This is a genomic window from uncultured Limimaricola sp. (assembly GCF_964022235.1).
Classification (GTDB): Bacteria; Pseudomonadota; Alphaproteobacteria; order Rhodobacterales; family Rhodobacteraceae; genus Limimaricola.
The window spans coordinates 164030-274152 of record NZ_CAXHZL010000001.1; the positions used below are offsets into that span (position 1 = coordinate 164030).

General features: G+C 66.3%; 110 protein-coding genes, 1 tRNA gene and 1 pseudogene (2 of these 112 running past the window's edge). 63 read left to right on the forward strand and 49 right to left on the reverse strand.

The window, feature by feature from the left end; all coding sequences use genetic code 11:
• The 7 genes from AADJ02_RS00880 to rpoC all read left to right on the forward strand — a co-directional run.
• On the forward strand, positions 1-647 hold the 3' portion of the coding sequence (locus AADJ02_RS00880; RefSeq protein ID WP_341211112.1) for a glycosyltransferase family 4 protein. Its footprint begins 619 nt before the window's first position; only the last 647 of its 1266 coding nucleotides appear in the window; its start codon lies off the left edge, out of view; it ends in the stop codon at positions 645-647.
• A 223-nt stretch (positions 648-870) separates the two neighbouring features.
• The gene (gene rplK, locus AADJ02_RS00885; protein WP_341211113.1) at positions 871-1323 is read left to right on the forward strand and encodes a 50S ribosomal protein L11; all 453 of its coding nucleotides are present in this window, start codon (positions 871-873) and stop codon (positions 1321-1323) included.
• A gap of 3 nt (positions 1324-1326) precedes the next feature.
• Positions 1327-2028: a 50S ribosomal protein L1 gene (rplA, locus tag AADJ02_RS00890; protein WP_341211114.1), complete on the forward strand. Its 702-nt coding sequence runs from the start codon at positions 1327-1329 to the stop codon at positions 2026-2028.
• Positions 2029-2284: 256 nt separating this feature from the next.
• Positions 2285-2797 carry a 50S ribosomal protein L10 gene (gene rplJ, locus AADJ02_RS00895; RefSeq protein WP_341211115.1) on the forward strand — a complete coding sequence of 171 codons (513 nt, stop codon included), beginning with the start codon at positions 2285-2287 and terminating at the stop codon, positions 2795-2797.
• Between the two features lie 69 nt (positions 2798-2866).
• Positions 2867-3241 carry a 50S ribosomal protein L7/L12 gene (rplL, locus tag AADJ02_RS00900; protein WP_017930000.1) on the forward strand — a complete coding sequence of 125 codons (375 nt, stop codon included), beginning with the start codon at positions 2867-2869 and terminating at the stop codon, positions 3239-3241.
• Positions 3242-3488: 247 nt separating this feature from the next.
• A complete protein-coding gene (rpoB, locus tag AADJ02_RS00905; protein ID WP_341211116.1) occupies positions 3489-7628 on the forward strand; it encodes a DNA-directed RNA polymerase subunit beta in 4140 nt (1379 codons plus the stop codon).
• A gap of 71 nt (positions 7629-7699) precedes the next feature.
• Positions 7700-11941 carry a DNA-directed RNA polymerase subunit beta' gene (rpoC, locus tag AADJ02_RS00910; RefSeq protein WP_341211117.1) on the forward strand — a complete coding sequence of 1414 codons (4242 nt, stop codon included), beginning with the start codon at positions 7700-7702 and terminating at the stop codon, positions 11939-11941.
• A gap of 115 nt (positions 11942-12056) precedes the next feature.
• Here the strand turns inward: rpoC and AADJ02_RS00915 are convergent, their stop codons facing one another.
• Complete coding sequence (locus AADJ02_RS00915) at positions 12057-13055, reverse strand: glycosyltransferase family 2 protein (protein ID WP_341211118.1); 999 nt, start codon at positions 13053-13055, stop codon at positions 12057-12059.
• A gap of 63 nt (positions 13056-13118) precedes the next feature.
• On the opposite strand from AADJ02_RS00915, the gene AADJ02_RS00920 reads away from it, so the two are divergent.
• From AADJ02_RS00920 to rplP, 14 genes are all read left to right on the forward strand, one after another.
• Positions 13119-14024 (forward strand): DMT family transporter, encoded by a 906-nt coding sequence (locus tag AADJ02_RS00920; protein ID WP_341211119.1) that lies wholly within the window; start codon positions 13119-13121, stop codon positions 14022-14024.
• Between the two features lie 290 nt (positions 14025-14314).
• Positions 14315-14686 carry a 30S ribosomal protein S12 gene (rpsL, locus tag AADJ02_RS00925; RefSeq protein WP_017930005.1) on the forward strand — a complete coding sequence of 124 codons (372 nt, stop codon included), beginning with the start codon at positions 14315-14317 and terminating at the stop codon, positions 14684-14686.
• 14 nt (positions 14687-14700) lie between these two features.
• Entirely contained in the window at positions 14701-15171 is a 471-nt protein-coding gene (gene rpsG / locus AADJ02_RS00930) for a 30S ribosomal protein S7 (protein WP_021695124.1), read from the forward strand.
• An 18-nt stretch (positions 15172-15189) separates the two neighbouring features.
• Positions 15190-17313, forward strand: coding sequence for an elongation factor G (gene fusA / locus AADJ02_RS00935; RefSeq protein ID WP_341211120.1), 2124 nt, complete (start codon positions 15190-15192; stop codon positions 17311-17313).
• 61 nt (positions 17314-17374) lie between these two features.
• Positions 17375-18550 (forward strand): elongation factor Tu, encoded by a 1176-nt coding sequence (gene tuf / locus AADJ02_RS00940; RefSeq protein WP_341211109.1) that lies wholly within the window; start codon positions 17375-17377, stop codon positions 18548-18550.
• A gap of 131 nt (positions 18551-18681) precedes the next feature.
• Entirely contained in the window at positions 18682-18996 is a 315-nt protein-coding gene (gene rpsJ / locus AADJ02_RS00945; RefSeq protein WP_021693211.1) for a 30S ribosomal protein S10, read from the forward strand.
• An 11-nt stretch (positions 18997-19007) separates the two neighbouring features.
• Positions 19008-19823 (forward strand): 50S ribosomal protein L3, encoded by an 816-nt coding sequence (gene rplC / locus AADJ02_RS00950; protein WP_341211121.1) that lies wholly within the window; start codon positions 19008-19010, stop codon positions 19821-19823.
• Complete coding sequence (gene rplD, locus AADJ02_RS00955; RefSeq protein ID WP_341211122.1) at positions 19813-20430, forward strand: 50S ribosomal protein L4; 618 nt, start codon at positions 19813-19815, stop codon at positions 20428-20430. Before rplC ends, rplD begins: the two co-directional genes overlap by 11 nt.
• Positions 20427-20723: a 50S ribosomal protein L23 gene (locus AADJ02_RS00960; RefSeq protein ID WP_341211123.1), complete on the forward strand. Its 297-nt coding sequence runs from the start codon at positions 20427-20429 to the stop codon at positions 20721-20723. The genes rplD and AADJ02_RS00960 overlap by 4 nt, the downstream gene beginning before the upstream one ends.
• 136 nt (positions 20724-20859) lie before the next feature.
• On the forward strand, positions 20860-21702 hold the full coding sequence (gene rplB / locus AADJ02_RS00965) for a 50S ribosomal protein L2 (protein WP_341211124.1): 843 nt from the start codon (positions 20860-20862) through the stop codon (positions 21700-21702).
• A 3-nt stretch (positions 21703-21705) separates the two neighbouring features.
• The gene (gene rpsS / locus AADJ02_RS00970) at positions 21706-21984 is read left to right on the forward strand and encodes a 30S ribosomal protein S19 (protein WP_021693206.1); all 279 of its coding nucleotides are present in this window, start codon (positions 21706-21708) and stop codon (positions 21982-21984) included.
• 3 nt (positions 21985-21987) lie between these two features.
• The gene (rplV, locus tag AADJ02_RS00975) at positions 21988-22368 is read left to right on the forward strand and encodes a 50S ribosomal protein L22 (RefSeq protein ID WP_021693205.1); all 381 of its coding nucleotides are present in this window, start codon (positions 21988-21990) and stop codon (positions 22366-22368) included.
• On the forward strand, positions 22368-23075 hold the full coding sequence (gene rpsC, locus AADJ02_RS00980; RefSeq protein WP_341211125.1) for a 30S ribosomal protein S3: 708 nt from the start codon (positions 22368-22370) through the stop codon (positions 23073-23075). The genes rplV and rpsC overlap by 1 nt, the downstream gene beginning before the upstream one ends.
• Positions 23076-23089: 14 nt before the next feature.
• On the forward strand, positions 23090-23503 hold the full coding sequence (rplP, locus tag AADJ02_RS00985) for a 50S ribosomal protein L16 (protein ID WP_021693203.1): 414 nt from the start codon (positions 23090-23092) through the stop codon (positions 23501-23503).
• Between the two features lie 132 nt (positions 23504-23635).
• On the opposite strand, the gene AADJ02_RS00990 is transcribed toward rplP, so the two are convergent.
• Positions 23636-24508: a MurR/RpiR family transcriptional regulator gene (locus AADJ02_RS00990; protein ID WP_341211126.1), complete on the reverse strand. Its 873-nt coding sequence runs from the start codon at positions 24506-24508 to the stop codon at positions 23636-23638.
• A gap of 122 nt (positions 24509-24630) precedes the next feature.
• Between AADJ02_RS00990 and AADJ02_RS00995 the strand changes: the two genes are divergently transcribed.
• From AADJ02_RS00995 to AADJ02_RS01025, 7 genes are read left to right on the forward strand one after another with little or no spacing between them, the layout of a single operon-like run.
• The gene (locus tag AADJ02_RS00995) at positions 24631-25389 is read left to right on the forward strand and encodes an N-formylglutamate amidohydrolase (RefSeq protein ID WP_341211127.1); all 759 of its coding nucleotides are present in this window, start codon (positions 24631-24633) and stop codon (positions 25387-25389) included.
• Complete coding sequence (locus tag AADJ02_RS01000; RefSeq protein ID WP_341211128.1) at positions 25386-25955, forward strand: TRAP transporter small permease subunit; 570 nt, start codon at positions 25386-25388, stop codon at positions 25953-25955. The genes AADJ02_RS00995 and AADJ02_RS01000 overlap by 4 nt, the downstream gene beginning before the upstream one ends.
• On the forward strand, positions 25955-27280 hold the full coding sequence (locus AADJ02_RS01005) for a TRAP transporter large permease subunit (RefSeq protein WP_341211129.1): 1326 nt from the start codon (positions 25955-25957) through the stop codon (positions 27278-27280). Before AADJ02_RS01000 ends, AADJ02_RS01005 begins: the two co-directional genes overlap by 1 nt.
• Before the next feature lie 50 nt (positions 27281-27330).
• Positions 27331-28368, forward strand: a complete 1038-nt coding sequence (locus AADJ02_RS01010; protein WP_341211130.1) for a TRAP transporter substrate-binding protein — start codon at positions 27331-27333, stop codon at positions 28366-28368.
• A 56-nt stretch (positions 28369-28424) separates the two neighbouring features.
• Positions 28425-29789 (forward strand): glutamine synthetase family protein, encoded by a 1365-nt coding sequence (locus tag AADJ02_RS01015; protein WP_341211131.1) that lies wholly within the window; start codon positions 28425-28427, stop codon positions 29787-29789.
• A gap of 3 nt (positions 29790-29792) precedes the next feature.
• On the forward strand, positions 29793-31166 hold the full coding sequence (locus AADJ02_RS01020) for an aldehyde dehydrogenase family protein (RefSeq protein WP_341211132.1): 1374 nt from the start codon (positions 29793-29795) through the stop codon (positions 31164-31166).
• Between the two features lie 3 nt (positions 31167-31169).
• Positions 31170-32315 (forward strand): iron-containing alcohol dehydrogenase, encoded by a 1146-nt coding sequence (locus AADJ02_RS01025; RefSeq protein ID WP_341211133.1) that lies wholly within the window; start codon positions 31170-31172, stop codon positions 32313-32315.
• Positions 32316-32395: 80 nt separating this feature from the next.
• Here AADJ02_RS01025 and AADJ02_RS01030 read toward each other — a convergent pair whose 3' ends face one another.
• A complete protein-coding gene (locus tag AADJ02_RS01030; protein ID WP_341211134.1) occupies positions 32396-33535 on the reverse strand; it encodes a class I SAM-dependent RNA methyltransferase in 1140 nt (379 codons plus the stop codon).
• Between the two features lie 245 nt (positions 33536-33780).
• Between AADJ02_RS01030 and AADJ02_RS01035 the strand changes: the two genes are divergently transcribed.
• Both AADJ02_RS01035 and AADJ02_RS01040 read left to right on the forward strand, forming a co-directional pair.
• Positions 33781-34962: an ammonium transporter gene (locus AADJ02_RS01035; protein ID WP_341211135.1), complete on the forward strand. Its 1182-nt coding sequence runs from the start codon at positions 33781-33783 to the stop codon at positions 34960-34962.
• Between the two features lie 78 nt (positions 34963-35040).
• Complete coding sequence (locus AADJ02_RS01040) at positions 35041-35412, forward strand: rhodanese-like domain-containing protein (RefSeq protein WP_341211136.1); 372 nt, start codon at positions 35041-35043, stop codon at positions 35410-35412.
• Between the two features lie 83 nt (positions 35413-35495).
• Here AADJ02_RS01040 and AADJ02_RS01045 read toward each other — a convergent pair whose 3' ends face one another.
• A complete protein-coding gene (locus tag AADJ02_RS01045) occupies positions 35496-36290 on the reverse strand; it encodes an SDR family oxidoreductase (protein ID WP_341211137.1) in 795 nt (264 codons plus the stop codon).
• 153 nt (positions 36291-36443) lie between these two features.
• Here AADJ02_RS01045 and treZ point away from each other — a divergent pair, with 153 nt between their 5' ends.
• The 3 genes from treZ to glgX all read left to right on the forward strand — a co-directional run bounded on the left by treZ (position 36444) and on the right by glgX (position 42943).
• The gene (gene treZ / locus AADJ02_RS01050) at positions 36444-38204 is read left to right on the forward strand and encodes a malto-oligosyltrehalose trehalohydrolase (RefSeq protein WP_341211138.1); all 1761 of its coding nucleotides are present in this window, start codon (positions 36444-36446) and stop codon (positions 38202-38204) included.
• On the forward strand, positions 38204-40609 hold the full coding sequence (gene treY / locus AADJ02_RS01055) for a malto-oligosyltrehalose synthase (protein WP_341211139.1): 2406 nt from the start codon (positions 38204-38206) through the stop codon (positions 40607-40609). Before treZ ends, treY begins: the two co-directional genes overlap by 1 nt.
• A 177-nt stretch (positions 40610-40786) precedes the next feature.
• Positions 40787-42943 (forward strand): glycogen debranching protein GlgX, encoded by a 2157-nt coding sequence (gene glgX, locus AADJ02_RS01060; RefSeq protein WP_341211140.1) that lies wholly within the window; start codon positions 40787-40789, stop codon positions 42941-42943.
• A gap of 97 nt (positions 42944-43040) precedes the next feature.
• Here glgX and AADJ02_RS01065 read toward each other — a convergent pair whose 3' ends face one another.
• Entirely contained in the window at positions 43041-44345 is a 1305-nt protein-coding gene (locus tag AADJ02_RS01065) for an FAD-dependent oxidoreductase (protein WP_341211141.1), read from the reverse strand.
• Positions 44346-44508: 163 nt separating this feature from the next.
• On the opposite strand from AADJ02_RS01065, the gene AADJ02_RS01070 reads away from it, so the two are divergent.
• A complete protein-coding gene (locus AADJ02_RS01070) occupies positions 44509-45363 on the forward strand; it encodes an SDR family oxidoreductase (RefSeq protein WP_341211142.1) in 855 nt (284 codons plus the stop codon).
• A gap of 86 nt (positions 45364-45449) precedes the next feature.
• Positions 45450-45944: a DNA starvation/stationary phase protection protein gene (locus AADJ02_RS01075; RefSeq protein WP_341211143.1), complete on the forward strand. Its 495-nt coding sequence runs from the start codon at positions 45450-45452 to the stop codon at positions 45942-45944.
• Between the two features lie 45 nt (positions 45945-45989).
• Here AADJ02_RS01075 and AADJ02_RS01080 read toward each other — a convergent pair whose 3' ends face one another.
• Entirely contained in the window at positions 45990-46445 is a 456-nt protein-coding gene (locus AADJ02_RS01080) for a GNAT family N-acetyltransferase (protein ID WP_341211144.1), read from the reverse strand.
• Positions 46446-46495: 50 nt separating this feature from the next.
• Entirely contained in the window at positions 46496-47305 is an 810-nt protein-coding gene (locus AADJ02_RS01085) for a division plane positioning ATPase MipZ (protein ID WP_341211145.1), read from the reverse strand.
• Between the two features lie 372 nt (positions 47306-47677).
• On the opposite strand from AADJ02_RS01085, the gene AADJ02_RS01090 reads away from it, so the two are divergent.
• Complete coding sequence (locus AADJ02_RS01090; RefSeq protein ID WP_341211146.1) at positions 47678-48967, forward strand: DEAD/DEAH box helicase; 1290 nt, start codon at positions 47678-47680, stop codon at positions 48965-48967.
• Between the two features lie 60 nt (positions 48968-49027).
• Here AADJ02_RS01090 and AADJ02_RS01095 read toward each other — a convergent pair whose 3' ends face one another.
• The 11 genes from AADJ02_RS01095 to ffh all read right to left on the reverse strand — a co-directional run bounded on the left by AADJ02_RS01095 (position 49028) and on the right by ffh (position 55557).
• A complete protein-coding gene (locus tag AADJ02_RS01095; RefSeq protein ID WP_341211147.1) occupies positions 49028-49453 on the reverse strand; it encodes a hypothetical protein in 426 nt (141 codons plus the stop codon).
• 339 nt (positions 49454-49792) lie between these two features.
• Positions 49793-50014 carry a 50S ribosomal protein L31 gene (gene rpmE / locus AADJ02_RS01100; protein WP_021693188.1) on the reverse strand — a complete coding sequence of 74 codons (222 nt, stop codon included), beginning with the start codon at positions 50012-50014 and terminating at the stop codon, positions 49793-49795.
• 11 nt (positions 50015-50025) lie between these two features.
• On the reverse strand, positions 50026-50418 hold the full coding sequence (rplS, locus tag AADJ02_RS01105; RefSeq protein WP_341211148.1) for a 50S ribosomal protein L19: 393 nt from the start codon (positions 50416-50418) through the stop codon (positions 50026-50028).
• A gap of 52 nt (positions 50419-50470) precedes the next feature.
• The gene (gene trmD, locus AADJ02_RS01110; protein WP_341211149.1) at positions 50471-51310 is read right to left on the reverse strand and encodes a tRNA (guanosine(37)-N1)-methyltransferase TrmD; all 840 of its coding nucleotides are present in this window, start codon (positions 51308-51310) and stop codon (positions 50471-50473) included.
• Between the two features lie 61 nt (positions 51311-51371).
• Positions 51372-51536: a DUF1328 family protein gene (locus tag AADJ02_RS01115; protein WP_341211150.1), complete on the reverse strand. Its 165-nt coding sequence runs from the start codon at positions 51534-51536 to the stop codon at positions 51372-51374.
• 85 nt (positions 51537-51621) lie between these two features.
• Entirely contained in the window at positions 51622-52131 is a 510-nt protein-coding gene (rimM, locus tag AADJ02_RS01120) for a ribosome maturation factor RimM (RefSeq protein WP_341211151.1), read from the reverse strand.
• 59 nt (positions 52132-52190) lie between these two features.
• Positions 52191-52841: a 5,6-dimethylbenzimidazole synthase gene (bluB, locus tag AADJ02_RS01125; protein WP_341211152.1), complete on the reverse strand. Its 651-nt coding sequence runs from the start codon at positions 52839-52841 to the stop codon at positions 52191-52193.
• Complete coding sequence (gene rpsP, locus AADJ02_RS01130; protein WP_341211153.1) at positions 52841-53206, reverse strand: 30S ribosomal protein S16; 366 nt, start codon at positions 53204-53206, stop codon at positions 52841-52843. The genes bluB and rpsP overlap by 1 nt, the downstream gene beginning before the upstream one ends.
• Before the next feature lie 43 nt (positions 53207-53249).
• Positions 53250-53546, reverse strand: coding sequence for a chorismate mutase (locus tag AADJ02_RS01135; protein WP_341211154.1), 297 nt, complete (start codon positions 53544-53546; stop codon positions 53250-53252).
• Entirely contained in the window at positions 53543-54064 is a 522-nt protein-coding gene (locus AADJ02_RS01140) for a GNAT family N-acetyltransferase (RefSeq protein WP_341211155.1), read from the reverse strand. The genes AADJ02_RS01135 and AADJ02_RS01140 overlap by 4 nt, the downstream gene beginning before the upstream one ends.
• Positions 54061-55557, reverse strand: a complete 1497-nt coding sequence (gene ffh, locus AADJ02_RS01145; RefSeq protein ID WP_341211156.1) for a signal recognition particle protein — start codon at positions 55555-55557, stop codon at positions 54061-54063. The genes AADJ02_RS01140 and ffh overlap by 4 nt, the downstream gene beginning before the upstream one ends.
• Before the next feature lie 234 nt (positions 55558-55791).
• Here ffh and AADJ02_RS01150 point away from each other — a divergent pair, with 234 nt between their 5' ends.
• Complete coding sequence (locus AADJ02_RS01150) at positions 55792-56667, forward strand: LysR family transcriptional regulator (RefSeq protein ID WP_341211157.1); 876 nt, start codon at positions 55792-55794, stop codon at positions 56665-56667.
• 16 nt (positions 56668-56683) lie between these two features.
• Positions 56684-56812, forward strand: a complete 129-nt coding sequence (locus AADJ02_RS01155; RefSeq protein WP_341211158.1) for a hypothetical protein — start codon at positions 56684-56686, stop codon at positions 56810-56812.
• A 13-nt stretch (positions 56813-56825) separates the two neighbouring features.
• Here AADJ02_RS01155 and AADJ02_RS01160 read toward each other — a convergent pair whose 3' ends face one another.
• A complete protein-coding gene (locus AADJ02_RS01160; RefSeq protein WP_341211159.1) occupies positions 56826-57191 on the reverse strand; it encodes a metalloregulator ArsR/SmtB family transcription factor in 366 nt (121 codons plus the stop codon).
• A 219-nt stretch (positions 57192-57410) separates the two neighbouring features.
• Here AADJ02_RS01160 and AADJ02_RS01165 point away from each other — a divergent pair, with 219 nt between their 5' ends.
• From AADJ02_RS01165 to AADJ02_RS01185, 5 genes are all read left to right on the forward strand, one after another.
• A complete protein-coding gene (locus AADJ02_RS01165) occupies positions 57411-57749 on the forward strand; it encodes an AtpZ/AtpI family protein (RefSeq protein ID WP_341211160.1) in 339 nt (112 codons plus the stop codon).
• A gap of 4 nt (positions 57750-57753) precedes the next feature.
• Complete coding sequence (locus AADJ02_RS01170; protein ID WP_341211161.1) at positions 57754-58536, forward strand: F0F1 ATP synthase subunit A; 783 nt, start codon at positions 57754-57756, stop codon at positions 58534-58536.
• A 71-nt stretch (positions 58537-58607) separates the two neighbouring features.
• Positions 58608-58844: a F0F1 ATP synthase subunit C gene (locus tag AADJ02_RS01175; protein WP_017929184.1), complete on the forward strand. Its 237-nt coding sequence runs from the start codon at positions 58608-58610 to the stop codon at positions 58842-58844.
• An 80-nt stretch (positions 58845-58924) separates the two neighbouring features.
• Positions 58925-59479, forward strand: a complete 555-nt coding sequence (locus AADJ02_RS01180; RefSeq protein ID WP_341211162.1) for a F0F1 ATP synthase subunit B' — start codon at positions 58925-58927, stop codon at positions 59477-59479.
• Positions 59476-60036, forward strand: coding sequence for a F0F1 ATP synthase subunit B (locus AADJ02_RS01185; RefSeq protein WP_341211163.1), 561 nt, complete (start codon positions 59476-59478; stop codon positions 60034-60036). The genes AADJ02_RS01180 and AADJ02_RS01185 overlap by 4 nt, the downstream gene beginning before the upstream one ends.
• Before the next feature lie 95 nt (positions 60037-60131).
• On the opposite strand, the gene AADJ02_RS01190 is transcribed toward AADJ02_RS01185, so the two are convergent.
• The 4 genes from AADJ02_RS01190 to AADJ02_RS01205 all read right to left on the reverse strand — a co-directional run bounded on the left by AADJ02_RS01190 (position 60132) and on the right by AADJ02_RS01205 (position 62969).
• A complete protein-coding gene (locus tag AADJ02_RS01190) occupies positions 60132-60389 on the reverse strand; it encodes a hypothetical protein (RefSeq protein WP_341211164.1) in 258 nt (85 codons plus the stop codon).
• A gap of 54 nt (positions 60390-60443) precedes the next feature.
• Complete coding sequence (locus AADJ02_RS01195) at positions 60444-61217, reverse strand: FCD domain-containing protein (protein WP_341211165.1); 774 nt, start codon at positions 61215-61217, stop codon at positions 60444-60446.
• Between the two features lie 110 nt (positions 61218-61327).
• Positions 61328-61987, reverse strand: a complete 660-nt coding sequence (locus AADJ02_RS01200; protein WP_341211166.1) for an OmpA family protein — start codon at positions 61985-61987, stop codon at positions 61328-61330.
• Between the two features lie 151 nt (positions 61988-62138).
• Complete coding sequence (locus tag AADJ02_RS01205; protein ID WP_341211167.1) at positions 62139-62969, reverse strand: bifunctional helix-turn-helix domain-containing protein/methylated-DNA--[protein]-cysteine S-methyltransferase; 831 nt, start codon at positions 62967-62969, stop codon at positions 62139-62141.
• 223 nt (positions 62970-63192) lie between these two features.
• Here AADJ02_RS01205 and nth point away from each other — a divergent pair, with 223 nt between their 5' ends.
• Together nth and AADJ02_RS01215 are read left to right on the forward strand one after the other, a co-directional pair.
• Positions 63193-63837 carry an endonuclease III gene (gene nth / locus AADJ02_RS01210; protein WP_341211168.1) on the forward strand — a complete coding sequence of 215 codons (645 nt, stop codon included), beginning with the start codon at positions 63193-63195 and terminating at the stop codon, positions 63835-63837.
• Positions 63834-64817 carry an adenosine kinase gene (locus tag AADJ02_RS01215; protein WP_341211169.1) on the forward strand — a complete coding sequence of 328 codons (984 nt, stop codon included), beginning with the start codon at positions 63834-63836 and terminating at the stop codon, positions 64815-64817. The genes nth and AADJ02_RS01215 overlap by 4 nt, the downstream gene beginning before the upstream one ends.
• On the opposite strand, the gene AADJ02_RS01220 is transcribed toward AADJ02_RS01215, so the two are convergent.
• Positions 64814-65539, reverse strand: a complete 726-nt coding sequence (locus AADJ02_RS01220; RefSeq protein ID WP_341211170.1) for a phosphatase PAP2 family protein — start codon at positions 65537-65539, stop codon at positions 64814-64816. The two genes, AADJ02_RS01215 and AADJ02_RS01220, sit on opposite strands and share 4 nt — an antisense overlap.
• Positions 65540-65581: 42 nt before the next feature.
• A complete protein-coding gene (locus AADJ02_RS01225) occupies positions 65582-66400 on the reverse strand; it encodes a sulfotransferase family protein (protein WP_341211171.1) in 819 nt (272 codons plus the stop codon).
• A 137-nt stretch (positions 66401-66537) separates the two neighbouring features.
• Between AADJ02_RS01225 and AADJ02_RS01230 the strand changes: the two genes are divergently transcribed.
• Positions 66538-68109 carry a DUF5928 domain-containing protein gene (locus tag AADJ02_RS01230; RefSeq protein ID WP_341211172.1) on the forward strand — a complete coding sequence of 524 codons (1572 nt, stop codon included), beginning with the start codon at positions 66538-66540 and terminating at the stop codon, positions 68107-68109.
• A gap of 10 nt (positions 68110-68119) precedes the next feature.
• A complete protein-coding gene (locus tag AADJ02_RS01235) occupies positions 68120-68485 on the forward strand; it encodes an HIT domain-containing protein (RefSeq protein ID WP_341211173.1) in 366 nt (121 codons plus the stop codon).
• A gap of 52 nt (positions 68486-68537) precedes the next feature.
• Here the strand turns inward: AADJ02_RS01235 and AADJ02_RS01240 are convergent, their stop codons facing one another.
• Both AADJ02_RS01240 and AADJ02_RS01245 read right to left on the reverse strand, forming a co-directional pair.
• Positions 68538-69548, reverse strand: a complete 1011-nt coding sequence (locus tag AADJ02_RS01240) for a mechanosensitive ion channel family protein (RefSeq protein ID WP_341211174.1) — start codon at positions 69546-69548, stop codon at positions 68538-68540.
• A gap of 30 nt (positions 69549-69578) precedes the next feature.
• Entirely contained in the window at positions 69579-70532 is a 954-nt protein-coding gene (locus AADJ02_RS01245) for an ABC transporter ATP-binding protein (protein ID WP_341211175.1), read from the reverse strand.
• Between the two features lie 107 nt (positions 70533-70639).
• Here AADJ02_RS01245 and AADJ02_RS01250 point away from each other — a divergent pair.
• The 4 genes and pseudogenes from AADJ02_RS01250 to AADJ02_RS01265 form a co-directional block, all read left to right on the forward strand.
• Positions 70640-70804: pseudogene (locus AADJ02_RS01250) on the forward strand (zinc-finger domain-containing protein); the annotation flags it as partial.
• A 173-nt stretch (positions 70805-70977) separates the two neighbouring features.
• Complete coding sequence (polA, locus tag AADJ02_RS01255; RefSeq protein WP_341211176.1) at positions 70978-73779, forward strand: DNA polymerase I; 2802 nt, start codon at positions 70978-70980, stop codon at positions 73777-73779.
• Between the two features lie 83 nt (positions 73780-73862).
• Positions 73863-74357, forward strand: coding sequence for a pyridoxamine 5'-phosphate oxidase family protein (locus tag AADJ02_RS01260; protein WP_341211177.1), 495 nt, complete (start codon positions 73863-73865; stop codon positions 74355-74357).
• A gap of 102 nt (positions 74358-74459) precedes the next feature.
• Positions 74460-74879 carry a RidA family protein gene (locus AADJ02_RS01265; protein ID WP_341211178.1) on the forward strand — a complete coding sequence of 140 codons (420 nt, stop codon included), beginning with the start codon at positions 74460-74462 and terminating at the stop codon, positions 74877-74879.
• A 108-nt stretch (positions 74880-74987) separates the two neighbouring features.
• Here the strand turns inward: AADJ02_RS01265 and AADJ02_RS01270 are convergent, their stop codons facing one another.
• The 5 genes from AADJ02_RS01270 to AADJ02_RS01290 form a co-directional block, all read right to left on the reverse strand.
• On the reverse strand, positions 74988-75458 hold the full coding sequence (locus AADJ02_RS01270) for an Hsp20 family protein (RefSeq protein WP_341211179.1): 471 nt from the start codon (positions 75456-75458) through the stop codon (positions 74988-74990).
• Positions 75459-75603: 145 nt separating this feature from the next.
• A complete protein-coding gene (locus AADJ02_RS01275; RefSeq protein WP_341211180.1) occupies positions 75604-76422 on the reverse strand; it encodes a trypsin-like peptidase domain-containing protein in 819 nt (272 codons plus the stop codon).
• An 82-nt stretch (positions 76423-76504) separates the two neighbouring features.
• Positions 76505-77794 carry a glycolate oxidase subunit GlcF gene (glcF, locus tag AADJ02_RS01280; protein WP_341211181.1) on the reverse strand — a complete coding sequence of 430 codons (1290 nt, stop codon included), beginning with the start codon at positions 77792-77794 and terminating at the stop codon, positions 76505-76507.
• Positions 77795-77841: 47 nt separating this feature from the next.
• On the reverse strand, positions 77842-78948 hold the full coding sequence (locus tag AADJ02_RS01285) for an FAD-binding protein (protein WP_341211400.1): 1107 nt from the start codon (positions 78946-78948) through the stop codon (positions 77842-77844).
• Positions 78948-80378 carry an FAD-linked oxidase C-terminal domain-containing protein gene (locus AADJ02_RS01290; protein WP_341211182.1) on the reverse strand — a complete coding sequence of 477 codons (1431 nt, stop codon included), beginning with the start codon at positions 80376-80378 and terminating at the stop codon, positions 78948-78950. The genes AADJ02_RS01285 and AADJ02_RS01290 overlap by 1 nt, the downstream gene beginning before the upstream one ends.
• Before the next feature lie 104 nt (positions 80379-80482).
• Here AADJ02_RS01290 and AADJ02_RS01295 point away from each other — a divergent pair, with 104 nt between their 5' ends.
• Positions 80483-81175 (forward strand): DUF599 domain-containing protein, encoded by a 693-nt coding sequence (locus AADJ02_RS01295; RefSeq protein ID WP_341211183.1) that lies wholly within the window; start codon positions 80483-80485, stop codon positions 81173-81175.
• 75 nt (positions 81176-81250) lie between these two features.
• Here AADJ02_RS01295 and AADJ02_RS01300 read toward each other — a convergent pair whose 3' ends face one another.
• From AADJ02_RS01300 to AADJ02_RS01315, 4 genes are read right to left on the reverse strand one after another with little or no spacing between them, the layout of a single operon-like run.
• Entirely contained in the window at positions 81251-83326 is a 2076-nt protein-coding gene (locus AADJ02_RS01300; RefSeq protein WP_341211184.1) for a hypothetical protein, read from the reverse strand.
• Complete coding sequence (locus AADJ02_RS01305; protein WP_341211185.1) at positions 83323-86091, reverse strand: DUF4159 domain-containing protein; 2769 nt, start codon at positions 86089-86091, stop codon at positions 83323-83325. Before AADJ02_RS01305 ends, AADJ02_RS01300 begins: the two co-directional genes overlap by 4 nt.
• The gene (locus AADJ02_RS01310) at positions 86091-86981 is read right to left on the reverse strand and encodes a DUF58 domain-containing protein (RefSeq protein ID WP_341211186.1); all 891 of its coding nucleotides are present in this window, start codon (positions 86979-86981) and stop codon (positions 86091-86093) included. Before AADJ02_RS01310 ends, AADJ02_RS01305 begins: the two co-directional genes overlap by 1 nt.
• Positions 86978-87982: a MoxR family ATPase gene (locus AADJ02_RS01315; protein ID WP_341211187.1), complete on the reverse strand. Its 1005-nt coding sequence runs from the start codon at positions 87980-87982 to the stop codon at positions 86978-86980. The genes AADJ02_RS01310 and AADJ02_RS01315 overlap by 4 nt, the downstream gene beginning before the upstream one ends.
• Positions 87983-88052: 70 nt before the next feature.
• Between AADJ02_RS01315 and AADJ02_RS01320 the strand changes: the two genes are divergently transcribed.
• The gene (locus AADJ02_RS01320; protein ID WP_341211188.1) at positions 88053-88640 is read left to right on the forward strand and encodes a DUF1285 domain-containing protein; all 588 of its coding nucleotides are present in this window, start codon (positions 88053-88055) and stop codon (positions 88638-88640) included.
• A gap of 244 nt (positions 88641-88884) precedes the next feature.
• Here AADJ02_RS01320 and AADJ02_RS01325 read toward each other — a convergent pair whose 3' ends face one another.
• The gene (locus AADJ02_RS01325) at positions 88885-90363 is read right to left on the reverse strand and encodes an NAD-dependent succinate-semialdehyde dehydrogenase (protein WP_341211189.1); all 1479 of its coding nucleotides are present in this window, start codon (positions 90361-90363) and stop codon (positions 88885-88887) included.
• 81 nt (positions 90364-90444) lie between these two features.
• On the opposite strand from AADJ02_RS01325, the gene AADJ02_RS01330 reads away from it, so the two are divergent.
• Positions 90445-91227: an alpha/beta hydrolase gene (locus AADJ02_RS01330; protein WP_341211190.1), complete on the forward strand. Its 783-nt coding sequence runs from the start codon at positions 90445-90447 to the stop codon at positions 91225-91227.
• Between the two features lie 85 nt (positions 91228-91312).
• On the opposite strand, the gene AADJ02_RS01335 is transcribed toward AADJ02_RS01330, so the two are convergent.
• The gene (locus tag AADJ02_RS01335; protein WP_341211191.1) at positions 91313-92296 is read right to left on the reverse strand and encodes a P1 family peptidase; all 984 of its coding nucleotides are present in this window, start codon (positions 92294-92296) and stop codon (positions 91313-91315) included.
• Positions 92297-92515: 219 nt separating this feature from the next.
• On the opposite strand from AADJ02_RS01335, the gene AADJ02_RS01340 reads away from it, so the two are divergent.
• The 3 genes from AADJ02_RS01340 to AADJ02_RS01350 are packed head-to-tail and all read left to right on the forward strand — an operon-like array spanning position 92516 to position 94390.
• Positions 92516-93358, forward strand: coding sequence for a L,D-transpeptidase (locus AADJ02_RS01340; protein ID WP_341211192.1), 843 nt, complete (start codon positions 92516-92518; stop codon positions 93356-93358).
• A gap of 2 nt (positions 93359-93360) precedes the next feature.
• Positions 93361-93693, forward strand: coding sequence for a hypothetical protein (locus AADJ02_RS01345; protein ID WP_341211193.1), 333 nt, complete (start codon positions 93361-93363; stop codon positions 93691-93693).
• Between the two features lie 58 nt (positions 93694-93751).
• A complete protein-coding gene (locus AADJ02_RS01350) occupies positions 93752-94390 on the forward strand; it encodes a DUF1523 family protein (protein WP_341211194.1) in 639 nt (212 codons plus the stop codon).
• Here AADJ02_RS01350 and AADJ02_RS01355 read toward each other — a convergent pair.
• A complete protein-coding gene (locus AADJ02_RS01355) occupies positions 94387-95235 on the reverse strand; it encodes a helix-turn-helix transcriptional regulator (RefSeq protein WP_341211195.1) in 849 nt (282 codons plus the stop codon). The genes AADJ02_RS01350 and AADJ02_RS01355 overlap by 4 nt on opposite strands.
• A gap of 113 nt (positions 95236-95348) precedes the next feature.
• On the opposite strand from AADJ02_RS01355, the gene rpe reads away from it, so the two are divergent.
• Positions 95349-96035, forward strand: a complete 687-nt coding sequence (gene rpe / locus AADJ02_RS01360) for a ribulose-phosphate 3-epimerase (protein ID WP_341211196.1) — start codon at positions 95349-95351, stop codon at positions 96033-96035.
• Positions 96036-96148: 113 nt separating this feature from the next.
• Here rpe and AADJ02_RS01365 read toward each other — a convergent pair whose 3' ends face one another.
• The 6 genes from AADJ02_RS01365 to malE form a co-directional block, all read right to left on the reverse strand.
• Positions 96149-96982 (reverse strand): NAD(P)-dependent oxidoreductase, encoded by an 834-nt coding sequence (locus AADJ02_RS01365; protein ID WP_341211197.1) that lies wholly within the window; start codon positions 96980-96982, stop codon positions 96149-96151.
• A 10-nt stretch (positions 96983-96992) separates the two neighbouring features.
• A complete protein-coding gene (locus tag AADJ02_RS01370) occupies positions 96993-98180 on the reverse strand; it encodes an FAD-binding oxidoreductase (protein WP_341211198.1) in 1188 nt (395 codons plus the stop codon).
• A 119-nt stretch (positions 98181-98299) separates the two neighbouring features.
• Positions 98300-98617 carry a hypothetical protein gene (locus AADJ02_RS01375; RefSeq protein ID WP_341211199.1) on the reverse strand — a complete coding sequence of 106 codons (318 nt, stop codon included), beginning with the start codon at positions 98615-98617 and terminating at the stop codon, positions 98300-98302.
• Between the two features lie 258 nt (positions 98618-98875).
• Complete coding sequence (gene malG, locus AADJ02_RS01380; protein ID WP_341211200.1) at positions 98876-99766, reverse strand: maltose ABC transporter permease MalG; 891 nt, start codon at positions 99764-99766, stop codon at positions 98876-98878.
• The gene (malF, locus tag AADJ02_RS01385; RefSeq protein ID WP_341211201.1) at positions 99763-101307 is read right to left on the reverse strand and encodes a maltose ABC transporter permease MalF; all 1545 of its coding nucleotides are present in this window, start codon (positions 101305-101307) and stop codon (positions 99763-99765) included. The genes malG and malF overlap by 4 nt, the downstream gene beginning before the upstream one ends.
• A 135-nt stretch (positions 101308-101442) precedes the next feature.
• The gene (malE, locus tag AADJ02_RS01390; RefSeq protein ID WP_341211202.1) at positions 101443-102609 is read right to left on the reverse strand and encodes a maltose/maltodextrin ABC transporter substrate-binding protein MalE; all 1167 of its coding nucleotides are present in this window, start codon (positions 102607-102609) and stop codon (positions 101443-101445) included.
• Between the two features lie 194 nt (positions 102610-102803).
• On the opposite strand from malE, the gene AADJ02_RS01395 reads away from it, so the two are divergent.
• Together AADJ02_RS01395 and ugpC are read left to right on the forward strand one after the other, a co-directional pair.
• Complete coding sequence (locus tag AADJ02_RS01395; RefSeq protein ID WP_341211203.1) at positions 102804-103859, forward strand: substrate-binding domain-containing protein; 1056 nt, start codon at positions 102804-102806, stop codon at positions 103857-103859.
• On the forward strand, positions 103844-104953 hold the full coding sequence (gene ugpC, locus AADJ02_RS01400; RefSeq protein WP_341211204.1) for a sn-glycerol-3-phosphate ABC transporter ATP-binding protein UgpC: 1110 nt from the start codon (positions 103844-103846) through the stop codon (positions 104951-104953). The genes AADJ02_RS01395 and ugpC overlap by 16 nt, the downstream gene beginning before the upstream one ends.
• On the opposite strand, the gene AADJ02_RS01405 is transcribed toward ugpC, so the two are convergent.
• From AADJ02_RS01405 to AADJ02_RS01415, 3 genes are all read right to left on the reverse strand, one after another.
• On the reverse strand, positions 104931-105407 hold the full coding sequence (locus AADJ02_RS01405) for a hypothetical protein (protein ID WP_341211205.1): 477 nt from the start codon (positions 105405-105407) through the stop codon (positions 104931-104933). The genes ugpC and AADJ02_RS01405 overlap by 23 nt on opposite strands.
• Before the next feature lie 94 nt (positions 105408-105501).
• On the reverse strand, positions 105502-106161 hold the full coding sequence (locus AADJ02_RS01410; protein WP_341211206.1) for a GntR family transcriptional regulator: 660 nt from the start codon (positions 106159-106161) through the stop codon (positions 105502-105504).
• Positions 106158-106868 (reverse strand): SprT family zinc-dependent metalloprotease, encoded by a 711-nt coding sequence (locus AADJ02_RS01415; protein ID WP_341211207.1) that lies wholly within the window; start codon positions 106866-106868, stop codon positions 106158-106160. Before AADJ02_RS01415 ends, AADJ02_RS01410 begins: the two co-directional genes overlap by 4 nt.
• Positions 106869-107015: 147 nt before the next feature.
• Between AADJ02_RS01415 and AADJ02_RS01420 the strand changes: the two genes are divergently transcribed.
• The 3 genes from AADJ02_RS01420 to AADJ02_RS01430 all read left to right on the forward strand — a co-directional run bounded on the left by AADJ02_RS01420 (position 107016) and on the right by AADJ02_RS01430 (position 108751).
• Complete coding sequence (locus tag AADJ02_RS01420; protein ID WP_021693126.1) at positions 107016-107354, forward strand: TIGR02300 family protein; 339 nt, start codon at positions 107016-107018, stop codon at positions 107352-107354.
• Positions 107355-107464: 110 nt separating this feature from the next.
• Positions 107465-107540 (forward strand) — tRNA-Ala (locus tag AADJ02_RS01425).
• A 329-nt stretch (positions 107541-107869) separates the two neighbouring features.
• Positions 107870-108751, forward strand: coding sequence for a CAP domain-containing protein (locus tag AADJ02_RS01430; RefSeq protein ID WP_341211208.1), 882 nt, complete (start codon positions 107870-107872; stop codon positions 108749-108751).
• A 74-nt stretch (positions 108752-108825) separates the two neighbouring features.
• Here the strand turns inward: AADJ02_RS01430 and lpdA are convergent, their stop codons facing one another.
• Positions 108826-110123, reverse strand: the 3' portion of a protein-coding gene (gene lpdA, locus AADJ02_RS01435) for a dihydrolipoyl dehydrogenase (protein WP_341211209.1). The gene runs 91 nt beyond the window's last position; only the last 1298 of its 1389 coding nucleotides appear in the window; the start codon falls outside the window, past its right edge; it ends in the stop codon at positions 108826-108828.

Here is a 110123-nt window from a genome sequence, read left to right on the forward strand (position 1 = left end):
CGCGGCCCCGCGCGACGCATCAGGGTCGGAACGAGATGTTCGCCTGCTCGGGGCGGCAGGTCGATCACAAGGGCACGGATCTGGCGATCCGCGCGGTGGCGGCGAGCCATGAGGGCGCGCGGCTCACCGTCTACGGCGACGGCGCGGCGCGGCCGGGCCTCGAAGCCTTGGCGCGGGATCTCGGGGTCGCGGACCGCGTCCGCTTTGCCGGGTGGCTGCCGCATGGCGAGGTGCTCACCGGACTCGCCGCGGCGCGGGGCTATGTGTTTCCCTCGCTCGCCGAAGCCAACGGCATCGTGATGCAGGAGGCGATGATGCTGGGCGTGCCGGTGCTGGCGCTGCGCTGGGGCGGCCCGGCGATGCTCGCCGACGACGGATCGGCGATCTATGTCGAACCTGCGGGCGAGGCGGCGGTGGTCGAGGGCCTCGCGGCGGGCATGGATCGGCTGATCAGCGAGCCGCATATGGCCGAAACCCTGTCGCGCCGCGCCCGCACCATCGCCGAGGCGCGATTCGGCTGGGACGCGGTGGCGGCGTCATGGGCTGCGCATTATCCCCCCGGCGCGCATTCCGCGCAGGCAGGCTCGGTCACGGACAAGAGCACGGGCGAGGACTTGGGCGAGAAGGCGGGGCAGGGCGCGGCCTAGCCTCGGCCAAACACCGCGCGGCGGGCTTGACGGCACCCCCCGAGGGGGCTATGCGACGACCTTCAATTGCGCCGGCCTGCGGGCCGGACCCTTGGTGGCGACCGGATCGGAGACGATTCGCGCCGCATGCGGGAGGCAAGGGGGGCGCGCCCTCCAAGCCGCACCGCACCAACCGATGGCCACCCGGACGCGTCCGCGTGGTGTTGCGATAAGGAGAGGCCCGATGGCCAAGAAAGTAATGGGGCAGCTGAAGCTCCAGGTGAAGGCAGGCGAAGCCAACCCGTCTCCGCCGGTGGGTCCGGCGCTGGGTCAGCGCGGCATCAACATCATGGAGTTCTGCAAGGCCTTCAACGCGAAGACCGCAGATCTGGAAAAGGGCGCGCCTTGCCCGACCGTGATCACCTACTACCAGGACAAGTCCTTCACGATGGAGATCAAGTCGCCGCCGGCGTCGTTCTTCCTCAAGAAGGCCGCTGGCCTGAAGCCCGTCGGCAAGCGCAACCGGCCCAAGGGCTCGGCGACCCCCGGCAAGGAAACCGCCGGCACCGTGTCGCTCGCCCAGGTGCGCGAAATCGCCGAAGCGAAGATGAAAGACCTCAACGCGACCAGCGTTGAAGGTGCGATGCAGACCGTCCTTGGCTCCGCCAAGTCGATGGGTATCGAGGTGAAAGGCTGAATCATGGCAAAACTCGGTAAACGCACCCGCGCCGCTCGCGAGGCCTTCTCGGGCAAGGACAACGTCCAGCTCTCCGAAGCCGTCTCGCTGATCAAGTCCAACGCCAACGCCAAGTTCGACGAGACCATCGAGATCGCGATGAACCTCGGCGTCGATCCGCGTCACGCCGACCAGATGGTCCGCGGTTCGGTCACGCTGCCCAACGGCACCGGCAAGACCGTGCGCGTCGCCGTCTTCGCCCGTGGCGACAAGGCGGAAGAGGCCAAGAAGGCCGGCGCCGACATCGTTGGTGCCGAAGACCTGATGGAGACCGTGCAGTCCGGCAAGATCGAGTTCGACCGTTGCATCGCAACGCCGGACATGATGCCGATCGTCGGCCGTCTCGGCAAGATCCTCGGCCCGCGCAACCTGATGCCGAACCCGAAGATCGGGACCGTCACCATGGACGTGACCGACGCGATCAACGCCGCCAAGGGTGGTCAGGTCCAGTTCCGCGTCGAAAAGGCCGGCGTGATCCATGCCGGCATCGGCAAGGCGTCGTTCGACGAAGCCAAGCTCGAAGAGAACATCCGCGCCTTCGTGGATGCCGTCTCCAAGGCGAAGCCCGCCGGCGCCAAGGGCACCTACCTCAAGAAGGTGGCGCTGTCCTCGACCATGGGCCCGGGCGTAACCGTCGATCTGGCCTCGGCCACCGGCACGGCCTAAGAGATTTCCTCCCGGCCTCGGTCGGGAGCGAATGGCGGGGCGTTCGCGCCCCGTCCTGTCCGAGACGGAGGGCAGGGAGGGAACTCCCGCTAAGGCCTTCCCGAGATGGGAAACGAGACTTTGGATTTCCGTTCGAAAGCGCGAGCTTTCTTTCGGGCGATCATGGCCTCGGGACCCTGAAGCGGACCCGAACGGCCCCCGGACCATCAGGGGGTCAGACAGAGCCGGGGGGAAACCCCCAAACTTGGAGTAAACCGTGGATAGAGCCCAGAAAGAGAAAGTGGTCGAGGAACTCGGCCAGATCTTTGAAAGCTCTGGCGTCGTAGTGGTTGCCCACTACGAAGGCATGACGGTTGCCCAGATGCAGGACCTGCGCGCGAAAATGCGTGAAGCGGGTGGGTCCGTGCGTGTTGCCAAGAACAAGCTCGCCAAGATCGCCCTTGAGGGAAAGCCCTGCGCAAGCATCGCCAACCACCTCACGGGCATGACCGTTCTCTCCTATTCCGAAGACCCCGTGGCAGCTGCCAAGGTGGTCGACGCCTATGCGAAGACCAACGACAAGCTGGTCATCCTCGGCGGCGCGATGGGAGAGTCGGCTCTGGACGTCGCCGGTGTGAAAGCCGTGGCCCAGATGCCGTCGCGTGAAGAGCTCATTGCTTCGATCGTCGGCTGCATCGGTGCCCCGGCCAGCAACATCGCCGGTGCCATTGGCGCGCCCGCAAGCAACATCGCAAGCATTCTCTCGACCATCGAAGAGAAGGCTGCCTAAGGCATCCCGTACCCCTCGGGGGCTTGAAAGCCCTCGCGTTGGAACACAATTGAACGAACGGAAGATAAAATGGCTGATCTGAAGAAACTCGCCGAAGAGATCGTTGGTCTGACCCTCCTCGAGGCGCAGGAACTGAAAACCATCCTCAAGGACGAGTATGGCATCGAGCCCGCCGCCGGCGGCGCCGTGATGATGGCTGGCCCGGCAGGCGATGCCGGCGCGGCCGAAGAAGAGAAGACCGAGTTCGACGTCGTCCTGAAGGACGCCGGCGCTCAGAAGATCAACGTGATCAAAGAAGTCCGCGGCATCACCGGCCTCGGCCTGAAAGAAGCCAAGGACCTCGTTGAGGCCGGCGGCAAGGTCAAGGAAGGCGCTCCGAAGGCGGAAGCCGAAGAGATCAAGGCGAAGCTGGAAGCAGCTGGCGCCAAGGTCGAGCTGGCCTGATAACGGTCGGGCGCGCGCGCTGCGCGTCACGCCTTGTGAATTGGCTGGATCCGCGGTTTCGCGGGTCCAGCCGAACCCGTCTTGGAAGGGGGCTGCGTGCGGCTCCCGTCTCGGGCAGGTTCCCATGGTCGGGAGGTCTTCGGTGGGACGAAGGCCGTGAATTGACCGGAACTCCCCTCTCGCATGGACCCCGTGGCCTTCCCCGCCGGCCCGGTGATCCGCAGAGACCTGAAAGGTGACGACACCCATGGCTCAGTCCTTCCTCGGCCAGAAGCGTTTGCGCAAATATTACGGCAAGATCCGTGAAGTTCTGGAGATGCCGAACCTCATCGAGGTGCAGAAATCCTCCTACGACCTGTTCCTGAAATCGGGCGACCAGCCCGTGCCGACCGACGGCGAAGGCATCAAGGGCGTGTTCCAGTCGGTGTTCCCGATCAAGGACTTCAACGAGACGGCGACTCTGGAGTTCGTGAAATACGAGCTTGAGAAGCCGAAATACGACGTCGAGGAATGTCAGGCCCGCGACATGACCTACAGCGCACCGCTGAAGGTCACGCTGCGCCTGATCGTGTTCGATATCGACGAGGACACCGGTGCGAAGTCCGTCAAGGACATCAAGGAGCAGGACGTCTTCATGGGCGACATGCCCCTGATGACCCAGAACGGCACGTTCATCGTCAACGGGACCGAGCGGGTGATCGTGTCCCAGATGCACCGCTCCCCGGGCGTGTTCTTCGACCACGACAAGGGCAAGACCCACTCCTCGGGCAAGCTGCTGTTCGCCTGCCGGATCATCCCCTACCGCGGCTCCTGGCTCGACTTCGAATTCGACGCCAAGGATCTCGTCTTCGCGCGGATCGACCGTCGCCGGAAGCTGCCCGTCACCACGCTCCTCTATGCCCTTGGTCTCGACCAGGAGCGGATCATGGACGCGTATTACAACACGGTCGATTACAGCTTCGACAAGAAGGCACAGGCCTGGGTCACGAAGTTCTTCCCCGAACGGATGCGCGGCACCCGCCCGACCTATGACCTCGTGGATGCCGCCACCGGCGAAGTGATCGCCAAGGCTGGCGAGAAGGTGACCCCGCGCGCCGTCAAGCAGCTGATCGACGAAGGCAAGGTCACCGACCTGCTCGTGCCGTTCAACAACATCCTCGGCAAGTTCGTCGCGCGCGACATCGTCGACGAGGACACCGGCGCGATCTACGTCGAGGCCGGCGATGAGCTGACCATCGAGACCGACAAGAACGGCGAAGTGACCGGCGGCTCCCTCAAGGAGCTGATGGACGCGGGCTTCACCGAGATCCCGGTGCTCGACATCGACAACGTCAACGTCGGTCCCTACATCCGCAACACGGTCGCCGCCGACAACAAGGCGTGGAACCGTGAGACGGCGCTCATGGAAATCTACAAGGTCATGCGCCCCGGCGAGCCGCCGACCGTCGACGCCGCCTCGGCGCTGTTCGACACGCTGTTCTTCGACAGCGAGCGCTACGACCTCTCGGCCGTGGGCCGCGTGAAGATGAACATGCGCCTCAACCTCGACGCCGAGGACACGCAGCGCACGCTGCGCCGCGAGGACATCATTGCCTGCATCAAGGCACTGGTGGAACTGCGCGACGGCAAGGGCGAAATCGACGACATCGACCACCTGGGCAATCGCCGGGTACGTTCGGTCGGCGAGCTGATGGAAAACCAGTACCGCGTCGGCCTGCTGCGCATGGAGCGCGCGATCAAGGAGCGGATGTCTTCGGTCGAGATCGACACGGTGATGCCGCAGGACCTGATCAACGCCAAGCCGGCGGCTGCTGCCGTGCGCGAATTCTTCGGCTCGTCGCAGCTGTCGCAGTTCATGGACCAGACCAACCCGCTGTCGGAAGTGACGCACAAGCGTCGCCTCTCGGCGCTCGGGCCGGGCGGTCTGACGCGTGAGCGCGCGGGCTTCGAGGTGCGCGACGTGCACCCGACCCACTATGGCCGGATGTGCCCGATCGAAACGCCGGAAGGCCCGAACATCGGCCTCATCAACTCGCTGGCCACCTTTGCCCGCGTGAACAAGTACGGCTTCATCGAGACCCCCTACCGCAAGGTGGTGGACGGCCAGGTGACCGACGAGGTGAACTACCTCTCGGCCACCGAGGAAATGCGCCATACCGTGGCACAGGCCAACGCCTCGCTCGACGAGAACGGCAAGTTCACCAACGATCTGGTCAACACCCGCCAGTCGGGCGACTACATGCTGGCCCCGTCGGAAAGCGTCGACCTGATCGACGTGAGCCCCAAGCAGCTCGTCTCGGTCGCGGCCTCGCTGATCCCGTTCCTCGAGAACGACGACGCCAACCGCGCCCTGATGGGGTCGAACATGCAGCGTCAGGCGGTTCCGCTCCTGCAGGCCGAGGCGCCGCTCGTCGGCACCGGCATCGAGGAAGTCGTGGCCCGCGATTCCGGCGCCGCCATCATGGCGCGCCGCGGTGGCATCATCGACCAGGTGGACGCCACCCGGATCGTGATCCGTGCCACCGAGGATCTCGAGCTCGGCGATGCCGGGGTCGACATCTACCGGATGCGCAAGTTCCAGCGGTCGAACCAGAACACCTGCATCAACCAGCGTCCGCTGGTGAAGGTGGGTGACCGGGTCCAGAAGGGCGAGGTCGTCGCCGACGGTCCCTCGACCGACATGGGCGAGCTGGCGCTCGGCAAGAACGTGGTCGTCGCGTTCATGCCGTGGAACGGCTACAACTACGAGGACTCGATCCTGATCTCCGAGCGCATCGTGCGCGACGACGTCTTCACCTCGATCCACATCGAGGAATTCGAGGTCGCGGCCCGCGACACCAAGCTTGGGCCGGAAGAGATCACGCGCGACATCCCCAACGTCGGCGAGGAAGCCCTGCGCAACCTCGATGAGGCGGGCATCGTCTACATCGGTGCCGAAGTGGGGCCGGGTGACATTCTCGTGGGCAAGATCACTCCGAAGGGCGAGTCTCCGATGACCCCCGAGGAGAAGCTGCTTCGCGCCATCTTCGGCGAGAAGGCCTCGGACGTGCGCGACACCTCGCTGCGGCTGCCCCCGGGCGACTACGGCACCATCGTCGAGGTCCGGGTGTTCAACCGCCACGGCGTCGAGAAAGACGAGCGCGCGCTGCAGATCGAGCGCGAGGAAGTCGATCGTCTCGCACGTGACCGCGATGACGAGTTGGCGATCCTCGATCGTAACATCTACGCGCGTCTCAAGGACCTGATCACCGGCAAGACCGCCGTGAAGGGCCCGCGCGGCGTCAAGGCCGGCGCGATCATCGACGACGAACTGCTGGGCACGCTGTCGCGCGGCCAGTGGTGGCAGCTCGCCCTCGAAGACGAGGACGACGCCACGATCGTCGAGGCGCTCAACGAGCAGTACGAGATCCAGAAGCGCACGCTCGATGCGCGCTTCGAGGACAAGGTCGAGAAGGTGCGTCGTGGCGACGACCTGCCGCCGGGCGTGATGAAGATGGTCAAGGTCTTCGTCGCGGTGAAGCGCAAGCTTCAGCCGGGTGACAAGATGGCCGGTCGTCACGGCAACAAGGGCGTCATCTCGCGCGTGGTGCCGATGGAGGACATGCCGTTCCTCGCCGACGGCACGCCGGTCGACTTCTGCCTCAACCCGCTGGGCGTGCCGTCGCGCATGAACGTCGGTCAGATCCTCGAGACCCACATGGGCTGGGCCGCGCGCGGCCTCGGCATCCAGGTCGACGAGGCGCTGCAGGAGTATCGTCGCTCGGGCGATCTCACCCCCGTCCGCGAGGCGCTGCGCATCGCTTATGGCGACGATGTCTACGAAGAGGGCATCGAAGGCATGGAAGAGGACCGGGTCACCGAGATCGCTTCCAACGTCCAGCGCGGTGTTCCGATCGCCACCCCGGTGTTCGACGGTGCCAAGGAGAACGACGTCAACGACTCGCTCCGCCGCGCCGGCTTCGACACCTCCGGTCAGTCGGACCTGTTCGACGGCCGCACCGGCGAGAAGTTCTCGCGCAGGGTGACGGTGGGCGTGAAGTACCTGCTCAAGCTGCACCACCTCGTGGACGACAAGATCCACGCGCGTTCCACGGGGCCGTACAGCCTCGTCACCCAGCAGCCGCTGGGCGGTAAGGCGCAGTTCGGTGGCCAGCGCTTCGGTGAGATGGAGGTCTGGGCACTGGAAGCCTATGGCGCCGCCTACACGCTGCAGGAAATGCTGACCGTGAAGTCGGACGACGTGGCAGGCCGGACCAAGGTCTACGAGAGCATCGTCAAGGGCGAGGACAACTTCGAGGCCGGCGTGCCGGAATCGTTCAACGTCCTCGTGAAGGAAGTCCGGGGCCTCGGCCTCAACATGGAACTCCTGGACGCGGAGGACGAGTAACGGCGTCCCGCCGCGCGCCCCACGGGGTGCGCGGCACGCCGTCGCCCTCTGCCTAGATTCAAGGATTTGAAATGAACCAGGAACTCACCAACAACCCGTTCAACCCGCTGACCCCGGCCAAGACCTTTGACGAGATCAAGGTCAGTCTGGCGTCGCCGGAACGGATTCTCAGCTGGTCCTTCGGCGAGATCAAGAAGCCCGAGACGATCAACTACCGGACCTTCAAGCCCGAGCGCGACGGCCTGTTCTGTGCCCGCATCTTCGGGCCGATCAAGGACTACGAGTGCCTTTGCGGCAAGTACAAGCGGATGAAGTATCGCGGCGTTGTCTGCGAGAAATGCGGCGTGGAAGTCACGCTGCAGAAGGTCCGTCGCGAGCGCATGGGCCACATCGAGCTGGCCGCCCCCGTCGCGCACATCTGGTTCCTGAAGTCGCTTCCGAGCCGGATCGGCCTCATGCTGGACATGACGCTGCGTGATCTCGAGCGGATTCTCTACTTCGAGAACTATGTCGTCATCGAGCCGGGTCTCACCGACCTGACTTACGGCCAGCTGATGAGCGAGGAGCAGTTCCTCGACGCTCAGGACCAGTACGGCGCCGACGCCTTCTCCGCCAACATCGGCGCCGAGGCGATCCGCGAAATGCTGGCCCAGATCGACCTCGAGGGCGAGGCCGAGCAGCTGCGCGCCGACCTCAAGGAGGCCACCGGCGAGCTGAAGCCCAAGAAGATCATCAAGCGCCTGAAGATCGTCGAAAGCTTCATCGAGAGCGGCAACCGTCCCGAGTGGATGGTTCTCACCGTGATCCCGGTGATCCCGCCCGAGCTGCGCCCGCTGGTGCCGCTGGACGGCGGCCGCTTCGCGACCTCCGACCTCAACGACCTGTATCGCCGGGTGATCAACCGCAACAACCGCCTCAAGCGGCTCATCGAGCTGCGTGCGCCCGACATCATCGTGCGCAACGAAAAGCGGATGCTGCAGGAATCCGTCGACGCGCTGTTCGACAACGGCCGTCGCGGCCGCGTCATCACGGGTGCCAACAAGCGCCCGCTGAAGTCGCTGTCGGACATGCTCAAGGGCAAGCAGGGCCGCTTCCGCCAGAACCTTCTGGGCAAGCGGGTCGACTTCTCGGGCCGTTCGGTCATCGTGACCGGACCGGAACTCAAGCTGCACCAGTGCGGCTTGCCCAAGAAGATGGCACTCGAGCTGTTCAAGCCGTTCATCTACTCGCGGCTCGAGGCCAAAGGTCTGTCCTCGACCGTCAAGCAGGCCAAGAAGCTGGTTGAAAAGGAGCGTCCCGAGGTCTGGGACATCCTCGACGAGGTGATCCGCGAGCATCCGGTGATGCTCAACCGGGCGCCGACGTTGCACCGTCTGGGCATCCAGGCCTTCGAGCCGATCCTGATCGAAGGCAAGGCGATCCAGCTGCACCCGCTGGTCTGTTCGGCCTTCAACGCCGACTTCGACGGTGACCAGATGGCCGTCCACGTGCCGCTTTCGCTGGAAGCCCAGCTCGAAGCGCGCGTGCTGATGATGTCGACCAACAACGTGCTGTCGCCCGCCAACGGCGCGCCGATCATCGTGCCGTCGCAGGACATGGTTCTGGGTCTCTACTATACGACCATCATGCGTGAAGGCATGAAGGGCGAGGGCATGGCCTTCAACTCGATCGACGAGGTCGAGCACGCGCTCAACGCCGGTGAAGTGCACATGCACGCCAAGATCATCGCGCGGATCAAGCAGATCGACGAAGAGGGCAACGAGGTCATCAAGCGGTTCGAGACCACCCCGGGCCGTCTGCGGCTTGGCGGTCTGCTGCCGCTCAACGCCAAGGCGCCGTTCGAGCTTCTGAACCGTCTGCTGCGCAAGAAAGAGGTCCAGCAGGTCATCGACACCGTCTACCGCTACTGCGGCCAGAAAGAGTCGGTCATCTTCTGCGACCAGATCATGTCCGTAGGCTTCAAGGAGGCCTTCAAGGCCGGCATCTCCTTCGGCAAGGACGACATGGTCATCCCCGAGACCAAGTGGACGCTGGTCGACGAGACCCGCGATCAGGTCAAGGATTTCGAGCAGCAGTACATGGACGGCCTGATCACTCAGGGCGAGAAGTACAACAAGGTCGTGGACGCCTGGTCGAAGTGTAACGACAAGGTCACCGACGCGATGATGACCACGATCTCGGCCAACAAGCGCGACGAGAACGGTGCCGAAGCCGAGCCCAACTCGGTCTACATGATGGCCCACTCCGGTGCCCGTGGCTCGGTCACCCAGATGAAGCAGCTGGGTGGCATGCGCGGCCTGATGGCCAAGCCCTCGGGCGAGATCATCGAGACGCCGATCATCTCGAACTTCAAAGAAGGCCTGACCGTGCTCGAGTACTTCAACTCGACCCACGGTGCGCGGAAAGGTCTGTCGGACACCGCTCTGAAGACCGCGAACTCGGGCTACCTGACGCGCCGTCTCGTCGACGTGGCGCAGGACTGCATCGTGCGCGAGCACGACTGTGGCACCGAGCGGGCGATCACCGCGGAAGCGGCGGTCAACGACGGCGAGGTGGTCTCGCCGCTGTCCGAGCGCGTTCTGGGCCGGGTTTCGGCCGACGACGTGCTGCGTCCGGGCACCGACGAGGTGCTGGTGGCGGCGGGCGAGCTCATCGACGAGCGTCGTGCCGACATCATCGAGCAGGCGGCGGTGCAGAAGATGCGCATCCGCAGCCCGCTCACCTGCGAGGCCGAAGACGGCGTCTGTGCGGCGTGCTACGGGCGTGACCTCGCGCGCGGCACCATGGTGAACCAGGGCGAAGCCGTGGGCATCATCGCGGCGCAGTCGATCGGTGAGCCGGGCACCCAGCTGACGATGCGGACCTTCCACATCGGCGGCGTGGCCCAAGGTGGCCAGCAGTCGTTCCTCGAAGCCAGCCAGTCGGGCAAGGTGGAGTTCCGCAACGCCACGCTCCTCGAGAACGCGGCGGGCGACCAGATCGTCATGGGCCGGAACATGGTCATCGCGATCATGGGCGAGGACGGCGAGGAGCGCGCGAGCCACAAGATCGGCTACGGCACCAAGGTCTTCCTCAAGGAAGGCGCAGATGTCGCGCGCGGCGAGAAGATGTTCGAGTGGGATCCCTACACCCTGCCGATCATCGCCGAGAAGGCCGGTATGGTCCGCTTCGTCGACCTGGTGAACGGCATCGCCGTGCGCGAGGACACCGACGACGCGACCGGCATGACCCAGCGGATCGTCACGGACTGGCGTTCGGTGCCCAAGGGCAACGAGCTCAAGCCCGAGATCATCGTGGTGGGCGAAGACGGCGAACCGGTCCGCACCGACAGCGGCAACCCGGTGACCTATCCGATGTCGGTGGATGCGATCCTGTCGGTCGAAGACGGCCAGCAGATCCAGGCCGGCGACGTGGTGGCACGGATCCCGCGCGAAGGCGCCAAGACCAAGGACATCACCGGGGGTCTTCCCCGCGTGGCGGAACTGTTCGAGGCCCGTCGTCCCAAGGACCACGCCATCATCGCGGAAATCGACGGCTACGTGCGCTTCGGCAAGGACTACAAGAACAAGCGCCGCATCGCGATCGAGCCTTCGGAAGAGGGCCGCGAGAAGGTCGAGTACATGGTGCCCAAGGGCAAGCACATCCCGGTGCAGGAAGGCGACTTCGTGCAGAAGGGTGACTACATCATGGACGGCAACCCCGCGCCGCATGACATCCTTGCCATCATGGGCGTCGAAGCCCTTGCCGATTACATGATCGACGAGGTTCAGGACGTCTATCGACTGCAGGGCGTGAAGATCAACGACAAGCACATCGAGGTGATCGTTCGCCAGATGCTGCAGAAGATCGAGATCTCGGACTCGGGCGAGAGCACGCTGCTCAAGGGCGAGCATGTCGACAAGGCGGAGTTCGACGAGGCCAACGAGAAGGCGATCTCCAAGGGCGGGCGTCCCGCGCAGGGCAGCCCCGTGCTGCTCGGCATCACCAAGGCGTCGCTGCAGACCCGCAGCTTCATCTCGGCGGCGTCGTTCCAGGAGACCACCCGCGTGCTCACCGAAGCTTCGGTCCAGGGCAAGCGCGACAAGCTGGTCGGTCTCAAGGAGAACGTCATCGTCGGCCGCCTGATCCCGGCGGGCACCGGCGGTGCCACCACCCGCGTGCGCAAGGTCGCGCATGATCGCGATCATTCAGTGATCGAGCAAAAGCGCGAAGCAGCCGAAGCCGCCGCAGCGCTGGCCGCTCCGGCCGAAGCACCGATGTCGGACGACCAGTTCGACACGATCTCGGCGCGCACCGAGGACAGCCGCGACTGATCTCCCTCGGAGAGCCGACCGCAAAATTGAGAAAGGCCCCCGGGACACCGGGGGCCTTTTTCGTGGTCGACGCTGCCGCCAGAAGTTCGGCCACCGGACGGACGGGGCAGGGGTTTCAGCGCGCGGCGTCGGCCGCCTCGATCGCCGTGCACCAGCGGGGGTCGTCGCAGGAGGCGGACCCCTGATGCGCACACAGCTGCGCCACCAGATCGGCACAGCACAGATGGTGCAGCCGTGCTACGCCGGGCAGAGCCATCGCCTCGGCATGCACCCGGTCGAAGGCTTCGGCATGGGCCAGCGCTGCGAGATCGCGCTGCCCGTTGCGGTCGCGCGTCTCGAAGAACTTTTGCGTATAACGGTCCTTGGCGGCGGTGGCCGACAGGGTGCCGCGCTTGGCGTCGAACTGCTCGACCGAGCGCAGCACGTAGTGATTCATCTGCGCGTAGCGATGGGTGATCTGCGCGACATCGGTAAAGCGGACAGGGTGCGGCTCGGTCAGGAGCGCCTCGATGGTCCGGCCTTCGCTGTCGACGATGCGGTTGTGGTCGCGATCCCATGTGCCGTCGAACTCCCATGGCATATGGTCGCTCCAGCGTCCGAAGCGATGCGGCGTGCGGAACATCGTCTTGACCATCACGTTCGCCGGACGCGCGGAAGGACCGCGCCTGCGGAACTGCCGGTGCACGAGGCCCGGCTGATAGCGCTTCCAACCGCCAGTGCCAAAGCACTGCCAATGGAAGGCGACGCCAAGGTGAACGCGACCCAGATCATCGAGATAGGACGCGATGGTGCCGTCGCCGCGATGCAGGACGAGGAACTCGTCCACGTCGCAGATCAGCAGCCAGTCTGCCTCTGCCGTTGCGGGGTGCCGCTGCGCGTGGCGATGCGCGGATTGTTTGGGCGGCGTGCCCTCCGGCGGGCGGTGTTCGAACCAGCGAAGCCAGCCTGCATCGGCAAAGGCGTCGAGCAGGGCAGCGGAGCGGTCGGTGCAGTCATTGATCCCGACGAGGATCTCGAACCCCATCATCCGGTACCACGAGACCCATTCGACGAGGAATGCGCCCTCGTTGCGCATGCCGGCGAAGACGAGGAAGCGGTCCGAGCGATCAGTCATGGGGCCGGATGATGCACGGATCCCTGCTGGCGTCCAGCGGGGACCGCTGCTACCGCTGATCGCATGGCACCTCTGACCGACAACCTGCGCGGCGCGCTTCTGATGATGGGCGGCATGGTCGCCTTCACCTGCAACGACGCGCTGGTCAAGTCGCTGGGCGACGAGATGCCGATGCTGCAGGTGCTGAGCCTGCGCGGGCTGATCACGACGTTTGTGCTGGGTCTGCTGGCGGCGAGGCTCGGCCAGATCCGCTACCGGCCCGCGCGGTCCGACCGGCGGTTGATCGCACTGCGCGCGGTGGCCGAGGTCGCGAGCGCGTGGATGTTCATGACGGCGCTGTTCAACATGCCGCTCGCCAACGCCTCGGCGATCATGCAGTCGCTGCCTCTCGCCGTGACGCTGATGGGTGCGCTGGTGTTGGGCGAGGCGGTGGGCTGGAAGCGCGTGGGCGCGATCCTCGTGGGGTTTGTCGGTGTGCTGCTGATCGTGCAGCCGGGGGGCGAGGGGTTCAATCTCTACTCGGTGATGGTGCTCGGCGCGGTGGGCTGGGTGACGGTCCGCGACCTCGCGGCGCGCCGCATGACGCAGGCGGTGCCATCGGTCTTCGTGGCCTTTGTGACTTCGTCTGGCGTCACGCTCATGTCGCTCATGGCCTCGGTTCTCGTCGATTGGCAACCGGTGACGGGCAGCAGTGCGCTGCGGCTCGGAGCGGCGGCGCTGTTCCTGGTCGTGGGGTACGTCTGCCTCGTGTCTGCGATGCGGGTGGGCGAGATCGGAATCGTGGCTCCATTCCGTTACGCCAGCCTGATTGCGGCGCTGATCCTGGGCCTTGTCGTGTTCGGCACCTTTCCGGGGCCGTTGGCCCTCGCGGGGGCGGCGCTGGTGGTGGGCAGCGGGCTCTTTACACTCTATAGAGAGCGGGTGACGAGACGTGGCCATGCCGCGCAGGCGTTGGCGGCGCCGCGCTAGGACAGGGCGGGTCGAGCGTCGCCCCCCGCTACAGTTGACACCCCCTGCGACTCCCCCTATACGGCCACCACTTGGGCAGGGGGCAGTCCGCTTTCCGCCCTGATATCAGAGCTGAAGTGGTCACGATCCGGGCCTAGTGCCCCGATCCTCTGGAGACCCACCGCATCGTGTCCGGAAGAGGGGCGCGTTCGCGGGTTTTTGTGCTTTACGGACGCGTGAAGTGCGAGGAATCGAAATCGGCGGGCCGTCCGGTCCGTGACACAAGTGCAGGAAACGGGGAAAGACGCCCAATGCCAACGATCCAGCAGCTGATCCGCAAACCGCGGCAGCCGAAAGTCACCAAGTCCAAGTCGCAGCACCTCGAGTCCTGCCCGCAAAAGCGTGGCGTGTGTACCCGGGTGTATACCACGACCCCGAAGAAGCCGAACTCGGCCATGCGGAAAGTCGCCAAGGTGCGTCTGACCAATGGCTTCGAAGTCATCAGCTACATTCCGGGCGAGAGCCACAACCTTCAGGAGCACTCCGTGGTCCTGATCCGTGGCGGCCGGGTAAAAGACCTTCCGGGCGTCCGCTACCACATCCTCCGCGGCGTGCTTGACACCCAAGGGGTCAAGAACCGCAAGCAGCGCCGCTCGAAGTACGGCGCGAAGCGTCCGAAGTAAGGAGAGAGAGCGCCATGTCGCGTCGTCACGCCGCCGAGAAACGTGAAATTCTGCCCGATGCCAAGTTCGGCGACCGGGTCGTCACGAAGTTCATGAACAATCTGATGATCGACGGCAAAAAAGCCGTTGCCGAACGGATCGTCTACAACGCCTTCGAGCGGGTCGAGACCCGCCTGAAGAAAGAGCCGGTGGAAGTCTTCCACGAGGCCCTCGACAACATCAAGCCGTCGGTCGAGGTGCGTTCGCGCCGCGTCGGTGGTGCGACCTACCAGGTCCCCGTCGAGGTCCGCCCCGAGCGCCGCGAAGCGCTGGCGATCCGTTGGCTCATCGATGCCAGCGCCAAGCGCAACGAGAACACCATGGAAGAGCGCCTGGCCGGCGAGCTGCTCGACGCAGTGAACGGCCGCGGCACCGCGGTGAAGAAGCGCGAAGACACCCACAAGATGGCCGACGCCAACAAGGCGTTCAGCCACTACCGCTGGTAAGCGGGAAGGAGTCCAGACATGGCACGCGACTATCAGCTGCAGCGCTACCGTAACTTCGGCATCATGGCCCACATCGATGCCGGCAAGACCACCACGACCGAGCGGATCCTCTTCTACACCGGCAAGTCCCACAAGATCGGCGAAGTCCATGACGGCGCCGCGACCATGGACTGGATGGAGCAGGAGCAGGAGCGCGGGATCACGATCACGTCCGCCGCTACCACCACCTTCTGGCAGCGTCAGGAAGATCCGACTCTCGAGGGCACTTCGGACACGAAGTACCGCTTCAACATCATCGACACCCCCGGCCACGTCGACTTCACCATCGAAGTCGAGCGTTCGCTGGCGGTGCTCGACGGTGCAATCTGTCTTCTCGACGCCAACGCTGGTGTCGAGCCGCAGACCGAGACCGTCTGGCGTCAGGCCGACCGCTACAAGGTTCCGCGGATCGTGTTCGTCAACAAGATGGACAAGATCGGCGCCGACTTCTTCAACTGCGTGAAGATGATCAAGGACCGCACCGGCGCGACTCCGGTTCCGATCGCTCTGCCGATCGGCGCCGAGGACAAGCTCGAGGGCATCGTCGACCTGATCAAGATGGAAGAGTGGGTTTGGGAAGGTGAAGACCTCGGCGCAAGCTGGGTTCGTCGTCCGATCCGTGCCGAGCTTCAGGATGTCGCTGACGAATGGCGCGCCACGCTGATCGAGAACGCCGTCGAGCAGGACGATGCTGCGATGGAAGACTATCTCGAAGGCAAAGAGCCCGACGAGCCGACCCTGCGCAGCCTGATCCGCAAGGGCACGCTGTCGCTGTCCTTCGTGCCGGTGGCCGCTGGCTCCGCGTTCAAGAACAAGGGCGTCCAGCCCCTCCTGAACGCCGTCATCGACTTCCTGCCCTCGCCGCTCGACGTGCCCGCCTACATGGGCTTCTCGCCGGACGACGAGACCGAAGAGCGTAACATCGCGCGTCATGCCGACGACTCCGAGCCCTTCTCGGGCCTGGCGTTCAAGATCATGAACGACCCCTTCGTCGGTTCGCTGACCTTCACCCGCGTCTATTCGGGCGTGGTGAAGAAGGGCGACACCATGATGAACTCGACCAAGGGTAAGCGCGAGCGTGTCGGTCGGATGATGATGATGCACGCCATCAACCGCGAAGAGATCGAAGAAGCGTTTGCGGGCGACATCATCGCGCTCGCCGGCCTCAAGGAAACCACGACTGGCGACACGCTGTGTGATCCCCAGAACCAGGTCGTCCTCGAGACCATGACCTTCCCCGATCCGGTCATCGAGATCGCCGTCGAGCCCAAGACCAAGGCCGACCAGGAGAAGATGTCCGCCGGTCTGCAGCGGCTTGCCGCCGAAGACCCGTCCTTCCGCGTCGAAACCGACATCGAGTCGGGCCAGACGATCATGAAGGGCATGGGCGAACTTCACCTCGACATTCTGGTCGACCGCCTCAAGCGGGAGTTCAAGGTCGAAGCGAACATCGGCGCGCCACAGGTGGCCTACCGCGAGACCATCGGTCACGCCGTGGAGCACACCTACACCCACAAGAAACAGTCGGGTGGTTCGGGCCAGTTCGCCGAGGTGAAGCTCAACATCCTGCCGACCGAGCCGGGCGAGGGCTACTCCTTCGACAGCAAGATCGTCGGTGGTGCGGTGCCCAAGGAATACGTCCCGGGCGTCGAAAAGGGCATCAAGTCGGTGATGGACTCCGGTCCGCTCGCAGGCTTCCCCGTGATCGACTTCAAGGTCGAGCTGCTGGACGGCAAGTTCCACGACGTGGACTCCTCGGTCCTCGCCTTCGAGATCGCCTCGCGCATGTGCATGCGTGAAGGTCTCCGCAAGGCCGGCGCCAAGCTGCTCGAGCCGATGATGAAGGTCGAGGTGCTGACGCCCGAAGAGTACACCGGTGGTGTCATCGGTGACCTGACCTCGCGTCGGGGTCAGGTGCAGGGGCAGGACACGCGCGGCAACGCCAACGTGATCACCGCCTTCGTGCCGCTGGCCAACATGTTCGGCTACATCAACACGCTGCGGTCCATGACCTCCGGTCGCGCCCAGTTCTCGATGCAGTTCGATCACTACGAGCCGGTGCCGCAGAACATCTCGGACGAGATTCAGAAGAAATACGCGTGACGGTCGGCGGGGCCCCCGGGCCCCGCCATCACGACGCCAGACAAATTTGAAGGAGCCTATCATGGCGAAGGCAAAGTTCGAACGTAACAAGCCGCACGTGAACATCGGGACCATCGGTCACGTGGACCACGGCAAGACCACCCTGACCGCCGCGATCACCAAGTACTTCGGTGACTTCCGCGCCTACGACCAGATCGACGGCGCGCCCGAAGAGAAGGCCCGCGGCATCACCATCTCGACCGCGCACGTCGAGTACGAGACCGAGAGCCGTCACTACGCCCACGTCGACTGCCCCGGCCACGCCGACTACGTCAAGAACATGATCACCGGTGCCGCCCAGATGGACGGCGCGATCCTCGTGGTGAACGCCGCCGACGGCCCGATGCCTCAGACGCGCGAGCATATCCTGCTCGGCCGCCAGGTGGGCATCCCCTACATGGTCGTCTACATGAACAAGGTCGACCAGGTGGATGACGAGGAGCTGCTCGAGCTCGTCGAGATGGAAATCCGCGAGCTGCTGTCGTCCTACGACTACCCGGGCGACGACATCCCGATCGTCAAGGGCTCGGCCCTGCACGCGATGAACGGCACCCAGCCGGAAATCGGCGAAGAGTCGATCAAGGCGCTGATGGCGGCCGTGGACGAGTACATCCCGACCCCGGCCCGCGCCGTGGACCTGCCGTTCCTGATGCCGATCGAGGACGTGTTCTCGATCTCCGGCCGTGGCACGGTGGTGACCGGTCGCGTCGAGCGCGGCGTGATCAACGTCGGCGACGAGATCGAGATCGTCGGCATCCGCGACACCAAGAAGTCGACCTGCACCGGCGTCGAGATGTTCCGCAAGCTGCTCGACCGCGGTGAAGCCGGCGACAACGTCGGCGTGCTGCTGCGCGGCATCGACCGCGAAGGCGTCGAGCGCGGCCAGGTGCTGTGCAAGCCCAAGTCGGTTCTGCCGCACACCAAGTTCGAGGCCGAGGCCTACATCCTCACCAAGGAAGAAGGCGGTCGTCACACCCCGTTCTTCGCGAACTACCGTCCGCAGTTCTACTTCCGCACCACCGACGTCACCGGCACCGTTGTCCTCCCCGAGGGCACCGAGATGGTGATGCCCGGCGACAACCTGAAGTTCAACGTCGAGCTGATCGCCCCCATCGCCATGGAAGACGGCCTGCGCTTCGCCATCCGTGAAGGCGGCCGCACCGTCGGCGCCGGCGTGGTGTCGAAAATCGTCGAGTAACGACGCCCCCAGTGGACGTCGCCGCGGGGCGGGTGTAATGCCCGCCCCGTACCACTTTTCCGACGGGTTCGACGTGGACCGGCAATACCGCCCGGCCGACCTCTCAACCCGAACCCTTGAAGGGGACTAACATGGCCGCCCAAAGCCAGAATATCCGCATCCGGCTCAAGGCTTTCGATTATCGCGTGCTGGATGCCAGCACCGCCGAGATCGTCAGCACCGCCAAGCGCACCGGCGCCTCGGTCCGCGGGCCGATCCCGCTGCCGAACAAGATCGAGAAGTTCACGGTTCTCCGTGGACCGCACATCGACAAGAAATCCCGTGACCAGTTCGAGATCCGCACGCACAAGCGGCTGCTCGACATCGTCGATCCGACCCCGCAGACCGTGGACGCGCTGATGAAGCTCGACCTGGCCGCCGGCGTCGACGTCGAAATCAAGGTCTGAGGGGGGTGACGATGTTGCGTTCCGGAATCATCGCCAAGAAGGTGGGCATGACCCGTCTTTTCCTCGAGGACGGCAAGCAGGTCCCCGTGACCGTGCTCCAGCTCGACAACCTGCAGGTCGTAGCACAGCGCACGATCGAGCGTGACGGCTACACCGCCGTTCAGCTCGGCGCCGGCACTGCCAAGGCCAAGCGCACTAGCGCACCGATGCGCGGTCACTTCGCCGCCGCCAAGGTCGAGCCCAAGCGCAAGGTCGCGGAGTTCCGCGTGGCCCCTGAGAACCTGATCGAAGTGGGCGAGGAAATCATCGCCGCGCACTACTTCGAAGGCCAGTACGTCGACGTGTCGGGCGTCTCCATCGGTAAAGGTTTTGCCGGTGCGATGAAGCGCCACAACTTCGGCGGTCTGCGCGCGTCCCACGGCGTGTCCGTGTCGCACCGTAGCCACGGTTCGACCGGCCAGTGTCAGGACCCGGGCAAGGTGTTCAAGGGCAAGAAGATGGCTGGCCACATGGGCGCCGCCCGCGTGACCACCCAGAACCTCCAGGTCATCAAGACCGACGCCGACCGTGGCCTGATCATGGTCAAGGGCGCCGTGCCGGGCGGCAAGGGCGGCTGGGTCACGGTCAAGGACGCCGTGAAGAAGCCGACCGGCGAGAACGTCGTGTTCCCCGCCGGCCTGCGTAGCCATGCCGACGAAGCCAAGCGTCTCGCCGACGAGGCCGCCGCCGAGGCCCACGCCGCCGAGGAAGCCGCCGCCAAGGCAGCCGCCGAGGCCGAGCAGGCCGCGATCGACACCGCTGAGAAGGGTGAGAACAATGAAGGCTGATGCGATCAAGCTGGACGGCGCCTCCGCGGGTTCCGTCGATCTCGACGACGCGATCTTCGGTCTCGAACCGCGCGCCGACATTCTGCACCGAGTCGTCCGCTGGCAGCGTGCGCGTACCCAGCAGGGCACGCACTCGACGCTGGGCCGCTCCGAGGTCAGCTACTCGACCAAGAAGATCTATCGCCAGAAGGGCACCGGTGGCGCACGCCACGGCTCCAAGGGCGCGCCGATCTTCCGTCACGGTGGTATCTACAAGGGCCCGACGCCCCGCAGCCACGAGCACGAGCTGACCAAGAAGTTCCGCAAGCTCGGCCTCAAGCACGCCCTCTCGGCGAAGCTGAAGGCTGGTGAGCTGGTGGTTCTCGACAGCATCGAGACCGAGGGCAAGACCTCGGTTCTCGCCAAGCAGGTCGCGAACCTCGGCTGGAAGCGGGCGCTGGTCATCGACGCCGCGGCGATCAACGAGGGCTTCGCCCAGGCCGCGCGCAACATCGCCAACCTGGACGTGCTGCCCTCGATGGGTGCCAACGTCTACGACATCCTGCGCAGTGACACGCTCGTGCTCACCAAAGCGGCTGTCGAAGCTCTGGAGGCTCGCCTGAAATGAGCGCGAAACCCGAACACTACGACGTGATCCGCAAGCCGATCATCACCGAGAAGGCAACCTTGGCGTCCGAAGCCAACGCGGTGGTCTTCGAGGTGGCGATCGACGCCAACAAGCCGCAGATCAAGGAAGCCGTCGAGGCCCTGTTCTCGGTCAAGGTGAAAGCGGTCAACACCGTCGTCACCAAGGGCAAGGTCAAGCGGTTCCGGGGCACTCTCGGCACCCGCCGCGATGTCAAGAAGGCCTATGTGACGCTCGAAGAGGGCAACAGCATTGACGTCTCGACCGGTCTCTAATAGTTGACCCCATCGGCGCGGCCCCGGATTCGTCCGGGGCCGCTCCTTATTTACGACAAGCCGGGGACCTTCGGGGCCCTAAACACAACCGGGCCATCCATTCGGGATCGCCCGCAAAGCAACGGAAGACACAAGCATGGCACTAAAGTCGTACAAGCCGACGACGCCGGGCCAGCGCGGGCTGGTGCTGATCGACCGTTCGGAGCTTTGGAAAGGACGCCCCGTCAAGGCCCTCACCGAGGGTCTGACGAAGTCGGGCGGCCGGAACAACACCGGACGGATCACGATGCGTCGTCGTGGTGGTGGTGCGAAGCGCCTCTACCGGATCGTCGATTTCAAGCGTAACAAATTCGACATGCAGGCCGTCATCGCCCGCATCGAGTACGACCCCAACCGGACCGCCTTCATCGCGCTGATCCAGTACGAAGACGGCGAGCAGGCCTACATCCTGGCGCCGCAGCGCGTCTCGATCGGCGACAAGGTCGTCGCTGGCGCCAAGGTCGACGTCAAGCCCGGCAACGCGATGCCCTTCTCGGGCATGCCGATCGGTACGATCGTCCACAACATCGAGATGAAGCCCGGCAAGGGTGGCCAGATCGCACGCTCGGCGGGCACCTATGCCCAGTTCGTCGGTCGCGATGGCGGCTACGCCCAGATCCGTCTCTCCTCGGGCGAGCTGCGTCTCGTGCGTCAGGAGTGCATGGCGACGGTCGGCGCGGTCTCGAACGCGGACCACTCGAACCAGAACCTCGGCAAGGCCGGTCGCAACCGCCACTTCGGCAAGCGTCCCGCGGTCCGCGGCGTCGCGATGAACCCGATCGATCACCCGCACGGCGGTGGTGAAGGTCGGACCTCGGGCGGCCGTCACCCGGTCACCCCCTGGGGTAAGCCGACCAAGGGTGCGCGCACCCGTGACAAGAACAAGGCGTCGTCGAAGCTCATCCTTCGTTCGCGCCACGCTCGCAAGAAAGGCCGTTAACACATGGCTCGTTCTGTTTGGAAAGGCCCTTTCGTCGATGCTTACGTGCTTAAGAAAGCCGAAGCGTCGCGCGAGTCCGGCCGCAACGAAGTGATCAAGATCTGGTCGCGCCGTTCGACGATTCTGCCCCAGTTCGTGGGTCTGACGTTCGGTGTGTACAACGGTCGCAAGCACATCCCCGTCAACGTCAGCGAAGACATGATCGGTCAGAAGTTCGGTGAGTATTCGCCGACGCGGACCTACACCGGTCACGCCGCTGATAAAAAAGCGAAGCGGAAGTAAGCCATGAGCAAGGACAAGAATCCCCGCCGCGTCGCCGACAACGAGGCGATGGCCAAGACCCGGATGCTGCGCACCAGCCCGCAGAAGCTCAACCTCGTTGCCGCGATGATCCGCGGCAAGAAGGTAGAGAAGGCCCTCACGGACCTGACCTTCTCGAAGAAGCGCATCGCCGCCGACGTCAAGAAGTGCCTGCAGTCCGCGATCGCGAACGCCGAGAACAACCACAACCTCGATGTCGACGAACTCGTCGTCGCCGAAGCTTGGGTTGGCAAGAACCTGATCATGAAGCGCGGTCGTCCGCGGGCTCGTGGCCGGTTCGGCAAGATCGTCAAGCCGTTCTCGGAACTCACCATCACGGTTCGTCAGGTCGAGGAGCAAGCCTAATGGGTAACAAGGTCAATCCCGTCGGCATGCGGCTCCAGGTCAACCGGACCTGGGACAGCCGCTGGTACGCCGACACCAAGGACTATGGCGATCTTCTTCTCGAAGACCTTAAGATCAAGGACTTCATCAAGACGGAAGCCAAGCAGGCCGGCATCAGCCGCGTGATCATCGAACGCCCGCACCGCAAGTGCCGGGTCACGATTCACGCCGCGCGCCCGGGCGTCATCATCGGCAAGAAAGGCGCGGACATCGAGACGCTGCGCAAGAAGCTGGCGAACCTGACGAAGTCCGAGCTGCACCTCAATATCGTTGAGGTCCGCAAGCCCGAGCTCGACGCCGCTCTGGTGGGCGAGTCCATCGCCCAGCAGCTCGAGCGCCGGGTGTCGTTCCGTCGCGCGATGAAGCGTGCGGTGCAGAACGCGATGCGCATGGGGGCCCTGGGCATCCGTGTGAACGTCGCCGGTCGTCTCGGCGGTGCCGAGATCGCGCGGACCGAATGGTACCGCGAGGGCCGGGTGCCGCTGCACACGCTGCGCGCCGACATCGACTATGCGCTGTCCGAAGCCGTGACCCCCTATGGCATCATCGGGATCAAGGTCTGGATCTTCAAAGGCGAGATCATGGAACATGATCCGCAGGCGCGTGACCGTAAACAGGCCGAGCTGCAAGAGGGCCCCGTGCCCCGCGGCGCCGGCGGCCGCCGGTAAGGGAGGGCTGAGACATGCTTCAACCGAAGCGCACTAAGTTCCGCAAGCAGCACAAAGGCCGCATCCATGGTGAGGCCAAGGGCGGCTTCAACCTGGACTTCGGCTCCTTCGGCCTCAAGGCCGTCCAGCCCGAGCGCATCACGGCGCGTCAGATCGAGGCGGCTCGCCGCGCTCTGACCCGTCACATGAAGCGTCAGGGCCGGGTCTGGATCCGGATCTTCCCGGACACGCCCGTGACCTCCAAGCCCACCGAAGTCCGGATGGGTAAGGGTAAGGGTTCGGTCGATTTCTGGGCCGCCAAGGTCAAGCCGGGCCGCGTGATGTTCGAGATCGACGGCGTCAGCGAAAGCGTCGCACGTGAGGCCCTGCGCCTTGCCGCGATGAAGCTGCCGATCAAGACCCGCACCGTGGTCCGCGAGGACTGGTAAGCGATCCAGGGCCCAAGGGCTCCGACAAGACAGCAAGGCCCCCGCCGAGAGATCGGCGGGGGCCTTTTCGTTGATGGAGCGCTGCTGGATCTGTGCACCGGCCTCGAGCCGGTCCGGGGGTGGGGCGGTTTCTCAGGTGAACTTGCGAAACAGCTTGGTGCTGTCGAACATCTCTTCGAGGCTCTCCATCCGGCTGCGCGTGGAGTCCCAGAGTTGCGCTTGAACCGCCGAGATCATGCTCTCGACCAGCAGCAAAGGCGTCGCAGCCGAATCCCAAGCAGATGGCACGACGATGCGGCTGCTGAAGCAGACATCCGACATCGTGTGAATGGGCGAGCGCCATTGATCGGTGAACAGAATAATCTTCGCACCGCGCTCCTTGGCGAGTTCGGCGAGCTTGAGCGTGTTGTTCTCATAGCGGCGCATGTCGAAGATCACGAAGACATCGCCGGCTTCGGCGTCCAGCAGGTAATGCGGCCAGGTATTCGAGGTCGATTGTATATGCGTCACGCCGGGGCGGATCACCTGCATGTGCAGGTAGAGGTATTCCGCCAGTGTGTGAGAGATGCGCCCGCCCACGATTTGCACCGCGCGCGACGTATCAGCGATGAGCGCGCAAGCCGCGTCAAAGGCCTCCGGGTCGATCTGGGCCAGTGAATGGCGGATGTTGTCGATCACCGCGTCGGTAAAGCGGTTTAGGATATGCGCCGACGGCGCGCCCTCGGCCCATGTGTCGTGCTTGGCGATCGGGTTCTTGGCCTTGGCGCGCAACTCCTCGCGCAGTTCGGCCTGAAACTCGGGGTAGCTGCCAAAGCCCAGTTTCTGAACCATGCGCAGCACCGTCGGTCCGGACACCTCGGCGTCCTTGGCGAGTGCCGACAGCGGCCCGAGGCCACTGGCCGGGTAGTTTTCGAGGATCGCATAGGCCAGTTGCCGTTCGGCCCGCGTCAGGGCGTCGAGCTGTTTCTGGATACGATCCGCGATCGTCAGATCCTCGATTGCCATGCCACTGCCTCGATCATTGGCTTTCATTACAGCTCTACCCTGAGTGTACCAAAAGTTACAGAAATTTGTTGACACATGCCGAGGGCAGCCCGAATGTTGGGAGGAACGGGGAGCGGACGTCCATGAGCCAGTCACCGCAACTACATGAAATCTCGCAGGTTATCCGCCCCGATGCAGGATCGGAACTGGTGCTCGTCTGTGAGCATGCCTCGCCCTATATCCCTGCATCTCTCAACGGGCTCGGCCTCGCCGAGGCGGACCTCTTGAGCCATGCGGCGTGGGATCCGGGGGCCTTCGCCGTTGCACGGCGGATGTCCCGGAGCCTCGATGCGGTGCTGGTGGCCAGCGGCGTCTCGCGGCTTGTCTATGATTGCAACCGCCCGCCCGTGGCGCCCGACGCCATGCCGACCCAGAGCGAACGCATCCGCGTGCCGGGAAACGCAGGCCTCGATGCTCAGGCCCGCGCCGATCGTGTGCGCAGCTATTACGAGCCGTTCCGGGCCGATCTGGCGCGCATGCTCACCACGCGTCGCGCGCCGGTCATCGTGACGCTGCACAGCTTTACCCCGGTTTTCGACGGGGTTCGGCGTGAAGTCGAGATCGGCGTGCTACACGACAGCGACGCGCGGCTCGCCGACGCGATGCTCGGGGTGGCGGCGGTGCAGGGCAGATGGAACGTGCAACGCAACGCGCCCTACGGGCCACAGGACGGCGTGACCCATACCCTCAAGGAGCACGCGCTCCCCGGCGGGCATTTGAACGTGATGATCGAGATCCGCAACGATCTCATCGAGAGCGATGATCAACAGGCGTCCATGGCCGAGGTGCTGTCGGACTGGTTGCGCAGGGCCCTGTCCGAAATGCGGGGCGGGACGGCATGACCGGGCTGATGCGCGGCTATATCCGGGGCATCGACGCGGTGAACCACCGGCTCGGGCGTATCGTGATGTACGGGATCTTCGTGCTGATGGCGGTGCTGCTGTGGTCGTCCATCAGCAAGACCTTCTTCCTGCCATCGCTCTGGACGCTGGAAATGGCGCAGTTCGTGATGGTCGCCTATTATATCCTCGGCGGGCCCTATTCGATCCAGCTTGGCTCGAACGTACGGATGGACCTGCTCTATGGCGAATGGTCGTTGCGCAGGAAGGCCTGGGCCGATCTGATCACCGTGCTGTTCCTGATCTTCTACCTTGGGGTTCTGCTTTACGGTGCCATCGGTTCGACCGCCTATTCGCTGGGCTACTGGGGCAGCGAGCCATTGTCGTTCTTTGCCGGGCTGGTGACCGGCAGCGAAGAGGTCGGCCGCATGGAAACCTCGCCCACGGCGTGGCGGCCGCCGCTCTGGCCGATCAAGGCGATCATGGTGATCGGCATCTTCCTGATGCTGCTGCAATGCGTATCCGAGCTGCTGAAAGACGTGCTGCGGCTCAAGGGCGAGGCGATCTGATGTCCTACGAGGTGATCGCGACGCTGATGTTCGCGACGATGATGCTGATGCTTCTCACCGGGCAGCGGGTGTTCGGCGCCATCGGCTTCGTCGCGGTGATCGCGGCGCTGTTTCTCTGGGGCGACCGGGGCGGCTACGACCTTGGCTTCTCGGCGGCGATGAAGCTGATGAAGTGGTATCCGCTTCTGACGCTGCCGATGTTCATCTTCATGGGCTACGTGCTGAGCGAAAGCCGCATCGCCGACGATCTCTACAAGATGTTCCACGTCTGGATGGGCGGGCTGCGTGGTGGTCTCGCGGTCGGCACGATCGGGCTGATGGTGCTGATCTCGGCGATGAACGGGCTGTCGGTGGCGGGGATGGCGATCGGCTCGACCATCGCGCTGCCCGAGCTTCTCAAACGCGGCTACGACAAACGCATGGTGACGGGGGTGATCCAGGCCGGATCATCCTTGGGCATCCTCGTGCCGCCATCGGTGGTGCTGGTTCTCTACGCGATGATCGCGCGCCAGCCGGTCGGGCAGCTGTGGCTCGCGGGCGTGGTGCCGGGGCTGATGATGGCAGCGATGTTCATCGCCTACATCACGATCCGCTGCTGGAAGAACCCGATCCTCGGTCCCGTACTCGACGCCGCTGAGCGCGACATTCCGCGCGCCGAGAAGCTGCGCCTGCTGCGCGCGGGCGTCCTGCCGCTGGTGATCTTCGCCGCGATGATGGTGCCCTTCGTAAACGGTTGGACCTCGCTCGTCGAAAGCTCGGCCATCGGCGCGCTGGCGGCGTTCCTCGCGGCGGTGCTTAAGGGGCGGATGACGCGCGAGGTGTTCGAGAACTCGGTGCGCAACACGCTCGGGATCACCTGCATGTTCATGTGGATCATCCTCGCGGCGCTGGCCTTCGGCGCGGTGTTCGACGGGCTGGGCGCGGTCAAGGCGATCGAAGGGCTGTTCACCGAGCGGCTGAACCTCAGCCCCTGGATGATCCTGATCCTGATGCAGCTGAGCTTCATCCTGATGGGGACGTTTCTCGACGACACGGCGATGCTGGTCATCGTGGCGCCGCTCTACGTGCCGCTGGTGGGGGCGCTGGGGTTCGACCTGATCTGGTACGGGATCCTTTACACGATCACGACGCAGATCGCCTATATGACCCCGCCTTTTGGCTACAACCTGTTCCTGATGCGGGCCATGGCCCCGCCGGAAATCGGGCTGCGCGACATCTATGCGTCGATCACGCCCTTTGTCATGGTGATGGTGTTGGCGCTGGTCCTCGTCATGCTGGTGCCCGGCATCGCGACCTGGCTGCCCGACTACGTCTACGCCGATTGAATAAAAGAGCCGCAAAGCCGGCCGTCCAATCAACAGCAAGGAGAGACGAGATGACCACGAGACGCGGATTCATCCGAGGGGCGGCCGTGCTGCCCGCCGCCGGTCTGGCCACACCCGCGCTGGCACAGTCCAAGATCACATGGCGCTTGCAGACCTATGCCGGGGCCGCGCTGGCCGAGCATGTCGTCAAGCCCGCGATCGACAGCTTCAACAAGATCGCCGGCGACGAGATGCAGATCGAGCTCTACTTCGCCGACCAGCTGGTGCCTACGGGCGAGCTGTTCCAAGCGATGCAGCGCGGCACCATCGACGCGGTGCAGTCGGACGACGATTCCATGGCCTCGCCCACCGACGTCACGGTCTTCGGCGGCTACTTTCCCTTCGCCTCGCGCTACAGCCTCGACGTGCCGGTGCTGTTCAACCAGTACGGTCTCAACGAGATCTGGGACGAGGAGTATTCCAGGCTAGGCGTAAAGCACATCAGCGCCGGGGCGTGGGATCCGTGCCACTTCGCTACCAAGGACCCGATCCGCAGTCTCAAGGACCTCGAAGGCAAGCGCGTCTTTACCTTCCCAACCGCCGGGCGGTTCCTGAGCCAGTTCGGCGTGGTGCCGGTGAACCTGCCGTGGGAGGACATCGAGGTCGCGGTGCAGACCGGCGAACTCGACGGCATCGCCTGGTCGGGCATCACCGAGGATTACACCGTCGGCTGGGCCGACGTGACCAACTACTTCCTGACCAACAACATCTCGGGCGCTTGGGCGGGATCGTTCTTTGCCAACATGGAGCGTTGGGAGGAGCTGCCGCCGCATCTGCAGGAGCTGCTGCGCGTCTGCATGGATCAGTCCCACTACTACCGGCAGTGGTGGTACTGGGGCGGCGAGGCGAGCCTGCGCGTCAACGGCGAGAAGATGGAGCTGACCACTATCCCCGACGAGGAATGGCAGACCGTCGAGGACGCGGCGCTCAAATTCTGGGACGAGATCGCGGCCGAAAGCCCGACCAAGGCCAAGGTCGTGGAGATCCTCAAGAAGTACAACGCCGACATGGTGAAGGCCGGACGGCCCTACCGCTACGGTCAGGCCTGATCCCCTTGCGGGGGCGGCCACGGCGCGCCCCCGCGGCTCATGAAATGGATACCAAGATGCCCGGCACGCTAACTTTCGAGGTTCTCAAGAGACAGGTCGCGGATGGCGCGATCGACACCGTTCTGGCCTGCCTTGTCGACATGCAGGGCCGGTTGATGGGCAAGAGGTTCCACGCGGCCAACTTCGTCGAGACCTCGTTTGAGGAAACGCATTGCTGCAACTACCTGCTGGCCACCGACCTCGAGATGTCGACCTCCGAAGGCTTTGCCGCGACCAACTGGCGCGAGGGCTATGGCGACTATGTGATGAAGCCGGACCTCTCGACGATCCGCCCGGTGCCATGGCTCGAAGGCACGGCGATGGTGCTGTGCGACGTGCTCGACCACCACACGCATCAGCCCGTGCCGCATTCGCCGCGCGCCATCCTCAAGGCGCAGATCGACCGGCTGTCGGCGCTGGGCTTCGAGGCGATGATGGCAACCGAGCTGGAGTTCTTTCTCTTCGCCAGAAGCTTTGCCGAGATCGAGAAGAGCGGGTTCCGCGATCTGGAGCCGATCGGCGGCTACAACGAGGATTACCACATCTTTCAGACCACCAAGGACGAAGGCGTGCTGCGGCCGATCCGCAACCACCTTTTTGCCGCCGGTCTGCCGATCGAGAACACCAAGGGCGAGGCCGAAGCCGGGCAGCAGGAGCTCAACATCCGCTATGCCGCGGCTCTCGACTGCGCCGATCACCACACCATCGCCAAGCACGCGATCAAGGAGATCGCTTGGCAGCAGGGGCATGCCGCGAGCTTTCTGGCCAAGTGGCACCCGGGCCGGACCGGCAGCTCGTCGCATGTGCACCAATCGCTGTGGCGGGGCGGCGAAGCGGCCTTCGTGGATGCTTCGGACGAGTTGGGCATGTCGAAGCTGATGAAGCACTACGTCGCGGGGCTGATCGCCTATGCGCCGGACTACACCTATTTCCTCGCCCCCAACGTCAACAGCTACAAACGTTTCGCCAAGGGGACCTTCGCCCCAACCAAGACGGTCTGGTCGGTCGACAACCGCACCGCCGGGTTCCGGCTCTGCGGGGCGGGGACCAAGGGCGTGCGGATCGAGTGCCGCATCGGCGGCTCGGACCTGAACCCTTATCTCGCGCAAGCGGCGATGCTGGCGGCGGGCATCCGCGGTATAGAGGACAAGCTGGAGCTGGCCCCGCCGACGCGCGGCGACGTCTATGAGGACGCGAGCGCGGGCGATATTCCGCAAAGCTTGCGACGCGCGGTCGAGAACCTGCACGGCTCGGCCTTCCTGCGCGAGGTCATGGGCGACGCGGTGGTGGACCATTACGCCCGCGCGGGCGAGTGGGAGCTGGAACAATTCGACCGGGTGGTGACCGACTGGGAAATCGCCCGCGGCTTTGAAAGGGCCTGACCGATGAGCACGACCAAATGCATCTCTCCCATCGACGGGTCGGTCTATGCCGAGCGGGAGTGCCTGAGCTTGGACGCCGCGCGCGAGGCCGTGACCCGCGCCCGCGCCGCCCAGAAGGCTTGGGCCGCTCGCCCCTTGGCCGATCGCACCCGTCTGGTGATGGGCGCAATCGACGAGATCGAACGCACGAGGGACCGCATGGTCACCGAGCTTGCGCACCAGATGGGCCGCCCGGTGCGCTATGGCGGTGAGTTCGGCGGGCTGAAGGAGCGCGCGAGCCACATGGCGAAGATCGCCGACGCGGCGCTGGCGTCCACGGTGGTCGAGGACAGCCCAAGCTTCCTGCGCCAGATCGCGCGCGAGCCGCATGGCGTGGTCTTTGTCGTGGCGCCGTGGAACTACCCCTACATGACCGCCAACAACACCATCGCGCCCGCGCTGATCGCGGGCAACGCGGTGATCCTCAAGCACGCGGCCCAGACCATCCTCGTGGGCGAGCATCTCGCCGATGCCTACAATGCCGCGGGCGTGCCCGAGGACGTGTTCCTGAACGTCGTGCTTGATCACGACACCACCGGCGCGCTGATCGCCGAGGATGCCTTCGATTTCATCAACTTCACCGGCTCCGTCGGTGGCGGTCAGGCGATGGAACGGGCCGCCGCCGGTACCTTCACCGGCGTCGCGACCGAGCTTGGCGGCAAGGATCCGGGCTACGTGCGCCATGACGCCAACCTCGACGCCGCCGTCGACACGCTGATGGATGGCGCGATGTTCAACGCCGGGCAGTGCTGCTGCGGGATCGAGCGGATCTATGTCCATGAAAGCCTCTACGATGCCTTTGTCGAGAAAGCGGTGGCTTGGGTGAACCAGCTGAAGCTCGGCAATCCGCTCGACAAGGCGACGACGCTGGGGCCGATGGCCAATGCGCGCTTTGCCAACGAGGTGCGCGCACAGATCGACGAGGCCGTGGCGCAGGGTGCCACTGCCCATATCGAGAAGATGGAGGCCGACGACGGCGGTGCCTATCTGACGCCGCAGGTGCTTACCGATGTGACCCATGACATGCGGGTGATGCGCGACGAAAGCTTCGGCCCCGTGGTCGGCATCATGTCGGTCAAGGATGACGAAGAGGCGATCGCGCTGATGAACGACTGCCAATATGGCCTCACCTCGGCGATCTTCACAGCCGATACCGAGGCCGCCATGGCCATTGGCGCGCGGCTCGAGACCGGCACCGTCTTCATGAACCGGGCCGACTATCTCGATCCGGCGCTGTGCTGGACCGGTTGCAAGCAGACCGGGCGCGGCGCTGGCCTGTCCGAGTTGGGCTACCACGCCCTGACGCGCCCCAAATCCTACCACCTCAAGAAAGCCTGAGACATGAGCCTGCGCGCCAACTGGTCCTATCCCACCGCGATCCGCTTCGGTGCGGGCCGCATCTCCGAGATCGCCGAGGCCTGCGCCGCCGCCGGGATCAAGCGCCCGCTTTTGGTCACCGACAAGGGGCTGGCCGGGCTGCCGATCACCGCCGCCACGCTCGATCTGATGGAAGCCGCGGGCTTGGGCCGTGCGATGTTCTCCGAGGTCGATCCGAACCCGACCGAGCACAATGTCGAGGCCGGGGTGACGGCCTATCGCGAGGGCGGGCACGACGGGGTCATCGCCTTCGGCGGCGGCTCGGGGCTCGATCTGGGCAAGATGGTCGCCTTCATGGCAGGACAGACCCGGCCCTTGTGGGATTTTGAGGATGTCGGCGACTGGTGGACCCGCGCCGACCCGGCGGGCATCGCGCCCATCGTCGCAGTGCCGACCACCGCCGGAACCGGCTCCGAGGTGGGCCGCGCCAGCGTCATCACCAATTCCGAGACGCATGAAAAGAAGATCATCTTCCATCCCAAGGTGCTCCCCGCCGTGGTGATCTGCGATCCCGAGCTGACCATCGGCATGCCGCCCGCGATTACCGCAGGCACCGGCATGGACGCCTTTGCTCATTGTCTCGAGGCCTACTGCTCGCCGCATTACCATCCCATGAGTCAGGGCATCGCGCTCGAAGGGATGCGGCTGGTCAAGGACTACCTGCCGCGCGCCTACTCGGATGGGAGTGACATCGAGGCGCGCGGGCAGATGATGTCGGCGGCGATGATGGGTGCGACGGCGTTCCAGAAGGGCCTCGGCGCGATCCATGCGCTGAGCCATCCGATCGGCGCGGTGCATCACACCCATCACGGCACCACCAACGCCGTGGTGATGCAGCCCGTCCTCACGTTCAATCGCGCGGCGATCGAGGACCGGTTGGAAATGGCGGCGCGCTATCTCGGGATCGAAGGCGGCTATCAGGGCTTCTTCGACTTCGTGGGAGAGTTGAACCGCAGCCTCGGCATCCCGGCCAGCCTGACCGCGCTGGGCGTCAGCGACCCGGACATCGACGCGCTCGTGGCTTCGGCCCTGCGCGACCCCAGTGTCGGCGGCAACCCGGTCGAGATGACCGCGCAGAACACCGAAGACCTGCTGCGCGCCTGTCTCTAGCCCTGCCGCGGCTGCACCACCCGAGGGGACAGCCCTGTCCCGTCGGGCGGCAGGTTATTGGAGAGGCAGGTGCCCGACCTTCAACCGATCGGCGGGGCTGTGAAAAGGGTGATCTTGAGCCCGCCATGCGGAACCGACGGACCCCAAGGCGTCACGGGGAGGCCGGTGGCGCGCGCCAGCCCCGGCTCGCTGGTCACGATGCCGACGCGCCAGCCGCGAAAGTTGCGGCGCAGTGTCTCGCCCAGCGCCCCGTGCAACCCGTAGAGCAGCTTCTTGTTGCCGATCCGCCCGCCGTAGGGCGGGTTGACGATGACGAGGCCCGGCGGCCCTTCGGGCGGCGCGGCGTCGCTCACGGCGGCATGGCGGAACGACGCGACGCTGCCCAGCCCCGCGCGTTCGGCATTGGCGTTGGCACCTGATACGGCACCCGCGTCCCGGTCCGAGCCAGTAAAGCGCAGATCAGTGGCCACAGCACTGGCGGCGCCATCCCGCATCTGCGCCCAGCGCGCGGCGTCAAAGCTCGCCAGCCGCTCGAAGGCGAAGGGGCGCGACAGGCACGGCGCGACACCGGCGGCGATCCCCGCGGCCTCCAGCACGAAGGTGCCGGATCCGCACATCGGATCATAGACCGGCTCGCGGCCGTCATAGCCGCAGGCGCGCAGGAACAGCGCCGCCAGCGTTTCGCGCATCGGGGCCTTGCCGACGAACTGCTTGGTGCCGCGCCGGTGCAGCGGCGCGCCGGAGCTGTCGAGGCTGAACAGCACCTCGTTGTCCTCGATCCGCACCTTGATCGCGATGGCCGATGCATCGGTGTCATCGGCCTCCTCGCCGCCTTGGGCGATCACCACGCCAAAGGCTTCGAGCGCCGTTTCGATGCGCTGTTTCGCGGCACCTGCATGGTAGATCTTGGAGCGGCGGCAGACCACGTCGACGCGCACGGTCTCGCCCGGTCGCAACACTTCGCCCCAAGCGAACTTGCGCGCCCGCTTGTCGAGCTGTGCGAGGTGAAAGGCCATGAAGCCGCCGATCCGCACCAGAACACGCCCCGCGCCGCGTAGCTCGAGGTTGGCGCGCCAGACCTCTTCCCAGCCGCCGCGCGTGGTGACGCCGCCCGGCACGGCGGCGGGGGCGTCAAAACCCTTTTCGCGGGCCTCGTCGGCCAGCAAGGACTCAAGCCCCGGAGGGGCCTGCAGGAAGATCTCGAATATGGTGTCGGTCATGGGCGTCCCATAGCGGCATCGGGCGGCTGCCGCGACGGATTTCTCGCACCAAGGGCGAGTTGGGGCGAAATTTCGGACAAGCCGACATTCAGGTCATTCGCACCGCAAACAGCACAAATATTGGGCGGTTCATGCATCGCCCCCAAATTGCGCAGCGTCACAAGGCTTTGCCGTTTAATTGGCCGCCCCCGTCAGCTTTCTCGCCGCAATCCCCTGCCGCATGGATTTTTGAAAGGAATCGTTGGATGAATGGAGCGGATACGGCCTGGATCATCACCGCCACGGCGCTGGTCCTGTTCATGACCCTGCCGGGTCTGGCGCTGTTCTACGGCGGGCTTGTGCGCGCCCGCAACGTACTCAGCGTGTTCATGCATTGCTACGCCATCGCCTGTCTGATGAGCGTGCTGTGGTTCATGTTCGGCTACTCCATCGCCTTTGGCCCCGACACCGGCGGGCTCTGGGGGGGGCTGGGCAAGGCGTTCCTCTCGGGCGTCGACGCGGCCAGCCTCTCGGGCACGCTGCCCGAGATCCTGTTCTTCGCTTTCCAGATGACCTTTGCCATCATCACGCCTGCGCTGATCGTCGGTGCCTATGTCGAGCGCGCGGGCTTCGGCTTTGTGCTGCTCTTCTCGGCGCTGTGGATGCTCATTGTCTATGCACCTGTGGTCCATTGGATCTGGGGCGGCGGCATGCTCGCCGATGGCGGCATCTTCGGCGAAACAGGCGTGCGCGACTTCGCGGGCGGCATCGTGGTGCACGAGACCGCGGGCCTCGCGGCGCTGCTCCTGGCGCTGTTTCTCGGCCCGCGCCGCACCACCACCACCCCGCCGCATAACCCCGGCTACGTGATGATCGGCGCGGGCATGCTCTGGGTCGGCTGGTTCGGCTTCAACGGCGGCAGCCAGCTCGCCGCCGACGGCGGCGCTGCGATGGCGATCACCGTGACCCATATCTCCGCCGCCACCGCCTCCCTCACCTGGGCGCTGTGGGAGAAGTTCAAATTCGGCAAGGCCTCGCTCGTGGGCCTCGTGACCGGCACCATCGCTGGGCTGGCCTCGATCACCCCGGCCTCGGGCTTCGTTGGCCCCGTCGAGGCGCTGATCATCGGTGCGGTTGCGGGCGTGCTGTGCCAAGAGGCGGTGCATCTGTTCCGGGTGCGGCTCAAGATCGACGATTCGCTCGATGTCTTTGCGGTGCATGGGGTGGGCGGCATCTTCGGCACTATCATGATCGCGGTGTTCGGCGCGGGTACATGGACGGCGCAGCTTGGCGGTCTCGCCGTGGTGGGGATCTGGACCGTCGTGGCGACCATCGTTCTGATCAAGCTCGTCGGGCTGGTGACGCCGATGCGGGTGAGCCGCGACATCGAGACCGAGGGGCTCGACCTCGCGGTGCATGGCGAGCGGGCCTACGACGCGGCCTCTTGAGCCGGGCAGGGCGCAGGCTACATTTCGCGGCGCGGTCCCACATCGGGGCTGCGCCGTCATCAATTTCAGGGGGCACCCATGAAGACCGCCAAGGACTATCTCGACGAGGCCAACGCTCAGGTCCCGCGCATTCCGGCCGAGGAAGCGATCAAGAAGCACGGTTCGGACGCGCTCTTCGTTGATGTGCGCGACTCGGGCGCCATCGCCAAGACCGGCAAAATCAAGGGCGCGCTGCATGCGCCGCGCGGCTTCATCGAGTTCATGGCCGACGAAAACAGCCAGTACCACGAACCGAAGTTCCGCAAGGACGCCGACATCCACCTCGTCTGCGGCGCGGGCGGGCAGGCGGCACTCGCGGGCAAGACGCTCAAGGAGATGGGCTTTGAGAAGGTCACCAACATCGGTGGCATCGGCGACTGGAAAGACGCCGGCGGCCCGATGGAGGATTGATCCTGCCGTTGATCTGAAGGGCAGGGGCCGCGTCGATGACGCGGCCCCTTTTTCTACCGAACAATCGTTTTCCGGAACGGGCGTCAGATATTCATCGTACCGACCGACCCGCCATCGACGCGGTAAGCCGAGCCGACGGTGAAGCTGGCCCGATCCGAGCATAGCAGCGCGATCACCGGGGCGACCTCTTCCACCTTGCCGCGACGGCCCAGCGTCAGGAACGGGCGCTCCTCCTTGAGGAAGCTCTCGATCGCCTCATCCATGCTGACGCCCAGCTCCTCGGCGCGCTTTTCCATCATGCCATCGGTCATCGGCGTCTCGATGAAGGCGGGCGAGACGGTGTTGAACAACACGCCCTTGGGTGCATAGGGCATCGACACGCATTTGGTGAAGTTCAAGAGCGCCGCCTTGGCAGCATTGTAGACCGCCTCGTCGGCATAGGGCTGCACCGCGTTTTCGGAGGTCACGAAGACGACCCGGCCCCAGCCCTTGTCGACCATGCCGGGCACCAGAGCGCGGCTGAGGCGCACGGCGGACATGAAGTCTATCTCCCACGCCTCCATCCAGTCCTCGTCGGCCATCTCCAGCGGATCGCCTTTGGCACCGGTGATGCCGGCGGCATGCACGAGGATGTCGCAGCCGCCCTGTTCGATGAGCCGGTCCTTGAGCTTGGCGATGTCGCCGGTGTCGGTCAGGTTGGCGACCATGGTGCCCGCCACGCCGCCGATCTCCGCCTCGGCCTTCTTCAATGCCTTTTCGTCGATGTCGGTGAGGAAGGGGTGCGCGCCCTCTTCCTTGAACAACTTGGCCACTTCGATGCCCATGCCGCCCGAGCCGCCGGTGATGAGGGCGCGCTTGCCCTTGATGCCGAGATCCATGCGATGTTCCATTCCTGATCGGGGAGGGGCCGGGTGTGGCCCGTTGGCGGCACAAGAGCCGAAAACCCGACTTGTTCCCCCACGAGTTCTCACGCCTCATGGAACTGGCAGCCCCGCCGACCTGTTCGCGTCTCAGGGGCAAAGAGGATCGACATGACGCAGGACATATCGCCAGCGGCCAACGGCGCAACCGCATCACGCAACCGTTGGGGTGCGCGGCCCGAGGGCGGAGGGCGTTGGCATTTCGGCCTCTGGGCGCCTTCGGCCAGCCAGGTCGCGCTCTGGCTCGACGGCGACGAGACGCCGATGCAAAAGGACGATGACGGCTTTTGGAGCGTCACGGCCAAGGCCGAGGCAGGTCTCGATTACGCCTATCTGATCGACGGCGAACGCCGCCCCGATCCGGCGGCCCGCAAACAGGCGGGCGATGTGCATGGCCCCTCGACGCTGGTCGACCCCGCTGCGCGCAACTGGCGCAAGGCTTGGGACGGACGGGCCTGGGACGAGGCGGTGATCTACGAGATGCACGTGGGCACATTCACGCCCGAGGGCACCTTCAAGGCTGCGGGTGCCAAGATGCAGGAGTTGGCCGATCTGGGCATCACCGCGATCGAGCTGATGCCGGTGGGCCAATGGCAGGGCGCGCGTGGCTGGGGCTATGACGGGGTGCTGCCCTATGCGCCGCACCCGGCTTACGGCACGCCAGAGGAGATGCAGGAGCTGGTCGAGACGGCGCAGGCCGCCGGGATGATGGTGATCCTCGACGTGGTCTATAACCATTTCGGCCCCGACGGCGCCTATCTGCACGCCTATGCACCCGAGTTCTTCGAAGAAGAACGCCACACCCCTTGGGGCGCCGCGATCGACTTTACCAAGCCTGCGGTGCGCGAATTCTTTATCGAGAACGCGCTCTACTGGCTGCGCGACTACCGGCTCGATGGGCTGAGGCTCGACGCGGTGCATCAGATCATCGACCCCTCGCCGCACCATGTGCTGGTCGAACTGGGCGAGAGGGTGCATGCGGCAGGGCTGGACCGGCCGATCCACCTCATCACCGAGGACGAGCGCAACGAGCCCGAACTGCGCGACACCGGCTGCTATGTGGCGAGCTGGAACGACGATTACCATCACGCGGTGCACACGGCGCTGACGGGCGAAAAGGAGGGGTATTACGCTCCCTTTGCCCACGACCCGATCGGCGATCTGGTGCTGGCCCTTACGCGTGGCCATGTCGAAGAGGGCCAGCCCCGCCACGGCAAGGAGACGCGGCGTGGGCGTCCTGCTTCGCATCTGCCGTGGACCGGCTTCGTCAATTCCAATCAGACGCATGATCAGGTCGGCAACCGCGCGCTGGGCGAGCGTCTGCTGTCGCTGGCTGATCCGCGTGCCGTCGAGGTGGCACATGCGATGCTGCTCACCGCGCCCTTCGTGCCGATGCTGTTCATGGGCGAGGAGGTGGGGGAGACCGCGCCGTTCCTGTTCTTTTGCGACCATGAGGGCGAGCTTGCGCGGCTTACCCGCGAAGGGCGGCAGCGGGAGTTCAAGGATTTCCTCAGCTTTGGCGAGAAGGTTCCGGACCCCAACGCCGAGGAGACCTTCGAGCGCTCGCGCCCCTTCCAGGGTGACCCGGAGCAGATGCAGCGCTGGCGCGAACTTACGCGGAGCTTGCTTGAACTGCGCGCCGAGCGCATCGTGCCTTTGATGGTTTCGGGCCGTGCCGGGCCCGCGCGTGTCGCCCGAACGGGGCCGCGTGCGATCTCGGCGCTGTGGCCTTTCAAGGATGGGTATGTGGTGGCACGGATCAATCTCGGCTCTCCCCCCGATACGCCGCCCACCACCGAACCGCATGATTTCGCCATCGGCGATCCCGCCGCCGATCCCTTCGCATTTGCTTTGATCGTGAGCTGCAATTGATGACCGCCAAAAGCCTTCCCCGCGCCACCTACCGACTGCAGCTGCGCGAGGGCGTTGATTTCGATCGGGCCCGACGGCTCGTGCCCTATCTGGCCGGTCTGGGGATCAGCCATCTCTACCTGTCGCCGATCTTCACCGCGGCGTCCGGCTCCACCCATGGCTATGACGTGACAAACGCCGCCGAGATCGACCCGACCTTGGGCGGTCGCGCGGGGTTCGACGCGCTGGCCGAGGCGGCTAAGGCGGCGGGGCTCGGGATCATCCTCGACATCGTGCCGAACCACACCGCGTTTCATTTGGAAAACCCGTGGCTGCGCGACGTTCTGCGCCACGGGCAGGACAGCCGTTATGCGCGGCATTTCGATATCGATTGGGCCAAGGGGCGGTTGGTGCTGCCGTTTCTGGGCGAGCCGTTCGAGGACATGCTCGAGGCGGGGGCCTTCCGGCTCGAGCAGGGCGAGGACGGGCCGCAGCTTTCCACCGAGCATTTCGCCATTCCGATGACCCAAGGCACGCTGCCTTCCGAAGAGATGCGCAGCGATCCACAGGCGATCCGCGACGCCCATGCGGCCCAGCCTTGGCGACTGACGCATTGGGAGTACGAGCGCGATGGCGTCACGCACCGGCGTTTTTTCAACGTCACCGGCCTGATCGGCATGCGGGTCGAGGACGAGGCGGTGTTCGACGACATGCACGCGTTGCTGTTCGAACTGCTTGACCGCGATCAGGTACAGGGCATCCGGCTTGACCACATCGACGGGCTCGCGGACCCCGCCGCCTATCTGCGTCGGCTGCGCGCCAAGGTGGGCGACACGCCGATCTGGATCGAAAAGATCCTGACCGGCGACGAGACCGTGCCCGCCTCATGGCCGATCGAGGGCACCACCGGCTACGAGGCGGCACGCGCCATCTCGCGCATCCTCACCGATGCCGAAGGGCTGGCCCGGCTCGACGAAAGCTGGCGCCGCGAGACGGGCCGCGAGGGCAGCTTTCACGATGCCCTTCTCAAGGCCAAGAACGAGGTGATCCGCCAGGAACTGGCCGCTGAGATGCACCAGCTCATCGACATGGCGCGCACCGCCGTCGGCCCCGAGGATGCGCTCGAGATCGGCGACGAGGCGCTGCGCGAGGCGGTGATCGCGCTGCTCGTCGCCTTCCCGCGTTACCGCACCTATTTCGCCGAAGGCGAGGCGCCTTCGGAAGATGAGCGCGCCTTGATGGAGCGGGTCGCCGCCGAGGCGGGCGAAAACCTGCGCTCGGATGCTACGGTGAGCCGCCTTACGGGTTTTCTCGTCGATCCCGAAACACCCGAGGAACGGGCGCTGCAGGTCCGGTTCCAGCAGGTCACCGGCGCGCTTCTCGCCAAGGCGCATGAGGATACGGCGGGCTTCCGCTGGAACCGATACATCGCCGCCAACGAGGTCGGTGCCGATCCCGACGAGCCGACCATCAGCGCCGAGGAATTGTCGGGCTGGCTGCAACGCCGCGCCCCTTCCGAGATGACGCTGACCTCGACGCATGACACCAAGCGGTCCGAAGATGCGCGGATGCGGCTTGTTGCCGTGAGCCATTTGCCGGAGGCGTTCCTTGCGCTGTGGGAGCACAGCGAAACCGTCGACGGGGCCAAGGAAATCGACCCGAACCTGCGCTGGTATATCCTGCAGACGCTTCTGGCGATGTGGGAAGCAGGGCGCGGCGACATCGCCGAACGTCTGGGCCAGCACGTCGACAAGGCGATGCGCGAGGCCAAGGAGGTCACCACCTGGACCCATCCCGACACCGAAGCCGAGGCCGCGGCGCAGCGGTTCGCCAAGGCACTGGCCGAAAGCTGGGGCGGTGAGCTGCCCGCAGGCGCGGGTCAGTTGATGACCCGCGGCGAGGCGCTGTCTCTGGCGCAGACGGCGCTGAAGCTGATGATGCCCGGCATTCCGGATATCTATCAGGGCACCGAGGTCGGGGCGTTTCAGCTGACCGATCCCGACAACCGCATGGCCGTGGATTTCCGGGCCATTGCCGGTCTGGCCATGCGCGGCGCACCCGACTGCTTTGCCCAAGACGTGCCGTTGGACGAGATACCCGGTCCCGTGGCGACCGACGGACCGGCGGCAGAGCCCGCGCCGGGTCTCGACAGCTTTGCAGGCCGCAAGGCGCGGCTGATCTGCGCGGGGCTGGCGCTGCGTCGCCTGCGCCCGGAGTTCTTCGCGACCGCCGAGGTCCGGCTTGATGCGCCGACGGCCGATCGGCTTGTATTGACCCGCGAGGGGCCCGAGGGGCGGCTCGAGGTGAGCATTGATCGCCAGGGCCATGCGGTTGGGACCGAGCCGGGGCCGCAGCGCATCTGGCCGCGCCACGAGGCCGATCTCGACGCCGCGGTCTGCCTCGACTGGCACCCCGCGCAGGAGTGAGCTGCGCGGCGAAGGGGGGAACCCCTTCGCCGCTGCGGCGTTGCCGCTGCAGCCTCCAATGCGTGCGGGGGCGTTCGCGTGTACCCGCATCCCCATATTTCCCTTCTCCGGCGTGCGCCCCGCGCCGGTCATCCGCGCCGCTCGTCCCGGGCGCCGCTACGGAGTTCACTGATCCCGATGGCCAAGGATATCCAACCGAACCAGCCCGCTTTCGATCTTGCCGCCTCGCGTTCCGACGCGCTGGGCGCCAATTACGACGGCTACGGCACCAATTTCGCGCTCTGGTCCGACAATGCGACCGCGGTGCAGCTTTGCCTCTTTGATGACGAGGGCCGCGAGCAGCTGGCCTGCCTCGACATGCCGCGCATGGAAGGCGGGATCTGGCACGGTTATCTGCCCGATGTCGGGCCGGGCCAAGTCTATGGCTACCGGGTGCACGGTCCTTGGGCCCCCGAGGAAGGCCACCGCTTCAATCCCAACAAGCTGCTACTCGACCCCTATGCGCGCGAACTCGTGGGCGAGATCGTCTGGGATCCGGCCGTCTTCGGTTATACCCAGCCGGGCGACGATCTGGCCGGACCCGATCCGCGCGACAGCGCGCCTTTCGTACCCAAGGGCGTAGTCGTCGACACCGAGTTCGACTGGGAAGCGGATAGCGCGCTGCGCCGCCGCTGGCAAAACGGGTTGATCTACGAAACCCACGTCAAGGGCGCCACGATGCTGCATCCCGACGTGCCCGAGGAGGATCGCGGCACCTTTGATGGACTCGCCTCCGACGCCTTCATCGATCACCTGACCCGAATTGGCGCCAGCGCGGTTGAGCTGCTGCCGATCCACGCCTTTGCCAATGACGGCCACCTCGCCGAAAAGGGCCTGTCGAATTACTGGGGCTACAACACGCTTTCATTCTTCGCGCCGCACAAGCCCTTCCTCAAGTCGGGTCACTACCGCGAAGTGAAACAGGCGGTTAAGAAGTTTCACGCCGCCGGGCTCGAGGTGATCCTCGACGTGGTCTACAACCACACCTGCGAAGGCAACGAGATGGGCCCGACGCTGTCGTTCCGCGGCATCGACAACGCCTCCTATTACCTGCTCTCGCCCGAGAACAAGCGCCACAGCTTCGACACCACCGGCACCGGCAACACCCTCAATGTGGAGCACCCGATGGTGCTGCGCATGGTGCTCGACAGCCTGCGCTACTGGGTGCAGGTGATGCATGTCGATGGCTTCCGCTTCGACCTCGCCTCGACGCTGGGCCGCGAGGCGATGGGCTTCGAGCGCGAAGGCTCTTTCTTTGCGGCCATCCGTCAGGACCCGGTGCTCTCGACCGTGAAGCTCATCGCCGAGCCGTGGGACATCGGCGACGGCGGTTATCAGGTCGGCGGATTTCCCTGGCCGTTCCGCGAATGGAACGACAAGGCGCGCGACGACACCCGCGCCTTCTGGCGACGCGACAAGGGCCTCGTGCCCGCCATGGCCGAGCGTCTGACCGGCTCGCCGGTGCAGTTCAACCACTCGCACCGCCCCGCAACCTCGTCGATCAACTTTCTCGCCGCGCATGACGGTTTCACCCTGTGGGACACGGTCTCCTACAATGAGAAGCACAACGAGGCGAACGGCGAGGACGGCAAGGACGGCCATTCCAACAACCTCTCCGACAACATGGGGATCGAAGGCCCGACCGATGACGAGAGCGTCAACGAGAGCCGCGTGCGCCGGGTCAAGGCCATGTTGGCGACTCTGCTGATGAGCCAGGGCGTGCCGATGCTTCTCGCGGGCGACGACTTTGGTCAGTCCCAGCAGGGCAACAACAACGCCTATTGTCAGGACAACGAGATCGCTTGGCTCGACTGGGCCAACGCGCGCGAGGAGATCACCCGTGCGGTGGCCGATCTCATGGCCTTCCGCAAGGCCGAGGGCGGTCTGGCGCGGCTACGGTTCGCCAAGGCCCCCGAGGACGCCCCCAACGGTGGTCCGACCGTCACTTGGCGTCACCCCGAGGGCCGCTCGATGGAGCCGGGCGACTGGGAGAACCCGGATTTGAGCTGCTTTGGCATGCGTCTCGTGCCACATAGCGACGGGCGCGAGGTGATGGTCGTGCTGAACTCCGGCGACAACTGCGAGTTCAAGCTGCCCAAGGGTGGCTGGCGGCGGGCCATCGACACCACGCTCGACCCGGTGGCTTGCGATCTTCCCGAACAGGGCATGGTCGGAGTTGGCTGGCAGTCGGTCGTGGTCTGGGTGCCGGATCACGAGGCCGAGGTCATGTCCGAGGATGCGGCCGCAGCAGCCGACGGCAAAGCGAAGCCGGCAAAGGATGCCGAGACCGCCTGATCGCGCAACGTCCCGATCAATCAAAAGGGCCGGCCCGGATTTCCGGGCCGGCCCTTCTCTTGTGTGACGTCAGGCTCTTGGAGAACGTCCGTAGCTCTCAGCCCATGAGCTCCTCGGAGGTCGAAGGGTGCACGCCGATCGCCCGGCGCATCGTCTCGCGATCGGGGCGGTGCAGCAGCAACTGCGCAGCCCAGGCGATGGCCTCATGCGCGCCCTCGGCCACCAGCGACACCGAGGTTACGGCAGCTTCGGAGCCGCCGAGGCCCCAGTAGTCCTGCGGCGCGTCCGCGCGCAACGCCGCAGAAAGCGGCGAAAGGGTCGCCTCCTCGAAGATCGCGTCGGACGAGGGTTGCCCGACTTCACCGACAGGTGGCAGCACGAAGGCCGTGGTGGCGACGTGCGAGAGATCGACCGGTGCGCGGTGCGTGCCGAAAAGCTGCATCGCCAGCGTCTCGCCATCGCTGGAGGCCACCGGCGTCAGCGGCAGCCGGTCGGCGCAATCGCCCACCGCGTGCAGCCCCGGCAGCGAGGTCTCGAAGCTATCGTCGATCTTCAACACACCCTTGTCGGTCAGCGCCACGCGGTCCTTCAGCGCGCCCAGCGCCTCGAGGTTGGGCGCCCGGCCCGTGGCGGCAACGACCCTGTCGACCCGAAGCGTTGTCTCGGAATCGAGCACCAGTTCGAGCCCGTCCTTGGATCTGCGTACGGCATCGGGTGTGCAGCCGGTGATGACTCGGATGCCCTGAGCTTCGAGATTGCGCTGGCCCACCCGCGCGGCCGCCTCGGAGAACTCGGTCAGAACCCGGTCCGTGTCTGTCACCAAGGTCACCCGCACGCCCAATGCCGCGTGAATTGCCGCCATCTCGCAGCCGATATAGCCGCCGCCGATGATCGCGATAGCGCCGGGCAGGGCGGTCCAGTTGAGCACCTCGTCGCTGTCGCAGGTCAGATCGGCCCCCTCCATCTTCGGTTTGACCGGGTGGCCGCCAGTGGCCAGCACGATGCGCGGCGCATGCAGGCGCTGCCCTGAAATCGTGACTTCGCCGGGGGCCGTCAGCTCTGCCGTATCCTCGATCAGCGCAACCCCCGCCTCGTGCAGCTTGTCGCGGTAGCTGTGGCGGATGCTTTCGATCTTCTTGCCACGCGCGGCACAGAGCCGCTCCATGTCGACCTGCGGGTTTGGACCCAAAAGGCCCGCGCGCGTCAGCCCGGAGCCACGCTGCAGCGCGTCGGCGACGGTCCAGAGCAGCTTCTTGGGCACGCAGCCGCGATTGACGCAAGTGCCACCCAACTCGGCGCGCTCGATCAGGGCCACCTTGCGGCCCAGCTGTGCCGCGTGGCGCGCGAAGGACAGGCCGGCCGACCCTCCGCCGATGACGATCGCGTCGTAGTCCGTGTCCATGTAGCTCTCCTGAGGTCGGGTTCACGACGCAACCGGGGGCGCGGCATGGGGTTCCGTCCCGGGAAGGTGGCGGATCGTCGCCGGGGCAGGCCGCCTGTGTCGGGAACCGGGAGCTGGTGCTCCGGTTGAGGGACGAATGGCCCCATCGAACAGGGAGGTCCTCATGACCGACAAAACCGAAATGCCCGCCCAGTCCCAAGACCGCATGCCGGGTCGCGAGCACGAGATGCACCCCGCCCCCGACTACCGCCCGCGTCATCCAGGCGTCGGCAAGCTCAAAGACAAGGTGGCCCTCGTTACCGGTGGCGACAGCGGCATCGGCCGCGCCGTGTCGGTGCTCTTCGCGCGCGAGGGCGCGAAGCTCGCCATCGCCTATCTGGAAGAGGACCGCGACGCCGAAGAGACGAAGCGTCTGGTAGAGGAGGAGGGATCGGAGGCGCTGCTCATCCGCGGCGATCTGGGCCAGAAGGCGCATTGCGAGGCGGCGGTGGCCAAGACCATCGAGCGCTATGGCCAACTAGATGTGCTGATCGTCAACGCGGCGCAGCAATGGCTCGACGACGGGCTCGAGGACATCTCGGAGGAGCGCCTGCGCCGCACTGTCGACAGCAACATCATGCATCCGATGTTCATCACCCAGGCCGCGCTGCCGCATCTCAAGGAGGGCGATGCGGTGGTCTATACGACCTCCGTGAACGCCTTCAAAGGCAACGCCGGTCTGGTCACCTACTCGACCACGCGCGGCGCGACGCTGGCGCTGTCGCGCTCGATGTCGGCGGCACTGGCGGACAAGGGCATCCGCGTCAACGCCGTGGCGCCCGGGCCGATCTGGACGCCGTTCATCCCCGGGTCGATGCCCCCCGAAATGGTCGAGGGCTTCGGCTCGGACACGCCTCTGGGCCGCCCCGGCCAGCCCTGGGAGGTGGCGACCGCCTATCTGTTCCTCGCCTCGTCGGACGGCAGCTACTTCACTGGCCAGACGCTGCATCCCAACGGAGGCAAGATCGTCGGAGCTTGAGCATCGATCGGCGGAACCGTCCCGCCGGATCGCCTGTTGATTGCACAAGGGCCCCGATGGGCCGTATCGTTACGACAGGAGTTTCCATGGCCGACAATCACAATGTCAAACCGAGCGCCGACAAGGTCGATACCGGGGTCGAGAAGGCCAAGCAGATCGCCGACGGTCTGAGCCAGGCCGTGGCGGACACCTATCGCATGGTGTTCAAGACTCACGCGTATCACTGGAACGTCGAAGGCCCGCTGTTCTACTCGGTGCACAAGCTGACCGAGGAGCAGTACAACGACATGTTCCAGGCCGCCGACGAAATGGCCGAGCGGATCCGGGCGCTGGGCCAGTTGACGCCCTCGACGCTCAAGCATCTCGAGGATCTGTCGATCATCAAGGACAAGGCTCAGCTGCCTTCTGCCGTCGACATGTGCGAGGATCTCGCTTCGAGCCACGAGCAGGTCGCCAAGCGGATGCACGATCTGATCGAGCTGGCCGACGAGAACGGCGATCCGGTCACCGCCGACATGATCACCGCCCGTTCGCAATTCCACGAGCAGGCGGCATGGATGCTGCGCGCCATTGCCAAGTGAGGCTGTACCAAGACCGATGAGAAGGGCGCCTTCGGGCGCTCTTTTTCATGCCAGATCGAAGCGTTTGCGGATCCGGTCCACGAGGCGGCCATCCGACAGGGGCATATCGCGCAGAACGTCCCAATCGGTGAAGCCCATCGCCGTGTAATAGGCGAGGCCCGAGGCATTGTCGGCGCGGATTGTCGCGTCGATCACACCGGCCCCTGCGCCGCGCGCGGCGATGCAGGTCGTGCCGAACAGCGCCCGTCCGATACCGCGCCCGCCCTGTCCCGGTGCCACGAAGCTCGCGATCACCGTCCAGCCCGGGGGCAGGGGATCGTCAGAGCTGTCGGCCCAGACGAGGCTCTGAAAGCCCACCACTCCGCCTGCGACCTCGGCCACCATGCAGCTGATCCCCGCGGATGGGGCGATGTAGTGATGCCGCATCCGGTCGGGATCGAAGGCGCGGCTGTGCGCGGTGCTGTCGCCTGCCGCGATCAAAGGGTTGAGGATGGCGCACATCGCCGGGGCATCCTGCGCCAGCGCCGGGCGGACAAGGGCGGCGGTCCGGTTCAGAAGTCCACCTCGACGCCCGGCAGATCGAGCGCGCGCACCAGGTCGCGCAGCTCTTGACGCGCGGCGACATTGGAGATGTTGAGCTGGCTCACCCCGACGTCGCGCAGATCCAGGAGCGTCAGCCCGCGCGGGAACAGCTCGCGAAAGATCACCCGCTCGTTGAAGCCGGGGGCCGCGCGAAAGCCGATCCGTTCGGAGAGCCGATGCAGCGCGCTCTCCATCCGCTGCTTGTTGACCATCTGTTGCGCGCCGAGCCGGTTACGCAGGACCACCCAGTCGATCGGGTCGAGCCCGGCCTGTGCGCGCAGCTGTCGCGCGCTCCAGACCATCTCGGAGTAGACCGACGGCCCAAGGATCTTTTCGCCATCGTGGTCGATCTTGGCCAGCAGATCAAAGTCGATGAAGCTGTCGTTGAGGGGCGTGACCAGCGTGTCGGCCAGCGAATGCGCCACTTGGCTAAGCCGCGTGTGGCTGCCAGGACAGTCGATGAGGATGAAATCGCTGTCATCCTCGAGTTGTGCCACGGCGGCGGAAAGACGGTGATCGGAGATGTTTTCCCCGGGCTGCAGCGCGGCCGCGTCGATCTCGGGCAGTTCCACATGGGCAGGCGAGGGCAGCGTCAGCCCCGCGCGCTCGCAATAACGTCTGCGGTTCTCGACATAGCGGCCAAGGGACTTCTGGCGCAGGTCGAGGTCGAGCGTGCCGATCTTGTGGCCCATCCGCGCGAGCGCCGTCGCGACATGCATGGCGACGGTCGATTTGCCCGCTCCGCCCTTTTCGTTGCCCACGACGATGATATGCGCCACGTGTTCCGTCCCCTCCGGCCGCAAGATGCCGTTCCCGCACCACTTTCCGGGGTAGGGGATGGCGGTTGCCCGCGCAAGTCCCGCGCACCCTATACGCGCCTGCCCATTGACTTGTGCGGCTTTCGGGTCCATCTGCCACTCCAAGACCGAAGCGCTTGGCCCGCGTGAGCAGCCGCGCCGCCCCCGCATGATGCGCTGGCGCCCGCACCGCTTCGGATCTCAGGTTCCCATTTCACGCAAGGGGCCGCGTCCTGTCGGCGCGTGGGCATTCGGCCCCGTGTGAGTGCAAGGGCGCAACCCGACCGTCGACCCGCCTCCCCGCGGGTCTGCGCCCATGCCGCGGTGCGTTTCGCGCCGCTTACAAGGATGCACATGGATTTCGACATGCTGGGGCTCGCGCCCCGTCTCGTGGCCGCCCTCGCCGAACAGGGCATCACCGACCCGACCCCGATCCAGACCCAGGCGATTCCGCACGCTATGAATGGCCGCGACGTGATGGGCCTCGCCCAGACCGGCACCGGCAAGACCGCGGCCTTCGGCCTGCCGATGATCGACCGGCTGATGAAGTCGGCTGGCAAACACGCGCCCAAATCCGCGCGCGCCCTCGTGCTTGCCCCGACGCGTGAGCTGGCCAAACAGATCGCCGACAACCTGACCGCCTACACCGCCGGCAGCCACCTCAAGACCGTGCTGGTCGTGGGCGGTGCTGGCATCAACGGCCAGATCAAGCGCATGGAAGGCGGCTGCAGCCTGCTTGTCGCCACGCCGGGCCGCCTGATCGACCTGCTCGACCGCCGCGCCGTGAACCTGAGCCAGACCGAGTTCCTCGTGCTCGACGAAGCCGATCAGATGCTCGACATGGGCTTCATCCATGCGCTGCGCCGGATCGCGCCCTTGCTGCCGAAGGAGCGTCAGACGATGCTGTTCTCGGCCACCATGCCCAAGCAGATGGAAGAGCTGGCTTCGGCCTATCTCACCGACGCGGTGCGCGTGCAGGTGAACCCCCCGGGCAAGGCCGCCGACAAGATCGACCAGTCGATCCATTTCGTCGCCAAGGCTGCCAAGACCGAGGTACTGGTCGAGCTTCTTGACCAGCATCGCGACGAGCTGGCGCTGGTCTTCGGCCGCACAAAGCACGGCATGGAAAAGCTGTCCAAGCAGTTGGCTGCCGCAGGCTTTGCAGCCTCGGCGATCCACGGCAACAAGAGCCAAGGCCAGCGCGAGCGGGCGATCAAGGATTTCCGCGAAGGCAAGATCCGGGTGCTCGTCGCCACCGACGTCGCGGCCCGCGGCATCGACATCCCGGGTGTGCGCCACGTCTACAACTACGAGCTGCCGAACGTCGCCGAGAACTATGTGCACCGGATCGGCCGGACCGCGCGTGCCGGGGCCGATGGTCGCGCCGTGGCGCTTTGCGCGCCCGACGAGATGGGCGAGCTGAAGGACATCGAAAAGGCCATGAAGTCGGTGATTCCCGTGGCTTCCGGCACCCGCTGGGATCCGGTTGCGCCCGAAAAGAAGGGCGGTCGTCGCGGTGGCGGCGGCGGTGGTGGCAACGGGGGCGGTGGCCGTCGCTTTGGCGGCGGTGCGCCCAAGCCCGAGGGCGCCTCGAAGCCGGGCGGTGCGAACCGTCGTCGCCGGCCCGCCCGCAAGGCCGCTTAAGATGCAAAAACGCCGCCCCTCGGGGCGGCGTTTTTCATTCCTACCTGACGATCGGTAGGATCAGAGGTCGAGATCGACCCGTTCTGCAGGCTTGGTTGCGCCCAGGAGCCGCCCGCGCAGGGCCACGCACTGAGCCGCCGTCACCACGTCGAAACCACCGCTGGCGGCACGTGCCCGGTGCTTTTCGGCCAGCGCGCCACTCGGACGTGCCGCCTGCGCCGCACCGAACGAGGCCGCGATGCCCGACCACGGATCGGTGCGGGTCAGCTCGTCCCACTGCGCGACCAGCGCCGGGCCGCGTCCTTCGGCCAGCGCTTTCGAGACCAGCTGTGCGTTGGGGGCGAGCGCCCAGACCTCGCGCGGGGCCTCCGTGCGACGCGGCGCGGCCTCGGCATCGCGCATCGCACGGGGCCGGGCGGCGGCCTTGTGCATGGAATAGGCGCTGCGCCCGAATGCTGCCTTTTCGTGGCGCCCGTGCGTTTCCACCGGGGGTACGCGGCCAAGAATGCGCATCATTTCATGATGATTGATGAGATGGGCTTTGTCGCCGAAGGCTTGGGCGCCGGAATGTTGCATCGAAAAAGCCTCCGAAATGACATATTTGCCATGGTGTAGCAGGGCCTAACGCACCGCGACACAATTAGATGCGTATTGTTGCCCAGAAAACGCCATATTCCTCCTCCGCTTTGCCATTGTCGTGCCACACCCCCTGTTCTCGCACCGACATCGCCCGATTGGCGGCCTCGAAGCCGCCCCATTTACGCCACAAACGCAAAACGCCGCCCCAAGGGGCGGCGTTTTTTCGAATCGCGGTGGTCGGGGCTATCAGAAGCCGAGACCGGCGTACTTGTTCTTGAACTTCGACACGCGGCCGCCGGCGTCCATGAGACGCGAGGTGCCGCCGGTCCAGGCCGGGTGCACCGAAGGGTCGATGTCGAGCGACAGCTGGTCGCCTTCCTTGCCCCAGGTCGACTTCATCTGGACGACGGTGCCGTCGGTCATCTTGACGTCGATGACGTGGTAGTCGGGATGGATATCCGCTTTCATGTCGGCGCTCCTCAGGCCTTGGCCGCGGCCGTGTCGGCCTTGGGCTTGTAGTTGCTGACTTCGGCGATACGGGCCGACTTGCCGCGACGCGCGCGCAGGTAGTACAGCTTCGCACGACGCACACGGCCACGACGCACCACCTCGATCGAGTCGATGTTGGTCGCGAAGAGCGGGAAGACGCGCTCGACGCCTTCGCCGAACGAGATCTTGCGCACGGTGAAAGAACCGGCGATGCCCTTGCCGTTCTTGCGGCTGATGCAGACGCCTTCATACATCTGCACGCGGGTACGGGTGCCTTCGGTCACCTTGTAGCCGACGCGCAGGGTGTCACCGGCCTTGAAGTCGGGGATGGTCTTCCCCAGCGAAGCGATCTGCTCCGCTTCGATCTGTGCGATCAGGTCCATGCCTGTCACTCCTTGCTTGCTCGCGGTTATATCCGCGACGTTGCTCGCAACCTCAGAGCTCTCGGTCTTCATCCGGGTCCATATCGCGATCCTCGCAATACGCCCGCCAGAGATCAGGTCGCCGTTCCTTGGTCAGCCTTTCGGCCATCGACCTGCGCCAGTCGGTAATCTTCGCATGATGGCCCGAGAGAAGAATCTCGGGGATCGCACGACCCTTCCAAAGCGCGGGCTTGGTGTATTGCGGGTGCTCTAGGAGACCGTGGGAGAAGGACTCCTCCTCCGTGGACGCCTGATTCCCCAGCACGCGCGGTATAAGTCGGACCGTGGCGTCGATCAAGGCCTGAGCCGCAATCTCGCCGCCCGTCAAGACGAAATCGCCCAAGCTGACCTCGAGGATGCCGTGTTCCTCGATCACCCGCTCGTCCACGCCTTCGAACCGACCGCACAACAAGATCACCCCGTCGGCCTGAGACAACTCGCGCGCCAGCGCCTGATCGAAGCGGCGCCCGCGCGGCGAGAGATAGATCACCGGGGTGATCCCCTTGGCACGGGACTTGGCGTGCTCGATGGCGCGCCCGACGATGTCGGGGCGCAGCACCATCCCAGCTCCGCCGCCTGCGGGTGTGTCGTCGACGTTGCGATGCTTGCCTTCACCATAAGGGCGCAGGTCAATCGGCTGAAGCTGCCACAGACCGTCCTTGAGCGCCTTGCCGGTCAGGCTTTCGCCCAGCACGCCGGGGAAGGCCTGCGGGAACAGGGTGATGACCTGTGCGGTCCAGGCCCCGGCAAGATCGGGGGTGTCGGTCATCAACTCGCGCGGCTGGGCCGACGCACGGGCGCTCAGGCGGCCTGCGGCGCGGGGGGGCGGGGTATCGCTGGGGGTGTCGCTCATGGCTGCGGCCATAGCGGATCGCGGGCCGCCGGGGAAGGTCCGGCGGCCCTGCGAAGGATCGTCAGGTGGCGAGGCCGATGATGCCGAACAACACCAGCAGGAACAGCACCAGCGCAATGATGGCGAGCCACTTGGCCCCGGTGAGCGCGGCGCCGGAGATCCGGCCCATGCCTAGAAGACCGGCGACGGCGGCGATGGCGAGGAGGATGAGAATCCATTCGATCATGGTCTGAGCCTTTCGGTCTGCGTCCGGAAAAGCTCCGGCGCTTCAAAGGCTCAACACGATTCCGAGAGACCGGGTTCCGGGCGGATCAGCCCGCGAACAACCCCTCTGGCGGATCGGCCACGATGCGCCCCGAGGCGAGATCGACCGTGGGCACGGCAGCCAGCGTGAAGGGCAAGAGCACCGTGTCGCTGCCGAGGGGCGGCAGGATCTCCAGCAGGTCACCGGCGCCGTGGTTGAGAACACTGCGCACCGTGCCCAAGAGCGCGCCGCCGGTGTCGTGTACCGCAAGGCCGATCAGGTCGGCATGGTAGTATTCGTCATCCGGAAGCGAAGGCAGCCGGTCGCGCGGCGCAAAGAGATCGACCCCCTTGAGCGCATCGGCCTCTTCCTTGGTGGTGATGCCGTCGATGCGCGCCGTGAAGGCACCCGCGCCATGACCGGTGAGCACGATCTGCCGGAATTCCCGGCCTTGGTCGGTCACCAGCGGCACGTAGTCGGCGATGGTCTCGGGATCGGCGCAAAAGCTTTTGAGCCGCACTTCGCCGCGCACGCCGAAAGCGCCCGCCAGCCGTCCCACGCAGATCATGTCGCTCATCTGAAATCCTCCAAGCCTGTCCTTGCGTTGGAACAACAGCCCGGCCCCGAAGGCAAGGCTCAGCGGGTCTCGATCGGCAGGTGACCGCGCCGCATCTCCCAGCCTTCGGCCTCAAGCTCGGGCACGCGGTCGAGCGCCTCAGCGTAGCCGACACAGAGGTAACCCACCAGCGACCACGCGGGCGGCACGCCGAGATCGCGCGAGAGCCGGGCGGGATCGAGGATCGAGACCCAGCCGGTGCCGAGACCCTCGGCGCGTGCGGTGAGCCAGAACTGGGTGATCGCGGCGACGACGGAGTAGCGGCGCATCTCGGGCATGGTTGCGGCGCCAAGGCCGTGACCCTTGTCGGTCTCATCGTCGCAAAAGACGGCCAATTGCACCGGCGCATCGCGCATGCCTGAGAGCTTGAGCCTCGCGTAGAGCGTGGCACGGCTGCGGGACTGGTCGGCGAGGGCGCGCGCGTTGGCGGCCTCGAAGTTGGCAAGCACGGCGGCACGGGCGGGGGCGCTGGCCACCCGGATCACGCGCCACGGCTCGGACAGCCCCACCGAAGGGGCGGTCAGAAACGAATCGAGGCAGCGCGTCAGCGCTGCCTCGTCCACCGGCTCGGTGCGAAAGCGGCGCACGTCGCGCCGCCTGTCCATCAGCCGAGCCAACTCGGCCCGGAACTCCGGTGCGAAGGCGCCGGGCTGTTCCGGGCCGGGTGCCATCACTCGGCGGCGGCGTCGTCGGCCGGAGCGGCTTCGCGCGCGGCCTTCTTCTCGGCGCGGTCTTTCGCGGCCTTGCCCGGCTCACCCTTCTTGGGGTTGGAGCGGTTTTTCTTCTCGGTCACGCCAGCGGCTTCGAGCATGCGCGCGACGCGGTCGGTCGGCTGGGCACCCTTCGAGAGCCAGTCCTTGATGCGCTCGACATCCATCTTCACGCGCTCTTCGCTGTCCTTGGCGAGGAGCGGGTTGTAGGTGCCGAGCTTCTCGAGGAAGCGGCCGTCGCGCGGCATGCGGCTGTCGGTGGCGACGATCGAGTAGTGGGGGCGCTTCTTGGAACCGCCGCGGGCGAGCCGGATCTTCATGGCCATGGGAGTGTCTCCTTGGGTATGGCTGATGACGGGGAAGGCCCCGTCAGGATTGATGTTTCTCGTGGTGCTTGATGACTTCCTGGATGATGAAGGCCAGGAATTTCTTGGCGAATTCGGGGTCGAGATCGGCCTCGTTCGCAAGATCGGTGAGCCGGGCAATCTGCGATTCCTCGCGGATCGGGTCGGCGGGGGGCAGGTCGTGTTCGGCTTTCAGCCGACCCACGGCCTGGGTGTGCTTGAACCGCTCGCCCAGCGTGTAGACGAGGATCGCGTCGAGCCGGTCGATGCTCTCGCGGTGCCCCTTGAGGAGCTGTGCTGCGCGACTGGAGGTGTCGGTCATGCGTAGGCTCCCTTCGTGAGATCATGGCGCCAGATCTCGACGGCGGTGCCATCGGGGTCGGCGCGGAATTCGCGTCCCGTGTTCTCGGCCCCGAGCCGGCGCGCAACGGATTGGCTCGCCGCGTTCTCGGGGTCGATCATCGAGGCCAGTTCGGTCATGCCAAGCCGGTCCCGCGCGAAATCGAGCACGGTACGCCCGGCCTCGGTAGCAAAGCCCTTGCCCTCGGCCCCCTCGTAGAGGTGGTAGGCCAGCTCGGGCATCGGCCAGGGCTCGGGGCCCCAGAGACCGACGAGACCAACAGGTGCACCGGTGTCGCGCTCGATTGCCGCCCACATGCCGTAGCCGAGGATCTGCCAATGGCCCAGATGCAGCGCGATCACCCGCCACGCCTTGTGGCGCGGCGCGGGGCCGCCGACAAAGCTCGACCGCTCCGAGGCGAAGAATTCGCGCTCGGCTGGCAGATGCGCCAATGACGGCGGCACCAGATGCAGCCGTTCGGTGGTCAGCGACGGGATCATTTCTTCTTGCCGAAGCCGGACAGGCCCGAGGGCAGGCCCATGCCGCCGCCCATGCCGGGCAGTTTGCCCATGCCGCCGGGAAGCTGCTTGCCAAGCATCTTGGCGGCCTTTTCCATCGCGGCGGGGTCATTCACGTCGGGCATTTCGCCGCCCTTGCCGAACATGCCCTTCATGGCCTGTTTCAGCATGCCGCCCTTGCCCATTTTCTTCATCATGTCGGCCATCTGTTTTTGCTGCTTGAGCAGCTTGTTCAGCTCCGACACCTCAAGGCCTGCGCCCTTGGCGATGCGTTTCTTGCGGCTGGCTTGCAGAAGGTCGGGGTTGGCCCGCTCCTTCTTGGTCATGGAGTTGATCAGCGCGATCTGGCGCTTGAGCATGGTGTCGTCGAAGCCTGCCGACTGCGCCTGCTTGGCCATCTTGCCCATGCCGGGCAGCATGCCCATCAGGCTCTCCATGCCACCCATCTTGAGCATCTGCTCGAGCTGCATCTTGAGATCGTTCATGTTGAAGCGGCCCTTCTGGAACCGCTTCATCATCCGCTCGGCCTGTTCGGCCTCGATGGTCTGCTGCGCTTTCTCCACGAGGGCGACGATGTCGCCCATCCCGAGGATCCGGCCCGCGATGCGCTCGGCCTCGAAGGTCTCGATCGCGTCCATCTTCTCGCCGAGGCCGACGAAGCGGATCGGCTTGCCGGTGACCTTGCGCATCGACAGCGCCGCACCGCCGCGCCCGTCGCCGTCCATCCGCGTCAGGACGACGCCCGTGACGCCGATCTTGTCGTCGAACTCGGTCGCGACGTTCACGGCGTCCTGGCCGGTCAGGCCGTCGACCACCAGCAGCGTCTCGCGCGGGTTGACCGCGTCGCGCACCGCCGCCGCCTGGGCGATCAACTCGGCATCGATATGCAGCCGGCCCGCCGTATCCAGCATGTAAACATCGTAGCCGCCAAGCGAAGCCTGCGTCTTGGCGCGCTTGGCGATGGCGACGGGGTCCTCGCCCTTGACGATCGGCAGCGTGTCGACGCCGATCTGGCGGCCGAGGATCTCGAGCTGCTCCATCGCGGCGGGGCGGTTGACATCGAGCGAGGCCATCAGTACCCGCTTGCCCTCGCGCTCGGTGAGGCGCTTGGCGAGCTTGGCGGTGGTGGTGGTCTTGCCCGAGCCCTGCAGGCCGACCATCAGGATCGGCGCGGGCGCGTTGTCGATCTTGAGCTTGCCCGGATCGCTGTCGCCGGTGAGCACCGAGACCAGCTCATCATGCACGATCTTCACGACCTGCTGGCCGGGGGTGATCGACTTGGTGACGGCCTGACCGGTCGCCTTGTCCTGCACCGCCGCCACGAAATCGCGGGCGACGCCGAGCGAGACGTCCGCCTCGAGCAGCGCCACGCGGACCTCGCGCAGCGCGGTCTTCACATCCTCGTCGGACAGCGCGCCCTGTTTGGTGAGCCTGTCGAAGACGCCGGAGAGGCGGTCTGAGAGCGATTCGAACATGGCGGTCCTTTCCGACCGTTACGCAGATCCCGGTTGCCCCATGCGGTTGCGCGCCCGTGGGCGCAACGCGCTGACGGACGGCGATCCCCGCTCGGGCCGGGGACCGGAAAGCCAAAGCTTCCGGGTTTGGGGATCGCAATTACGGCGGATCGCCGCTTTGGTCAAGAGCCGCGATCCGCTTGGAGCCGGCGGCGATGCGTCCTAGAAGGGAGCCCCACGCCCGAGGAGAGCCGCATGGACAACTGGGATGAAATCCGCACCGCCTTTCATGTCGCCCGCATGGGCACGGTATCTGGTGCAGCTGACGTGCTGGGGGTGCACCATGCGACGGTCATCCGCCACGTCGACGCGCTCGAGACGCGGCTCGGAGTGAAGCTGTTCCAGCGCCACCCGCGCGGCTACACCGCGACCGAGGCCGGGCGCGACCTGTTGCAGGTGGCCCAGACGACCGACGATCAGTTCTCGCAGCTGGTCAGCCGGCTCAAGGGGCAGGGCAACGGGGTCGAGGGCGAGCTGGCCGTGACCACGCTCGACACGCTGGCCGATCTGGTCATGCCGCTATTGATCGATTTTCAGGTCGAGCACCCGGCGGTCATGGTGCGGCTGCTCACCGGCACCCGGCTGTTCCGGCTCGAATATGGCGAGGCGCATGTGGCAATCCGCGCGGGCACCGTCCCCGATCAGCCCGACAACGTGGTGCAACCCCTGATGCGGCTGCAGGTCGTTCTCGTCGGGACGCGCGACTACATCGCGCGCCATGGCCGGCCCTCGGGCATCGAGGATCTGCCGAACCACCGTTTCGTGTGCTCTGACGATCTCGAAAGCCGTGCGCCGTTCTACCGATGGCTGCGCGAGACCGTGCCGTTGGACCGGATCGCCTTTCGCGCTTTTGGCGAGCGCAACCAGCGCGACGCGGTGCTGGCGGGGGCGGGTCTGGGCTTCCTGCCGCTGCACGAGGCGCAGGCGCGCGACGATCTGGAGATCTTCCACGGCCCGCTGCCGGAATGGGAGGTGCCGGTCTGGGTGGTGACGCATGTCGACCTGCACCGGACCCCCAAGGTGCAGGCGTTTCTCAAAGCTCTGAAGGACCGCGCAAAAAGCTGGGAGTAGGCTGAGGAACGATTTCGTGAGGGCCGCGTTGGCTCGTCAGATTCAACTGATACATCCTCAAGGGGCAGTCATGCGCAACATCATCTACATCATCGGTCTCGTGGTCGTCGTCATCGCGGTTCTGTCGCTGATCGGCCTCGTCTGATCGACCGCTGATCCTAACCGTCCGCCGCGGAGGGGCCTTCGGGCCCGGTCGTGGCGGACGCACCCAGTTCCCGCTCGAGGAACCGCTCGAAGGCGTCGAGATCGATGCCCTCCATCTGACCGAAGCCCTGCATCCACACCGAGGCTTCGCGCAGACCGTCCGGCTCAAGCTGGCACCACGTGACGCGCCCTCGCCGATCGCGCGAGATCAGCCCGGCCTCCGCCAATACCCCCAGATGTTTGGAGATCGCCGCGAGAGACATCTCGAACGGTTCGGCCACGTCCGTGACCGCCATGTCGTCTTCGAGCAGCAGCGCGAGAATCGCGCGCCGGGTCGGGTCGGCAAGGGCGGAGAATACCAGATCAAGGGATGCGGCCATGCGGCACCCTGACGGTGCTTGGCGAGAAACGTCAACCGCGCGGTTGAATGTCGCGCATGCTGACCAAACGCCGCCCCGAGCATGTCGACCGGTTCGGCCTCTCGAAAATATCGTTACATTACAGTTGGAAAGCCGCCGTATTCGCAGGGATTCCGGGCGCTTGACCAATCCGCCCCCACGCTATAGCACCCTCTCGACCGATGAGGGGGCCGACCCGGAGTGTCCGACAGCCACGACGATGACGATCACGACGCGCGGTTGCGCGCATTGGAAGAGCGTCTCGCCAAGCTGAAGGGCAAGCCCGAGGAAACCGCTCATCAGGAGAACCATTACAGCCAAGCGCAGGTCGCTTGGCGCATGGTGATCGAGCTTGTGGCCGGTCTCGGGATCGGCTTCGGTATTGGCTTCGGCTTGGACACCCTTTTCGGGACCATGCCGATCTTCCTGATACCGTTCATATTTCTGGGCCTCGCGGCGGGCGTGAAAACGATGCTGCGCACGGCCAAGGAGCTGCAGGTAAAACAGCAGGCCGATTCGGCCCGCGACGACGAGGGCTGAGAGAATGGCGACAGAGACGGTTGCAGTGGTCGATGGGCATGTGGAAGAGGCCGGCGGTCTGGAGTTCCACCCGTTCGACCAATTCGAGATCAAGCCGCTCTTCGGCGAGATCGGCGACCCCGTGTCCTGGTACACCATCTCCAACGCCACCTTCTGGATGGCGCTGGCGGCTCTTTCGGTCATCCTGCTCCTCGTGATCGGCACCCGTGGCCGCGCCGTGATCCCCAGCCGGGTCCAGTCGGCCGCCGAGCTGGTCTACGGCTTCGTCTACAAGATGGTCGAGGACGTCACCGGCAAGGAGGGGCTCAAGTACTTCCCCTGGATCATGACGCTGTTCCTTTTCATCCTGTTCTCGAACTATCTCGGCCTCCTGCCGATGGCCTTCACCCCGACCTCGCATATCGCCGTCACCGCCGTTCTGGCGCTCGGCGTGTTCATCTCGGTCACGGTGATCGGCTTCATGAAGAACGGCATGGCCTTCCTCGGCCTGTTCTGGATGAAGGAAGCGCCGTTGTTCCTGCGCCCCGTCATCGCGATCATCGAGGTGATCTCGTACTTCGTGCGCCCCGTCAGCCACTCCATTCGTCTCGCCGGCAACCTCGTCGCCGGTCACGCGATGATCAAGGTGTTCGCGGGCTTTGCCGCCATCGCCGCCATCTCGCCGCTCTCGGTCGTGGCGATCACCGCGATCTACGGGCTCGAAGTACTCGTGGCCGGCATCCAGGCCTACGTGTTCACCATCCTCACCTGCATCTACCTCAAGGACGCGCTGCATCCGTCGCACTAAAGACGGAGCGCGATCCTCGGGGTCGGTTCACCCTTCACCAAACACGCAATTCCAAATCAGGAGATACCCCCATGGAAGGCGATATCGCACAATTCGGTCAGTTCATCGGTGCCGGCCTCGCAGCCATCGGCTCGGGCCTCGCGGCCATCGGTGTGGGCTCGGTCGCAGCGAACTACCTGTCGGGCGCGCTGCGCAACCCGTCGGCTGCCGCTTCGCAGACCGCCACGCTGTTCATCGGCCTGGCCTTCGCCGAAGCGCTCGGGATCTTCTCGTTCCTCGTCGCTCTGCTGCTGATGTTCGCGGTCTGATCCAGATCTCGATCTCCTGACCGGCGGCGCGGGGCCAGATCCCTGCGCCGCCATTTCCTTAGGGCTCGATGGAGGACGCCGTGGCGACCGAAATTATTACCGCCGACGAAGTGGTGGTTCACGGAGCCGAAGCCGCAGGGCCGGGCATGCCCCAGCTCGACGTCTCCAGCTTCCCGAACCAGATCTTCTGGCTCCTGGTCACGCTCGGCGTGATCTATTTCGTCCTGTCCCGCTTTGCCCTGCCGCGCATCGGCGCGGTGCTGGCCGAGCGCGCAGGCACGATCACCAACGACATCGCCGCCGCGGAGGAGCTGCGGCACCGCGCTCGCGAAGCCGAGGGTGCCTATGACAAGGCGCTGGCCGACGCGCGCGCCGAGGCCAACCGGATCGTCGCCGAGACCAAGGCGCAGATTCAGGCCGACCTTGATGTCGAAATGGAAAAGGCCGACGCGCAGATCGCCGCGAAGACCGCCGAGAGCCAAGCGGCGATCGACGAGATCCGTGAAAGCTCTGCTCGCAACGTGAGCGAGGTCGCCCGCGACGTCGCGCGCGAGATCGTGGCCGCCTTTGGCGCCGATGCCGACGCTGCCAAGGTCGACGCCGCCGTCGACGCCAAGCTGGGAGAGCGCGCATGAAACTCGTTCTCGCAACGCTCGCCCTGAGCATGGCCGCCGCTCCGGCGATGGCCGCGACCGGGCCGTTCTTTTCGCTTCGCAACACCGACTTCATCGTGCTGCTGGCGTTCCTGCTCTTCGTCGGCGTGCTGCTCTACTTCCGTGTTCCGCGCGAAGTCGGCAAGTTGCTCGACAAGCGGGCCGATGGCATCCGCGCCGAGCTCGACGAGGCCCGTGGGCTCCGCGAAGAGGCGCAGTCGCTGCTGGCCTCCTTCGAGCGTAAGCAAAAGGACGTGCAGACGCAGGCCGATCGCATCGTGTCGAGCGCCCGCGACGAGGCCAACCGCTCGGCCGAGCAGGCCAAGATCGACATCGCCAAGTCGATCCAGCGTCGTCTGACCGCCGCCGAGGAGCAGATCCAGTCGGCGCAGGACAAGGCCGTCAAACAGGTCCGTGACGAGGCCGTCACCGTGGCCGTGGCGGCCGCGCGTCAGGTCATCACCGACCAGATGACCGCGCAGCGTACCGACAAGATGATTGAGGAGTCGATCCAGACGGTGGGCGCCAAGCTGCACTGACTGGGTCGGGGCTTCGGCTTTGACACGAAAAGGCCCGGACGCGATGGCGTCCGGGCCTTTTCATTTGATCGGTCATGTCGCCCGGGAGGGCGCACTCAGCGAGCCGCATCCGGGAGCATGGTGATCTCGGGCGTCGTCAATTGCGTGTTGTAGGCCAGCAGATCGATGAACGGCGGTTGGCTCTCGGGCGCTGTGGCCTCGGCTACGACAGAGCTCCGGTCCGGGGCCGCGGCCGGTTGGCTCGTGCTTGCGGTGACGTCGTGTGACTTGCCGCCACAGCCGGGTCCGGCGGTGGCCCAAGTGGCAGGGAAAAGCGCGGCACAGGCCGCGAGAGCGGGTAGCAGATGTCTCATGGCGCATCCTCCTGTGAGCGCCATCCTAGCACATCCCACCGCGTCGGTCGCGGCTCAGCGCGCGGTTTCCCGGCTCAGCCGCCGCTTGGCGATCGCCTCGTGGCGATCCGCCTGCCGCTGATCGCTCAGCGCGCTCTGCACATAGTCGAGATGCGACGCCACGGCGGCACGAGCGGCTTCTGGATCGCGGGCCTGCAGCGCCTCGTTGATGGCGCGGTGCTGCTCCAGAACCGAGGCGCGGGTGGCGCGCTGGCGGAACATGACCTGTCGGTTGTAGAACACGCCTTCGCGCAGCAGGTCGTAGATCGACCGCATCATGTGCAGCATGACGACGTTGTGGCTCGCCTCGACGATGGCGAGGTGGAACTCGGCATCGAGCCCGGCCTCGGCCTCGGCGTTGGTGGCGGGTTTGGCCTGCGCCGCCTCCATCCGCGCAAATACCGCATCGATCACCGCGAGATCGCTGTCCGAGCCGAGGCGGGCCGCGCGCTCGGCCGCCAGCCCTTCGATGTCGCGGCGAAACGCCACCATGTCCGAGACCGCCTCGTCGTGTGTGGCAAAGAGCCGTACGAGGGCCGGCGAAAAGGCCGAGCCGATCACGTCGGATATATAGACCCCCGCACCGGCCCGGCTTTCGACGAGGTTGCGGGTCTGCAGATCGGCCAGAGCTTCGCGCAGCGACGGGCGCGAGACGCCAAGACGTTCGGCCAGATCGCGCTCGGGCGGCAATCGGTCACCCGGGCGCAGGATGCCGCGCAGCACCAGCTCCTCGATTTGGCGCACGACGCCATGAGAGAGCTTCTCGGGCTGAATGGGCTTGAAAGGCATGGTGAACCTCCAGAACTGGTAAAATTGTATTACCGGGTCGAAGTTTACTCAACCGCAAAGCAAAGGGCCGCCCCGAAGGGCGGCCCGATGGATCGGTCGAAGGGAAGAGATCAGCTGTTGGGCGTGATGATGATCTCGACACGACGGTTCTGGCGACGGCCCTCGGGGCTCAGGTTCGACGCGATAGGCGCGTCTTCGCCGCGACCGATGGCGCGGATGCGCGCGGGCGACACGCCGGCCGAGGTCAGCACCGAGGCGACCGAACGGGCGCGGGCTTCGGAGAGCGACTGGTTATAGGCGGCCGCACCGGTGTTGTCGGCGTGGCCAACCACGTTGACGGTGGTGTTGGGATAGTTGTTGATCGAGCCCGCGATGGCACGCAGGTCATTGGTCATCGAGCCAGTCAGCGTGGCGCTGTCGGTGGCGAAGAGGATATCCTGCGGCAGGGTTACGACGAGCTGCTCGCCATTGTTGACGATGCCGACGTTGGAGCCGAGCTGGTTGCGCAGTTCGGCTTCCTGGCGGTCGAGCATCGCGCCCGAGGCCGCGCCGACGCCGCCTGCGACGGCCGCGCCGATAGCGGCGTTGCGCAGACGCTCGTCCTTGTCGTCACCGGTGAGCGCGCCGACGGCGGCACCGAGACCCGCACCCACCAGAGCGCCGCGACGGGCGTTGGCGTTGGGGTCGGGGTTGTTGGGGGTCACCGGCTGGCACGCGGCCACAGCGAGGGCCGACACGGTGACGAGCGCGAGGGGAAGCTTGGTGATCATGATCTGTCCATTTCTTGCGAGTCGCGCGGATTGTGATGCCCGCGCCTGTCCCGGTTTGATAGAGGCCGCGTGCGGCTGCTATGCAATAACGCGGCTTTGATAGGCAGGTTCCGGGTTTTCAGGGAACCCGATCCCCTGTGGCTCCAAAGCCTCAAGCTTCGGTGCGGGCGGCCTCCCAAGCCAGCATCGCGCGCTTGACCGGCAGGCCCCAGTGATAGCCGCCGAGTTCGCCGGACTTGCGCAGCGCCCGGTGGCAGGGGATCAGCCACGACACCGGGTTGCGGCCCACCGCCGTGGCAGCGGCGCGCACCGCGCGCGGCACGCCGATGCGGGTAGCGATGTCGGAGTATGTGGTGACGTGGCCCGTGGGCACCTCCAGAAGCGCTTGCCAGACCTTGATCGCGAAGGGCGCGCCAATGAGCGCGACCCGGGTTTCGCCGCGCCCGTCGAAGGCGGCCTTGACCCAAGGCGCAAGGGCATCGGGGTCTTCGACAAAACATGCAGCAGGCCAACGAGCGCGCAGATCCTCGAAGGTGGCCGCCACCCCGGTTTCGGCGGCAAAGCCCAGACCGCACAGCCCGCGATCCGTGCCCATCGCCACGACCGGGCCGAAGGGGCTGTCGAAGCTGCCATGCCGGATTTTCAGTCCCGCGCCGCCAGCACCGTAATCGCCGGGACTCATCGCCTCCCAGCGCAGGAACAGGTCGTGCAGCCGACCCGTGCCCGACAGCCCCACCTCCTGCGCCGTCTCGAGCGTGGTGCGCCGTTCGCGCAGCAGCGACTTGGCGTGGCCGAGAGCAAGGTACTGCTGGTAGCGCTTGGGCGAAACGCCGACCCATGCGGAGAAGACCCGCTGGAAATGCGCGGGCGACATCTCCATCCGGGCGGCGAGAGCCTCGAGAGCGAGCGGGGCGGGGGCCGTGTCGATCGCCTCGATGGCGCGACGCATGACGCCGTAGTGATATGCGTGGGTCTGGTCCATGGGATCGAGAATAGGACGCAGCGCGGGGCGGCGCGACCCGGAAGCTGCGCAACTTGATCCGTCGCACTGGTCCGCGCCTGCGGGGTTTGAGTATTTGAAGAGCAAAGTCACCCAAGAGCATGCCTCGGCTCACTTTACTCTCCGAATACTCACGGCGCGGCGCCCGGTGGCACGGCCCTCCGCCGCCCTTGTGAGGCCGGGTTGCTCCGGGCATAGAGGTGCGATGACCCGACAGCTCGACTACCACGAAATCGACGCGATCTTTGCCCGCCTGCACGAGGCCGAGCCCGAGCCGAAAGGCGAGCTCGACCACGTCAACGCCTACACGCTTCTCGTGGCCGTTGCGCTCTCGGCGCAGGCCACGGATGCGGGCGTCAACAAGGCGACGAAACGTCTGTTTGAGATTGCTGACACGCCCGAAAAGATGTTGGCCTTGGGCGAAGATGGCGTCATCGAGCACATCAAGACCATCGGCCTGTTTCGCAACAAGGCGAAGAACGTGATCCGCATGAGCGAGATCCTCGTCGAGCGGTTCGGTGGCGAGGTGCCGTCGTCGCGCGCCGCCCTCGTGTCGCTGCCCGGCGTCGGGCGAAAGACCGCGAACGTCGTGCTCAACATGTGGTGGAAGCATCCCGCGCAGGCGGTCGACACGCATATCTTCCGCGTCTGCAACCGCACCGGCATCGCGCCGGGCCGCGATGTGGATGCCGTCGAACGCGGCATCGAGGACCATATACCTGCGCGCTGGCAGGGCCATGCGCATCACTGGCTGATCCTGCACGGGCGCTACATCTGCGTGGCGCGCAAGCCCAAATGCCCGGCCTGTCCGATCCGCGACATCTGCCTCTTCGAGGAGAAAACCCTATGAACGTCCCCCGCATCCTTGGCATCGGCAATGCCATCGTCGACGTTTTCGCTCAGGCCGATGACAGCTTTCTCGACCTGATGGGCATCGAGAAGGGCATCATGCAGCTTGTCGAGCGCGAGCGTGGCGAGACGCTTTACGGGGCCATGGAGGGCCGCCGTCAGGCGCCCGGTGGCTCGGTCGCCAACACGCTGGCGGGGCTGGGCAACCTCGGACTCGACACGACCTTCATCGGCCGGGTGCGCGATGATGCGCTTGGCCGGTTCTATGCGCAGAGCATGGAGGAGGGCGGCACGCGGTTCGCCAATCCGCCGGTCACGGGCGGCGAGCTTCCGACCTCGCGCTCGATGATCTTCGTGAGCCCGGATGGCGAGCGCTCGATGAACACCTATCTCGGCATCTCTGCCGAGCTTGGCCCGGACGATGTGTCCGACGCGGTCGCGGGGCAGGCGGGGATCCTGTTTCTGGAGGGCTATCTCTACGACAAGCCCAAGGGCAAACAGGCCTTCGAGCGCGCCACCGAGCTGACCCACAAGGGCGGCGGCATGGCCGGGATCGCGCTGTCGGACCCGTTCTGTGCCGATCGGCATCGCGCCGATTTTCAGCGGCTGGTGCGCGAACTCGACTTTGTCATCGGCAACGAGCACGAATGGGAAAGCCTCTACCAGTGCCGTCTCGACGAAGCGCTGACCCGCGCCGCCGACGAGTGCCGTTTCGTGGTCTGCACCCGTTCGGGCGCCGATGTGGTGCTGATCCGGGGCGAAGAGCGGGTGGTGGTGCCAGTGCGCAAGGTCAAGCCGGTCGATGCCACCGGCGCGGGCGACCTGTTCGCCGCGGGCTTTCTCTATGGCATCGCAACGGGGCGGGGTCTCGAGACGGCGGGCCGCATGGGCTGCGTCGCCGCCGCCGAGGTGATCTCGCATTTCGGGGCGCGCCCCGAGACGGATCTCGGGACGCTTTTCAAGGATGCCGGACTGCTTTAATCCTTTGCATCCTCGGCAGGCTCGATCTGGCCCTTGCGCTGCAGCCACTGTGCCACCAGCAGGCACAGCACGGCCCATCCGGCGCCGGCGGTCCAGCCGGCGATCACGTCGGTGGGCCAGTGCACACCGAGATAGACCCTGCTCGCTCCGACCAAACCCGTGAGCAGGATCGCGCAGGTCATGATATAGACCTTGATCACGCGGCGCGGCTCGAGCCGCGACAGCATCACGGCCAATGTGAGATAGGTCACCGCCGAGAGCATCGTGTGCCCCGAGGGAAAACTCGCGGTGTAGACGTAGGAGCCATGCGGCACGAGGTCAGGACGAGCGCGCTCGAACAGCATCTTGGCGGTGCGGCTCAGTAGCGTACCGCTGCCAATCGCGAGCAGCAGGAACCACATCGTGCGCGTATGGCGCGACAGTACCAGATAGCCAGCCACCCCCGCCGTCAGCAGCGTCAGCCACGCCACGCCGCCCAGCGCCGTCATGTCGCGCGCCATCTCCTCGACCCAGTGCGAGCCGATCGGATCGCTCAGATCGCCCGGGGTCCTGAGCGCGAGCAGGATCGCTTCGTCAAAAGCCGCCGTGTCGCCCTCGACGACTTCGCCCGCAAGCAGGAAGAAGCCGAGTGCGGCGAGCGAGACGAGAAACAGCAGCACCATCCACAACTCGGGGCGGCGACGCAGATTGGCGGGGATGTCGGTCGGGCTGGGATCAGGCATATCGCTTCAACCATGCGGAGGGAGGGGAGTTCCGGCACGCACTCATGCGCCGAGCTTCGCATGCACCGCCTCGAAGTCGATCTCGCGCACGGGGCCGCGCTTGGACGGGTCGTCGATGTCATAGCCGAACAGCTCGAAATCGCGCCCGTAGACTTCGCGCACGAGGTGCATCGACAGGTCGTCGAAATAGGCCTCGACCGGATGGGCACGCTTGGGGCCGTGGCCCTCGCTTTCATTGAAGCGCGGCATCGCGCCGAGATCGACCGGGTGGCGCAGCGGCGCGCGCGCCAGCACCTCGCGCATCCCGGCGTCGAACTCCTCGGTGTGCACGATCCGGTCATAGCGCCCGCCGCCCCGGATCAGCGTCGAGACATGGCCCGACATGGCCGACCAATGGATGTCGGGGTCCATCGGCTTGCGAAAGCGGATGGTGTCGCGGGCGAACAGCAAAAAGCGCCGAAAGCTGCGTATCTGGTCGAACTCGAAGCCGGTCTCGGGGTCGCCCACCTCAATTCCGTATTTCTGAACGAGCATCGGCACGAGGTTGCCCCGGTAGCGGCGGCCGTTGCGCTGGATACCGCAGATCTTGTCGAAGAAGGACGACAGGATGCGTCCGTAGGGATTGCGCACGCAGGTGAAGACGAGGCTTTTGTGCGCGGTGACGTTGTCGGCGATCGGGCCTTGGCTGCGGTCCTGGGCCCATTTGTGCAGGCCCTCCTGCGCGTCATGGATGTCGCCGTCGAAGAACCGCCCGTGGTCCGATCGGTACATGATCTGGCCGATGGTCGAACAGGCGCATTTGGGCACCACCCGGTACACCATGCTCTCGCTCTCGGTCATCCAGGTGCCCGGAAATCCCATGCGTCGCCCCATTCGCTGCCGCGCTTGGGCCACAAGGGGCCCCGAAATGCTTGGCGACCTGTTTATGCGACGGCTTCGCGCGCTATCAAGGCGCAAACCGCCCGGGGCTCTGGCCGCGTGGTGTCTGGGGAACGCATATGACGCGCATCGCTTTCATCCTGCTGTGCCACAAGGATCCCGAAGCGGTGATCGGTCAGGCGCGTGGCCTCGCCGCCTCGGGGGATGCGGTGGTGGTGCATCTGGACGCGCGCGCCCCTCAGGCCGATTGGCTGCGGCTGCGCGATGGGCTGTCGGGGCAGGCGGGCATAGCGGTGGTGCAACACAGGATGCGATGCGGCTGGGGCGAATGGAGCCTTGTCACCGCGACGATCTCGGCGTTGCGACTGGCGCTTGAGCGGTTCGCGGATGCCACGCATTTCTACCTCGTTTCGGGCGACTGCATGGCGATCAAGTCGGCCGCCCATGCCCACGAGATGCTGGAGGCCGACCCGGCGGACTGGATCGAGAGCGTCGATTTCTTCGAAAGCGGCTGGATCAAGACCGGGATGCGCGATGAGCGGCTGACCCGCTGGCACCTGTTCAACGAGCGCGATCGCAAGGGGCTGTTCTACCTCAGCCTCGCAGTCCAGCGAAGGCTCGGGATCACGCGGGCGGTCCCTGCCGACATCCGGCCAATGATCGGCTCGCAATGGTGGTGCCTGAGGCGTGGCACGGTGGAGGCGGTCTTGGGCTTTCTCGACGCGCGCCCCGACGTGCGCCGCCTGTTCCGCTGGAGCTGGATCCCCGACGAGACCATGTTCCAGACTTTGGTGCGCCACCTCGTCGCGCGCGACGAAATCCGCTCGCGCAGCCCGACCTTCCTGACCTTCACCGACTACGGGATGCCCGCGACATTCCACAACGACCACTACGACCTGCTGTTGGGCCAGGATGCGCTCTTTGCGCGCAAGATCAGCCCCGGTGCCACGCGGCTGCGCGAACGGCTGCGGGACTTGTGGGCCTCGGGGCGGCGCGAGTTTCCGGCCGGGGGCGACGGGCGGCGGCTGCACCAGTTCCTGACCGGGCGCGGTCGGATCGGATTGCGCTTTGCACCGCGCGCTTGGGAGAGCGGCGGATCGCTCGGCGCGGGGCGGGTGCTGTTGCTCGTCATCAGCCACAAGCGGCATGTCGCGAAACGGCTGATGGGGTCGATCAAGCATCATACCGGCATGTTGGCCACCGACTACCTGTTCGACGAGGAGGACACCGATCTGCCACCGATGGGTGGCGTCGAGCGCGGGCTCGCCAAGCGGTCGCGGCACCGGCGCGCGACGCTGCGGCTGCTGTACGAGCTGCACGATACCGACAAGCTGGCGGTCTGCATCGATCCCTCGCGGATCGACCTGATCCGTGATGTGATGGACGACAAGGCGGTGGTGCGGCTGCTCGAGATCGACGCGAGGATCGACGACACCTATCTGCGCCAGCACGCGATACGCACCGATCTGGCGGGCGAAAGCGAGGCCGGGCTGGAGCTGTTGATGCCCCCATTGCGCCAGCAGATGGGGGCCGAGGTGCGCGAGCTTCGCGAGGCAGGATTTGCCGGGCATTACCGGCTTGTCGAGGGGGCCGGACCGGAGGACAACAGTCAAGCGCTGCAGGCTTTTCTCGACGTGACACCCGAGTTGGCCCGCGGCATCGCCGAGACGCCACATCTGTTCGATGACTGAGGAGGAAGCGATGCGCTTCGACTACGACGACCAGAACATATTCGCCAAGATCCTGCGCGGCGAAATCCCCAACAAGACCGTGCTCGAAACCGAGCACAGCCTCGCCTTCAACGACATCGCACCGCAGGCGCCGGTGCATGTGCTGGTGATCCCCAAGGGGGCCTATATGAGCTACGACCACTTCGCGCGGGAGGCCTCTGACGCGGAGATTCTCGACTTCAACCGCACGGTGGCGCAGGTTTGCGAGACGGCCGGGGTCGATGAGGGCTTTCGCGCCATCGCAAACGCCCGCGCGCATGGCGTCCAGGAGGTGCCGCATTTCCATATGCACATCTTGGGCGGACGCCCCTTGGGCCGGATGCTGGAGCGCGGCTGAAACCACGGAGATGTCGCCCCTCGGGAATGCTCCGGGGGGCAGTGAGCGGGCCTCAGCCCTCCTGTCGGCCCGCCCGAGCAATGGCATCGGCGATGCGGCGCGGCTCGGGGCTGTCGCCCTTTGCGGGCCAGCCCTCGCGTTGGGCGGTGCGGTCGCCGTCGGTCGCCTCGGTCTGATCGTGGAACAGCACCATGCGCGTCGGATAGGGCAGGTCGATGCCCTTGTCGTTCAGCGCATTGTAGGTATCGCGGATCACCCGGCCCCAGACATGCACGACGTCGGCGCGCGCGGGCGTGGTCCACCAGCGCAGGCGGATCGTGTTGCCATCGGCGTCCATGCCCCACGGGATCGCCTCAGGCGCGGGGTCGGAAAGCACGCCCTCGCATTTTCCCGCAGCCTCGACCATGATCGCGCAGGCCTCATCGATATCGTCCGAGCAACCGATCAGCACATCGTATTGCGAGCGCCGCTTGTCGAAGGCGGTGTTGACCACCACCGCATCGGTGTAGATGTCCGAGTTCGGGATCACCACGCGGCGGCCGTCATAGGTCTTGATGAGCGTGGCGCGGGTCTCGATCCGCTCGACCGTGCCCTCGTGCCCGCCCGAGACGATCTGATCGCCAACCTCGAAGGGCTGGCGGATCAGGATCAGGATGCCCGCCAACATGTTCTGCAGGATGTCCTTGAAGGCGAAACCGATCGCGACCGAACCGATGCCAAGGCCGGCGAAGAGATCCCCCGGCGAGATCGAGGGGGCGACGATTGTGACCGCGAGCATGACGCCCAAGATCGTCACCAGCCAGCGCAGCAGGCTGGCGCCCACGTCGCCCAGATTGTCACGGCCGCGGCTCTTGCCGGATCGGCGCACCAGAGCGGCGAGGCCGCGCGCGAGAAACCAGAAGACGACCAGAAGCACCAGCGCCACGGCGATGTTGGGCAGAAGCCGGAAGAAGCCGTCGACCCAGGCGTCGATCTTCTCGAAGATATTGCCGGTGTCGGCGTCGACCTGCGCGAGGCTGTCGACATCCTCGCGGCTCTGCGTCTGCGTCTCTTCTTCTTCCATGCCGTCCCTCTTGTGATCAGAGGGGCAACCTTACGCGGCGGAGACGGGTTCCTTGGCCTTGGAGGTGAGCTGCAGGAACACATCCTCCAAATCCGCTTCCTCGGTCTTTACGTCGATCAGCGTCATGCCGCCCGCGCGGATCGCGTCGAGCACCGTGCCCGCCCCCATCTTCGAGGCGTCGTAGCTGAAGGCCAGCGCCCCGCCCGGTCGTTCGGTGACGCTGACGCCCTCGGGCAGGGCGGGGAGCGCCGTGGGGCCGTCGGGAGTGACCACCAGCGTCTTGCCGCTGACCCGGCCCACGAGGTTCGCGGTGGTGTCACGGGTGATGACGCGGCCATTGTCGATGATCGCGATCTCGTCGCACATCTCCTGCGCCTCTTCGAGGTAATGCGTCGTCAGGATGATCGTCGTGCCCTCCTGCTCGTTGAGCTTTCGCACGTTGCGCCACAGCATGTTGCGCAGCTCGATGTCGACCCCTGCCGTCGGCTCGTCAAGCACCAGAACGCGCGGCGAATGCACCAGCGCCTTGGCCAGAAGCAGTCGCCGTCGCATGCCCCCCGAGAGCGAGCGGGCATAAGCGTCGGCCTTGTCGGCGAGGCCCACCATTTCCAGAAGCTCCATGGTCCGGCGCTGCGATTTCGGCACGCCCCAAAGCCCGGCCTGCACGTCGAGCGCGCCGCGCGGCGTGAAGAACGGATCGAGCACCAGCTCCTGCGGCATCACACCGATGGCGGCGCGCGATTGGCGCGGGTTCACGTCCTGATCAAAGCCCCAGATCTTCACGCTGCCCGCCGATTTCAGCACGAGGCCCGCCATGATGTTGATCATCGTCGACTTGCCCGCGCCGTTGGGACCCAGCAGTCCGAAGATCGACCCCGCCGGGATCGTCAGGTCGACACCGTCGAGCGCGAGTTTGGCCGGGGACTTGGCGCTCGGCGCATAGGTCTTCCTGAGGCCGGTGATCTCGATGGCGGCGTCGGTCATGGATGCGTCCTTTCGCGTCTTGTCCCTGCGGGTGGGGCGGCTAGAATGTAGTCCGATCAGGGCCGGGTCCATGCCCGGCCGCTCCCGTTAGCAAGGCAAGGCCCCTCATGACACTTCCCGCGCCCGAGACCAAGATCGTCGACACCTGGCGTATCGCCTGCGACGGCGGCAGCGCGGGGCTGGGCCATCCGCGCGTCTGGCTGATGATCCCGCACGACACCGGCTGGGTCGACTGCTCCTATTGTGACGCGCGCTATATCCACCGCGAATACGCGGAAAAGGGCACCGAGGGTCTCGAGGAGATCACTCGCGGGCAGGACCGCTCGGGGCAGGAGAACGAGACCCGCTGAGGCGGGCTCTTTCCGACATCACCGAAGAATTTTCTCCGATACCCGCCCGGGTTTCGGCTAGACAGACACGCGACATCGCAAGAGGGGACGCGGGCATGACGCAATTCGGCAAGGGGTGCCACCTGCACCTGATCGACGGCTCGGCCTTCATCTTTCGCGCCTACCACGCGCTGCCGCCGCTCACTCGCAAGTCCGACGGCCTGCCCGTCGGCGCGGTGTCGGGCTTCGTCAACATGTTGCAGCGCTATATCGAGAACAACTCGGGTTCTGACGCCGCCACCCATGTCGCGGTGATCTTCGACAAGGGCAGCCATACCTTCCGCAACGACCTCTATGACCTCTACAAGGCCAACCGCGAGGCGATGCCCGAGGACCTGCGCCCGCAGATCCCGCTCACCCGTGCGGCGACCGAGGCCTTCAACATCGCCTGCAAGGAAAAAGAGGGCTTCGAGGCAGACGACATCATCGCCGCCCTGTCGTGCCAGGCGCGCGACGCGGGCGGGCGGGTGACGATCATCTCGTCCGACAAGGATCTGATGCAGCTCGTCGGCGACGGGGTGGAGATGCTCGACCCGATGAAGAACCGACGCATCGACCGAGACGGCGTGTTCGAGAAGTTCGGCGTCTATCCCGACCGCGTCGTCGACGTGCAGGCGCTTGCGGGCGATTCGGTCGACAACGTCCCCGGCGCGCCCGGCATCGGCATCAAGACCGCCGCCCTGCTGATCAACGAGTTCGGCGATCTGGAAACGCTTCTGGAGCGCGCGGGCGAGATCAAGCAGCCCAAGCGCCGCCAGACCCTGATCGATCACGAAAAGCAGATCCGGCTGTCGAAGCAGCTCGTGGCGCTCGACTGCGACATGGTGCTCGACTTCACGCTCGACGATCTGGAGATCCGCGACCCGGACCCGGAAGTGCTTCTGGGATTTCTCGCCGAGATGGAGTTCCGCACCATCACGCGACGCGTGGCCGAGAAGCTCGGGGCTGAGGCGCCCGTGGTGCCCGAGGTGGCCAGCACCGCGCCCGATGCCGCCGAGCCCGAGCCCGAGGCACCCTTCGATCACGCCGCCTACCAGAAGGTGACGACGGCGGAGGAATTGCAGGTCTGGATCGACGCGATCCGCGAGCTGGGCCATGTCGCGGTCGACACCGAGACCACCAGCCTCGACGAGATGCGTGCCGATATGGTTGGCATCTCGCTCGCGCTGGCCCCGGGTCACGCCTGCTATATCCCGCTTACCCATCGCTCGGGCGAGGAGGGGCTGTTCGGCTCGGACGCGCTGACCGAAGGCCAGATGCCGCTCGAGCAGGCGCTCGAGATGCTGAAGCCGGTTCTGGAGAACGCCTCGATCCTCAAGATCGGCCAGAACATGAAATACGATATGAAGATCTTCGCCGGTCTGGGGATCGATGTGGCCCCCTTCGACGACACGATGCTGCTCAGTTATGCCATGCACGCAGGTCTGCACGGCCACGGCATGGACACGCTCTCCGAGCGCTACCTCGGCCACCTGCCGATCCCGATCAAGCAGGTGATCGGCACTGGAAAATCGGCCGTGACCTTCGACAAGGTCGGCATCGACGACGCCGTCAAATACGCCGCCGAGGACGCCGACATTACGCTGCGCCTGTGGAAGCGGTTCAAGCCCCAGCTCCACCAGAACCGCGTCACCACCGTCTATGAGACGCTGGAGCGTCCGCTGGTGCCGGTGCTGGCGCGGATGGAGCGCGCGGGCGTGCAGGTCGACCGCGAGGTGCTCAGCCGCATGTCCAACGCCTTCGCGCAGAAGTTGGCGGGGCTGGAGGCGGAGATCCACGCCAAGGCTGGGCGGCCCTTCAATGTTGGAAGCCCGAAGCAGCTGGGCGAAATCCTGTTCGACGACCTGTCGCTGCCCGGTGGCAAAAAGGGCAAGACCGGCGCCTATGCCACGGGTGCCGACATCCTCGAAGACCTCGCCACCGAGCACGAACTGCCGCGCCTCGTGCTCGATTGGCGCCAGATCTCCAAGCTGAAATCGACCTATACCGACAGCCTGCAGGAGCACATCCACCCCGAAACGGGTCGGGTGCACACGTCGTATTCGATCGCAGGCGCCAACACCGGCCGCCTCGCCTCGACCGACCCGAACCTGCAGAACATCCCGATCCGCACCGAAGAAGGCCGGCGCATCCGCGAGGCCTTCGTCGCCCCGAAGGGCCGCACGCTCGTTTCGCTCGACTACTCGCAGATCGAGCTACGCATCCTCGCGCATATGGCCGACATCGAGGAGCTGAAGCAGGCGTTCCGTGAAGGCCAAGACATCCACGCCGCCACCGCGTCCGAGATGTTCAACGTGCCCTTGGGCGAGATGACGCCCGAGATCCGGCGGCAGGCCAAGGCAATCAACTTCGGAGTGATCTACGGCATCTCGGGCTTCGGCCTCGCGCGCAACCTGCGGATCCCGCGCGAGCAGGCGCAGGGCTTCATCGACCGCTACTTCGAACGCTTTCCCGGCATCCGCGCCTACATGGACGAGACCACCGCCTTCGCGAAGGCCAACGGCTTTGTCGAGACGCTGTTCGGACGGCGCATCAACACGCCCGAGATCAACGCCAAGGGACCGGGTGCTGGCTTTGCCAAGCGCGCGGCGATTAACGCGCCGATCCAAGGCACGGCGGCCGACATCATCCGCCGCGCGATGATCCGCATGGACGAGGCCATCGCGGCCGTCCCCTCGGCGCGGATGCTGCTGCAGGTGCATGACGAATTGTTGTTCGAGGTGGACGAGGGCGAGGTTGACGCGCTGATCCCGATCGCGCGCGAGGTGATGGAAGGGGCTGCCGCACCGGCCGTGCATCTCGATGTGCACCTTACCGCCGAGGCGGGGCAGGGACCAAACTGGGCATTGGCGCACTGAAGGAACCGCACCCCGCGCGCATCGTTGCATCCCCGAAGCGGGCGGCGGCATTGTGGCCCCCTGTCTAGGGATTGGAACGACATATGAGCGAGCATAGCAACGAAGAGCGGGTGCGGATGTTCTGGGATCGGCTGGCCGATCTGCGCGCCGGCATGGTGGGGATCAAAGGCACCGACCGTCTGGTGCCTATGAGCCATCACGTGGATCACGAGGCGGGCTGCCTGTGGTTTATCGCAGCCCATGGCGAAGAGCTGACCAACGCCGTCGAGACGAGCCCGCGCGACGCGCTGTTCTCGGTCTCCTCGGACAAGCACGGGCTTTACGCTCATGCTCATGGCACGCTCGAGCTGAGCCACGACAAGGCCAAGCTCGACGAGGTCTGGAACGCGGTCGCGGCGAGCTGGTTCGACGACGGGCGCGACGATCCGGATGTTCGTCTCCTGTGCCTGCGCCTGCGCGAAGCCGAGGTCTGGACCACCACGACGAGCTCGGCGGCCTTCCTGTTCCAGATTGCCAAGGCCAAGGCCGTGCGCGAGGCCAAGCCCGATGTGGGCGACAATTACACGCTGCGGTTCTGAGGCCTCGCCTCGATCCGAGCATGAGGCGGCTCCTTCGGGGGCCGCCTTTTTCGATGGTGATGCAAGCTGTGGTATCCTCACCTCGGGTAGGGAGGATCGCGGATGACTACAGGACGGCAAAGACTTTATGACAGGCAACTCGTGTCCGACGGCAATCCCATGGAGGCGGTGGTCGGGTTCAGCCGTGCGGTGCGGGTGGGCCGGTCCATTGCGGTGGGCGGCACCGCCCCCGTCGATGTCGAGGGGCGCACGGTCGGCCTCGGCGATGTCGCCGCGCAGACCCGGCGCTGCTTTGAAATCGTGCGCTGGGCGCTTGCCCAGGCCGGGGCCGGGATGGACGACGTCGTCCGCACCCGGTTGCTGCTGACGGATATCGAGGATTGGCGCGCCGCGGTGAAGGTGCGGGCCGAGTTCTGCGGCGAGGCGCGTCCGGCGGACACGATCGTGCAGGTGGGGCGCTTCGTGAACCCCGAATGGCTGATCGAGGTCGAGGTCGATGCGGTCATCGCCGACAGCCGTTGAAGACACAAAAAGGCGCGGGCCCTATCCGGAACCCGCGCCTTCGCATGACGCGACCGTCGCCTCACCAGCCGACCGCGTCATGCACGACCGGCTGGAGGTCCGGTCGTATCAGTTGACCGCCTTTTCCTCGATGAGGTTGGCGTCCTGCGCCTTCTGGCTCGCGATCTCGATGCGGCGCGGTTTGAGCGCCTCGGGCACCTCGCGCACGAGGTCGATGTGCAGCATGCCGTCGAGGTGGCTGGCGCCCGTGACCTTCACGTGATCGGCAAGGTGGAAGCGCCGCTCGAAGGCCCGCGTGGCGATGCCGCGGTGCAGGAAGGTGCGGCTCTCGACATCGTCCTCGGCCTTGCGCGCGGTGACGATCAGCGTGTTCTCGCGGACCTCCACGGCGAGGTCGTCGGCCCCGAAACCGGCGACGGCGATCGAGATGCGCCAGCCGCTCTCATCGGTCTTTTCGATGTTGTAGGGGGGGTAGTTGTTCTGGGTGGGCTCCCCGGCGAGCACGCGGTCCATCAGGTCGGCGACCTGATCGAAACCCACGGTGGCGCGGTAGAGCGGGGCAAGATCGAAATTACGCATGTCAGTCATCCTTTGTCTCAAGCGATAACGTCGTGATGGCCTTCCCGAATTGGGACAGGCCGGACATTCGGAGCCCGGTGTGGCGCTCCGTGATCGAGATGTGGGGGAGGGTTTTCGGGGTTTCAAGATCCGCCGATGCCCAAAATCAGGGGCGCACGAAGCGGGCCCCGGTTTCGGTTCTCTGCCCCGCGCCGACAACCCGGACCTGTCCTGACGACAGCCCGCCAAAGGCGCCGGTCCCGCTCGCCATGCGGGCGCGCAGATCCGGCAAGGGGCGGTCGAGCGCCACACCGATGGCGACGTTCCTGCCTTCCATCTCGGCCTTGGCCGAGATCACCGAAACGATCCGCGCCTCGCCACCCTCGAAGCTGAACACCGGCGAGCCGGAAGAGCCGTAGTCCACGTCGCAGCCCATGACGAGCAGCCCATTCTCTTCGCCCAGCACGTCGCAGGTCTGTTGCAGCGACGGGGCCTCGGCCCGGTCATGCGCGTAGGAGACCACGCCCACCTGCGCGCCCGCGGCGACGCCGGTGAGGGTCTCGAAGGGGATGATGCGGGCCGAACGGATCGGTTGCGCCAGTTCGAGCAGCGCCACGTCCTCGGCGCTGGCCGCTCCCGATCCGGTGCCTACAAAAGTGTAGGCTTCGGGGGTCATGGCGCGGCGGATGCCCCGGTAGGCCAAGGCCCGGCCGCCGCGCATCCCGGCCTTGAACTCGATCTCGGTGGGGTCGATGCGATCGCCGGTGTCGCGATCGTACAGGCAATGCGCGGCGGTGAGCACGAGGTCGGGCGCGATCAGCGCGCCGGTGCAGAACCCGCGTCCCCCCAGATCGAGACGACCCACGGCCTCCCAACCGCGCGCGTCGTCGCCCGTCACCATCAGGGTAAGGTCGTGCCGATCCGCGCGCACCGGCAGCGACAGGGCCACCAACACTAGAAGGGCAACCGCGATGGCCTGCCGCATGTGCCCTCCTTCGGACGGTCGGGCGGGGATCGCGCGACTTGAGGGCGAGACTAGGGCAGCGCGGGTCGGCTTCAAAGGGCAATCAGGCGGATTGTTTCGAAATCATGGAGGGTTGAGGCCCCCCGGTCGCCCAATCGAGAAGCTGGACGGAATGCACCACCGGCACGCCGGTGCCGCGGCCGATCTGCATCATGCAGCCGATGTTGCCCGCCGCGATCACCTGCGGCTTCAGCACTTCCAGCGTCTCGACCTTGCGGGTGCGAAGCTGCGCCGAAATCTCGGGTTGCATCAGGTTGTAGGTGCCCGCCGAGCCACAGCACAGGTGGCTGTCGGCAGGCTCCAGCACCTCGAACCCGGCCTGCTTCAAGAGCTGCTTCGGCCCGACCTTGAGCTTTTGGCCATGCTGCAACGAGCAAGCGGCGTGGTAGGCCACGCGCATCGGTGCGACGCCTGCCCCCTCGGGCAGGCCGAGCTGCGTGACGATCTCGGACACATCGCGGCACAGGCCACCGATCCGCGCGGCCTCGGCCTCCATCTCGTGGCCCGCGAACATATGGCCGTAATCCTTCATCGTGGTGCCGCAGCCGGAGGTGTTGATCACCACCGCGTCGAGACCTTCGATGGACGCCATGGAGCGGATCAGCTTGGCCGCCGTGCCACGCGCCTCGTCGTGCTTGCCCATATGCTCGGTCAGCGCGCCACAGCAGCCGACACCCTCGGGGATCACCACCTCGCAGCCGAGACGGGTCAGCAGCCGGATCGTCGCGTCGTTGATTTCCGTATCCAAGGCGCGCTGGGCGCAGCCGATCGACAGGCCCACGCGCATCCGCCGCTCGCCCACCGCCGGGAAGACCTGCGGGTCGTCGTTGCGCGACACCGGCGGGATCCGGTCAGGGGCCATCTCGAGCATGGCGCGGAGCCGCTTGTCCGGCATCAGCCCCTTCAGCGGCTTGCCGATCTTGGCGGCGAGCAGCGCCAGCCGGAACCGCCCCGGATAGGGCAGGATCCGCGCCAGCGTCCAGCGCAGCAGCCGGTCCATCACAGGGCGCTCGTAGTTCTTCTCGATATAGCCGCGCGCCTGATCGATCAGATGGCCGTAATGCACGCCCGAGGGGCAGGTGGTCATGCAGGCGAGGCAGCCGAGGCAACGGTCGAGATGGGTGACGGTCTTGTCGTCGGGCACCCGTTCGTTTTCGAGCATGTCCTTGATGAGGTAAATCCGGCCGCGCGGGCTGTCCAATTCGTCGCCCAGCACCTGATAGGTCGGGCAGGTCGCGGTGCAAAAGCCGCAATGCACGCATGAGCGCAGGATCGCATTGGCTTCGGCGGTCTTGGGATCGCGCAGCTGCTCGGGCGTGAAGGTGGTCTGCATGGGGTCTCCGTCCGGGTCGGTGCCGGGTCAGGCGGTGTCTGGCGATCTCAGGCGGCGAGGATGCCGCGTGGGTCGAACTTGGCGCGCAGGCCGCGTGTCAGGCTTTGGAGCGCGGGCGGCTCGGGCTGAAGCGTCTGTCGCGCGGCATGGGTCTCGGGCGTGGCCCGCACCAGCGTGGCGTGACCGTCGTAGCGGCCAAGTTTGGCACGAAGATCGTGGCCCTCCGATGTGCGCAGCCACACGAGCCCCCCGCCCCAGTCGTAGAAGGCCTGCGTGGCATCGGCCCGTGCCACGACGGCGGCGGCTTCGCTCGGACGCACCGAGACGCGCCAGATGTCGCCCGTCTGTCCATGGAACGGCGCCACGTCGCGCAGGCCGCGCCAATGCGCTCGCACGGCGTCGCGGTCGGTTTCCGTCTCCCACGGGCCATGCGCCTTGAGCCGCTCGGCCAGCGCCCGGCAACGATACGCGACCGAAGCGCCGAAACCTTCGATGCGAAGTTCGGTGCGCGGCCCGCCTGTCGCATGCGGATCATGGGCCGCGCCCGACACCTCGAAGGGCGTGCCCAGCGCGTCGGACATCGCCCTTACCGCCGCCGCGTCATCGAGGCCGCGGATCACGAGGTTGGCGGCGGTCTCGGTGCCCGGCAGCACCTTGAGCGCCACTTCGGTGATCACGCCCAACGCACCTCGGCTCCCCGCAAGGAGGCGGGCGAGGTCGTAGCCGGTGACGTTCTTCATTACCCGCCCGCCGTTCTTGACGATCACCCCTTGGCCATCGACGAAACGCATCCCGAGCAGGTGGTCGCGCGCCGCCCCCACCTGCATCCGGCGCGGGCCGGAGACGTTGGCAGCGATGACACCGCCGATGGTCGGCGTGCCGGTGGTGCCCAAAAGCGCGCGGTGATCCATTGGCTCGAAGGCGAGGCGCTGGTTCGCCTTGGCCAAGGCCGCGTCGATCTCCTCCACCGGCGTGCCCGCCCGCGCCACCAGCGTCAGCGCCGCCGGATCATGCAGCACGATGCCGCTGAGACCGGAGGTGGTGAGCGGCGTGCCTTCGGGCAGGAGGCCCCGCGTGCCGCCGCCCCGCACGGACACCGGTCCGGTCGCATCGCGGACCGCTTCGGCCAGCTCGGCCTCGGATCCGGGCCGGATCACGCCCGGCGTCCTTCGCTGGCCGCGAGCGGAAAGACCTTGGCGGGGTTGAGAAGCCACTTGGGGTCGAACACGTCCTTCACCTTCATCTGCGCCTCGAGATCCTGCGGCTCGAACTGCACCGTCATGAGATCGCGCTTTTCCACGCCGACCCCGTGCTCGCCGGTCAGGCAGCCGCCCACCTCGACGCAAAGCCGCAGGATGTCGGCGCCCATCTCTTCGCATTTCTCTAGATCGCCTGCCTTGTTGGCGTCGAACAGGATCAGCGGGTGCATGTTGCCGTCGCCCGCGTGGAACACGTTGGCGACGCCGAGGCCGTAGCTGTCGCTCAGCTCGCCGATGCGCTTGAGCACCTCGGGCAGTGCCGAGACCGGGATCGTGCCGTCGAGGCACATGTAGTCGTTGATCTGGCCCATCGCACCGAAGGCCGATTTGCGCCCCAGCCAGATCCGCGCCGCCTCGTCGGCGTCCTGTGCGGCGCGGATTTCCACGGGGTCGTGGTCGCGCGCGATTTTCAGGATGGTTTCGAGCTGGTGATTGATCTCATCGGCCGAACCTTCGACTTCGACGATCAACAGCGCTTCGCAATCGGGGTATCCGGCGTGTGCAAAAGCCTCGCAGGCGCGGATGCAGGGGCGGTCCATGTATTCGATGGCCACCGGCAGCACGCCCGCCTCGATGATGTCGGCCACGCAGGCCCCCGCGGCTTCGGCGCTGTCATAACCCATGAGCACGGGAAGCGCGCCCTCGGGCTTGGGCAGGATGCGCAAGGTCGCCTCGGTCACGACGCCGAGCTGACCCTCGGAGCCGCAGATCACGCCGAGCAGGTCGAGCCCGCCCGCATCCATATGCGCGCCGCCGATCTCGAGCACCGTGCCGTCCATCTGCACCATGGTGACGCCGAGCAGGTTGTTGGTGGTCACGCCATACTTCAGACAATGCGCCCCACCCGAATTCATCGCGATGTTGCCGGCGATGGCGCAGGCAAGCTGCGAGGAAGGATCGGGGGCATAGAAGAAGCCAAGCTCCTCCACCGCGCCGGTGACGCTCAGGTTGGTGCGCCCGGTTTGGACCCGGATGATCCGGTCTGCCGTGTCGGTCTCCAGCACCCGGTTCATCCGCGACACGCCAAGGATCACCGAATCGGCGGTTGGCAGCGCGCCCCCCGCCAGCGACGTGCCCGAGCCGCGCGGCACCACGGGCACGTTCTCCTCGTGGCAGATCCGAAGCGCCGCCGAGACCTCCTCCGTCGTCGTCGGCAGCACCACGCAAAGCGGTGGGCAGCGATAGGCGGTGAGCGCGTCGCACTCGTAGGCGCGGGTCTCAGCGGGGTCGTGGATCACGCCACGATCGCCCAATGCCTTGCTGAGCCGTGCGACGACCTGCGCCTTCTTCGCCATGACGCGGGCATCGGGGGATGGCATCTGCATGGGTCGCTCCTCCTGCCCACAAGGGCATCACGATGGATTGGTAAGGAAATATAACCAAAGCGCCCCCATGGCAAGCGCGCCGAAGCACCGCTAGGGTGCCGGGCATGGATCCGCTTGCCAGCCTGCCACATCTTTCCCTCGTCGACGCCGCCGGGCTGCTCCTGCTGCTGCTGGGCTATTGGGCCATCGGCTGGCGCATCGAACATCCGGGACGGCGGCCTTCCGTCACCGTGCTGATGGCCGAGCATCGGCGCGAATGGATGCGCGAGTTCGTGCAGCGCTCGAACCGGATCTTCGACGCGACGATCATGGGCAGCTTGCGACAAGGCACGTCCTTCTTCGCCTCGACCTGCCTGCTCGCGGTGGGCGGCGTGCTCGCGCTCATCGGCAACACCGAACCATTGCAGGGTGTGGCCGAAGGGCTGGGGCAGGGGCGGCAACCGGCGGTGCTGTGGCAGATCAAGCTACTGCCGGTGGCTCTGCTATTGACGCATGCCTTTCTCAAGTTCGTCTGGGCGCACCGGATCTTCGGCTATTGCTCGGTGATCATGGCCTCGGTTCCCAACGCCGCCGATGACGTGCGCGCGATGCCGCGCGCCATGCAGGCGGCGGAGTTGAACATTCGCGCGGCCTGGAATTTCAACCGCGGGCTCAGGGCGATGTATTTCGCACTGGGCGCTCTGGCATGGCTCCTGGGCTCATGGGCGCTGCTCGTCGCGATGGTCGCAGTGCTGTGGCTGCTGTGGAGCCGGGAGTTCGCCTCCGTGCCGAGGGCGGTCCTGCTCAAGGACCTCTGAGGGGGCTGCCGCCCCCGCCGCTTTGCGGCCCCCCGCGAGTATTTCGGGAGTAAAGTGGCCAAGGGCACTTTGTCGCTAGCGTCGCGCCTCGCGCAGCCAGGCCCCGAGCATCAGTCCCGCGGCCAGAAGCAACAGAACCCACGCGGGCAACAGCGGTGTCACCTTGAGATCGAGCGTTCGATAGGCCCCGCGCGGGGTCAGCCCGATCCAGCCGCGACCGGCGGCAGGGCGGCCGGGCCGCACGTCGCGCAAAGCGGGCAACCCGTCTGCCATCGACACGATGCCGCCGCGCGTCGCCGCCACCGTGTCCTCCAGCGCCTCGCCGTTCGCGATGGTCTGCTCGAACTCGCGCGGTGCGGCTGGGCCAAGCGCGATCACCGCCGACTGCTCGCCCTCGACCAATCGGTAAAGCCCCATGCGCGGCGCGGCCCAGAGCGCCTCGAAACGGCCCGGCTCCACCTCCTCGAGAGGTATTTGGGCCTCGGAGCCATCCGGAGCGGTCACGGTGACCGGGCCGATCGCCTCGGACAGCGAACGGCGAATGATCCGCATGGAAAGCCCCGACGGCTCGGCCCAGAGCGCCTCTTCCTCGAGCTCCGGCTCCTTCATCATCCAATGCGCCAGACGGCGCAGCAGATCGAGCTGCGGGCCGCCGCCGTCATAGCCGCGCCCCCAGAGCCAAACCTGGTCCGAGGCCAGCAGCGCCACGCGCCCCTGTCCCACGCGGTCCAGAGCCAAGAGCGGTCGCTCTCCCGGTCCGGCAAGGGCGACCGTAGCGCTCTGGGTCGGGTCGATCTCGACCTGCCGAAACCAGCGGCCCCAGCTGGGCTTGAGCGGATCGCCCTCGGCATCGAGCCATGGATCGGCGAGGCCGGAGGTAACGGGGTGACGCGCGCCAAGCTCGGTCAATTCGGGGCGAAACGCCCGCTCGACCACCCGCGCGCTGGGCGCGCCGGGCAGCACGAAGCCCAAGGGGCTGCGGTAGATGCTGTCGGCGCCCGCGTATTCGGGACCGGCAGTGACCAGCACCGCGCCGCCCTCTTCGACATAGCGGGCGACATTGGCGAAGTACTCCGACGGCAGGATGCCGCGGCGGCGGTAGCGGTCGAACACGATCAGGTCGAACTCGTCTATCTTCTCGATGAACAGCTCGCGTGTCGGAAAGGCGATGAGCGACAGCTCCTCGACCGGCACGCCGTCCTGCTTTTCGGGCGGGCGCAGGATGGTGAAATGCACGAGGTCCACCGAAGCGTCGGATTTCAGCAGGTTGCGCCACGTCCGCTCGCCTGCATAGGGCTCGCCCGAGACCAGAAGCACCCGCAGCCGGTCGCGCACGCCGTTGATCTGCACCACGCTTTCGTTGTTGCGCGCGGTCAGCTCGCCCGGAGCCTCCGGCGTGGCGAACTGCAGCACGTTCATGCCGCCATGCGGCAAGGTGACCGGCAACGCGATGTCGCGTCCGAGCGGCACCTCGAAACGCATCGGCTCTCCGCCATCCACCGCGATGGTGAGTGGGACCGGACCCGCCTCCGGCGGGGCAGCGCCGTTGTCTTCGACCCGCAGCGTCAGCTCGACCTCCTCGCCCAGAATGGCAAAGGCGGGCGCGTTGCGTACCACGAGCCGGCGGTCCCAGTCGGCATCGCGTCCCGAAAGCAGCACATGCGCGGGCGCCGGAAGGTCCGGGGCGCGGGCGGCATCGTGCAGACGGCCATCGGTGAGCATCACCACCCCAGCGACGCGCCCCTGCGGCTCTTCCGCCAGCGCCTCCGCCAACGTTGTCATCAGCTTGGTGCCGCCATCTTCGGGCGCGTCGCCCAGCCGGACGACCCGAAGCTCGGTATTGGCCCGCGCCGCGATCTTGGCGCGCAGATCGTCAAGCGCGGCCTCGGTCTGCGCCGTGCGGTCCGACAGCGTCTGGCTCGCGCTTTCGTCCACCACCGCGACGACGATGTCCGACAAGGGCTGGCGCTCTTCCTGACGCAGCGCCGGGTTCGACAGCCCGGCCAGAAGAGCGGCACCGGCCAGCGCACGTAGCCACCATCCGGGCAACCCGCGCCACAGCGCCAGCGCCACGATCAGCACCGTCAGAGCCGCCAGAATCCAGAGCGCGGGCCATGGCAGAAGCGGGTCGAAGATCACCGTGCCGGTCATTGGCCAAGCCTTTCGAGCAGGGCAGGCACATGGACCTGATCGGATTTGTAGTTGCCGGTCAGCACATGCATCACGAGGTTCACGCCAAAGCGGGTGGCCATCTCGCGCTGCCGCTCACCCGCCATGCCGCGCCCGACCGGATAGAGCGGCATGCCCACCGGGTTCATCGCCCAGGCCGAGGCCCAGTCGTTGCCGCCGATCACCACCGGCGTCACATTGTCGTTGAGGTTGCGAAACGGCATGCCCGGCGTCGGCTCCTCCTCGGGGGCGGCCTCGACCCAGACGGCGCGGCCCTGATGGCGGCCCGGAAAATCCTGCAGCAGGTAGAAGGTGCGGGTCAGCACATGGTCCTCTGGCACGGGCGAGAGCGGCGGCACATCGAGCGGGCGGGCGATCGTCTGAAGGCGACGGCCCTCCGGCGTCGTCGTGCCAAGCCCCGCGATGCCGGCGTCGCGCGTGTCGAACACGATCATGCCGCCGCCGCGTAGATAGGCATTGAGCCGATCATAGGCGGCCCCCGACGGGATCGGCGTAGTGCCGGTGATCGGCCAATAGAGCAACGGAAAGAACGACAGCTCGTCGGTCTCGGGGTCGACCGCCATCGGGGTCGCGGGCTCGACCGAGGTGCGCTGCCACAAGGCGCGCCCCAGACCTTCGAGCCCCTGCTGCGCCACCTCGTCGACCTGCGCGTCGCCCGACAGGATATGGCCCAGCACCACCGATTCGGTCGCGGCCTGCGCGAAGGCCTCGGCCTGCGCATCCATTGGCGGCTCTTGCGCCTGTGCGGTCGGCACCGGTGGCAACATGAGCGCCAAAAGCAACAGCGCCGTCCGGGCCCGCAACCGACCACCCACGGCGAGCGAGGCCAGCGCATCCACGGCCATCAGTGCCACCGCAAGCGCCAGCAGCAGCCCGCCCAAGGGTCGCTCGGCGGCGCGTCCCAGCCCCTCGACCGCTATGCGCGCGGGCCAGCGGGCGGGGGCGAGCGTGGTGTCTGCACGCGTGACGTTGCGCGCGAAGCGCCCAGCCTCGCCCTCGTAGAGACCGGGGGGGAGGTCCGGGCCGAGATCGCCCGCCACAAGAGCTTCGCCCGCCACGGAGGCGCGGGTGTCGGTCTCGGTCAGGCGGCCTTCGGCATCCATGATTTCGACGGCCTGCCAGCTCGTCCCCGTAAGGTCCGTGGCCGTGTCGGTGTTGGTGCGTGCCGAGATGGCGAGGCGTTCGAGCATCGACACGAACAGCCCCGACAATGGCAGCGACGACCATTCGGCGTTGGCGGTGACATGAACCAGCACGACCTGCCCGTCGCCCAAGGGCTTGCGCGTCACCAGCGGTGTACCGTCCGAAAGCTGGGCGATGACGCGGGCGGCGAGGTCGGGGCCGGGCTGGGCCACGATCTGCGCGCGCACGGTGACGTCGCCCGGGATGGCGAGGCCGAAGAACGGGCTGTCGGTCTCGAAGGGCGCGATGGTCTTGGGCTCGCCCCAACTCATCGTGCCACCGACCGAGCGGCCCCCGGCGCGCAGCCGCACCGGCATCAACGGATCATCCCCCTCGCGGCCGGCATCCGAAGCAGCAAGGCGCGGTCCGGCAAAACGCAACAGCAACCCGCCGCTCTCGACCCAAGCCTGCAGTGCTTCGGCCTCGGTAGGCGGGAGCGTGCCCGCATCCGCCAGAACGATCACGTCGGGGTTGGCGGGGATCAGCACCGGCAGGTCGCCCGAGATCAGCTCGGCCTGCGGCTCCAGCGCCACGCGCAGGTAGTGCAGCGGCGACATCAACTCGGCGGCCTCGCGCGTCTCGCGGCTCTCGACGAGGCCCACCTCGCGACGGCGCAGCGCGTCGTCGGTCAGGGCCACGGCGGCAGCCGAGCGCGCGCCTTCGACCTCGAAACGGGTGACGCGGTTGCGCAGTTCGGGCGGCAGCGCCAATGCGACCTGCGCCACGGCCTCGCCGGGGGCGAAGTCGAGCGTCGCGCTGGCCAATTGGCGCTCGATCCCCGCGGGGTCGCGGCCATGGGCGGCGACGGTGGCTTGGGCCGCGCCGCCGATGGGGGTGCGAACGGCCTCGAGCGCGATGTCGGTGCCGTCAAGAACCGGGGGGCGCAGCGCGAGAATGCGGCGCGGCGTCTGGACCACCCGGACGGCGCCGTGGGATTCGAGTGCATCGAGCAGTGCCGCTCGGCTGTCGCGGGCCAGCCCATCCGAGAGCCAGACGGTCTCGAACCGGCCCTCCAGCGTGGCGGCCCAGTCGGCGAGCGCCTCCGCGTCGGGCTCCCACGGATGCGGGGTGAGGCCGGGCAGGGTGGTCAGAACCGCATCGGCGGGATCGAAGCGGGTTTCTTCGGGCGGGTCGGTCAGGGTGACGACGGCGGCGGGTCGGTTCGCGCGGTGCGCCTCGCCCAGGAGCGCCTCGATCCGGGCCACGCGCACCGGCCAGTCGCGCGCGTCGGCCCATGTGCCATCGGCGAGGATCAGCAGCGGCCCCGCACCCGGCGCGCCGCGCTCGGCGGGGTTCAGCACCGGCCCGGCAAAGCCCAAGATCGCGGCGGCGACGGCGAGGATGCGCAGCAAGAGCAGCCACCACGGCGTGCGATCCGACTGGCTCTCGCGGTCATCGAGGCCCAGAAGCAGCGCCACACCGGGAAAACGGCGGCGCAGCGGCGCAGGCGGCACCGCGCGCAGGATCAGCCACAGCACCGGCAACAGCACCAGCCCGGCCAGAAGCCAGGGCGAGAGAAAACCGACGGGGCCAAGGCTCCACATCAGCGGCGCTCCAGAGCGGCGTAGAGCCACAACAGCGCGGAGGCCGCGCTTTCGGAGGTGCGATGGGCCGAGAATTGCCAGCCGGTGGCGCGGGCCAGCATGGACAGGCGGTCGCGCCGCTCGGCGAGGCGGTCGAGATAGCGGTCGCGCAGATCGCCCGCCTTCAGCGTCTCATGGCGCAGGGCCCCCGACATGCTTTCGAAGATCGTGCGTCCGTCATAGGGAAACGCCTCTTCGGCGGGATCGAGCACCTGCAACAGCGCGCCGCGCACGCCGCGATCCGCGCTTGTCGTCAGCATCGCCTCGATGGGCTCCACCGGCCCGAGAAAATCCGACACCAGCACCGCGCGGCTGTGCGGCGCGAGGCTCTTGGGGTCCGGCGTGCCGTGGTCCCCGGTTCCGTCCTGCGACAGGATCTGCGCCAGCCGCGACAACTGCCCGCGCCCACGGCGCGGCGGCAACCGGTGGTCCGCGAGGCCGACACGTTCGCCGCCCCGCGTCAGCGCCACCGCAAGCGCCAGCGCCAGAAGCCGGGCGCGGTCGCTCTTGGGGGCGAGCTTGGGCGTCGAGGCAAAACCCATCGAGGCCCCGTCATCGACCCACAGCGCGACGCTCTGCGCGATCTGCCATTCCTTTTCCTGCACGAAGGCCTGATCGGCGCGCCCCGAGCGACGCCAGTCGATGGCGCGGGCCGTGTCGTGCGACTGTGCGGCGCGGTATTGCCAGAAGTTGCTGCCAGCACCGGCGCGCCTGCGCCCGTGCTCGCCCATCAGAACCGTCTGCGCCAACTGCTCGGCCTCGGCCAGAAGCGGCGGCAGCGGTGCTGCGAGGTCTTCGGCCCGGCCGCGCAGGCCGAGAGGGGTCGTGTCCGTGGCGGGGCTGGCGATCACGCCGCCGCCTCGGCCCGCGTCACCTGTTCGGCCACGCGCGCGATCAAGGCAGGCAAGGTCTCGCCCCGCGCCCGCGCGGCAAAGCCCAGCGCCATGCGATGCTCCAGCACCGGCACCGCGAGCCGCGCCACATCCTGCGGCCCCGGCACCAGACGCCCGTCGAGCAGCGCCTCGGCCCGCACCGCGAGCATGAGCGCCTGTGCCGCGCGCGGCCCCGGCCCCCAGCTCACCGACTGGCGCAGATCGGGAAGCGCCTCGGGCTCGTCGGGACGGCAGGCGCGCACCAGATCGAGGATCAACTCCACCACGCTCTCGCCCACCGGCATCCGGCGCAAAAGGCGCTGGGCATCGAGCAATTCCTGCGCGGTGAACACTGCCCTTGCCTCGTCCTCCTCGATGCCGGTGGTGGCCATCAGGATCGCGCGTTCGGTGTCGCGGGTGGGGTAGGGCACATCGATCTGGAACAGGAACCGGTCGAGCTGCGCCTCGGGCAGGGGATAGGTGCCCTCCTGCTCCAGCGGGTTCTGCGTGGCCAGCACGTGGAACGGGCGGCCCAGCGGGCGGTGCTGCCCCGCGATGGTCACCTCGCGCTCCTGCATCGCCTGCAAGAGCGCGGATTGGGTGCGGGGCGAGGCGCGGTTGATCTCGTCGGCCATCAGCAGCTGGCAGAAGACGGGGCCTTCGATGAAGCGAAACGCGCGGCTGCCGTCGACGGCGGTTTCCAGCACTTCGGAGCCCAGAATGTCGGCTGGCATCAGGTCAGGGGTGAACTGGATGCGGTTGCCCTGCAGCCCCATCACCGTCGACAGCGCATCGACGAGCCGCGTCTTGCCAAGGCCTGGCAGGCCGACGAGGAGCGCGTGACCGCCGCATAGGAGTGCCGAAAGCGTCAGTTCGACCACCCGCTCCTGACCGACGAAGCGCCGCGCCACGCTGTCGCGGGCCTGCACCAGCCGGTCGCCGAGGCTCTCGATCTCGGCAAGGAGATCGGCGTCGCTCATCTGCTCTGGCATGACAGCCTTCCCATTCTAGTCTAGATTGCAGTTTCAGCAGATACCGTGGCGGGTCCCGATGGCAAACACAAAGAACGGTGAGACAGCCGCTGCTCCTTCGGCGGAAAGCCTCGCATCGGCGGCAAGCCGGGCGGGCGCGCGCGGCCCGGCGCCGGTGCATCTGTGGGACCCGCCCTTTTGCGGCGATCTCGACATGCGGATTGCGCGCGACGGCACATGGTTTCACGAGGGCACGCCGATCGGGCGCGAACGGATGGTCAAGCTTTTCGCCTCGATCCTCAAGCGCGAGGGCGACAAGCATTTCCTCGTCACCCCGGTCGAAAAGGTCGGCATCACCGTCGACGACGCGCCTTTCGTCGCGGTCGACGTGGCGCGCGAGGGGGACGATCTGCGATTTGTCACCAATCTCGGCGAGACGGCGGTGGCGGGGCCGGAGCATCCGATCCGGGTGGTGCGCGATCCGGACACGGGCGAGCCCGCGCCCTATATCGAGATCCGCTCGGGGCTCGAGGCGCTGATCGACCGCAAAAGCTTCTACCGGCTGGTGGATCTGGGCGAGACCGCGCCGCATGAGGGTAAAGACTGGTTCGGGGTGCGTTCGAGCAAGGTATTCTTCCCGATCATTCCGGCAGCCGAGCTTCCGTGAAGATACGCGGAAGCCCGAGACAAGGCTTCCGCGCTACATATCACCAGGGTCACTCGCCAAACTGACGCCACGGGGCTGCATCGGGCGTCGTCCCGTATCATGCCGAAGAATTACGACATTGACGTAACGGAAGCCTAAAACAGCAAGGTGGCTTTGCCAAGGTCGGGCATCCGCACGACAAAGCTGTGCGGATGCCCGAAAAGCGGGCGGTATCTGAATGTCCCCGCGCCACGTCGCAGTCGGATCAGACCGAAGTGCAGATGTATTTCATCTCGAGGTAGTCGTCGATTCCATGGCGCGAGCCCTCGCGGCCCAGCCCCGACTGCTTGACCCCGCCAAAGGGCGCGACCTCGGTCGAGATGATGCCGGTGTTCACCCCGACGATGCCGTATTCCAGCGCCTCGGCCACCTTGGTCACGCGGCTCAGATCCTTGGCATAGAAATACGACGCGAGGCCGAAGATCGTGTCGTTGGCCATCGCGATCACGTCGTCCTCGTCCTCGAAGGCAAACAGCGGCGCGAAGGGGCCGAAGGTCTCCTCATGCGCGACCTTCATGCCTTGCTTCGCCCCGGTGACGACGGTGGGCTCGAAGAATTGCCCGCCGAGATCATGCGCTTTGCCGCCCGTAAGCAGCGTCGCCCCGTGATCGAGCGCGTCCTGCAGGTGATCGCGCACCTTCTCGATCGCCGAAGCCTCGATCAGCGGGCCAAGATCGGTGCCCTCCGACAGCCCATCGCCGACGCGCAGCTTTTCGACCGCGACCTTCAGACGCTTGGCGAATTCGTCATAGACGCCCTTTTGCACGTAGATCCGGTTGGCGCAGACGCAGGTCTGGCCATTGTTGCGGAACTTGCACTGGATCGCGCCCTCGACCGCGGCATCCAGATCGGCGTCATCAAAGACGATGAAGGGCGCGTTGCCGCCCAGCTCCATCGAGCATTTCATCACCTGATCGGCCGCCTGCCGCAGCAGGATGCGGCCCACCTCGGTCGAGCCGGTGAAGGTCAGCTTGCGCACGCGCGGGTTTTCGCAGAACTCCTTGCCGATCTCGGAAGCCGAGGAGGAGGTGACGACCGAGAACACGCCCTCGGGCACGCCCGCTTCTTCGGCCAGCACAGCCATGGCCAGCGCCGAAAGCGGCGTCTGCGAGGCGGGGCGGATCACGAAGGAACAGCCCGCTGCCAGCGCCGGGGCCACCTTGCGCGAGATCATCGCATTGGGGAAATTCCACGGCGTGATCCCGGCGGCGACGCCGATAGGCTGGCGGATCACGGTGATCCGCTTGTCGGGCATATGGCCGGGGATAGTCTCGCCATAGATGCGCTTTGCCTCCTCGCCGAACCATTCGACAAAGCTCGCACCGTAAGCGATCTCGCCCCGGCTTTCGGCCAGCGGCTTGCCCTGCTCGGCGGTCATCAGGATCGCGAGATCTTCTTGGTGCTCCATCATCAGGTCATACCAGCGGCGCAGGATCTTGGCGCGCTCCTTGCCGGTCTTGGCGGCCCACGGCTTTTGGGCGGCATAGGCGATGTCAATGGCGCGAGCGACCTCGGCGCGGCTCAGATCCGCGATCGAGGCCAGCACGTCGCCGCGCGCGGGGTTGGTGACGTCGAAGGTTGCGCCGTTTTCCGCCGCGACCCATTTTCCGCCGAGAAAGGCGCGGTCGCGCAAAAGGTCGGGGCGGCTGAGCAGTGACTTGATGTCGGTACGGTCGTCGAGCATGACTTCTCCTCCAGGGGTTCGGGCGCATCCTTCACTGCGAGGATAGGGCAGGTCCAGCCCCCGAACAGGGAGGACCACCGGATGACCGAGCGCGCCGAGATCGACGAGGCCTATGCCAATGCCAGCCATATCCCCGGCGGCATGGCGTATCCCGACCGCTGGGCCGAGGCGGCGGCGGCGTTCCGTGCGAGCCACCCGGCGCAGGAGATCGCCTATGGGGGCGGCGCGCGGCAGCGGCTCGACCTGTTTCGCCCCGAAGGGGAGGCGAAGGGCACGGTGGTCTTCGTGCACGGCGGATTCTGGAAGGCCTTTGACAAGAGCACGTGGTCGCATCTCGCGGCGGGGGCGCTGGCGCAGGGCTGGGCCGTGGCGATTCCCTCCTACACGCTGGCGCCCGAAGCGCGGATCGCCGCGATGACCCGTGAGATCGAGGCGGCCATCGGTGCGGTTGCGGGGGTGGTCCCGGGACCGCTGCGCCTTGCCGGGCATTCGGCGGGTGGGCATCTGGTGGCGCGCATGGCCTGCGCCGATCTTGCGCCCGGCTGGCGCGACCGGGTGGCACGGATCGTGCCGATCTCGCCTTTGTCGGATTTGCGACCGCTGATGGCAGCCAGCATGAACGATGATCTGCGGCTGGATGCGGCCGAGGCCGAAGCCGAAAGCCCGGTGCTGCTCGAACAGGTCGATCTTCCGATGACGGTCTGGGTCGGTGCGGCAGAACGGCCCGCCTTCCTCGATCAGGCGCGCTGGCTCGCCGAACGGCGGGGCTGCGGTCTGGTCGAAGCGCCGGGACGGCACCATTTCGATGTGATCGAGGCGTTGACCGAGGCCGATAGCCCTCTGACGAAGGCGCTCCTGACCTGAGGGTGCGAACCCGGTCGCAGAGCTTCGCAATGTCCAAGGGCGCTGGGATTTGATCGGGGGCGGCACATGCAGCGCCCGGGGGGCCTTATCCGCCGAACCTCTCGCGCCACGAGGGCTGTGATCCGCCCGGAGCGGCGTGGTACACGGCCCGTGCAATCGCACGTGACAGGCACACCGCCGCCGCGTGGCCGATCCAGAGCGCATCCCCGACCGGATCGGCAAGCGGCCGCGCGCCCGTCGCAGCACCAAAGACCAGATCGCCGTCGAGCGGCGTGTGTGCTGGCACGAGCGCGCGCGCGAGGCCGTCCTGTGCCGCCACCGCGATGCGGTAACACCCCGCCTTGTCGAGCGCGGCGTCGGTGGCGACGACGGCGATGGTGGTGCTTTCGCCGGGCCGGGCGAGCTTGGTAGGGGGCAACTCGGCGGGCGGCATCGAAGGGCCAAGCCCCCCGAACTCGGCCCCGATTTCCCACGGTGCGGCCCAGAACCGGGGCCCACCACCCACACAGGCCGAGCCGACGGCGTTCACTGCCACCAAGGCCCCTACGGTATGACCGCTTTCGAGCCGCAGCGAGGCGGTGCCCATGCCGCCTCGCAGATCCGCAGTGGTCGCCCCAAAGCCTGCGCCGAAGCTGCCCTCGTCGACCCGCGTGCCCGCGGCGTCGAGCGCGGCGCGGCCCAGCGCGGCATAGGGGTTCGTCGCCCATCCCTTGTCGCCGCCATTGCCCAAATCGAACAGGATAGCGGCAGGCACGATGGGCACGCGGTGCCCGCCCGCCTCAAACCCGCGCCCCGCCGCGCGCAGGCCATCGACCACACCCGATGCGGCGTCGAGGCCAAAGGCCGATCCGCCCGACAGCACCAGCGCGTCGACCGCCCCGACCAGCTTGTCGGGGGCCAGAAGCTCGGTCTCGCGCGTGCCCGGCGCGCCGCCACGCACGTCGACCGAGGCCGTGAATGGCACGGCAGCGGTCAGCACAGTGACGCCCGACCGCAGGCCCGCATCCTGCGCCTGACCCACCACCAGGCCATTGATATCGGTAATCGCGTCGCGCGGGCCGGGTGTCATGACATAACGCTCAAGCAGATTTGACCCTTCTTCCTCCCAGAGAACGCATCCGTGGCCACGTGGTAAGTGCCTCAGGGCTTTGATATCGTGGCCATTTCGCCCCAGCTTGCCGAAACGGCAACGTTCAAGCCTCGTGGTTGCCCCAAGGAGCCGCCATTATTGCGGTTCCGGCGCGTGATGATAGGTTGCCGCGAACCCTTGCGTCAAAGGCTGCCTTAGATGAACTCCACCTCTTTCGCGCTTTCGCGCCGTCGATTGCTGACCGGCGCGGCCGCCCTCTCCGTCCTTCCCGCCTGCGCCGCCCAAGTCCCGTCCTCCGTCGTCTCCACCACCGAACAGGAAATCGGCGGCGTGCCGCTGAGCCAGATCGTCGATGGCTACGGTCTGATCGAGGACGCGGGCTACCGTCTGCCGCCGGTGCCGCCGAAATACCTTCAGGGCCTCAACCGTCGCGCCTATGTGCCTTACCGCGGCTATGAGGCCGCAGGCACCATCGAGGCCGACCTGCATGCGAAGTTCCTGTACTTCATCCAGAACGACGGCATGGCTTGGCGCTTTCCCGTCGGCGTCGGCCGGCAGGGCCTGTCGATGAGCTATGACACGGTGATCAAGCGCAAGGAGCAGTGGCCGTCCTGGACCCCCACCGCCAACATGCTGCGCCGTGAGCCGGAGATCTACGGTGAGTACCGCAATGGTGTGCCCGGTGGCCTCGCCAACCCGCTCGGCGCACGTGCGCTCTATCTCTACCAAGGCAACCGCGACACCTATTACCGGATCCACGGCACCAACGATCTGGGGTCGATCGGCAACTCGGGCTCGGCCGGCTGCATCCGCATGTTCAACCACGACGCCATCTTCCTCTTCCCCAAGGTGCCGCTGCAGACCCGCGTGACGATTCGCGACTATGCCGATTCGGTCGCCATCGAGGGCGAGGCGGTGGCGAACCGTGGCCGCGAGCTGCCGCCCACCTACGTGCCGCCCGAGGAGCTCTACTCGGCCGCCGCCGCCAGCGGACCGCCGCAGTTCGGGGCCGCCACCGGCGTCGAAAGCCTCGGCTACTGACCTTGGGCTGGGGTCTCGTCCTGCCGGTGCTGGGCCTTGCCCTCGCCGGTTGGGCCGTGCCCCGGCTGCTGGCCGCGTGGTTCCCCGAAGGGGTGCGGCCACTGCTCTGCCTCGGGCTGACGGCGGCGATGTCGATGCTGGTGCTGTCGATGGCGCTGTTTCTCGTGCTCTACCTCGCGCAAGGCGTGCCACTCGATGAACTGGCCCGGCCCGGCTGGGGCGCTCTGGCGTGGCATTTGGCACGGCTCGGCCTAGGCGCGGCGCTGATCTGGGGGCCGATCCTCGTGCTATCGGTCGCGGGGCTGCCCCGTCATTGGCGGCATGAAACGTGGTAGCGATTGGCGCGGCCGCATTGATGGGCTAAGTCACGGGCGACCGACAGGGAGAGATGCGATGCGCTGGATTTCTTGGATCTTCTGGGGTGTCGTTCTGGCGCTTTTCGCCGCGCTTCTGCACTACAACCTGCCCAAGCGTGAAATCGTCCGTATCACGGGCGTCGAGATCAAGCTCGAGCGGATCGATCCGAATTCGGTGTTCTGGGCCGCGCCGGACACCGGCACGCCCGTCGACGGCCCGGTCGAGCGCGACGTGCGTTTCATCGACACCGTGCGCACCGATGGCAAGGTCATGGTGTTTCGCAACGAGGACACGGGCGGCGGCTGGCCGCCCTATTTCAAGTTCGACAGCGCCAATCTACAGGCCGAGGCGCGCAACCTCGTCTCCTCGTCCGCCGATCCTCAGTGGGTCGCGATGCGCTACTACGGTTGGCGGCTGCCGCTGCTCTCGGTCTATCCCAACGCGCTTTCGGCCAAGCCCGTCGCCGGGCCGGACGTCCGGCTGATCCCGTGGTTCAACATCGTGGTGCTGGTGCTGCTCGCGGCGCTGATCTGGGGGGTGGGGGTCAGGCTCAATCGCTGGACCCGGGCGCATGTCTCGCCTTGGCTCGACCGAGGCGACCGGCGGGTGGAAATCTGGAACGACGCGATCCGGCGCAAGCGCGCCGCGCGGGCCGAGCGCAAGAAGATGCTTTAGCCGGGCTGCACCACGTCGCGCTGCCGCGCCCGGCGAAACCGCTGCGGCGTCTCGCCATGGGCGGCGCGAAACAGCTTGTGGAAATGCGACAGGTTCGGGACGCCACACTCGGCGGCGATCTCGGCCAAACTGTCGGCGCTCCCGGTCAATCGGCGCGCGGCATACTCCATGCGCTGCGCGTTGATCCAATCCGACGGCGACATGTCGAGAAACCGCCGCATCGATCGGCTGACATGGGGATGCGCCTTGCCGGCGACCCGCGCAAAGCCCGAGGCTCCGTCGTGAAACACGTCCGGCATACGCGACGCGGCACAGGCGCGCGCCAACCAATCAGGTGCCTCGGCAGGGAGGGGCGCCACCTCGTCGGCCAGCCCGCAAAGCAGCGGAAGCAAGAACGCCTCCACGCCCAGCGCATCGCGTCGCCCCCGCTCGAGACGCAAGGCCGCGCGGTTCAGCTCCGCGATCTGGCGGCTGTCGCGCGCGAGGTGCTGCGGCGTGGCGGCACCGGCCCAGAACAGACGCCCCGCCAGCGCCGGGTGCCGCCGCCCGAGATCGGCGATGAGGTCGGGGTGCAGCGTCACCGACACCAAAAGCGAGTCGTCGCCGCGCCCCTGCAATCCGTGCAGATGCCCCGGTGCGGCAAAGATCACGTCGCCCTCCACCAGATCCTCGCGCCCGTCGGGCAGATGATGGCGCACCCGCCCGTTCTGCACCCATGCCATTTCAAAGAAATCATGCCCGTGCAGCGCCGGGCGCACCGAACCGAGGGCGGCGCGGGTCAGCGCGGCGCAGGCGCCGGGGGCGAGGATGTCGGCGTGAGACAGGATCACGGGGGGGCGTTGCATGGCCGAAGGGTAACAGGGTTTTCTGCAGATGCGAGAGGCGGAGCATGCGGTCCGCGTGACGCGCGCGGATTTTCGCGCTAGGGCAGGGCGCATCTGCATAGGGAGCCCTGCCGATGACCGCCTTCGACCGCAACCTCAAGATTGCCCCCTCGATCCTCTCCGCCGATTTCGCGGCCTTTGGTGCGGAAGTCCGCGCCATCGAGGCCCAAGGCGCGGACTGGGTCCATGTCGACGTGATGGACGGGCATTTCGTACCTAACATCACCTTCGGGCCGCAGCTCGTTCGTGCGATCCGCCCGCATGTGAAGACCGTCATGGACGTGCATCTGATGATCGCACCGGTCGATCCCTATATCGACGCCTTCGCCGACGCGGGCGCCGATATTCTCACCGCCCATGTCGAAGCCGGCCCGCATATCCACCGCACGCTTCAGGCAATCCGCGGCGCGGGCATGAAGGCGGGCGTGGCACTCAACCCCGGAACGCCGGCCGAAGCGGTGGCGCCGCTCTTGGACGACGTGGACCTCTTGTGCGTCATGACGGTGAATCCGGGCTTTGGCGGGCAGAAATTCCTGCACCCCATGCTCGACAAGATCGCCGCCCTGCACGCGATGATCGGCGACCGGGAGATCCACCTCGAGGTCGACGGCGGTGTCGATGTGGCGACGGCCCCCCTGGTGGCGCGGGCCGGGGCCGACGCGCTGGTGGCGGGCTCGGCAGTGTTCCGGGGCGGCTCGGTCGAGATGGCCTCGGTTTACGGCGAGAACATCGCCGCGATCCGGGCGGCGGCGCAGGGCTGAATCTGCCACGGCGCGCCGGTGGGCACCGGCGCGCCGTGAGTATTTGAAGAGTAAAGTAGTTAGGGGTGTGCTCTCCTCTGCCCTTTGTCTCGAAGCCGGGGGGCGGCGGCGCGTCAGCCGCTTTCGGTCATGCAGCGGATCGCAGCGACGCCGCTTTCGCCCAAGGGCACCACCGCGAAGGGGCCACCCAAGCAGCGCTGCGCCGGATCGGATGGGTCCGGCGTCTTCGGCGTTGGCAACAACCGGTCGGCCCAGTCCTCGGCATTGTCGCGTGGCTGGTAGCCCAAGAAGGACACGCGGGCGTTCGACACCGGCGCGCGGCTGTTGGCCGAGACGCCCCAGACCACGGTAAAGCCGGTGACGGGGGTGGTGACCGAGGCTTCGACCAGCCGCACGAGATCGCCATGGCTCAGCCACGTATGCAGGGCGCGGGCGTTCTGTGGCTCGGGCGTGCAGGACATGATGCGCAGGCACACCGCCTCCAGCCCCCGCTTGTCCCAAAACATCCGCCCCATGTCCTCGGCAAAGCACTTCGACAGGCCATAGAACGTGTCGGGGCGGTGCGGCACCTCCGTGTCGTGGCCCGACATCGTCTCTTGCAGCCCCACCGCATGCACCGACGATGCATAGACCACCCGCCGCGCGCCGGCGCGATGCGCCGCCTCCCACACCGTGTAGGCCCCGATAAAATTCGGGCCGAGCAGTTCCTCGAACGGGGCCTCGTCCGGGATCGCGCCGAAATGCACGACCATCTCCGCACCCTGCATCACCGCCTCGACCGCCGCGAGATCGGCGAGGTCGGCCTGCACGAAACGCTCGTTCGGCAGCAGCTCTGCCGGGCCTTGGGCGATGTCCGTGGAAACCAGCTCATCGGCCAACTTCGCCAGCGGGGCGCGCAGCACCGATCCAAGGGCACCGCAGGCGCCGGTAAGTACGATCTTCTTCATGAAAACTCCCTTAGATCACCGCCGCCTCGGTGAGCGCCGTGCCCTGCGACAGGCGCGCCACCGACAGCGGCGACAAATCGAGGCTGCGCCAGCCCCCGTGAACGATATGCTCGGCGATGCCGCGCCCGACCGCCGGGGCCTGCTGCAGCCCATGGCCGGAAAAGCCGTTGGCGAAGAGCAGGTTGGACACGGAGGGATGCGGACCCAGAAGCGCGTTCTGGTCGAGCGTGTTGTAGGCGTAGTGACCGACCCAGGCGTTGCGCAGGCGGATGCGCTCGAAGGCAGGGACGCGGGCGGCGAGAGCGGGCCAGATCCGATCCTCCCAGAGCGTGTGATCCATCTCGAAATCATGCGGATCGCAGGGGCCGTCCGCTTCGGGAGGACAACCTGCCATATAGAGCGCGCCGTCGCTGCGGTAGTGGAGGCCGCGCGGGTCAACCACCAGCGGCATTCGGCGCGGCAGCCGGTCCTCGGCTTCGAAGATGAAGGTGTAGCGCTTGCGCGGCTCCACCGGCAGGGTGATCCCGGCCATCGCTGCCACCGAGGCCGCGCGCGGGCCCGCGGCGTTCACCACATGGCCGCAGGCGACCACGCCGCCGTCCGACAGCTCCACATGAGTGACGCGATCCCCCACCATGCGCAGGCCCGTGGCCTCGGCGCGGCGTTCCTCCACACCCATGTGCCGCGCTTGGCGCCGAAACTCGGAAAACATGGTGCCGCCGTCGAAGCAGCCCTCTTCGCCGGGGTTGTGACTGCCCAAGACGACGTCGTTCCACTCCATGAACGGAAAGGCAGTGCGGAGTTGCGTCGGTGTCAGCAGCCGCGTGCCGGCCCCCATCCTCGCCTGCAACGCCTGTGCAGATCGGAGCCGGTCGGCCGAAACCTGATCGGCGGCAAGGTAGAGATAGCCGAAGTCGTCGAGATGGATCTCGGGCGCATCCCCGCCCGCAAACCCGCGAAAGCCGCGAATGAATTCCAGTCCGAAACGGCTGATCGCGACGTTCACCTCCGTGCCGAACTGCATTCGGATGCAGGAATTGGTATGGCTGGTGGACGCGAACTCGAAGGTCGGATCGCGCTCGACCACGAGGATGCGCCCCTCGAAATCGGGATCACGCGCCAGCCACCATGCCACGGCGCTGCCGATCATCGCACCGCCGATGATCACCACGTCATAGGAGGAATGCGTCGCTGTCATGCCGACAGGCTAGAGCGTCCCCCGGCCCCGCGAAAGGGGCGGCAAGAACGAAAAAAAGCGCTCCCGAAGGAGCGCTCAATAGTTGACCGGGTGGGACAACCCGGTGGGCAAGCAATGGATCAGATCGGGCGCGAGGCCGTGCCCCGATCGGGGCGGTGCCTCGGCACCGCGAGGACGGGAACGAGATGTGTCGGACGGGTGCCAGGGACGCCGTGCGCCATCCATGGCAGGCCGACCGGCAACATCTCGGTCCGGAAAGGCAAACTAACATACAGGTGAAGAAACACGGTGATTATCGCGTCGGCACTGATTGAGAACCAGCTACGATTGGATTGGCCGCTCTGGCCGCAAGGCAGTGGGATGCCGCGACGATCGGTTTTGACAAAACGAAAGAGAACCGACGCATGCGTCAAGAATACTTTGTCGTCCTGATGCATGGTGCCCTCCCTGCCCGAAAACCAGACTGGTTAAATTTGTACGACAAACTGATTAATAATGAACACAGTCGTCGTTTTGCGGTCAAATGTGACGATAATGTGGCGATGCCCAGGGGGATTTCCACGACCCGACGTCGTGCGGATGGCGACGCAACGTCTCCAAAAAACATAGCACCTACTATAGGTTAGGCGTCCTATCCAAAAGGGGAGGGCCGAGTAAGCCCTCCCGCTGAGTTTTGCTTTTCCGGGCTGGATGGCTCACCCCTTCACGGCACCGTCCGACAGGCCCGAGACGAGGTAGCGTTGCGCGATCAGGAACACTACGGTGATCGGCAGGCCCGACAGGATCGCGGCGGCGGCGAAATCGCCCCAGAGATATTTGAACTCATTGAGGTAGAGCCGCGAGCCCACCGCAAGGGTCATTTGGCTCTCCGAACGGATCAGCACCGAAGCGATCGGATAGTCGTTGATTACGCCAATGAAGGTCAGCACGAAGACCACAGCCATGATCGGCACCGCCAGTGGCAGGAAGATGTAGCGGAAGGTCTGCCACGGCGAGGCGCCGTCGATCTCGGCGGCCTTGTCGAGCGCGGTATCGACGCTGTCGAAATAGCCCTTGATGGTCCAGATGTGCAGGGTGATCTGGCTGAGATAGACGAGGATCAGTGCTGCGTGACTGTTGATGCCCAAGGCAGGCGTCACCTCACCCAGCGCGTCGAAGATCGCGAAGATCGCGACGAGGGCGAGGGTGGTCGGGAACATCTGGATCAGGAACAGCCCATCGAGCATCCCCTGTTTGCCGCGGATTCTAATTCGGCTGAAGGCGTATGCGGAGATGGTCGAAAGCGCCAGCACGCCGACCGAGGCGATGAGTCCGATCTTGATCGAATTCCACATCCACAAGAGCACCGGGTAGGGGGGCGAGACCACCGTGCCATCGGCGCGCGTGTAGTCGAGGCCAAAGGCGAGGTACCAATGCTCCAGCGTCGGGTTCTCGGGCCAGAGCGATCCGGTGGCGAAGTTGCCTTCCCGAAAGCTGATCGAGACGATCATGAAGAACGGGAACAGGATCAGCATCAAGAACAGCAGCATGAAGCCATGAGCCGCGATCTTCTTGATCCTCAGGTCGCGCGGGCGTTCGACGATCATTGGCCGGACCTCTTGTTGGCGGCGCGGCGCATGGCCACGAAGTTGGCATAGGAGATGGCGGCAACGACGAGGAAGATCAGCAGCGTGATCGCGCCCGCGAGACCGAACTGCTGGCCCGAATCTTGGAAGGCGAGGCGGTAGGTGAAGGAGGCGAGGATATCGGTCTCGCCTGCCGGGATCACCGTGCCGGGGATGTCGGGGCCGCCGCGCGTGAGCAGCAGGATCAGTACGAGGTTGTTGAAGTTGAAGGCAAAGGCCGCGATCAGCAGCGGCAGGAACGGCGGCAGGATCTGCGGCAGGGTGATGGTGAAGAACACCCGCAACGACGACGCGCCCTCAAGGGCGGCGGCCTTCTTGTGGTCCTGCGGCACGGACTGCAGGAAGCCCATCGCCAGCAGCATCATGTAGGGATAGCCGAGCCAGATGTTGACGAAGAGGATCATCACGCGGGCGAGGTTGCCATCGGTGAACCACGAGGGGCGCAGACCGAAGAGCGCGTTCAGGATCAGGTTGATCTCGCCGAAGTTCTGGTTGAACAACCCTCGGAACACGAGGATCGAGATGAAGCCCGGCACCGCGTAGGGCAGGATTAGCAGGATCCGGTAGAGCGTCTTAAAGCGCAGATGCTCCCACTGGAGGATCACCGCGAGCAGCAGCCCGATCGTGAACACGCCCAGCACCGACAGGCCCGCAAAGGCAAAGGTCCACAGGAAGATCGACAGCATCGGGCCGCGCACGCCCTTGGATTCGAAGATCCGCTCGAAGTTGTCGAAGCCGATGCCCACGCGCCAGCCCGGCGGCACCGCCTCACCCTCGGGCGTTTCGAAAAATCCGGTGTCCTGGTTCGCGGTGAGCGTGAGGCCGTCGGCGCTGCGGGTCAACGTATCGTCGCCGGTGCGCACGAAATCGGGGGTGACGCTGGCAAAGGTCCTGAGGCCCGCATTGCGCAGCGCTACATCCTCGGGAGTGGTGAGCGTCAGGCTTTGAAGCCCGCCGCGTAGAGCGATGGCGTCGCGCGGTGTCAGGAGTTCTTCGGGCGCTTCGCCAGGTGTCAGCGCCACCGCTTCTTCCTCGGCGGTGAGGGTGACGGGGTCCGACAGCAGTCCGCTCTCGGGTAGCCAGATCCGGTAGGCTTCGCCGTCGCGGGTGACGGCGAAAGGCTGTTCAGTCGCGGGATCCACCGTGCCGCGCGAGGTCAGCACCTCGATCGTGCGCTCGTAGGAAAGCAGGTTGAAGGAGGAGTAGTTCGTGAAGCCGAGCCAGATCGTGTAGGCGACGGGAAAGGCGATGAACACCAGAACCGCTGCAACGCCCGGAAAGATGAAGCGCGCGCCATAGAAGCGGTTGGCCCCGAAGATGATCACAAAGCCCGTGGCCACGGCCAAAAGGATTGCGCCGAACAGCGGCTGGGCGATCTGGTAGAGAAAGAAGGCACCGTAGAGCATCGCCATGCCGATCACGGCGACGATGGCGAGGCGCAGCAATGGTCGGGCATCCGTATGGGTCTCGGTCGGGCCGAGGCCCATGTCGGCTGTGGTCATGTCAGTGGTCTCCCTCGGAGCCGCGCCGCGTCTGGCTCACCCCGAGGTCCCCCGGCGGCGGCAGGGGCGGGGGCCGCATGAAGGCCTTGGCCGGGACGGTGTCACCGCCCCGGCACGCTTAGCTGAACGCTGGGCTTATTCGCCCTTGATGCGAGCAGCGGCGTCGTCGAGCGCGGCCTGCGGCTCCTGCGCGCCGTTGGTGATGTTGGTCAGCGCCGGCTGCATCGCGGCCCAGAAGGCGCCCATCTCGGGGTTCGACGGCATCGGGATGCCGTCCTTGGCGACGTCGAGCATCGCGCTCACCCGTTCGTCATCCTGCGCCTCGGCGGCCGAGGTATCGGCCAACGCACCCAGCGCGCCGCTCTCGTTCCAGGCGGCGAGGCCCTCGTCGGTGAGCAGGTAGCTCTCGATGAACTCTTGCGCGAGGTCGAGATTGGGCGAGGCGGCGTTGAGCGCCAGCGCCTGTACGCCAAGGAAGGGCGGCGCCAGTTCGCCATCGACCTTGGGCAGCGGCGCCACGCCGAAATCGATGCCGGAGCTGTCGAGATTGCCCCAGGCCCAGGGCCCGTTGATGACCATGGCGACCTCGCCATTGTTCATCGCCCCCTCCATCACGCCGTAATCGACGCCCTTGGGCATCACGCCGTCGTTGATGAGCGAGGCCAGAACCTCGGCCCCCTCGACTGCGCCTTCGGTGTTCACGCCCGAGGTCGCGCCGACATAGGAGCCATCGACCTTCTGAAAGGCAAAGCCGCCGTTGGCCGCGAGCAGCGGGAAGGTGAAGTAGGTGTTGTTGTAGTCCCAAAGGATCGGCGCCACGCCCTCGGGCAGCTCCATCGCCGCGACCTCGGAGAAATCGGCGGGCGGGGTGTCCACGAACTTCTTGTTGTAGATCAGGTGCACCGCCTCGACCGCGACAGGGTAGCCCCATGTGGCGCCGTCGAAGGTCACGGCCTCCATGGCGGCGGGCAGGATGCCATCGGCAAAACCCGCGCCGGGGGTCACGGGGGAGATGATGCCGCCCGTGGCCCATTCGCCGAGGCGGTCATGCGCATGCATCACGATGTCCGGGCCGTCGCCGGTGGCCGCGGCCTGCTGGAACTTCTCGGGCAGCGGCTCGACCACGGCCACCTCGACCGGCACGCCGAACTCCTCTTCGAAGGTCTTGCCGATCTCGCGCAGCGCGTCGGGGGCGCGGTTGTCACCGGTCCAGATCAGCAGCTTGCCATCCTCGAAGGCCAGCGCCGGTGCGGCCGACAGCATCAACAGCGCCACGGCGCCGAGGGTCTTGGTCTTGGTCATGTCATCCTCCCAGATACGTCTCGCCGCCGGCTCCTCCGAACGGCGCGATTCGCGGCACGATAGCAAAGCCGCCCCCCTTCTCAAAACGTTTTAAAAAGCCTGTTGGGGCATATCGGTTTTCGTTGCAATGCCATGCGTTCCGCGCCTACATTCCTGCTGCAAGCGCTTTGAACGACCAGGGGAGGGGTCGCGACATGGCGACTCTCAAGGACATCTCGGTCGAACTCGGCCTCTCGGTCGCCACGGTCAGCCGGGCGCTCAATGGCTTTCCCGAGGTCGGGGCCAAGACCCGCGCCCGCGTGCAGGCGGCGGCTGCGCGGCTGGGCTACCGGCCCAACCGCTCGGCGCAACGTCTGGCCACAGGGCGTTCGGGCGTCGTCGGCATGATCGTCAAGCTGCGCGCCGACATGTCGGCCGACCAGACCTTCTTCGACGTGGTGACCTCGCTGACCGCCGAACTGTCGGCGCGCGACCTCGACCTCGTGCTTTCGGTCGATCAGGGCGACGATCCGGTGGCCCCCTACAAGCGGATGTTGGAGCGCGACCTGCTCGACGGCTTCGTGCTCAACGCGCCGGTGCCGGGCGATCCACGGCCCGGCTTTCTTGCCGAGCGGGGCGTGCCCTTCGTGATGCACGGGCAGGCGCATGACGCGCCCGACTATGCCTTTTACGGCATCGACAACGCGGCGGTGAGCGCCGACGCGATCGCGCTTCTGACCACGCTCGGCCACAGGCGCATCGCGCTGATCAACGGCGAGGCGCGCTTTGCCTTCGCCGCCGAGCGCGCGGCGGGATTCCACGCCGCCATGGCGGCGCAGGCGGGGCCGGTGCCACAAGGTTTCGTGGCGGACGGTCCGCCCACCGAGAACACCGGCTACACGCTGGCGCTGTCGTGGCTTTCGGGGCGGGCAGGGCCGCGCCCCACGGCGATCCTCTGCGCCACCACGCCGGTCGCGGCAGGCGTGCTGCGCGCGGCCCGCGACCTCGGTCTCTCGGTGCCGGGCGATTTGTCGGTAGCGGCGCATGACGACGCGCTGCCCAATATCCGTCCTGCCCATTTCACCCCGGCCCTGACCGTCACCCATGCGCCGATGCGAGACGCCTGCGCGCCGCTCGCGCAGATGCTCATCGACCATCTCAACGGTGCGCCGCCCGCGCGCCTGCAAACCGTCATTCGGGCCGGGCTGATCGTTCGCGCCTCGTCCGGGCCCGTCCCGAAGGGAGAGGAAACACCATGGCAGACAACATGACCAGCGCGCTGCGCGCCCAAGGGCTCAAGAAGAGCTATGGCGGCGTCGAGGTGCTGCATTCGATCGATATCGACATGAAACCGGGCGAGTTTCTGGTCCTCGTCGGCCCCTCGGGCTGCGGCAAGTCCACGCTGCTGAACTGCATCGCCGGGCTCGAAGAGATATCGGGTGGGGTGCTGGAGATCGGAGGGCGCGACGTGACCCACGAGCCGCCCAAGGACCGTGACATCGCCATGGTGTTCCAGTCCTACGCGCTCTACCCGACGATGAACGTGGGCGAGAACATCGGCTTCGGCATGAAGGTCCGCCGCGTCCCCAAGGCGCAGGCGCAGCGCAAGATCGAAGAGGTGGCGAAGCTTTTGCAGATCGATCACCTGCTCGACCGCAAGCCTTCACAGCTTTCAGGTGGCCAGCGCCAGCGCGTCGCCATGGGCCGGGCGCTGGTGCGCGATCCCAAGCTGTTTCTCTTCGACGAGCCGCTGTCGAACCTCGACGCCAAGCTGCGCGTCGAGATGCGCGCCGAGATCAAGCGCATCCATAAGACCACGCACGCCAGCATCGTCTACGTCACCCACGACCAGATCGAGGCGATGACGCTGGCCACGCGGATCGTCGTGCTCAAGGGAGGCGTGGTGCAGCAGATCGGCACGCCGCAGCAGATCTACGACACCCCGGCCAACACCTTCGTGGCCGATTTCATGGGCTCGCCGCCGATGAACCTCGTGCCCGCCCGCGTCACCGAGACCGGGCTCGACATCGACGGCACGCCGCTTGCCATGGGGGCGGGCTGGCGTGCGTCCGACCTGCCCGCGCGGGTGACGCTCGGCATCCGGCCCGAGCATCTGAGCCGGGCCAGCGGCACGCCCGACCTCGTCGTGGCACCCAAGATGATCGAGAACACCGGCGCCGAGGCCTATGTGAACTTCGTGCTGGGCGGCAAGACCATCACCGCCCGCCTGCCTGGCCGCATCGCGGAGGACGCGACCGACCACGTTGATCTCGCGGTGGCGCGGGAGGGGCTGTGCCTGTTCGATATCGAGACCGGCGCGCGGATCGAACGCGCGCCCGCCCTTAGTGAAGCCGCCGCCCTCTGATCCCGGCACGACGCAGGCCGAGGCCCAGCGCCTCGGCCAGATGGGCTGCCTCACCCGCCGCCTCGGCGCGCAGAAACGCCATGGCGAGCATCATCGCTTCTTCGCGTGCGGCTTCGGCCCCATGGCCGATCAGCCGCGCGAACCACGCCTCGTCGGCCCCTAGGCAGGCGCAGTCCGCGGCGTGACGCATCAGCGGCCTGCGCCCCATGGCCCCGCACAGCCGCGCCAGAGCGTCGAGCGCATGGGCGGCGGCATGGGCGGGGGCCGGGTCGAGATCGGGCGTCAGCCGCGCCGCTACGGCCTCCGTGCCGCTATCGCACCACAGACGCAGCAGGCGCACGGCGCGGGCCTCTATGGGGCCGAGGTCGTCGATGCGCCCCACGGGCGCGCCACCGATCGGCGCGCGGCGGCGGGAATCATCCGAAGGGAAATCTTGGGGAAAGTCGCGGGGCATGGCGGGCCTCGATGGTCCTGAACGCATCCGGCTTGCGACGGGCAGGGCCGTCGTGGCTGCCCCAATTCCTGACAATAAATGTCGGATATGTCAATCACCCTTTCAGCAGCCGCAGTCCTTGGGTCACATCGGTGCGCACCGCCAGCCGCAGCCCCGGCTCGTCGCCCGCGCGCAGCGCCGCGAGGATCAGCTTGTGGTGATAGGGCGGATCGGTGCGTCTCAGCCGCCCGTAAAGCGCGCGCATGGTTGGACCGAGCTGCAGCCACACCGTCTCGGTCATGGCAAGGATCGCGGGCGACTGGGCCCGCAGATAGAGCGTACGATGAAATTCGAGGTTCATGCGGATGTAGCCCGAGGCGTCCTGCCGCGCGACCATCTGGCTGACACCCGCGTTGATCGCCTCAAGCCGGTCGATCAGTGCGAAATGCGCGCGCGGCAGGGCCCGCGAGGCCAGCTCCGGCTCCAGCATGGCGCGCAAGGAGGCCAGCTCCTCGATCCGCTCGTTGGTCAGCGCGGGCGTGGCGACGCGTCCCGAGGAGGACAGCGACAGCGCGCCCTCGGCCACCAGCCGCCGCACCGATTCGCGCGCGGGCGTCATCGACACGCCGAAAAGCTTGCCGATGCCGCGCAGGGTCAGCGACTCTCCCGGCTCCATTTCGCCATGCATGATCCGGGTGCGCAGGGCTCGGTAGACCCGGTCATGTGCGGCCCCCGTGGGATCCGGCGTGCGCGGACTGGCCGTGGTCGGGATCATGCGGTAACCTCTGCGGGGGCGGCGAAATCGATCCGCTGCAGCGCATCGCCATGGGCGCGAAGCCAGTCGCGCGCGCTGCGGTGATCGGGATAGAGCCGCGCGCAAACCGCCCAGAAGGCGGCGGAATGGTTCATCTCGGCCAGATGCGCGACCTCGTGGGCGGCGACATAGTCGCCGATTTCGGGCGGCGCCATCATAAGCCGCCATGACAGCATGATGTCGCCCTTGGAACTGCACGAGCCCCAGCGCGAGCGCGTGTCGCGAAACGTCAGCCGCCCCACGGGCCGGCCCAGCGTGGCGGCATGGCGATCCACGGCGGACGAAAGGCTGTCTCGGGCGCGGGCCTTGAGAAAGGCCATCGCACGGGCCGGGGCGCGCGCGGCGTCGTCGGGGACGAACAGGGTGTCACCCTCGAGCTTCGGGCCGCGCACCGGGGCGGGGCGCAACGCGATCTCGCGGCCCAGATAGGGCAGGGAGCCGCCGAGCCGCACCTCGCGCGGCGGGGCCACCCGGTCGAGATGGCCGCGCACCCAAGCCTCGCGTTCACGCAAGAACGCCAGCGCCTCGCGCTCGGGCGTGCGCTTGGGCAATGTGAGCGTCACCCGCCCGTCGCGGTGCGACACGCGCAGCGTGATCCGCCGTGCCCGGTCCGAGCGTCGCAGCGCCACCGTCAGGGGCGGGTTGCCCGGAAGCACATGTTCACCCATATCCCGTCCACTCCCCAGAGGCCAAAGGCTTTGACACCCTGCCCGGCTTATGGCAGGGGAGCGCGATCCGCCGCAAGGCCGAGGCGCGTTCGCGCCCGGGCCAGCGCGCCTGCCGATCACCGCCGCACGGAACTGGAAGGACAGCCCATGCCGAAGGAAGAATGGGGAACCAAGCGCATCTGCCCGACCACGGGCAAGCGCTTTTACGACCTCAACGCAAACCCGATCGTCAGCCCCTACACGGGCCAGGTCGTCACGCTCGACACCGGCAAGCACCGCACCATGGTGGCGGATGCCGAGGACGCGCAGACCAAGAAGATGAAAAAATCCTCCGAGGATGACGAGGAGCTGCTGCTCGACGACAGCGACGACGAAGAGGACGACGATGTCGATCTCGGCGACGACGTTCTCGACGACGACGATGACGACAGCGACGAGGTCTCGCTCGACGAACTGGCCGATGTTCCGGCCAACGACGACGACTGAGAAATTCGGCCCGGGCGCGTGTTTTCCGCTTGCACCCGCCCGGCCCCACCCTTAGAGAGCGGCACACGGACAGCGACGCTGACCGACACGGCGGAAACGCCGAACATGATGGGGCCTTAGCTCAGCTGGGAGAGCGCTTGCATGGCATGCAAGAGGTCAGGGGTTCGATCCCCCTAGGCTCCACCATCACCTCTCTACCGACATTCCGGATCGTTTCATTCGCACGGGCATGGCACTTTCCATGGCCGTCGTCATCGCATCCGATGCCCGCTCTGTGAGGGGGGAATCGCGTGGGTCATGGCGAACCGCTCGCCCCAGGGCGGCAGTACAATTCCGCGCCCTGCTTCCCTTTCGGCTAAGTGCCACTTGTTCGGCAGAGTTCGGCCAAGCGAAACGCCGCGCCATGGCGCAATACCGCCTTTCGCGCCGCATCGCGGCATCGGAGCTTCGTTCCTGACAGAACCCTTCGTAGGGCAGTCATCACGACATTGAACCGACCAAGGATGAGAGCCTTCATGTCCATCGCGAACGACCTCGAGCGCCAGATGCTCGACCTGATCAACGAAGAGCGGAAAGCGGCAGGGCTTGATCCGGTCCAGCTCGAACTCAATCTCAACGAGTCGAGCGAGGATCACAGCAGCTGGATGCTGCAATCCGATCGTTTCTCCCACACCGGGCAGGGGGGAGCGAGCGCGACCGACCGGATGCGGGATGCCGACTTCGACTTTTCCGGCCGCTGGGCCTCGGGTGAGAACATCGCCTGGCAATCCGAACGAGGCGCGTCCGGTCTCAGAGACGATGTAGCCAACTTGCACGATTCGCTGATGAACAGCCCCGGCCACCGGGCCAACATCCTGAACCCGAACTTCGAATATGTCGGCATCGGCATCGAGAGAGGTGACTTCAAGGGCTGGGACGCGGTCATGGTCACCCAGAATTTTGCCGCCACTGGCGGTCAGGTCGACCTCGACACCGGCAACGAGACCACCACGCCCTCTACGCCCCCGTCTCCCCCCACCAGCCTCCCCGACCTCCCGACGGCTAACACAGCACCCAGTCTTGAGGTGGACGACATCACGCTCGCCAAAGTCAGGGGCGGCTACACCACCCGGCTCGACAAGCATCTGACCGTCAAGGATGCCGAGGGCGATGCCATCGTATGGTATGAGCTGCGTGACACCGAGGGGCGCGACAACTTTCTGTTCAAAGGCAAAGGCCGCATCGATGCCGACAGCCCGGCTCGGATAGACGCCGATGATCTCGACATGATCCGGGTGCGACACAATGGCAGAAGTGGTGAAACCGAACTCGAGGTGCGGGCCTTCGACGGGCAGGAGGTGAGCGACTGGGCCAGCTTCACCGTAACCACCCTGTCTGTCGAGGACTGGTTCGCCTGAGCCGGGAACACCCCTTTTGGAATTGCAAACGGCCGCCCTCGGGGCGGCCGTTTCTCGTTTCGCGGTGGTCGCGATCAGGCGTGGATCGCACCGTCGCCCAAGGCCAGAGCCGCTTCGCGCACGGCCTCGGAATAGGTCGGATGCGCATGGCAGGTGCGGGCCAGATCCTCGGCGGCCGCGCCGAACTCCATCGCCACGCAGACCTCGTGAATGAGGTCGCCCGCCATCGGGCCGATGATATGCGCGCCGAGGATCCGGTCGGTCTCCTTGTCGGCGAGGATCTTCACGAAGCCCTCGGCTGAGTGGTTGGCCTTGGCGCGGGCGTTGCCCAAGAAGGGGAACTTGCCGACCTTGTAGGCGTGGCCCGCTTCCTTGAGCTGCTCCTCGGTCTTGCCGACGGTCGCCACCTCGGGGTGGGTGTAGACCACGCCCGGGATCACCTCGTAGTTCACGTGGCCCTTCTGGCCCGCGAGGATCTCGGCGATAGCCACGCCCTCGTCCTCGGCCTTGTGCGCCAGCATCAGGCCGGGCACCGCATCACCGATGGCATAGACGCCGTCGACGCTGGTCTTGAAGTGGTCGTCGATCTTGATCTGGCCGCGATCGGTCATCTCGACACCCAAATCTTCGAGGCCGAGGCCCTTCACATAGGGTTTGCGGCCCGTCGCCACGAGCACGCAATCGGCGGTGAGGCTCTCTTCGCTATCGTCCTTGCGGCTCTTCCAGGTCACAGTGGCCTGATCGCCCTCGACCGAGACGCCCTGCACGGCCGAACCCAGCACGAACTTCAGACCCTGCTTGGTGAGGATCTTCTGGAAATTGCGCGCGACCTCGGCGTCCATGCCGGGGGTGATCGCGTCGAGATACTCGACCACGGTCACCTCCGTACCGAGGCGGCGATAGACCGAGCCCAGCTCGAGCCCGATGACGCCGGCACCGATCACCACCATCTTCTCGGGGATGCGGCCCAGCTCCAGCGCGCCGGTGGAATCGACGACGATCTCGTTGTCGACCTCGACGTTGGGGATCGAGGAGGGGACGGAGCCGGACGCGATGACGATGTGCTTGGCCTCGTGGGTCTCGTCGCCGACCTTGACCTTGCCCGCCTCGGGGATCGAGCCCCAGCCCTTGAGCCAGTCGATCTTGTTCTTCTTGAACAGGAATTCGATGCCGCCGGTGTTCTGACCGACGCTGTCGCGCTTGTAGGCGAGCATCTGCTCCCAATCCACCGTCGGCGTCTCGGCCTTCAGGCCCATCTTGGCGAAGTTGTGCTCGGCCTCGTGCAGCGCGTGGGTGGCGTGCAGCAGCGCTTTGGAGGGGATGCAGCCCACGTTGAGGCAGGTGCCGCCCAGCGTCTCGCGCCCTTCGACCA

What these genes read in the sequence shown, in the direction of transcription:
- rplK (WP_341211113.1), top strand. Translation starts at nt 871, where the DNA reads ATGGCCAAGAAAGTAATGGGGCAGCTGAAGCTCCAGGTGAAGGCAGGC.
- rplA (WP_341211114.1), top strand. Translation starts at nt 1,327, where the DNA reads ATGGCAAAACTCGGTAAACGCACCCGCGCCGCTCGCGAGGCCTTCTCG.
- rplL (WP_017930000.1), top strand. Translation starts at nt 2,867, where the DNA reads ATGGCTGATCTGAAGAAACTCGCCGAAGAGATCGTTGGTCTGACCCTC.
- rpoB (WP_341211116.1), top strand. Translation starts at nt 3,489, where the DNA reads ATGGCTCAGTCCTTCCTCGGCCAGAAGCGTTTGCGCAAATATTACGGC.
- rpoC (WP_341211117.1), top strand. Translation starts at nt 7,700, where the DNA reads ATGAACCAGGAACTCACCAACAACCCGTTCAACCCGCTGACCCCGGCC.
- AADJ02_RS00915 (WP_341211118.1), bottom strand. Translation starts at nt 13,055, where the DNA reads ATGACTGATCGCTCGGACCGCTTCCTCGTCTTCGCCGGCATGCGCAAC.
- AADJ02_RS00920 (WP_341211119.1), top strand. Translation starts at nt 13,119, where the DNA reads ATGGCACCTCTGACCGACAACCTGCGCGGCGCGCTTCTGATGATGGGC.
- rpsL (WP_017930005.1), top strand. Translation starts at nt 14,315, where the DNA reads ATGCCAACGATCCAGCAGCTGATCCGCAAACCGCGGCAGCCGAAAGTC.
- rpsG (WP_021695124.1), top strand. Translation starts at nt 14,701, where the DNA reads ATGTCGCGTCGTCACGCCGCCGAGAAACGTGAAATTCTGCCCGATGCC.
- fusA (WP_341211120.1), top strand. Translation starts at nt 15,190, where the DNA reads ATGGCACGCGACTATCAGCTGCAGCGCTACCGTAACTTCGGCATCATG.
- tuf (WP_341211109.1), top strand. Translation starts at nt 17,375, where the DNA reads ATGGCGAAGGCAAAGTTCGAACGTAACAAGCCGCACGTGAACATCGGG.
- rpsJ (WP_021693211.1), top strand. Translation starts at nt 18,682, where the DNA reads ATGGCCGCCCAAAGCCAGAATATCCGCATCCGGCTCAAGGCTTTCGAT.
- rplC (WP_341211121.1), top strand. Translation starts at nt 19,008, where the DNA reads ATGTTGCGTTCCGGAATCATCGCCAAGAAGGTGGGCATGACCCGTCTT.
- rplD (WP_341211122.1), top strand. Translation starts at nt 19,813, where the DNA reads ATGAAGGCTGATGCGATCAAGCTGGACGGCGCCTCCGCGGGTTCCGTC.
- AADJ02_RS00960 (WP_341211123.1), top strand. Translation starts at nt 20,427, where the DNA reads ATGAGCGCGAAACCCGAACACTACGACGTGATCCGCAAGCCGATCATC.
- rplB (WP_341211124.1), top strand. Translation starts at nt 20,860, where the DNA reads ATGGCACTAAAGTCGTACAAGCCGACGACGCCGGGCCAGCGCGGGCTG.
- rpsS (WP_021693206.1), top strand. Translation starts at nt 21,706, where the DNA reads ATGGCTCGTTCTGTTTGGAAAGGCCCTTTCGTCGATGCTTACGTGCTT.
- rplV (WP_021693205.1), top strand. Translation starts at nt 21,988, where the DNA reads ATGAGCAAGGACAAGAATCCCCGCCGCGTCGCCGACAACGAGGCGATG.
- rpsC (WP_341211125.1), top strand. Translation starts at nt 22,368, where the DNA reads ATGGGTAACAAGGTCAATCCCGTCGGCATGCGGCTCCAGGTCAACCGG.
- rplP (WP_021693203.1), top strand. Translation starts at nt 23,090, where the DNA reads ATGCTTCAACCGAAGCGCACTAAGTTCCGCAAGCAGCACAAAGGCCGC.
- AADJ02_RS00990 (WP_341211126.1), bottom strand. Translation starts at nt 24,508, where the DNA reads ATGGCAATCGAGGATCTGACGATCGCGGATCGTATCCAGAAACAGCTC.
- AADJ02_RS00995 (WP_341211127.1), top strand. Translation starts at nt 24,631, where the DNA reads ATGAGCCAGTCACCGCAACTACATGAAATCTCGCAGGTTATCCGCCCC.
- AADJ02_RS01000 (WP_341211128.1), top strand. Translation starts at nt 25,386, where the DNA reads ATGACCGGGCTGATGCGCGGCTATATCCGGGGCATCGACGCGGTGAAC.
- AADJ02_RS01005 (WP_341211129.1), top strand. Translation starts at nt 25,955, where the DNA reads ATGTCCTACGAGGTGATCGCGACGCTGATGTTCGCGACGATGATGCTG.
- AADJ02_RS01010 (WP_341211130.1), top strand. Translation starts at nt 27,331, where the DNA reads ATGACCACGAGACGCGGATTCATCCGAGGGGCGGCCGTGCTGCCCGCC.
- AADJ02_RS01015 (WP_341211131.1), top strand. Translation starts at nt 28,425, where the DNA reads ATGCCCGGCACGCTAACTTTCGAGGTTCTCAAGAGACAGGTCGCGGAT.
- AADJ02_RS01020 (WP_341211132.1), top strand. Translation starts at nt 29,793, where the DNA reads ATGAGCACGACCAAATGCATCTCTCCCATCGACGGGTCGGTCTATGCC.
- AADJ02_RS01025 (WP_341211133.1), top strand. Translation starts at nt 31,170, where the DNA reads ATGAGCCTGCGCGCCAACTGGTCCTATCCCACCGCGATCCGCTTCGGT.
- AADJ02_RS01030 (WP_341211134.1), bottom strand. Translation starts at nt 33,535, where the DNA reads ATGACCGACACCATATTCGAGATCTTCCTGCAGGCCCCTCCGGGGCTT.
- AADJ02_RS01035 (WP_341211135.1), top strand. Translation starts at nt 33,781, where the DNA reads ATGAATGGAGCGGATACGGCCTGGATCATCACCGCCACGGCGCTGGTC.
- AADJ02_RS01040 (WP_341211136.1), top strand. Translation starts at nt 35,041, where the DNA reads ATGAAGACCGCCAAGGACTATCTCGACGAGGCCAACGCTCAGGTCCCG.
- AADJ02_RS01045 (WP_341211137.1), bottom strand. Translation starts at nt 36,290, where the DNA reads ATGGATCTCGGCATCAAGGGCAAGCGCGCCCTCATCACCGGCGGCTCG.
- treZ (WP_341211138.1), top strand. Translation starts at nt 36,444, where the DNA reads ATGACGCAGGACATATCGCCAGCGGCCAACGGCGCAACCGCATCACGC.
- treY (WP_341211139.1), top strand. Translation starts at nt 38,204, where the DNA reads ATGACCGCCAAAAGCCTTCCCCGCGCCACCTACCGACTGCAGCTGCGC.
- glgX (WP_341211140.1), top strand. Translation starts at nt 40,787, where the DNA reads ATGGCCAAGGATATCCAACCGAACCAGCCCGCTTTCGATCTTGCCGCC.
- AADJ02_RS01065 (WP_341211141.1), bottom strand. Translation starts at nt 44,345, where the DNA reads ATGGACACGGACTACGACGCGATCGTCATCGGCGGAGGGTCGGCCGGC.
- AADJ02_RS01070 (WP_341211142.1), top strand. Translation starts at nt 44,509, where the DNA reads ATGACCGACAAAACCGAAATGCCCGCCCAGTCCCAAGACCGCATGCCG.
- AADJ02_RS01075 (WP_341211143.1), top strand. Translation starts at nt 45,450, where the DNA reads ATGGCCGACAATCACAATGTCAAACCGAGCGCCGACAAGGTCGATACC.
- AADJ02_RS01080 (WP_341211144.1), bottom strand. Translation starts at nt 46,445, where the DNA reads ATGTGCGCCATCCTCAACCCTTTGATCGCGGCAGGCGACAGCACCGCG.
- AADJ02_RS01090 (WP_341211146.1), top strand. Translation starts at nt 47,678, where the DNA reads ATGGATTTCGACATGCTGGGGCTCGCGCCCCGTCTCGTGGCCGCCCTC.
- rpmE (WP_021693188.1), bottom strand. Translation starts at nt 50,014, where the DNA reads ATGAAAGCGGATATCCATCCCGACTACCACGTCATCGACGTCAAGATG.
- rplS (WP_341211148.1), bottom strand. Translation starts at nt 50,418, where the DNA reads ATGGACCTGATCGCACAGATCGAAGCGGAGCAGATCGCTTCGCTGGGG.
- trmD (WP_341211149.1), bottom strand. Translation starts at nt 51,310, where the DNA reads ATGAGCGACACCCCCAGCGATACCCCGCCCCCCCGCGCCGCAGGCCGC.
- AADJ02_RS01115 (WP_341211150.1), bottom strand. Translation starts at nt 51,536, where the DNA reads ATGATCGAATGGATTCTCATCCTCCTCGCCATCGCCGCCGTCGCCGGT.
- rimM (WP_341211151.1), bottom strand. Translation starts at nt 52,131, where the DNA reads ATGAGCGACATGATCTGCGTGGGACGGCTGGCGGGCGCTTTCGGCGTG.
- bluB (WP_341211152.1), bottom strand. Translation starts at nt 52,841, where the DNA reads ATGGCACCCGGCCCGGAACAGCCCGGCGCCTTCGCACCGGAGTTCCGG.
- rpsP (WP_341211153.1), bottom strand. Translation starts at nt 53,206, where the DNA reads ATGGCCATGAAGATCCGGCTCGCCCGCGGCGGTTCCAAGAAGCGCCCC.
- AADJ02_RS01135 (WP_341211154.1), bottom strand. Translation starts at nt 53,546, where the DNA reads ATGACCGACACCTCCAGTCGCGCAGCACAGCTCCTCAAGGGGCACCGC.
- AADJ02_RS01140 (WP_341211155.1), bottom strand. Translation starts at nt 54,064, where the DNA reads ATGATCCCGTCGCTGACCACCGAACGGCTGCATCTGGTGCCGCCGTCA.
- ffh (WP_341211156.1), bottom strand. Translation starts at nt 55,557, where the DNA reads ATGTTCGAATCGCTCTCAGACCGCCTCTCCGGCGTCTTCGACAGGCTC.
- AADJ02_RS01150 (WP_341211157.1), top strand. Translation starts at nt 55,792, where the DNA reads ATGGACAACTGGGATGAAATCCGCACCGCCTTTCATGTCGCCCGCATG.
- AADJ02_RS01160 (WP_341211159.1), bottom strand. Translation starts at nt 57,191, where the DNA reads ATGGCCGCATCCCTTGATCTGGTATTCTCCGCCCTTGCCGACCCGACC.
- AADJ02_RS01170 (WP_341211161.1), top strand. Translation starts at nt 57,754, where the DNA reads ATGGCGACAGAGACGGTTGCAGTGGTCGATGGGCATGTGGAAGAGGCC.
- AADJ02_RS01175 (WP_017929184.1), top strand. Translation starts at nt 58,608, where the DNA reads ATGGAAGGCGATATCGCACAATTCGGTCAGTTCATCGGTGCCGGCCTC.
- AADJ02_RS01185 (WP_341211163.1), top strand. Translation starts at nt 59,476, where the DNA reads ATGAAACTCGTTCTCGCAACGCTCGCCCTGAGCATGGCCGCCGCTCCG.
- AADJ02_RS01190 (WP_341211164.1), bottom strand. Translation starts at nt 60,389, where the DNA reads ATGAGACATCTGCTACCCGCTCTCGCGGCCTGTGCCGCGCTTTTCCCT.
- AADJ02_RS01195 (WP_341211165.1), bottom strand. Translation starts at nt 61,217, where the DNA reads ATGCCTTTCAAGCCCATTCAGCCCGAGAAGCTCTCTCATGGCGTCGTG.
- AADJ02_RS01200 (WP_341211166.1), bottom strand. Translation starts at nt 61,987, where the DNA reads ATGATCACCAAGCTTCCCCTCGCGCTCGTCACCGTGTCGGCCCTCGCT.
- AADJ02_RS01205 (WP_341211167.1), bottom strand. Translation starts at nt 62,969, where the DNA reads ATGGACCAGACCCACGCATATCACTACGGCGTCATGCGTCGCGCCATC.
- nth (WP_341211168.1), top strand. Translation starts at nt 63,193, where the DNA reads ATGACCCGACAGCTCGACTACCACGAAATCGACGCGATCTTTGCCCGC.
- AADJ02_RS01215 (WP_341211169.1), top strand. Translation starts at nt 63,834, where the DNA reads ATGAACGTCCCCCGCATCCTTGGCATCGGCAATGCCATCGTCGACGTT.
- AADJ02_RS01220 (WP_341211170.1), bottom strand. Translation starts at nt 65,539, where the DNA reads ATGCCTGATCCCAGCCCGACCGACATCCCCGCCAATCTGCGTCGCCGC.
- AADJ02_RS01225 (WP_341211171.1), bottom strand. Translation starts at nt 66,400, where the DNA reads ATGGGATTTCCGGGCACCTGGATGACCGAGAGCGAGAGCATGGTGTAC.
- AADJ02_RS01230 (WP_341211172.1), top strand. Translation starts at nt 66,538, where the DNA reads ATGACGCGCATCGCTTTCATCCTGCTGTGCCACAAGGATCCCGAAGCG.
- AADJ02_RS01235 (WP_341211173.1), top strand. Translation starts at nt 68,120, where the DNA reads ATGCGCTTCGACTACGACGACCAGAACATATTCGCCAAGATCCTGCGC.
- AADJ02_RS01240 (WP_341211174.1), bottom strand. Translation starts at nt 69,548, where the DNA reads ATGGAAGAAGAAGAGACGCAGACGCAGAGCCGCGAGGATGTCGACAGC.
- AADJ02_RS01245 (WP_341211175.1), bottom strand. Translation starts at nt 70,532, where the DNA reads ATGACCGACGCCGCCATCGAGATCACCGGCCTCAGGAAGACCTATGCG.
- polA (WP_341211176.1), top strand. Translation starts at nt 70,978, where the DNA reads ATGACGCAATTCGGCAAGGGGTGCCACCTGCACCTGATCGACGGCTCG.
- AADJ02_RS01260 (WP_341211177.1), top strand. Translation starts at nt 73,863, where the DNA reads ATGAGCGAGCATAGCAACGAAGAGCGGGTGCGGATGTTCTGGGATCGG.
- AADJ02_RS01265 (WP_341211178.1), top strand. Translation starts at nt 74,460, where the DNA reads ATGACTACAGGACGGCAAAGACTTTATGACAGGCAACTCGTGTCCGAC.
- AADJ02_RS01270 (WP_341211179.1), bottom strand. Translation starts at nt 75,458, where the DNA reads ATGCGTAATTTCGATCTTGCCCCGCTCTACCGCGCCACCGTGGGTTTC.
- AADJ02_RS01275 (WP_341211180.1), bottom strand. Translation starts at nt 76,422, where the DNA reads ATGCGGCAGGCCATCGCGGTTGCCCTTCTAGTGTTGGTGGCCCTGTCG.
- glcF (WP_341211181.1), bottom strand. Translation starts at nt 77,794, where the DNA reads ATGCAGACCACCTTCACGCCCGAGCAGCTGCGCGATCCCAAGACCGCC.
- AADJ02_RS01290 (WP_341211182.1), bottom strand. Translation starts at nt 80,378, where the DNA reads ATGCAGATGCCATCCCCCGATGCCCGCGTCATGGCGAAGAAGGCGCAG.
- AADJ02_RS01295 (WP_341211183.1), top strand. Translation starts at nt 80,483, where the DNA reads ATGGATCCGCTTGCCAGCCTGCCACATCTTTCCCTCGTCGACGCCGCC.
- AADJ02_RS01300 (WP_341211184.1), bottom strand. Translation starts at nt 83,326, where the DNA reads ATGACCGGCACGGTGATCTTCGACCCGCTTCTGCCATGGCCCGCGCTC.
- AADJ02_RS01305 (WP_341211185.1), bottom strand. Translation starts at nt 86,091, where the DNA reads ATGTGGAGCCTTGGCCCCGTCGGTTTTCTCTCGCCCTGGCTTCTGGCC.
- AADJ02_RS01315 (WP_341211187.1), bottom strand. Translation starts at nt 87,982, where the DNA reads ATGAGCGACGCCGATCTCCTTGCCGAGATCGAGAGCCTCGGCGACCGG.
- AADJ02_RS01320 (WP_341211188.1), top strand. Translation starts at nt 88,053, where the DNA reads ATGGCAAACACAAAGAACGGTGAGACAGCCGCTGCTCCTTCGGCGGAA.
- AADJ02_RS01325 (WP_341211189.1), bottom strand. Translation starts at nt 90,363, where the DNA reads ATGCTCGACGACCGTACCGACATCAAGTCACTGCTCAGCCGCCCCGAC.
- AADJ02_RS01330 (WP_341211190.1), top strand. Translation starts at nt 90,445, where the DNA reads ATGACCGAGCGCGCCGAGATCGACGAGGCCTATGCCAATGCCAGCCAT.
- AADJ02_RS01335 (WP_341211191.1), bottom strand. Translation starts at nt 92,296, where the DNA reads ATGACACCCGGCCCGCGCGACGCGATTACCGATATCAATGGCCTGGTG.
- AADJ02_RS01340 (WP_341211192.1), top strand. Translation starts at nt 92,516, where the DNA reads ATGAACTCCACCTCTTTCGCGCTTTCGCGCCGTCGATTGCTGACCGGC.
- AADJ02_RS01350 (WP_341211194.1), top strand. Translation starts at nt 93,752, where the DNA reads ATGCGCTGGATTTCTTGGATCTTCTGGGGTGTCGTTCTGGCGCTTTTC.
- AADJ02_RS01355 (WP_341211195.1), bottom strand. Translation starts at nt 95,235, where the DNA reads ATGCAACGCCCCCCCGTGATCCTGTCTCACGCCGACATCCTCGCCCCC.
- rpe (WP_341211196.1), top strand. Translation starts at nt 95,349, where the DNA reads ATGACCGCCTTCGACCGCAACCTCAAGATTGCCCCCTCGATCCTCTCC.
- AADJ02_RS01365 (WP_341211197.1), bottom strand. Translation starts at nt 96,982, where the DNA reads ATGAAGAAGATCGTACTTACCGGCGCCTGCGGTGCCCTTGGATCGGTG.
- AADJ02_RS01370 (WP_341211198.1), bottom strand. Translation starts at nt 98,180, where the DNA reads ATGACAGCGACGCATTCCTCCTATGACGTGGTGATCATCGGCGGTGCG.
- AADJ02_RS01375 (WP_341211199.1), bottom strand. Translation starts at nt 98,617, where the DNA reads ATGCATCAGGACGACAAAGTATTCTTGACGCATGCGTCGGTTCTCTTT.
- malG (WP_341211200.1), bottom strand. Translation starts at nt 99,766, where the DNA reads ATGATCGTCGAACGCCCGCGCGACCTGAGGATCAAGAAGATCGCGGCT.
- malF (WP_341211201.1), bottom strand. Translation starts at nt 101,307, where the DNA reads ATGACCACAGCCGACATGGGCCTCGGCCCGACCGAGACCCATACGGAT.
- malE (WP_341211202.1), bottom strand. Translation starts at nt 102,609, where the DNA reads ATGACCAAGACCAAGACCCTCGGCGCCGTGGCGCTGTTGATGCTGTCG.
- AADJ02_RS01395 (WP_341211203.1), top strand. Translation starts at nt 102,804, where the DNA reads ATGGCGACTCTCAAGGACATCTCGGTCGAACTCGGCCTCTCGGTCGCC.
- ugpC (WP_341211204.1), top strand. Translation starts at nt 103,844, where the DNA reads ATGGCAGACAACATGACCAGCGCGCTGCGCGCCCAAGGGCTCAAGAAG.
- AADJ02_RS01405 (WP_341211205.1), bottom strand. Translation starts at nt 105,407, where the DNA reads ATGCCCCGCGACTTTCCCCAAGATTTCCCTTCGGATGATTCCCGCCGC.
- AADJ02_RS01410 (WP_341211206.1), bottom strand. Translation starts at nt 106,161, where the DNA reads ATGATCCCGACCACGGCCAGTCCGCGCACGCCGGATCCCACGGGGGCC.
- AADJ02_RS01415 (WP_341211207.1), bottom strand. Translation starts at nt 106,868, where the DNA reads ATGGGTGAACATGTGCTTCCGGGCAACCCGCCCCTGACGGTGGCGCTG.
- AADJ02_RS01420 (WP_021693126.1), top strand. Translation starts at nt 107,016, where the DNA reads ATGCCGAAGGAAGAATGGGGAACCAAGCGCATCTGCCCGACCACGGGC.
- AADJ02_RS01430 (WP_341211208.1), top strand. Translation starts at nt 107,870, where the DNA reads ATGTCCATCGCGAACGACCTCGAGCGCCAGATGCTCGACCTGATCAAC.